General features: G+C 39.9%; 96 protein-coding genes, 1 other RNA gene and 1 riboswitch (1 of these 98 cut by a window edge). Of the genes, 44 read left to right on the top strand and 53 right to left on the bottom strand.

What is annotated here, in order from left to right:
• Positions 1 to 588 carry the 3' portion of a glycosyltransferase family 2 protein gene (locus GSQ74_RS20565; protein ID WP_158996080.1) on the top strand. Its footprint begins 219 nt before the window's first position, so 588 of the gene's 807 nt are visible here — the last part of the coding sequence; its start codon lies beyond the left edge, outside the window; the stop codon is at positions 586 to 588.
• On the opposite strand, the gene GSQ74_RS20560 is transcribed toward GSQ74_RS20565, so the two are convergent.
• The gene (locus GSQ74_RS20560) at positions 581 to 934 is read right to left on the bottom strand and encodes an Hpt domain-containing protein (RefSeq protein ID WP_158996079.1); all 354 of its coding nucleotides are present in this window, start codon (positions 932 to 934) and stop codon (positions 581 to 583) included. The genes GSQ74_RS20565 and GSQ74_RS20560 overlap by 8 nt on opposite strands.
• A gap of 199 nt (positions 935 to 1,133) precedes the next feature.
• Here GSQ74_RS20560 and GSQ74_RS20555 point away from each other — a divergent pair, with 199 nt between their 5' ends.
• The 5 genes from GSQ74_RS20555 (at position 1,134) to GSQ74_RS20535 (ending at position 6,982) form a co-directional block, all read left to right on the top strand.
• The gene (locus GSQ74_RS20555) at positions 1,134 to 1,532 is read left to right on the top strand and encodes a response regulator transcription factor (protein WP_158996078.1); all 399 of its coding nucleotides are present in this window, start codon (positions 1,134 to 1,136) and stop codon (positions 1,530 to 1,532) included.
• Positions 1,533 to 1,545: 13 nt separating this feature from the next.
• A complete protein-coding gene (locus GSQ74_RS20550) occupies positions 1,546 to 2,748 on the top strand; it encodes a sugar transferase (RefSeq protein WP_158996077.1) in 1,203 nt (400 codons plus the stop codon).
• A gap of 61 nt (positions 2,749 to 2,809) precedes the next feature.
• Positions 2,810 to 4,144: a DNA polymerase IV gene (locus GSQ74_RS20545; RefSeq protein ID WP_158996076.1), complete on the top strand. Its 1,335-nt coding sequence runs from the start codon at positions 2,810 to 2,812 to the stop codon at positions 4,142 to 4,144.
• 70 nt (positions 4,145 to 4,214) lie between these two features.
• Complete coding sequence (gene lepA, locus GSQ74_RS20540) at positions 4,215 to 6,002, top strand: translation elongation factor 4 (protein ID WP_158996075.1); 1,788 nt, start codon at positions 4,215 to 4,217, stop codon at positions 6,000 to 6,002.
• A 98-nt stretch (positions 6,003 to 6,100) separates the two neighbouring features.
• Positions 6,101 to 6,982, top strand: a complete 882-nt coding sequence (locus GSQ74_RS20535; protein ID WP_158996074.1) for a bifunctional 5,10-methylenetetrahydrofolate dehydrogenase/5,10-methenyltetrahydrofolate cyclohydrolase — start codon at positions 6,101 to 6,103, stop codon at positions 6,980 to 6,982.
• An 80-nt stretch (positions 6,983 to 7,062) separates the two neighbouring features.
• On the opposite strand, the gene GSQ74_RS20530 is transcribed toward GSQ74_RS20535, so the two are convergent.
• Both GSQ74_RS20530 and GSQ74_RS20525 read right to left on the bottom strand, forming a co-directional pair.
• The gene (locus GSQ74_RS20530) at positions 7,063 to 7,401 is read right to left on the bottom strand and encodes a Rieske 2Fe-2S domain-containing protein (RefSeq protein WP_158996073.1); all 339 of its coding nucleotides are present in this window, start codon (positions 7,399 to 7,401) and stop codon (positions 7,063 to 7,065) included.
• A 3-nt stretch (positions 7,402 to 7,404) separates the two neighbouring features.
• Positions 7,405 to 8,172 carry a hypothetical protein gene (locus tag GSQ74_RS20525; protein ID WP_158996072.1) on the bottom strand — a complete coding sequence of 256 codons (768 nt, stop codon included), beginning with the start codon at positions 8,170 to 8,172 and terminating at the stop codon, positions 7,405 to 7,407.
• Between the two features lie 144 nt (positions 8,173 to 8,316).
• Here GSQ74_RS20525 and GSQ74_RS20520 point away from each other — a divergent pair, with 144 nt between their 5' ends.
• The gene (locus GSQ74_RS20520; RefSeq protein WP_158996071.1) at positions 8,317 to 8,940 is read left to right on the top strand and encodes a 7-carboxy-7-deazaguanine synthase QueE; all 624 of its coding nucleotides are present in this window, start codon (positions 8,317 to 8,319) and stop codon (positions 8,938 to 8,940) included.
• Between the two features lie 39 nt (positions 8,941 to 8,979).
• A complete protein-coding gene (locus GSQ74_RS20515; protein WP_158996070.1) occupies positions 8,980 to 10,878 on the top strand; it encodes an OmpA family protein in 1,899 nt (632 codons plus the stop codon).
• On the opposite strand, the gene GSQ74_RS23035 is transcribed toward GSQ74_RS20515, so the two are convergent.
• On the bottom strand, positions 10,879 to 11,094 hold the full coding sequence (locus GSQ74_RS23035; RefSeq protein ID WP_371724829.1) for a helix-turn-helix domain-containing protein: 216 nt from the start codon (positions 11,092 to 11,094) through the stop codon (positions 10,879 to 10,881). It abuts the gene before it with no gap.
• 98 nt (positions 11,095 to 11,192) lie between these two features.
• The gene (locus GSQ74_RS20505) at positions 11,193 to 11,627 is read right to left on the bottom strand and encodes a DinB family protein (protein WP_158996068.1); all 435 of its coding nucleotides are present in this window, start codon (positions 11,625 to 11,627) and stop codon (positions 11,193 to 11,195) included.
• Positions 11,628 to 11,706: 79 nt separating this feature from the next.
• Between GSQ74_RS20505 and GSQ74_RS20500 the strand changes: the two genes are divergently transcribed.
• The 4 genes from GSQ74_RS20500 to GSQ74_RS20485 all read left to right on the top strand — a co-directional run bounded on the left by GSQ74_RS20500 (position 11,707) and on the right by GSQ74_RS20485 (position 20,873).
• Positions 11,707 to 12,945 (top strand): nucleoside recognition domain-containing protein, encoded by a 1,239-nt coding sequence (locus GSQ74_RS20500; protein WP_158996067.1) that lies wholly within the window; start codon positions 11,707 to 11,709, stop codon positions 12,943 to 12,945.
• 174 nt (positions 12,946 to 13,119) lie between these two features.
• Positions 13,120 to 19,383, top strand: a complete 6,264-nt coding sequence (locus GSQ74_RS20495) for a PKD domain-containing protein (RefSeq protein WP_158996066.1) — start codon at positions 13,120 to 13,122, stop codon at positions 19,381 to 19,383.
• The gene (locus GSQ74_RS20490) at positions 19,380 to 20,420 is read left to right on the top strand and encodes a PorP/SprF family type IX secretion system membrane protein (RefSeq protein WP_254060937.1); all 1,041 of its coding nucleotides are present in this window, start codon (positions 19,380 to 19,382) and stop codon (positions 20,418 to 20,420) included. The genes GSQ74_RS20495 and GSQ74_RS20490 overlap by 4 nt, the downstream gene beginning before the upstream one ends.
• A gap of 33 nt (positions 20,421 to 20,453) precedes the next feature.
• Entirely contained in the window at positions 20,454 to 20,873 is a 420-nt protein-coding gene (locus GSQ74_RS20485) for a hypothetical protein (RefSeq protein ID WP_158996065.1), read from the top strand.
• Between the two features lie 210 nt (positions 20,874 to 21,083).
• Here the strand turns inward: GSQ74_RS20485 and GSQ74_RS20480 are convergent, their stop codons facing one another.
• Entirely contained in the window at positions 21,084 to 21,572 is a 489-nt protein-coding gene (locus tag GSQ74_RS20480) for a DUF4126 family protein (protein ID WP_158996064.1), read from the bottom strand.
• Positions 21,573 to 21,743: 171 nt separating this feature from the next.
• On the opposite strand from GSQ74_RS20480, the gene GSQ74_RS20475 reads away from it, so the two are divergent.
• Entirely contained in the window at positions 21,744 to 22,286 is a 543-nt protein-coding gene (locus tag GSQ74_RS20475; RefSeq protein ID WP_158996063.1) for a hypothetical protein, read from the top strand.
• A 61-nt stretch (positions 22,287 to 22,347) separates the two neighbouring features.
• Here GSQ74_RS20475 and GSQ74_RS20470 read toward each other — a convergent pair whose 3' ends face one another.
• From GSQ74_RS20470 to GSQ74_RS20455, 4 genes are all read right to left on the bottom strand, one after another.
• Positions 22,348 to 25,776: an efflux RND transporter permease subunit gene (locus GSQ74_RS20470; protein WP_158996062.1), complete on the bottom strand. Its 3,429-nt coding sequence runs from the start codon at positions 25,774 to 25,776 to the stop codon at positions 22,348 to 22,350.
• 21 nt (positions 25,777 to 25,797) lie between these two features.
• Positions 25,798 to 26,904 carry an efflux RND transporter periplasmic adaptor subunit gene (locus GSQ74_RS20465; protein ID WP_158996061.1) on the bottom strand — a complete coding sequence of 369 codons (1,107 nt, stop codon included), beginning with the start codon at positions 26,902 to 26,904 and terminating at the stop codon, positions 25,798 to 25,800.
• 26 nt (positions 26,905 to 26,930) lie between these two features.
• The gene (locus tag GSQ74_RS20460; protein ID WP_158996060.1) at positions 26,931 to 28,289 is read right to left on the bottom strand and encodes a TolC family protein; all 1,359 of its coding nucleotides are present in this window, start codon (positions 28,287 to 28,289) and stop codon (positions 26,931 to 26,933) included.
• A gap of 82 nt (positions 28,290 to 28,371) precedes the next feature.
• Positions 28,372 to 28,983, bottom strand: a complete 612-nt coding sequence (locus tag GSQ74_RS20455) for a TetR/AcrR family transcriptional regulator (protein WP_158996059.1) — start codon at positions 28,981 to 28,983, stop codon at positions 28,372 to 28,374.
• Positions 28,984 to 29,096: 113 nt separating this feature from the next.
• Here GSQ74_RS20455 and purB point away from each other — a divergent pair, with 113 nt between their 5' ends.
• The 3 genes from purB to GSQ74_RS20440 all read left to right on the top strand — a co-directional run bounded on the left by purB (position 29,097) and on the right by GSQ74_RS20440 (position 31,428).
• Positions 29,097 to 30,440: an adenylosuccinate lyase gene (purB, locus tag GSQ74_RS20450; RefSeq protein ID WP_158996058.1), complete on the top strand. Its 1,344-nt coding sequence runs from the start codon at positions 29,097 to 29,099 to the stop codon at positions 30,438 to 30,440.
• A gap of 163 nt (positions 30,441 to 30,603) precedes the next feature.
• Positions 30,604 to 31,158 carry a NifU family protein gene (locus GSQ74_RS20445; protein ID WP_158996057.1) on the top strand — a complete coding sequence of 185 codons (555 nt, stop codon included), beginning with the start codon at positions 30,604 to 30,606 and terminating at the stop codon, positions 31,156 to 31,158.
• Between the two features lie 72 nt (positions 31,159 to 31,230).
• The gene (locus GSQ74_RS20440) at positions 31,231 to 31,428 is read left to right on the top strand and encodes a hypothetical protein (RefSeq protein ID WP_158996056.1); all 198 of its coding nucleotides are present in this window, start codon (positions 31,231 to 31,233) and stop codon (positions 31,426 to 31,428) included.
• 5 nt (positions 31,429 to 31,433) lie between these two features.
• Here the strand turns inward: GSQ74_RS20440 and GSQ74_RS20435 are convergent, their stop codons facing one another.
• The 8 genes from GSQ74_RS20435 to ppk1 form a co-directional block, all read right to left on the bottom strand.
• Positions 31,434 to 32,225, bottom strand: a complete 792-nt coding sequence (locus tag GSQ74_RS20435) for an inositol monophosphatase family protein (RefSeq protein ID WP_158996055.1) — start codon at positions 32,223 to 32,225, stop codon at positions 31,434 to 31,436.
• On the bottom strand, positions 32,200 to 32,670 hold the full coding sequence (locus GSQ74_RS20430) for a GtrA family protein (protein ID WP_158996054.1): 471 nt from the start codon (positions 32,668 to 32,670) through the stop codon (positions 32,200 to 32,202). Before GSQ74_RS20430 ends, GSQ74_RS20435 begins: the two co-directional genes overlap by 26 nt.
• Positions 32,663 to 33,829, bottom strand: coding sequence for a prolipoprotein diacylglyceryl transferase (locus tag GSQ74_RS20425; RefSeq protein ID WP_158996053.1), 1,167 nt, complete (start codon positions 33,827 to 33,829; stop codon positions 32,663 to 32,665). Before GSQ74_RS20425 ends, GSQ74_RS20430 begins: the two co-directional genes overlap by 8 nt.
• A gap of 27 nt (positions 33,830 to 33,856) precedes the next feature.
• Positions 33,857 to 35,176, bottom strand: a complete 1,320-nt coding sequence (gene mtaB / locus GSQ74_RS20420; RefSeq protein ID WP_158996052.1) for a tRNA (N(6)-L-threonylcarbamoyladenosine(37)-C(2))-methylthiotransferase MtaB — start codon at positions 35,174 to 35,176, stop codon at positions 33,857 to 33,859.
• 122 nt (positions 35,177 to 35,298) lie between these two features.
• Complete coding sequence (locus GSQ74_RS20415) at positions 35,299 to 35,673, bottom strand: NINE protein (protein ID WP_158996051.1); 375 nt, start codon at positions 35,671 to 35,673, stop codon at positions 35,299 to 35,301.
• 101 nt (positions 35,674 to 35,774) lie between these two features.
• Positions 35,775 to 36,338, bottom strand: a complete 564-nt coding sequence (locus tag GSQ74_RS20410) for a UbiX family flavin prenyltransferase (protein WP_216846789.1) — start codon at positions 36,336 to 36,338, stop codon at positions 35,775 to 35,777.
• Positions 36,339 to 36,501: 163 nt separating this feature from the next.
• Entirely contained in the window at positions 36,502 to 37,389 is an 888-nt protein-coding gene (locus tag GSQ74_RS20405) for an ethanolamine ammonia-lyase reactivating factor EutA (protein WP_158996050.1), read from the bottom strand.
• A 3-nt stretch (positions 37,390 to 37,392) separates the two neighbouring features.
• The gene (gene ppk1, locus GSQ74_RS20400; protein ID WP_158996049.1) at positions 37,393 to 39,441 is read right to left on the bottom strand and encodes a polyphosphate kinase 1; all 2,049 of its coding nucleotides are present in this window, start codon (positions 39,439 to 39,441) and stop codon (positions 37,393 to 37,395) included.
• A gap of 329 nt (positions 39,442 to 39,770) precedes the next feature.
• Between ppk1 and GSQ74_RS20395 the strand changes: the two genes are divergently transcribed.
• A complete protein-coding gene (locus GSQ74_RS20395; RefSeq protein ID WP_158996048.1) occupies positions 39,771 to 40,265 on the top strand; it encodes a YajQ family cyclic di-GMP-binding protein in 495 nt (164 codons plus the stop codon).
• A 158-nt stretch (positions 40,266 to 40,423) separates the two neighbouring features.
• On the opposite strand, the gene GSQ74_RS20390 is transcribed toward GSQ74_RS20395, so the two are convergent.
• The gene (locus GSQ74_RS20390) at positions 40,424 to 40,861 is read right to left on the bottom strand and encodes an Hsp20/alpha crystallin family protein (protein WP_158996047.1); all 438 of its coding nucleotides are present in this window, start codon (positions 40,859 to 40,861) and stop codon (positions 40,424 to 40,426) included.
• Positions 40,862 to 40,996: 135 nt separating this feature from the next.
• On the opposite strand from GSQ74_RS20390, the gene GSQ74_RS20385 reads away from it, so the two are divergent.
• Positions 40,997 to 41,443: a thioesterase family protein gene (locus GSQ74_RS20385; protein WP_158996046.1), complete on the top strand. Its 447-nt coding sequence runs from the start codon at positions 40,997 to 40,999 to the stop codon at positions 41,441 to 41,443.
• On the opposite strand, the gene GSQ74_RS20380 is transcribed toward GSQ74_RS20385, so the two are convergent.
• The 3 genes from GSQ74_RS20380 to folB are packed head-to-tail and all read right to left on the bottom strand — an operon-like array spanning position 41,440 to position 43,837.
• Entirely contained in the window at positions 41,440 to 42,072 is a 633-nt protein-coding gene (locus GSQ74_RS20380; RefSeq protein ID WP_158996045.1) for an MgtC/SapB family protein, read from the bottom strand. The two genes, GSQ74_RS20385 and GSQ74_RS20380, sit on opposite strands and share 4 nt — an antisense overlap.
• Complete coding sequence (locus tag GSQ74_RS20375) at positions 42,072 to 43,469, bottom strand: FAD-binding oxidoreductase (RefSeq protein WP_158996044.1); 1,398 nt, start codon at positions 43,467 to 43,469, stop codon at positions 42,072 to 42,074. Before GSQ74_RS20375 ends, GSQ74_RS20380 begins: the two co-directional genes overlap by 1 nt.
• A 17-nt stretch (positions 43,470 to 43,486) precedes the next feature.
• The gene (gene folB, locus GSQ74_RS20370) at positions 43,487 to 43,837 is read right to left on the bottom strand and encodes a dihydroneopterin aldolase (RefSeq protein WP_158996043.1); all 351 of its coding nucleotides are present in this window, start codon (positions 43,835 to 43,837) and stop codon (positions 43,487 to 43,489) included.
• A gap of 68 nt (positions 43,838 to 43,905) precedes the next feature.
• Between folB and GSQ74_RS20365 the strand changes: the two genes are divergently transcribed.
• Positions 43,906 to 45,087 carry an acyl-CoA dehydrogenase family protein gene (locus GSQ74_RS20365; protein ID WP_158996042.1) on the top strand — a complete coding sequence of 394 codons (1,182 nt, stop codon included), beginning with the start codon at positions 43,906 to 43,908 and terminating at the stop codon, positions 45,085 to 45,087.
• Between the two features lie 89 nt (positions 45,088 to 45,176).
• Positions 45,177 to 47,276, top strand: a complete 2,100-nt coding sequence (locus GSQ74_RS20360) for a HAMP domain-containing sensor histidine kinase (protein WP_158996041.1) — start codon at positions 45,177 to 45,179, stop codon at positions 47,274 to 47,276.
• Here the strand turns inward: GSQ74_RS20360 and GSQ74_RS20355 are convergent.
• The 5 genes from GSQ74_RS20355 to GSQ74_RS20335 form a co-directional block, all read right to left on the bottom strand.
• Complete coding sequence (locus GSQ74_RS20355) at positions 47,273 to 48,634, bottom strand: GH1 family beta-glucosidase (protein WP_158996040.1); 1,362 nt, start codon at positions 48,632 to 48,634, stop codon at positions 47,273 to 47,275. The two genes, GSQ74_RS20360 and GSQ74_RS20355, sit on opposite strands and share 4 nt — an antisense overlap.
• Positions 48,635 to 48,967: 333 nt before the next feature.
• On the bottom strand, positions 48,968 to 49,771 hold the full coding sequence (locus GSQ74_RS20350; RefSeq protein WP_158996039.1) for an AraC family transcriptional regulator: 804 nt from the start codon (positions 49,769 to 49,771) through the stop codon (positions 48,968 to 48,970).
• A gap of 52 nt (positions 49,772 to 49,823) precedes the next feature.
• Entirely contained in the window at positions 49,824 to 50,795 is a 972-nt protein-coding gene (locus GSQ74_RS20345; RefSeq protein WP_158996038.1) for an aldo/keto reductase, read from the bottom strand.
• A 194-nt stretch (positions 50,796 to 50,989) separates the two neighbouring features.
• Entirely contained in the window at positions 50,990 to 51,718 is a 729-nt protein-coding gene (locus GSQ74_RS20340) for an SDR family oxidoreductase (protein WP_158996037.1), read from the bottom strand.
• An 84-nt stretch (positions 51,719 to 51,802) separates the two neighbouring features.
• Entirely contained in the window at positions 51,803 to 52,669 is an 867-nt protein-coding gene (locus GSQ74_RS20335; protein WP_158996036.1) for an AraC family transcriptional regulator, read from the bottom strand.
• 129 nt (positions 52,670 to 52,798) lie between these two features.
• Between GSQ74_RS20335 and GSQ74_RS20330 the strand changes: the two genes are divergently transcribed.
• The 6 genes from GSQ74_RS20330 to GSQ74_RS20305 all read left to right on the top strand — a co-directional run bounded on the left by GSQ74_RS20330 (position 52,799) and on the right by GSQ74_RS20305 (position 57,044).
• A complete protein-coding gene (locus tag GSQ74_RS20330) occupies positions 52,799 to 53,251 on the top strand; it encodes a DinB family protein (protein ID WP_158996035.1) in 453 nt (150 codons plus the stop codon).
• Positions 53,252 to 53,312: 61 nt separating this feature from the next.
• Positions 53,313 to 53,714 carry a hypothetical protein gene (locus GSQ74_RS20325; protein WP_158996034.1) on the top strand — a complete coding sequence of 134 codons (402 nt, stop codon included), beginning with the start codon at positions 53,313 to 53,315 and terminating at the stop codon, positions 53,712 to 53,714.
• Positions 53,711 to 54,355 (top strand): SCO family protein, encoded by a 645-nt coding sequence (locus GSQ74_RS20320; protein WP_158996033.1) that lies wholly within the window; start codon positions 53,711 to 53,713, stop codon positions 54,353 to 54,355. Before GSQ74_RS20325 ends, GSQ74_RS20320 begins: the two co-directional genes overlap by 4 nt.
• A 5-nt stretch (positions 54,356 to 54,360) precedes the next feature.
• Positions 54,361 to 54,783 (top strand): cytochrome c, encoded by a 423-nt coding sequence (locus GSQ74_RS20315; RefSeq protein WP_158996032.1) that lies wholly within the window; start codon positions 54,361 to 54,363, stop codon positions 54,781 to 54,783.
• A 369-nt stretch (positions 54,784 to 55,152) separates the two neighbouring features.
• An RNA gene (gene rnpB / locus GSQ74_RS20310) (RNase P RNA component class A) lies at positions 55,153 to 55,531 on the top strand.
• A 133-nt stretch (positions 55,532 to 55,664) separates the two neighbouring features.
• A complete protein-coding gene (locus tag GSQ74_RS20305; protein WP_158996031.1) occupies positions 55,665 to 57,044 on the top strand; it encodes a sigma-54 dependent transcriptional regulator in 1,380 nt (459 codons plus the stop codon).
• Between the two features lie 49 nt (positions 57,045 to 57,093).
• Here GSQ74_RS20305 and msrA read toward each other — a convergent pair whose 3' ends face one another.
• Positions 57,094 to 57,744 (bottom strand): peptide-methionine (S)-S-oxide reductase MsrA, encoded by a 651-nt coding sequence (msrA, locus tag GSQ74_RS20300; RefSeq protein ID WP_158996030.1) that lies wholly within the window; start codon positions 57,742 to 57,744, stop codon positions 57,094 to 57,096.
• A gap of 165 nt (positions 57,745 to 57,909) precedes the next feature.
• Positions 57,910 to 58,155 carry a DUF3820 family protein gene (locus GSQ74_RS20295; RefSeq protein ID WP_158996029.1) on the bottom strand — a complete coding sequence of 82 codons (246 nt, stop codon included), beginning with the start codon at positions 58,153 to 58,155 and terminating at the stop codon, positions 57,910 to 57,912.
• Positions 58,156 to 58,362: 207 nt separating this feature from the next.
• Between GSQ74_RS20295 and GSQ74_RS20290 the strand changes: the two genes are divergently transcribed.
• A complete protein-coding gene (locus GSQ74_RS20290; RefSeq protein ID WP_158996028.1) occupies positions 58,363 to 59,631 on the top strand; it encodes a sorbosone dehydrogenase family protein in 1,269 nt (422 codons plus the stop codon).
• Complete coding sequence (locus tag GSQ74_RS20285) at positions 59,631 to 60,071, top strand: cytochrome c (RefSeq protein WP_158996027.1); 441 nt, start codon at positions 59,631 to 59,633, stop codon at positions 60,069 to 60,071. Before GSQ74_RS20290 ends, GSQ74_RS20285 begins: the two co-directional genes overlap by 1 nt.
• An 87-nt stretch (positions 60,072 to 60,158) precedes the next feature.
• Here the strand turns inward: GSQ74_RS20285 and GSQ74_RS20280 are convergent, their stop codons facing one another.
• From GSQ74_RS20280 to GSQ74_RS20265, 4 genes are all read right to left on the bottom strand, one after another.
• Positions 60,159 to 62,759: a glucosidase gene (locus tag GSQ74_RS20280; protein ID WP_158996026.1), complete on the bottom strand. Its 2,601-nt coding sequence runs from the start codon at positions 62,757 to 62,759 to the stop codon at positions 60,159 to 60,161.
• Between the two features lie 63 nt (positions 62,760 to 62,822).
• The gene (locus tag GSQ74_RS20275) at positions 62,823 to 63,893 is read right to left on the bottom strand and encodes a dipeptidase (RefSeq protein WP_158996025.1); all 1,071 of its coding nucleotides are present in this window, start codon (positions 63,891 to 63,893) and stop codon (positions 62,823 to 62,825) included.
• Between the two features lie 25 nt (positions 63,894 to 63,918).
• Positions 63,919 to 65,034 carry a D-TA family PLP-dependent enzyme gene (locus tag GSQ74_RS20270; RefSeq protein ID WP_158996024.1) on the bottom strand — a complete coding sequence of 372 codons (1,116 nt, stop codon included), beginning with the start codon at positions 65,032 to 65,034 and terminating at the stop codon, positions 63,919 to 63,921.
• Positions 65,035 to 65,044: 10 nt separating this feature from the next.
• On the bottom strand, positions 65,045 to 65,509 hold the full coding sequence (locus GSQ74_RS20265; protein WP_158996023.1) for a RidA family protein: 465 nt from the start codon (positions 65,507 to 65,509) through the stop codon (positions 65,045 to 65,047).
• A 248-nt stretch (positions 65,510 to 65,757) separates the two neighbouring features.
• Between GSQ74_RS20265 and GSQ74_RS20260 the strand changes: the two genes are divergently transcribed.
• The 3 genes from GSQ74_RS20260 to GSQ74_RS20250 are packed head-to-tail and all read left to right on the top strand — an operon-like array spanning position 65,758 to position 68,655.
• Positions 65,758 to 67,068 carry a cytochrome ubiquinol oxidase subunit I gene (locus GSQ74_RS20260; RefSeq protein ID WP_158996022.1) on the top strand — a complete coding sequence of 437 codons (1,311 nt, stop codon included), beginning with the start codon at positions 65,758 to 65,760 and terminating at the stop codon, positions 67,066 to 67,068.
• Positions 67,069 to 67,075: 7 nt separating this feature from the next.
• Entirely contained in the window at positions 67,076 to 68,092 is a 1,017-nt protein-coding gene (locus GSQ74_RS20255) for a cytochrome d ubiquinol oxidase subunit II (protein WP_158996021.1), read from the top strand.
• A gap of 35 nt (positions 68,093 to 68,127) precedes the next feature.
• On the top strand, positions 68,128 to 68,655 hold the full coding sequence (locus GSQ74_RS20250; RefSeq protein ID WP_158996020.1) for a 5'(3')-deoxyribonucleotidase: 528 nt from the start codon (positions 68,128 to 68,130) through the stop codon (positions 68,653 to 68,655).
• A gap of 49 nt (positions 68,656 to 68,704) precedes the next feature.
• Here GSQ74_RS20250 and GSQ74_RS20245 read toward each other — a convergent pair whose 3' ends face one another.
• Positions 68,705 to 69,841, bottom strand: coding sequence for a hypothetical protein (locus tag GSQ74_RS20245; RefSeq protein ID WP_158996019.1), 1,137 nt, complete (start codon positions 69,839 to 69,841; stop codon positions 68,705 to 68,707).
• Between the two features lie 352 nt (positions 69,842 to 70,193).
• On the opposite strand from GSQ74_RS20245, the gene GSQ74_RS20240 reads away from it, so the two are divergent.
• From GSQ74_RS20240 to GSQ74_RS20220, 5 genes are all read left to right on the top strand, one after another.
• Entirely contained in the window at positions 70,194 to 70,793 is a 600-nt protein-coding gene (locus GSQ74_RS20240; protein ID WP_158996018.1) for a TetR/AcrR family transcriptional regulator, read from the top strand.
• A gap of 77 nt (positions 70,794 to 70,870) precedes the next feature.
• Complete coding sequence (locus tag GSQ74_RS20235; RefSeq protein ID WP_158996017.1) at positions 70,871 to 71,008, top strand: hypothetical protein; 138 nt, start codon at positions 70,871 to 70,873, stop codon at positions 71,006 to 71,008.
• Between the two features lie 65 nt (positions 71,009 to 71,073).
• Positions 71,074 to 72,213: an efflux RND transporter periplasmic adaptor subunit gene (locus GSQ74_RS20230; RefSeq protein WP_158996016.1), complete on the top strand. Its 1,140-nt coding sequence runs from the start codon at positions 71,074 to 71,076 to the stop codon at positions 72,211 to 72,213.
• 24 nt (positions 72,214 to 72,237) lie between these two features.
• Positions 72,238 to 75,459: an efflux RND transporter permease subunit gene (locus GSQ74_RS20225; RefSeq protein ID WP_158996015.1), complete on the top strand. Its 3,222-nt coding sequence runs from the start codon at positions 72,238 to 72,240 to the stop codon at positions 75,457 to 75,459.
• Positions 75,460 to 75,477: 18 nt separating this feature from the next.
• Positions 75,478 to 76,887, top strand: a complete 1,410-nt coding sequence (locus tag GSQ74_RS20220) for a TolC family protein (protein WP_158996014.1) — start codon at positions 75,478 to 75,480, stop codon at positions 76,885 to 76,887.
• A 62-nt stretch (positions 76,888 to 76,949) separates the two neighbouring features.
• Here GSQ74_RS20220 and GSQ74_RS20215 read toward each other — a convergent pair whose 3' ends face one another.
• From GSQ74_RS20215 to GSQ74_RS20205, 3 genes are all read right to left on the bottom strand, one after another.
• Positions 76,950 to 77,513 carry a cysteine hydrolase family protein gene (locus GSQ74_RS20215; RefSeq protein WP_158996013.1) on the bottom strand — a complete coding sequence of 188 codons (564 nt, stop codon included), beginning with the start codon at positions 77,511 to 77,513 and terminating at the stop codon, positions 76,950 to 76,952.
• Between the two features lie 13 nt (positions 77,514 to 77,526).
• A complete protein-coding gene (locus GSQ74_RS20210; protein WP_158996012.1) occupies positions 77,527 to 78,813 on the bottom strand; it encodes an MFS transporter in 1,287 nt (428 codons plus the stop codon).
• A 62-nt stretch (positions 78,814 to 78,875) separates the two neighbouring features.
• Positions 78,876 to 79,577, bottom strand: a complete 702-nt coding sequence (locus tag GSQ74_RS20205) for a TetR/AcrR family transcriptional regulator (RefSeq protein ID WP_254060936.1) — start codon at positions 79,575 to 79,577, stop codon at positions 78,876 to 78,878.
• A 58-nt stretch (positions 79,578 to 79,635) separates the two neighbouring features.
• Positions 79,636 to 79,723, top strand: a riboswitch (TPP riboswitch).
• A 57-nt stretch (positions 79,724 to 79,780) separates the two neighbouring features.
• Here GSQ74_RS20205 and thiS point away from each other — a divergent pair.
• From thiS to thiD, 8 genes are read left to right on the top strand one after another with little or no spacing between them, the layout of a single operon-like run.
• On the top strand, positions 79,781 to 79,984 hold the full coding sequence (gene thiS, locus GSQ74_RS20200) for a sulfur carrier protein ThiS (RefSeq protein WP_158996011.1): 204 nt from the start codon (positions 79,781 to 79,783) through the stop codon (positions 79,982 to 79,984).
• A gap of 9 nt (positions 79,985 to 79,993) precedes the next feature.
• A complete protein-coding gene (gene thiC, locus GSQ74_RS20195; protein ID WP_158996010.1) occupies positions 79,994 to 81,877 on the top strand; it encodes a phosphomethylpyrimidine synthase ThiC in 1,884 nt (627 codons plus the stop codon).
• A gap of 3 nt (positions 81,878 to 81,880) precedes the next feature.
• Positions 81,881 to 82,480, top strand: a complete 600-nt coding sequence (locus tag GSQ74_RS20190; protein ID WP_158996009.1) for a thiamine phosphate synthase — start codon at positions 81,881 to 81,883, stop codon at positions 82,478 to 82,480.
• Positions 82,481 to 82,490: 10 nt separating this feature from the next.
• Complete coding sequence (locus GSQ74_RS20185; protein WP_158996008.1) at positions 82,491 to 83,138, top strand: thiamine phosphate synthase; 648 nt, start codon at positions 82,491 to 82,493, stop codon at positions 83,136 to 83,138.
• Between the two features lie 6 nt (positions 83,139 to 83,144).
• Positions 83,145 to 83,912, top strand: coding sequence for a thiazole synthase (locus tag GSQ74_RS20180; protein ID WP_158996007.1), 768 nt, complete (start codon positions 83,145 to 83,147; stop codon positions 83,910 to 83,912).
• Positions 83,905 to 85,020, top strand: a complete 1,116-nt coding sequence (gene thiH, locus GSQ74_RS20175) for a 2-iminoacetate synthase ThiH (protein ID WP_158996006.1) — start codon at positions 83,905 to 83,907, stop codon at positions 85,018 to 85,020. The genes GSQ74_RS20180 and thiH overlap by 8 nt, the downstream gene beginning before the upstream one ends.
• Positions 85,021 to 85,024: 4 nt before the next feature.
• A complete protein-coding gene (locus GSQ74_RS20170) occupies positions 85,025 to 86,080 on the top strand; it encodes a HesA/MoeB/ThiF family protein (protein ID WP_158996005.1) in 1,056 nt (351 codons plus the stop codon).
• 15 nt (positions 86,081 to 86,095) lie between these two features.
• The gene (gene thiD / locus GSQ74_RS20165; RefSeq protein WP_158996004.1) at positions 86,096 to 86,908 is read left to right on the top strand and encodes a bifunctional hydroxymethylpyrimidine kinase/phosphomethylpyrimidine kinase; all 813 of its coding nucleotides are present in this window, start codon (positions 86,096 to 86,098) and stop codon (positions 86,906 to 86,908) included.
• A 2-nt stretch (positions 86,909 to 86,910) separates the two neighbouring features.
• Here thiD and GSQ74_RS20160 read toward each other — a convergent pair whose 3' ends face one another.
• The 16 genes from GSQ74_RS20160 to GSQ74_RS20085 form a co-directional block, all read right to left on the bottom strand.
• Positions 86,911 to 87,834 (bottom strand): AraC family transcriptional regulator, encoded by a 924-nt coding sequence (locus GSQ74_RS20160; protein WP_158996003.1) that lies wholly within the window; start codon positions 87,832 to 87,834, stop codon positions 86,911 to 86,913.
• Positions 87,835 to 87,906: 72 nt separating this feature from the next.
• Complete coding sequence (locus tag GSQ74_RS20155) at positions 87,907 to 88,761, bottom strand: SDR family NAD(P)-dependent oxidoreductase (protein ID WP_158996002.1); 855 nt, start codon at positions 88,759 to 88,761, stop codon at positions 87,907 to 87,909.
• A gap of 440 nt (positions 88,762 to 89,201) precedes the next feature.
• A complete protein-coding gene (locus GSQ74_RS20150; RefSeq protein WP_158996001.1) occupies positions 89,202 to 90,638 on the bottom strand; it encodes an alpha-L-fucosidase in 1,437 nt (478 codons plus the stop codon).
• Positions 90,639 to 90,700: 62 nt separating this feature from the next.
• A complete protein-coding gene (locus tag GSQ74_RS20145) occupies positions 90,701 to 92,824 on the bottom strand; it encodes an alpha-L-fucosidase (RefSeq protein WP_158996000.1) in 2,124 nt (707 codons plus the stop codon).
• A gap of 7 nt (positions 92,825 to 92,831) precedes the next feature.
• Complete coding sequence (locus tag GSQ74_RS20140; RefSeq protein ID WP_158995999.1) at positions 92,832 to 95,138, bottom strand: family 20 glycosylhydrolase; 2,307 nt, start codon at positions 95,136 to 95,138, stop codon at positions 92,832 to 92,834.
• Between the two features lie 333 nt (positions 95,139 to 95,471).
• Positions 95,472 to 96,950 (bottom strand): SusD/RagB family nutrient-binding outer membrane lipoprotein, encoded by a 1,479-nt coding sequence (locus GSQ74_RS20135; RefSeq protein ID WP_158995998.1) that lies wholly within the window; start codon positions 96,948 to 96,950, stop codon positions 95,472 to 95,474.
• Between the two features lie 20 nt (positions 96,951 to 96,970).
• The gene (locus GSQ74_RS20130; protein ID WP_158995997.1) at positions 96,971 to 100,399 is read right to left on the bottom strand and encodes a SusC/RagA family TonB-linked outer membrane protein; all 3,429 of its coding nucleotides are present in this window, start codon (positions 100,397 to 100,399) and stop codon (positions 96,971 to 96,973) included.
• Positions 100,400 to 100,684: 285 nt separating this feature from the next.
• Positions 100,685 to 101,815 (bottom strand): FecR family protein, encoded by a 1,131-nt coding sequence (locus GSQ74_RS20125; RefSeq protein ID WP_158995996.1) that lies wholly within the window; start codon positions 101,813 to 101,815, stop codon positions 100,685 to 100,687.
• 78 nt (positions 101,816 to 101,893) lie between these two features.
• Positions 101,894 to 102,463: an RNA polymerase sigma-70 factor gene (locus tag GSQ74_RS20120; protein WP_158995995.1), complete on the bottom strand. Its 570-nt coding sequence runs from the start codon at positions 102,461 to 102,463 to the stop codon at positions 101,894 to 101,896.
• A 219-nt stretch (positions 102,464 to 102,682) separates the two neighbouring features.
• Positions 102,683 to 103,837 (bottom strand): exo-alpha-sialidase, encoded by a 1,155-nt coding sequence (locus GSQ74_RS20115; RefSeq protein ID WP_158995994.1) that lies wholly within the window; start codon positions 103,835 to 103,837, stop codon positions 102,683 to 102,685.
• Positions 103,838 to 104,136: 299 nt separating this feature from the next.
• Positions 104,137 to 105,981: an SGNH/GDSL hydrolase family protein gene (locus tag GSQ74_RS20110; RefSeq protein WP_158995993.1), complete on the bottom strand. Its 1,845-nt coding sequence runs from the start codon at positions 105,979 to 105,981 to the stop codon at positions 104,137 to 104,139.
• A gap of 23 nt (positions 105,982 to 106,004) precedes the next feature.
• A complete protein-coding gene (locus tag GSQ74_RS20105) occupies positions 106,005 to 107,987 on the bottom strand; it encodes a glycoside hydrolase family 127 protein (RefSeq protein WP_158995992.1) in 1,983 nt (660 codons plus the stop codon).
• Positions 107,988 to 108,139: 152 nt separating this feature from the next.
• Positions 108,140 to 109,771 carry a RagB/SusD family nutrient uptake outer membrane protein gene (locus tag GSQ74_RS20100; protein ID WP_158995991.1) on the bottom strand — a complete coding sequence of 544 codons (1,632 nt, stop codon included), beginning with the start codon at positions 109,769 to 109,771 and terminating at the stop codon, positions 108,140 to 108,142.
• 47 nt (positions 109,772 to 109,818) lie between these two features.
• The gene (locus GSQ74_RS20095; protein ID WP_254060935.1) at positions 109,819 to 113,148 is read right to left on the bottom strand and encodes a SusC/RagA family TonB-linked outer membrane protein; all 3,330 of its coding nucleotides are present in this window, start codon (positions 113,146 to 113,148) and stop codon (positions 109,819 to 109,821) included.
• 204 nt (positions 113,149 to 113,352) lie between these two features.
• Positions 113,353 to 114,384 (bottom strand): FecR family protein, encoded by a 1,032-nt coding sequence (locus tag GSQ74_RS20090; RefSeq protein ID WP_158995990.1) that lies wholly within the window; start codon positions 114,382 to 114,384, stop codon positions 113,353 to 113,355.
• A gap of 185 nt (positions 114,385 to 114,569) precedes the next feature.
• Positions 114,570 to 115,151 (bottom strand): RNA polymerase sigma-70 factor, encoded by a 582-nt coding sequence (locus tag GSQ74_RS20085; protein WP_158995989.1) that lies wholly within the window; start codon positions 115,149 to 115,151, stop codon positions 114,570 to 114,572.
• Positions 115,152 to 115,343: the final 192 nt, after the last annotated feature.

The raw sequence follows: 115,343 nt of genomic DNA, 5'->3' as shown, positions 1-115,343 counted from the left end.
GTGGTAAATAATAACTCGAGGGATAAAACAGAAGAATTAGTAAAAGCCTGTGGTGTTACCTGCATATTAGAAACTACGCAAGGCATCACCCCTGCCCGTAACACAGGATTGGGAAAAGCTACCGGTAAATATATTTTGAATGCCGACGCGGATACCATATACCCAAAAGATTGGATAGAGGAAATGGTAAAACCTTTGGATAATGATGCTAATGCTATTACTTATGGCCGGTTCTCATTTATCCCAGTGGGTAGCACAGGTAGGGGTACTTATTTCTTTTATGAATATTTCTCTGATTTAAGCAAGTTATATAACAAGCAATTTAAAACCGAAGCTGTAAATGTCTATGGTTTTAATTCGGGTTTCAGGCGTGAACAGGGTTTGCAGGTTGATGGGTTTAACCATCCGCCGGGATCAAACGAAGATGGTTACCTGGCACTAAAATTAAACAATAAAGGGTTTGGGAAACTTTACCAGGTAACCAGCCCCAAGGCTATAGTTTGGACAACCGACAGGCGCATACAAATTGATGGTGGCCTAATTAAAGGAACCATAAAACGTATAAAAAGGATATTTAATATTACCTAAACACAGCCGGAAATTCTTCTTTTAAACCCATCAGCACATTACCCATCACATTATCAAGTTGATTTACCATCGCTTTAAGATAGGATGGATCTGTACCACTATTATGTTCCAGCCCACGTATAACATCCGTTAACGATGTTATACCAAAATGACTTAATGAGGGTTTTATTTTGTGTGCCAGCTGGCCAACTTCTGGCCAGTTATTATTATCGGCCGCAACCTTAAGAGCTGTAATATCATTACTTACAGCATCCGTAAAAACAAGTAAAAGCTTTTCTAAAAATTCCGGATTATTATCACTTATGGCGTATATAGTAGTTAAATCGTAAGGTTTATTGGCACTCATTACTTTGTATAGTTTCAGATAAATGTATAAACTTTTATCAATGTAAAAAATATCATTTATAACATTTCTTATGAAACATTTGGCGCTATTTTACGTAAGCCAAACATAATAACAAAGCATTCCGTACACTGTAATTTTCTTAATATTAAAAAAATTACAGCGTTTTTTGTTTACATTAGCTACATCGTTTAATTTATATATGAGCTCAGCCACCGCTACTAAGCAAATCAGGATTCTTATTGTTGAAGATGATTTATATATGCAGCTTATTTTAAAGGAGTTTTTAAGCAATCAATATAAAACTGAAATCTTTGTTAATGGTATGGATGCTTTAGCCTCTATACAAAACGGCAATATCCCCGATTTGATCATTTCTGACTTAAATACTGCTAAAATTACCGGCCTTGAATTACTTGCGCAATTACAGGCGAGTGACTTTTTTAAGACCATACCTGTTATAATTGTTTCAGGCGAAGATAGCTCTGAAAAAAGAATATTATGTTTGAATAGCGGCGCAGATGATTATATAGTAAAACCATTTAACCCGGCAGAACTAGAAGCAAGAGTGAGAGTAGTTTTAAGAAGAGTTGGTAAATAGCCCCCTTAATACCATGACGGATAGTGCTGTGATACCTAAAAGCGATCAAACAATTGCTTTATTGCGTGCCGATGAAGATTTGTACGCAACCCTTGCAAATGAGTGCGATTTTGGTGGCCGCCAGCTTATCAATTTCAAAGATGATGAAGAATTATTTTCGGACTGGGAGCAAAAAAAGCACAACATAGTAGCCATAATTTCCAAAAGCGATATACTGGGTAGATACGGGGTAAACCTGATTGAAAGCCTTAATAAGCGGCATTTTAATAAAGTACCGGTATTATTAATTGGCAAACACATAGACAAAAACCTACGCAAGATTGCATTAGATGCAGGAATTACTGATTTTTTCGCTAGGCCCATCAAAGTTAAAAACATTGAAAACAGGGTTAATTTTTTAATTGATCATTGGGGCGAAATACATGTTAAGTTAAAAAAGAATAATCAGGTAGTATATAAAAATCCATTTGGCAAACGTGCATTTGATATATTCTTTTCCGGGATGGCACTGCTGTTTTTGTCGCCTATATTTTTGGTGGTTTATATCTGGATAAAATTGGAATCAAAAGGCCCCGCCTTTTATTACTCATATAGAGTTGGAACAGGCTACCGGGTGTTTAAATTTTACAAATTTAGATCGATGTATGTGAATGCGGATAAGCGATTAAAAGATCTTAAACATTTAAACCAGTATGATATAGAAGCAGGAACGGGAGAAAAAATAACAAATGATAGTGGCTTTTTATGTAACGATTGTACCATTTACGGAAAATGCCAGTTCCCGCTATATGCAGACAAGATAAGATGGTGCGAAAAGCAATACCAGGATTCAAGAAAATTAAATCACGATTCGGCATTCTTTAAGATAAAGAATGACCCGAGGATCACTAAAATTGGCAACTTCATCAGGAATGCGAGTATTGATGAACTACCGCAGCTTTGGAACGTATTTATTGGCAACATGAGCATTGTTGGCAACAGACCGCTGCCTTTATATGAAGCTGAAAAATTGACTACTGATAAATATGCCTTACGCTTTGCTGCTCCCGCAGGAATAACCGGCTTGTGGCAAGTTGAAAAACGTGGCAAGGGCGACATGAGCGAAGAAGAACGTTTGATGCTTGATAATACCTACGCCCAAAATCATAGCATGATTAACGACCTGAAGTTGATATTCAAAACTATCCCCGCCCTATTGCAAAAAGAAAACGTTTAGATAATCTTAATTTTCTTTCCACATTGCTTGTTGTTACTAATATTTTTAGCAATTTTGTTATATGAATCAAAACTCCATACAAGTAAAGGCTGAAGCGAGGGTGTTGTTTGTGGATATGAACAGCTTTTTTGCCCGTTGTGAACAGCAGGTAAATTATTGGCTGCGCAACCGCCCTGTTGGTGTATGCGTTTATACCGGCAAATATGGTTGTGTGATCTCATTATCTACCGAAGCAAAGGCGTTGGGTATAAAAGCAGGCACACGTTTAAACGATGTAATGGCTTTGCACCCTGATTTCATCCCCGTTGAAAGTAATCCGGCCCGTTATCGGCAGTTTCATACCAAAATAATTAACGTATTACAGCAATATTGTCAGGACGTAGTGCCTAAAAGTATTGATGAAGCTATCATAAACCTAACCAATTACGAACATTCAGACCCGTTAACCATTGCCCGGCAAATTAAGCGGGATATTTTGACCCAGGTTGGCGATTGGCTGGAATGCTCTGTTGGTATAGCACCCAATGCGTTTCTGGCCAAATTAGCCTCTGTTCGTGGTAAAAAAACGGGTGGGTTGATGATGATTACCCCGCAAAATATTGATAGCGTTTTGAGTGAATTAAAGCTTGGTGATTTGCCGGGTATCGGGGGAAATATGTCGTACAGATTAGAACGTGCCGGAATTAAAACGCCACTTGAAATGCGCTATGCAACGCCACAACGCTTAAAAGGTATTTTTAAAAGTATTGACGGCATTTATTGGCACTATCGTTTAAATTTTATTGAAACCAATATAGTAGCGCATGATTATAAAGGCATGCAGGCTATGCGGCAGATCTCCGCAGAAAAAAGAAAACAGCCTGAATATATAGAGCAATTATTCATGACGCTTTGCCTCACTTTGGAGAAACGCATGGTGTATCACAAATTTTATTGTAAGTCGATAGGTTTTACTGCCCGCTATGAAGATGGCACCCGATGGGATGATGGCTTTGCTATAACCCTCCCCATACAGGATGCCGTAAGCCTGATGCGCATGATAAAATTAAGAGCGGATAAGTTTGAAAAACTAACAGGTACCGGCCCCATATTCAATAACAATATCATCCAGATGCGGGTAGCTGTAACCAACTTTGTGAATACCGGCAATATGTTCTATAGTCTTTTTGACGATATGGAGCGCCAGGATACCGCACTAAAAACCATGCACGAGATAAAGAACAAATTCGGCTCTGATAAACTGATCCGTGCTATGGAAATGACCGATGGTAAGGTTATTAAAGATGTTATCGGCTTTGGTTCGGTAAAAGATTTAACAGAATTGGATTACAAAATGCCATCTGCAACAGCCAAAAACCTATTACCAGACGAAGACTTTTTTGATCAGAGATATTAATATAGATGAGGGTTTACCTGCTTAAATCGGGCTTTTATTATCCGCCTAAAAACCCTACTTTTGCGCTTCAATGAAGCACATTCGTAATTTTTGTATCATAGCGCATATTGACCACGGTAAGAGTACTCTTGCAGACAGGTTATTAGAATATACTAACACCATTACTCAACGTGAGTCGCAAGCACAATTGCTTGACGATATGGATCTTGAGCGTGAGCGCGGCATCACCATAAAAAGCCATGCCATACAAATGGATTACGAAATGGATGGGCAAAAATATACGCTCAACCTGATTGATACTCCAGGCCACGTTGACTTTTCATACGAAGTTTCACGTTCAATAGCTGCCTGCGAAGGCGCTTTATTGATTGTGGATGCAGCGCAGGGAATACAGGCGCAAACCATATCGAACCTGTACTTAGCTTTAGAAAACGACCTGGAGATTATCCCGGTTCTTAATAAAATGGACCTACCTGGTGCTATGCCCGAGGAAGTTAAAGACCAGATTGTTGAATTGATCGGTTGTAAACGCGAGGATATTTTAGAGGCATCAGGTAAAACAGGTATGGGTGTGCACGAAATGTTGCGCGCCATTGTTAACCGTGTCCCCGCCCCGGTTGGCGACCCGGATGCGCCATTACAGGCGTTGATATTTGACTCTGTTTTCAACTCGTTCCGTGGTATTATCGCTTACTTTAAGGTGGTAAACGGCGAGATACGCAAAGGCGAAAAAGTAAAATTCGTAGCTACCGAAAAGCAATATTTTGCTGACGAGGTTGGTACGTTAAAACTAAAACCTTTTGCAAAGGATGTAATTAAAACCGGTGATGTAGGTTACATCATTTCCGGTATAAAAGAAGCCCGTGAAGTTAAGGTTGGTGATACCATTACCAGTATTGACCGCCCGTGCGAAGTGGGTATACAAGGCTTTGAAGAGGTAAAACCAATGGTATTTGCCGGTATTTACCCGGTTGATACCGATGATTTTGAGGAGCTGCGCGAATCAATGGGTAAGTTGCAATTAAATGATGCCTCTTTGGTTTTTGAACCGGAATCATCAGCCGCGTTAGGCTTTGGTTTCCGTTGCGGTTTCTTGGGCATGTTGCATATGGAGATCATCCAGGAACGTTTGGAGCGTGAATTTAACATGACGGTAATTACTACCGTACCTAACGTTTCCTATATTGCACACACTACCAAAGGTGACCCGATAATAGTAAATAACCCATCAGATCTACCTGACCCAAGCAGGATAGATTATGTGGAAGAGCCATATATCAAGGCTACAATCATTACCAAATCTGAATTTGTGGGTTCGGTAATGTCATTATGTATCCAAAAACGTGGCTTTATCAAAAACCAGTCGTATTTAACGTCAGATCGTGTAGAGCTGATATTCGAGATGCCAATGGGTGAAATCGTATTTGATTTTTACGATAAACTAAAAACTATATCTAAAGGTTATGCCTCGTTTGATTATCACCAGATCGGTTACCGGCAGTCGGATTTAGTAAGATTGGATATCCGTTTAAACTCAGAACCGGTTGATGCGTTATCATCATTGATATACCGCGGTAACTCGTTTGATTTTGGTAAAAAAATATGCGAAAAGTTGAAGGAATTAATTCCCCGTCAACAATTCGAAATAATTATACAGGCATCTATCGGCGCTAAAATTATAGCCCGCGAAACAGTTAAAGCTTTACGTAAAGATGTTACCGCCAAATGTTACGGTGGGGATATATCGCGTAAGCGTAAATTGTTGGAAAAACAGAAAAAAGGTAAAAAGCGCATGCGCCAGGTTGGTAATGTAGAGATACCACAATCGGCTTTTATGGCGGTGTTAAAACTGGATTAAGCCCCCCAGCCCCCTGAAGGGGAGCGACTAGCACGCTGCGGGAGCTATAAAAATATTTATTCACTATTCTTCCCCCTTCAGGGGGTTAGGGGGTTACAATGCAATTACTTGACGGAAAATACGTATCAGAAAAACTTAAGGTTGAAATAGCTGAGGAAGCGGCTAAAATATTGGCAGACACAGGCCGCAAACCACATTTGGTGGCGGTATTGGTTGGTCATGATGGCGGCAGCGAAACTTACGTTGCAAGCAAAATAAAAAACTGTGAAAACGTAGGCTTTAAATCGAGCCTGGTTCGTTATGAGGATACCGTTACCGAAGAAGAGCTACTTAGAAAAGTTGAAGAACTGAATGCTGACGCGGACATAGATGGTATCATCGTACAACTTCCCCTACCCAAACATATCGACCCTGAAAAAGTAACCGAGCGTATTGATTACCGTAAGGATGTTGATGGTTTCCACCCGGTTAATTTGGGGCGTATGCAGCGTAATTTGCCATCATTCATCCCAGCAACCCCCTATGGCATTACTTTGATGCTAAAAGAATACGGTATTGAGACCGCAGGCAAGCATTGCGTGGTAGTTGGTCGTAGCAACATTGTTGGTTCGCCGATGAGTATTTTAATGGCGCGTAACGCTAATCCCGGTAATTGCACCGTAACTATTTGTCACAGTCGCACACCAGATATTAAGAAATTCACGTTGGACGCTGATATATTGATCGTAGCTATCGGCAAAAAGAATTTTATTACCGCAGATATGGTTAAGACAGGCGCAGTGATCATCGACGTAGGTATGAATCGCGAAACATCAACCGTAACCAAATCAGGCTTTAAGCTTTATGGTGATGTTGACTTTGAAAATGTAGCACCAAAAGCGTCATGGATAACCCCGGTACCGGGCGGCGTTGGTTTGATGACCATTATTGGATTGTTGAAGAATACTTTGGCATCGGCTAAGAAAGAAGTTTATTCTTAAGTTGATCGGGTTAAGTAGGTTGACTGGGTTATAAATCCAACTTAATCAACCTACTTAACTCAATAAAGTATCAATCAACATCATTTAAAAGCCTGTTTTATCTTTTCCCAAAGGCCAGTTATACCGATGTAAATATCATCACCCCTAACTTCAACCGGATAAGTTTCCACATAATCATTTTGGCCCGGACTACCCCTGCCTGTATGTAGATTAAAAGAGAAGCGATGTACCGGACAAACAAGCTTTCCTTCAGCGCACCATCCACGGCTTAAATCTTCGCCAGCATGCGGGCATATTGCTGACAAAGCAAATAGCTCACCCTCATACCCCACTAAACAAATGCTTTTGTTGCCGACTTTTACTTTTTTAATGAATGGCTGATCTGTTTTCTTTACATCCGGTATTTTATACCACTTCATCTATCAAAAATCGATCTTTAAATTCATAACTGAAGGATCTTTTATTACAGCATCCATATTAGTTATTAATGTTACGCGTTTCCTATCGGCAGAAACAATGGCTCTGGAGTTTGACACCTTTTTAACGGGCTTAGCAAAATTAAGCACCACCTTGTAAGGCATATCTATTAGCATAGCCTTAGCCATGGCGAGTGTTGATTGGGTCTTCTTTAAAAAAGCGTTAAATTTAACTTTATCAATTATGCGGTAAAATCTGTGGGGGGTAATATCGTACGAATAATAGTCCTGCCCGGCAACAAGTTCCTGCGCGTCGAAACCATTTGAAGGGCCGCTTTCTTTGGTGACTGAGTTAAGTTGTTTGCTGCTCATCGATATTTTTGAGATATGCTGTAAATAGTATTGCAGGTCGGCAGTATTTTTTGAGAAGTGATTGATACTTACTTTCATCACACTTTTTTGCAGGTCCATTTTAACATCAAGAGTACTACTTTTTGCCATGTTTATATCATCCAGGTTCATTTTCATCTGGGTGCTATCGGGCAGGGCACTGTAAAAGTTGAGCGAAGTATCTTTTTTTATGGCGAATTGCGGAGTGGCGCGAACGGAATCAGACATCAGGTTCATCAATACTGATACGGCTTTACCCATATCAAACGTATAAACTACGTTACATGATCCATCAGCCTTAAAATCATAATGTTCTTCAATATCCACGCATGAGCTGAAGCTAAACAGCACTAAAAAACCAAGTAAAATTCTGATTTTTTTCACAGCGTAAAATTTAAGTAATAATAAATAAAAATAACAACAATTAAAACACCAAGTAACTGAAACATATTAGATTATCATTAGAAAACCACCTTTTACCTTTCAACTTTAACCTTTCAGCTTAAAAAAGTACCTTTGCGGCTTATTATGGCACACCAAATACCGGATGACGGCACATTGCTTCCTTTAATGGAAGAGTTTTATACCATACAGGGAGAAGGATACAATACCGGTAAGGCAGCATATTTTATACGCCTTGGCGGCTGCGATGTTGGCTGCCATTGGTGCGATGTAAAAGAAAGCTGGGACGCTGAACTACACGCCCTTACCGCTGCTGATATAATTGTAGAGAACGCGATGCAGCACCCCGCTAAAGCTGTTGTAATTACCGGTGGCGAACCGTTGATATATAACATGGATTACCTTACTGCGCAACTACAGCAAAGGGGAATCAAAACCTTTATTGAAACATCCGGCGCTTACCCGCTTTCAGGTAGTTGGGATTGGATTTGTTTGTCACCCAAAAAATTTAAAGGTCCAACGATCAGCGTTGCTGAAAAAGCGCATGAGCTTAAGGTTATTGTGTTTAATAAATCGGATTTTGAGTGGGCCGAGCAGCATGCCAAACTGGTATCACCTGATTGTAAGCTATATCTGCAACCGGAATGGTCGAAATCAAAAGAGATGATCCCGCTTATTGTGGAGTACGTAATGAATAACCCACACTGGGAAATATCATTACAAACACACAAATATTTAAATATCCCTTAATAAATGTAACTTAGGGTACAAAATATCGTATCAACAACGATGAAGATTGTATTCTGTTCGGTTATTCTTATTTTCTTATCAATTTTCAGTTTTGGCCAGGGCCATTATTCGACCACAAACGAACAGGCCATAAAGCATTTTGCATTAGCCAGTCAAAGTTTGGACTACCATGAGTTTGAAACCGCGGTAACTGAATTAAAAAAAGCGATTGAAGAAGACTCAAATTTTGTTGAGGCACATGAACAATTAGCTGATGTTTACGGCTTACTTCATCAAAATAAGGAGGCAATCAAAGAATACCTGACTGTTATTAGCCTTAACCCTGATTTTACACGTGCTGTATACCTAAAATTAGGAACCATGGAGATCAGCATGGCGCAATACGAGCAGGCACAGCAACATCTGCAGAAATACCTCACCTACCCGAATATTACAGATCAAAATATCTTTCTTACAAAAAAACTGTTGAAAGACTGTGTGTTTAGTATTGAGGCCATAAAACACCCGGTACCTTTTACCCCTATTAATATGGGACCTGCGATAAATACCGCAGATGATGAATACTTGCCGGAAGAAACCGCTGACGAAAGCACCTTAATATTTACCCGCCAAATAAACCATAATGAGGATTTTTATCAAAGTGTTAAGGTTGATGGCAAATGGCAAACCGCTACCTATTTAAGCAGTAATATTAACACGCCTAATTATAACGAGGGGGCGCAATCGATATCGCAGGATGGAAAATATCTGTTTTTTACCGGATGTAACCGACCTGATGGTTTGGGCAGATGCGATATTTACATAGCTAAAAAAGAGGGGGACGGCTGGGGCAAACCCTATGACCTTAATCCGCCGGTAAATACACCGGGCTGGGAATCGCAACCATCAATCAGTTCTGATGGGCGGACGCTTTATTTTGTAAGCAACCGTAAAGGCGGTTATGGTGGTTACGATATTTGGAAATCAACCGTTACAGATAAAGGTTGGAGTGAGCCTGAGAATTTGGGGCCCAATATCAATACTTCGTTCGATGAGCAGTCGCCTTATATACATGCTGATGATAGCACTTTATATTTTTGTTCCGATGGTTGGCCGGGTTTAGGCGGCAAGGATTTATTTATGAGCCGATTGGGTAAAGATGGTAAATGGCAAAAACCTACTAACCTGGGCTATCCGATCAATTCCAGCGGAGATGAGAACGGACTAAGCGTTACCCCAAGCGGGCAATATGCTTTCTTCGCATCGAACAAATTAGATGGCTATGGCGGGTTTGATATTTATACTTTTGAATTACCTCTTATTGATCGCCCTCATGTGGTAACTTATGTTAAAGGTATAGTGATAGATGCCAAAACCAGGGAACCATTGGAAGCTGCTGTTGAAATTATCGACCTTGAAAAAAACACACCTGTTTACCAGGATTACAGCTCGGCAGAGCATGGCGACTTTCTGGCTACGCTTACCGCCGGAAAAAACTATGGTTTGAACGTTTCAAAGGATGGGTACCTCTTCTACTCTGCTAATTTTTCGTTAGTTGGGCGGGAAACTAAAAATCCGTTTAATATTGTTGTTGAACTATCGCCAATTGAGGTCGGTAATAAGGTAATTTTAAATAACATATTTTTTGATACCAATAAGTATGATATTAAACCGGATTCAAAAGCTGAATTACAAAAACTGATAGACTTTTTAACACAGAACCCTACCATCCATATTGAAATTTCGGGTCATACTGATGATGTTGGTAATAACCAGTTAAACCAGGTATTATCGCAAAACAGGGCAAAATCTGTTTATCAATACCTGGTAACTAGTGGTATAAGCCCAACCAGATTGGTTTACAAAGGTTATGGCGAAACGCAGCCTATTTTACCTAATACCAGCGATGAAAACCGCAGTAAAAACAGGCGTACAGAGTTTAAGATAATTGCTAAATAGTTAAACTGATCTCAATAAACTAACAATATCTATTTCCAGTATATCGCATAACAGGGAGAGCCTGCAGACCGTGAGCTTTATTTTATTGGATTCGATTTTGCTGTAAACATTTTGGGTAATATGCAATTTTTCTGCAATAAACATTTGGGTATAGCCTAATTGCGATCTTCTCTTTTTTATGGTGGCTAAAATTTTATTTATTTCCTTTTTGTACATCATTGATTAAGTAGTTGTATAAATACATATACGAAACCTAATCAATAATAATTTTATAATTAATTTATTATTTTTTTAATTAATTATAAAATCGTAATTTATGCGATCTGATTCAGATGATGTTGCATGTGTCTTACGTAATCTTCTGCCAGCCATTTAACTGAGTGTGATTGAACTTCGGTTTTGCCAGTGTCACAGGTTACTTCTAATCTGTCTTCCGGATAGTTAATTAAAACCCTGATGATTTGCCGGTTAAGTAAAATCCATAAATCCAAAACCTCTTTAATATCCGCATTTTGATAATGTGAAGCCGCTACCCATTCATCCTGGGCATATACCAGTTTAAAATTTTGTTCATAAGTACAGCGTACAAAACGCTGAAGATTAACCTGTGCACTGTCAATTAAATGCCCGATGATCTCTTTATTCGACCACTTTTCTTCTCTGATCTTAAAATCCCAGTCGATGTTTTGTTGTTCGATCTTTAAAAAACTGTCAATCGCTTCCGCTAAATTTTGTACTATCTCTTCCATATCAGTAATGTGCCTAAAGTTTGATAATTTACCAATAATTATTAAAAAACAATTATCTTCAAACCTTCAATAGTATATAATGGCGCTTAATTATATCTGGGTATTCTTCTTTTTGATCGCTTTTGGAATCGGGCTGGTTAAGCTGATTTTTTTTGGCGATACCGAGATTTTTAGGCTAATGGCAGATGGCACGTTAGATTCAGCCAAATCTGCTGTTATGGATATTGCGTTGCCATTAGTCGGCATCATGTCGTTATGGCTGGGTATTATGCGCATTGGCGAGAAAGCCGGAGCTGTTAATTTCTTATCAAGAATTGTAGGCCCATTTTTTAATAAGCTTTTTCCTGAAGTACCTAAAAACCACCCTGCTATAGGCCAAATGATGCTAAACTTTTCGGCTAATTTATTGGGGTTGGATAATGCCGCTACTCCACTTGGCTTAAAGGCCATGAGTGATCTGCAGGAGTTGAACCAGGATAAAGAGACTGCATCCAATTCGCAGATCATGTTTTTGGTGTTGCATGCTTCGGGGCTTACTATTTTACCTATCGCAATTATAGCGCAGCGTGCTATTTTTCATTCTAAAGATCCTACTGATATTTTTATCCCCTGTATAGTGGCTACTTATGTAGCAACCGTTGCCGGTTTGATTGTTGTATCCATCAAACAAAAGATAAACCTTTTTGATAAGGTTGTTTTAAGCTGGCTGTTGGGTATAAGCGCTTTTCTTGGTTTGTTGATATGGTATTTTACTGCATTCTTGAATAAGTCGCAGATCAGCGCGTTTTCAGGTGTGTTTAGTAATATGATGTATCTGGGCATACCGGTTATTTTTATTTTAGGCGGATTACGCAAAAAAATAAATGTATTTGAAGCTTTTATTGAAGGCGCTAAAGAAGGATTTGAAATATCAGTCAAAATAATACCTTATTTAGTGGGTTTACTGGTAGCGGTAAGCTTATTCAGGACAAGCGGTGCATTAACATATTTGGGCGATGGTTTTAAATGGTTCTTTAGCCATTTTAATATGGATACCCGTTTTGTTGATGTGTTGCCGATTGCTTTCCTGCGACCACTAAGTGGTTCAGGTGCCCGGGCATTGATGCTGGATAACTTAAAAATTCATGGGCCGGATAGCTTTATAGGGCATATGTCGAGCGTTTTATATGGCACTGCTGATACCACATTTTACATTGTCGCCTTATATTTCGGTGCGGTTAATATTAAAAAAACACGATACACTGTACCGGCAATGCTCATTGCTGATTTTGCAGGAATAGTTACGGCAATATTAATTTCTTATCTCTTTTTTGGTTAACCTGACAGTTAATTCCATCACGGAAATTTTAACTAATTCTTAAATTTTTGCAACAAGAATATATCCTCTTTCGTAGAAAAGGCAACTGATGAATAGCAACATATGATATGTTTATGGAATGCTATTTTTCTTACTAATTTAAAATGACTTTTTAGCTGAAGCCCGTGTAAGTGGATGAATAAGTTTTTTGCCAAAAGTGTATTTCTGGTTTTACCCCTATTATTTGCATTTACCTCATTAATTGCGCAAACAATTACTGTTGGCAGTGTTGATCCGGGGCCGTATGGTAGCGGATCAACAATCGCGGTACCATTTACAGTTAACGATGCCTCCGGATGTATAAATACCAATAACGTTTACAGCCTTTATTTATGTGATGCATCCGGTAACCCCATACCGGGCGCTCCGGTTGATACGATCCAAAACTTTTATGGTACCGCATTTAATTTTAAAGTACCTGCAGGTACAGCGGCCGGGACATATACTTTCCTTATTAAATCTTCCAGTCCGGCGGTGGCCAGTACTATATCAAATACATTTACGATATCAGCAGCCACAGGTATCACAGCTGCGGCAACCTGTCCATCTACGGAAATAGGAAACGCCACCTATCCAGATACTTATGGCACATGCAGCGGATCAAACGGGATGCAATATATTTTCACCAATGCATCATCAAGTGGATCTACTACTACAGCTACATTTTACAACGAGTCTACTCAAACTGTTGAAGCCGGTAATGTTGGTCTAAATCCCTCATATACTTTTACAGCAAATGCAGCTACCTATTTAGTAACAGTTAGGTCGGTAAGTGCTTCCGGTGTTGTAAGCACCTACTCTTATCAATTAATAAACAATGTTGTAAACACAAATTTTGGCACAGTTGGCGGTGCCCAAGCTTGTTTGGTCAATGGAGCTGCGCAGTTAACTTATACTGTTGATTATACATCGGCTACAGGTATTCAGAATAATTTCCCAGGTAATTTATACACCATTAGTTGGGGAGATGGTACACCAAACGGTGTTTATACATTCTGCCAAATAAGAGCGCTTAACGGATTAATTACACATACCTATACAAAAACATCATGCGGTTATACGGCAGGAACGAATACAGACGCATTCCCGGTAAATTATTATACAACTAACCAGTATTGCGGTAAGATAGGCACTGTAGTAAGCGATGATGCACAAATATATAATGTACCTATAAATGCTTTTACAGGGCCTGCGGTGGCCTGTACAGGAACTGCTGTGTCATTTATAAATACATCAATCCCTCAACCTTGTAATAATGCGTCAAGTGCCAGGTACAATTGGTCGGTTGATGGTACTATCGTTGGAGCAGGTTATCCGCTTAACAAAAACTTTGTTACTACGCTCACCGAAGGATCGCACATTATATCGCTGCATTTAGTGAATCCGATTAGCGGTACGGGATGTCAGCCGACTGACTTTACTCAAACTATTTGTGTGCAAAACCCGCCTCAGCCAAGTTTTACTATTGCACAGAAAAATATTTGTATTGGGAATGGCCCTGTAACGCCTATTAATACATCGATTGTTGATACTACCTGTAATAACAGCTTAACTTACACATGGTCGGTAACACCATCAACAGGTGTTACATTTAATGCTACCAGCGCGCAGCCGAATTTCACATTCACCTCTAGCGGTATATATAAGATATCACTATCTATCACAACAGCCAGTTGCGGTACAGTAAAGGCCCCCATAATTGATACCATTGTAGTTGATGCAACAGCAGTAGCAAAGCTGTCTCCCGATTTTTCGATATGCGGAACGAATCAAACACTAAAGTTTGATTCGTTAACAACAAGTAAAACCTATACCATATTAACCGGCACAACGCAACCCCAGGCTAATACCTACGCGTGGACAGTAACAGGCGGTGCTTATAATTATGCACCAGGATATTCATCGAGCAGTAAATATCCTCACATAATTTTCACCGATTATGCTACCTATACTATAACTGTAACACAGCAAAATATTTGTGGCCTGGTTACTTCTACACCGCAACATATCACATTCCAGCAATCGCCTACAGTTATTGCCGGTAATGACACCAGTATTTGCGCCGGAACCAGTGCCAATTTAAGGGGGAAAATTACCGGCACAGGAATAATTAATTATAAATGGATAGGTGGCGCCGGCACGTATACCCCAAGTGCAGATTCATTAAGCACAACCTATAAACCTTCCGCCGCTGAAATAACTGTCGGGCATGTTACCCTTAGTTTACAAGCTACAACATCTAACGCGTCACCCTGTAATTTAATTACCAGTAGTGTTATTATCACCATTACACCAATTGGTACTGTTACCAGCGCCCTTACAAAAACTTTATGCAGTAACCAACGGCTAAATTACCAGATCACATCCAATAATGCAGGCAGCACTTTTACGTGGACAGCCCAACTTATATCTGGAAGTGCTACTGGCTTTGGTGCGTCAGGTACTACAAGCATCATTGTCGATTCGCTTATCAATACGGATCCTACAGCAACTACAAATGCGGTAATAGCATATACCATTACCCCTATCAGCAGCAATGGTTGCCCGGGTACGCCTGCAACATTAAACGTTACAGTTACGCCATTACCTATACTTACGGCAACAGCCACCAATGCTATAACTTGCAGCAATCAACCTGCAAATATTAATCTGACCACTAAGCTTGGCGGAACAAAATATACATGGACCAGTACTGCGCCTACAGGTGTTAGCGGCAATACTAACCAAAGTACAACTGTTAGTACTACTACCATAAAAGATATATTGATAAACAATGGAACAAGCCCGGCCAATGTAACTTATACCATAATACCTTACAGCGCCGGTGGTTGCCAGGGTAGTTCCGTAACCGCTGTAGTTACTGTTGACCCGGTACCGGTAACCGCAGTTGCCGGGAAAGATACAGCCTTATGCGGGGCAAGCTCATATACCTTAAATGGCAATTCACCTGAATTTGGCAATGGTAAATGGACCGTATCGAGCGGATCTGGTGTTACTTTTAGTAATGATACGACAGCAAACCCAACGGTTTCAGGCTTGATACCCGGCAATATATATCAATTTAAATGGACTATAACCACAGGTTCGGGCTGCCAATCACAAAGTGTAGTTACCATAACCGATAATAAACAAACGGTATCCGGTGTTACGGCAGCAACAGGGGCAACAACTGTTTGTGCTAATGCAAACAGTGGGCAAATAAATTTAACCGGGCAGGTAGGAAAGGTAGTAATGTGGCAACAATCTGTAGATAATGGTGCTACATGGCAGGCCGTTGCTCCACTAGATACGCTTACAACACTTTTATATAAAAACTTAACCGAAACAACTCAATATAAGGCGATTGTTCAAAATAACGTATGCAGTATACTTGCATCTACTGTTACTACTATTACCGTAAACCAACCTGCGCCGACAGCAAATGCAGGAAAAGACACAACACTTTGTGCAGCTACCACTTACAATTTACAAGGGAATAGCCCGGGTGCGAACTCCGGCGTTTGGCATCAGATTTCGGGGCCGGTCGTTACTTTTTCCGACTCCACCAATTACTCAACTACAGTAAGCAATTTGCAGGGTGGTAGTATTTATATGTTTAGCTGGACCATAAAAGGAGCTTCGCCATGCGCCAATAGCCAGGCAGAAGTTACAATAACTGATAACGTGCAAACCGTACCCGGCGTTACTGCAGCTACCGGGCCAACAACTGTTTGTGCAAACAACAATAGCGGCCAAATAAACCTAACCGGCCAGGTAGGAAAGATAATAATGTGGCAACAATCTGTAGATAATGGCGCTACATGGCAAGCCGTTGCTCCATTAGATACGCTTACTATACTCTTGTATAAAAACCTTACACAAACAACGCAATACAAGGCTATTGTTCAAAATAACCCATGTAGTACTTCTGCATCTACTATTACTACTATTACCGTAAACCAACCTGCGCCGACAGCAAATGCAGGGAAAGATACAACCCTTTGTGCAGCTACCACTTACAAGTTACAAGGGAATAGCCCGGGTGCGAACTCCGGCGTTTGGCACCTGATTTCGGGCCCGGTCGTTACTTTTTCCGACTCCACCAATTACTCAACTACAGTAAGCAATTTGCAGGGTGGTAATGTTTATATGTTTAGCTGGACCATAAAAGGAGCTTCGCCATGCGCCAATAGCCAGGCAGAAGTTACCATAACTGATAACGCGCAAACCGTACCCGGCGTTACTGCAGCTACCGGGCCAACAACTGTTTGTGCAACCAGCAATAGCGGCCAAATAAACCTAACCGGCCAGGTAGGAAAGATTGTAATGTGGCAACAATCTGTAAATGATGGCGCTACATGGCAAACCGTTACCCCATTAGATACGCTTACTATACTCTTATATAAAAACCTTACACAAACCACGCAATACAAGGCTATTGTTCAAAATAACCCATGTAATACTTCTGCATCTACAATTACTACTATAACTGTAAGCCAACCCGCACCTATTGCCAATGCCGGTCGCGATACCAGCCTTTGCGGGGCTACAACGTATACTTTAATGGGAAACAGTCCGGGCAGTAATGCCGGTGTTTGGCATCAAACATCAGGGAGCCCGGTAACTTTTGCCGATACAAGCAATTATCAAACCACGATAAGTAATTTGATAGGTGGCAACGCCTACTCGTTCAGCTGGACCATAATTGGTGCCACCGCATGCGCCAGTAGCCAGGCACAGGTTACCATTATTGATAAGGCCGATGTAATAGCAAGCTTTAAGGGTAGTACTATTAACTCCTGCGGCTCACAAACGGTTACCTTTACAAACACATCAAATAACCAATCCGGATCTTCGTTTTTGTGGAATTTTGGCGATGGTACAACATCAATCTCAGCAAGCCCACAACATTTTTTTAAGGAAACAACAAACGGAACCGATACAACTTACATAGTATCGCTTAGTGTGCTGAGTAATTGTAATCAGCGCCCGCCGGTTTATGATACTATACACATCACATCGGATAAGGTAATAGCCGCGATATTGCCGCTACAAACAACAGGATGCGCGCCGTTTACATTAGATGTACAAAACGTTTCGCCGGGCAACAATGTATCGTACAAGTTTTATTTATATAACGGCAATACTTTAGTGCAGGAAATAGATAAAACCGACAAAACCGACGCCATATTTACCTCCCTTAATGTTAACACACCTACACAGTATACCGTGTATATGACAGCATTTGGGCCTTGCGGCACATCTGCTACTACTAATAATATACCTATAGTTATTTCGCCACCAACAGTAACACCGCAGATGTATATTTTAAATAATGTAAGCTCCGGTTGCGCGCCGCTGAACGTATCATTTGTAAATAATTCAAGTGGTGGCAGTTCTTATCATTATAATATTTATGATGTTAACGGAAATTTAATTGAACAACCTATTGCAGGTACAGCCAACTTACCTTATATATTTACTATTGCCGGCAGTTATTCGGTAAGCATAACAGCGGCTAACAATTGTTCGCCACAGGGCATAGAGTCTGCGAAAATAGCTATTACGGTTTACCCTGTTCCACAGCCGGCGTTTACGACCGATGTGAATTGTGCTGCCACGATATCCTTTTTAAATACCACTACCCAAAACGGTACTACCCCACCCGGATCATTAAGCTATACCTGGAATTTTGGTGACGGATCGACGCCAGAGTATAGTTTTACCCCAAAGCCGCATTATTATAATTTTAAGAAATCGCCATTCACCGTTACATTAACTGCAACGAATACGGTTACCGGATGTGCTGATTCAACAGTACAAACTATAAATGTGAATGCCCCTCTAATTGCGCAGTTTACTGAACAACCCGATAGTGTGGTTACTATACCCAACTATGAATTCTCGTTTATTGATCAAAGTACGGGTCCACCATCTAGCTGGGCATGGGATTTTGGTGATGGTACAAGTTCTACAGGTCGAAATCCCTCGCATCGCTATGCTGATACTGGTTATTATCAGGTAAAGTTGATTATTAGCAATAATGGATCATGCACCAGTGAGGTTACACATATTGTAAGGGTTACCGGTACACCTGGCCAATTATTTTTGCCCAACGCGTTTATGCCAACCGGCTCTGCTTATGATCTGCGGTTATTTATGGCCAAAGGTTCAGGTATTAAAACATGGGAATTACAAATATTCAATAATTACGGACAATTGCTTTGGGAAACTAATAAACTTGATAGCAAAGGATCGCCGGTTGAGGGTTGGGATGGCATGTTTAGGGGCGTGCTGATGCAGCAGGGAGCTTATATATGGCAGGCATCGGCCACTTTTATAAACGGGTCGGTTTGGAATGGAATGTCCTACAATAATTCTTTGCCCAAAAGAACGGGAACAGTTAATTTAATAAGATGATGGATTTGAGAAAGCGATATATATTATATGTTACTGTTTTGCTGCTTGCAGGATTGAATGCCCGTGGGCAGGATCACCTATATTCACAATATTTTAATGCCCCGGTTTATTTAAATCCAGCTTTAAACGGCCAGTTTCAGGGTGATTTTAGGGCGAACTTTAATTATCGTACACAGTATACTACATCCGGTAGTCCGTCTAATTATTTTACCGCCGAGATGGATTACAATATACCCCAATTTGGTGGCGGTGTGGGCTTAATGTTTAACCGCAGTAGCGAGGGAGGCCAATTTTTGAATACAAATAGCATTGCGGGCATATACTCGTATAGTGTGGGCTCTGATGATTATATACTATCGTTCGGGATACAGGCAGGTGTTGGCAACAGGAATATTGACTACAGTAAGTTAGTATTTGATGATCAGATAGATCCACAACTCGGGATAATTCCAGGTGCTTCATCGGCGGCGGATGCGTTAGCATTTAACAATAAATATTATTTCGACACCGGTGCCGGGATTAACCTGGTGGTTGGAAATTTCATGGTGGGTGGGGCAACACAGCATCTTAACAGCCCTAATGATTCATTTACAGGTGTGCCTGTTAAATTACCATTCCGTACTACGGCTTACATGACATACCGACTGGATCTGGACGCTGATGAGAACATGAGCGATGATGAAAAATCATACTTAATCCCATCTGTGGTGTACTACAGGCAATCTTCGTCACAGTCGACTGCTGCAGGGATTGAATATAAGCACCGCAGTGTAAGTGCCGGGTTGATGTATCGTTCGGGCGGGCAAAGTGGCCCGAGTGCGTTGGTACTGTCGCTTGTGTTTGATTTGTTTGTAAACAGAGACTCGGGAGAGAAATTCAGGTTAGGGGTAAGTCACGACGCTCAGGTTTCAGGCTTAAGTTACGGTGGCACAAGTGGCAGCAGCGAAGGAAGTTTCAATTATCAAACCATAAACCCTAACCGTGTGGATACCCCTCCTAAATTTGAGGGTAATACACATTGTTATGACTTTTACTAATTTTATAACATAATTAGCCTTACAACAATTTTAATGGAGCCGCAAAAGAATTATCTGGCGCATAAAAAACAGAAGAAAAAATCAGCCAAAAAAGCGCTATGGATAATATTTGCTTTGGTAGTAATATTTATAGTGATCGTTGTCAAATTTGCCTTATCAGGCGATAATGATATAAACACATTGTTTACTGGCATGCCATCAAGCAACGAGGTGTATAACATTGCTAAACAATTTGTACTGCCAACATTAAAAGGGAACGGTGCAAGTTTTTCTGAAGACGGGTATGAATATGGCAAAAAAGCTGATTCCATTTTTATTATACGTTCAGTTGTTAATACTAAGACCAATGGTGGTGATGCTTTAAAAACAAACTTCGAAATAACGTTAAAATATAAAGGTGGCGCAGTGGCTGATGAAAGTAGCTGGAAGCTTTTAAATTTGAACGAGAATTAAAAAAAACAGACCGAAAGAATAATCTTCCGGTCTGCTATCAATCACTCTAAACAACCACCTCTAACCAAAAAGTAGTACTTATAGTATCTTAATTTAAGATTTGTAAACCTATTTGAAACCTCGCCTTTAAGACGTCCAAAAATACCAATTTATTGTAGGCGTGTGCGTATACAACATGTTTTTTACGTACGTTTGACAGTTGTTAATTTTTTACGCGATTTGGATGAGCCCTATCCCCGCTCCCACTACTAAAGCATCTTCAATTGCGCCAATAATGGGGTCAAATATTTTGGTTTTTTTCACTGTGTTTTTTCGCAGTATAAAGCTCAAATAAGTTGATGCCGCCGCCGAAGCAGAACCCAACAACGCACCCGCTAACACATTGCCGCCAGTGGCTTTATAAATGCTGGCACCTGCTAACGCTCCTGACAGGCAACGGAATACAAAACCGGTTGGCCTGATACGGTTTGGAGTTGAAGGTAATTTATCCATTATCACTTCGCCTACGGTTAAAAATGTAAGCGTGTTTGCAACAGTTTTTGATTGCATAAAATTAAGCGGCGAATGCTCAAGTCTTTTTGAATGATGGTGGCTTAGTATTTGGCTGGTAATTGCAGGGGCTGATGATGTGCGCATTCCTGCAAGCGTACCTATGCCTAACACCTGCCAAAACGGGTGTGATATTTCTTTGATCTTCATAATTAATTTCCTTTTACTGATTTTTCTTTCTCTTTGAATATCATCCATGAATCCGGGATCTCCGGGTAGCAGTGTTTTTAGATAGATGATTTAATATCGGTATAAATACAATAATCATTCCCAAATGCATTGGTACATTAATTGTGTGTAGTGCTTATCAAAACCATCAACATGAAAATACATCAAAACAATGTCCTTGGCGAATTGGGCAGCGCGATAGGAAAAGGCTTGCTTGCGGGCCTGGCAGCAACAGCCGCGATAACTATTTCGCAAATGATCGAGATGAAAATAACCAAGCGCAAACCAAGTGATGCCCCGGTTAAAGTTGCTGAAGAAACCGTAGGCGCAAAACCAGTACCCGGCGAAAAAGAAAAAATGTCGCAGGAATTGCATTGGGCTTATGGTACAACATGGGGTGTTGCAAGAGGTATTATATCACTTACCGGGTTGAAAGGCTGGCCTGCAACATTAGCTCATTTTGGAGCAATATGGGGTACATCAATGATTATGTTGCCTATGTTTAAAGCTGCGCCACCCATAACTGAAGAAGAACCTAAATCCATCGCGATTGATGGCTTGCACCATGCTATATACGCGATTACAGCGGGATTAACCTACGATGCGCTTGATGCGGGCAGCAGGCACGAAAAGCGATTTAATAAACTTGAAAGTTTACTCGATATAAAAAAGTTGATCAAAAAAATCAAAAAATAACGCATATAAAAAGAGCCACTCCGATTAATCAGAGTGGCTCTTTAATTATACAATGTTATTATTATTTAGCAGTGGCAGCTTTTAATTGCCTTGCTTCTCTTCTTTTTCTTACACCTTCTTTTAAGTTAAAACGTATCAGGTACATACAAGGCACTATTATCAATGTAATAATAGTAGCAAAACCTAAGCCGAATATCATAGTCCATGATAATGGGCCCCAGAAGGCTACGTTATCACCACCAAAATAAATATGTGGTTTACCTTCTGCAAATAATCCCGCAAAATCAATATTAAAACCTACCGCCAAAGGTATTAAACCTAATATAGCGGCACTGGCGGTTAATAGTACCGGCGTCATACGGGTACGGGCAGCTTCAACCACTGCATCATGTATGCTTAAGCCTTGTTCTAACAGCATATCCGAGAACTCAACCAGTAGGATACCATTACGTACCACTACCCCGGCGAGCGCGATAATACCAACACCCGACATTACGATAGAGAACGTCATGTGGAATAAACTTAAGCCCAGGAATACCCCGATAATACTAAAGAATATCTCACTTAAAATAATTAACGTTTTGCCGATGGAGTTAAACAACGCCATCAATATTACAAGTATCAAACCAAATGAGATCATCAAGGCGCTACCCAAGAATGCACCTGTTTCGGCTTGATCTTCCTGAGAACCACCCATTCTGAGAGACACGTTTTCAGGCAATTTAAAGTTTTTGAGCGCCTGCGCTATCTGAGCATTCACATCAGCAGGTGTAAACGGTTTTATAACATTCGATCCCAGTGTAAGCACACGCCTTTGCTGTTTGTGCTTAATATTAGCATAGGTATTGGTATACCTGATATCAGTAAACGCGGAGATAGGAACCTGCCTTATAGCACCACCGCTCGCAATATCACGGAAGGTGATCTTTAAGTTGCGTAAAGCGTCCACATTATTGCGTTGATCCTCCGCGGCGCGTACATCAATTTCATAATTATCTTCGGTTGTGTTCCTGAAATCACCTGCTTTGTAGCCATAAATTGAAGTAAGCAAAGCCAGGTTAATTTGTGAAGTACTTATACCTTCACGATTAGCGCGCTCCCTGTCTACATCAAAAATGATTTCGGGTTTGTTGGCCTGAACATCCGGAACTAACTCTTCAATACCAGGAATTCCCTGCGCATCCAGATATTTTTTCAGACGGGCGCTGGTATGTACCAAAGTATCCAGGTTATCACCAGCCATTTCAATACTGATGTCCTTTTGTACCGGCGGACCACTGGCTTCCTGAGCTACAGCTATTTTAGCGCCCGGGACACCCTGTACAGAGCTACGGATACGTTGCAATATCTTTTTGGTATCCTTCCCGTTTCTTTTACCAAACTCAACAAATGCCACAGTGATTTTACCCTTATTGTAATATGTTCCCTGATCTTCATCAGAAGGATCGGTTACCCCTACGGATACGTTTGATATGATGGATGATACAATATCCTTATCAGGTTCAACTACCTGTGCAACTTTCTTTTCTAGCCCACCAATAACCTGATTGGTATATGCCTGATCCGTGCCTATTGGCATGGTTACATACACGTACACAAAGTTTGGATCGGATGATGGGAATAATTCAACATCCAACTTGCTGGCAACTGAAAAGCCTATGGTAAAGAAGAATAAAACCACCATACCGCCAAGTACCCACCATGGGCTGTGAACAGCTTTCTCCAGCACATTGGCATACCATGTTTGAAAACGCGGCCACAGGTTTTTTTGGAACTTATCAATCACCTTTAATAATATAAAGTGGTTGAACAGAAATAATACAATTAACAGTACCACAAAGTTCCCTACCCCAATACTTACAAAATGACCAGCCGCAAGCAAATAAAAGAATACCGCTACTGCCGCCATGATGATGGTTGTACGCGATGTTTTGCGATCAAATCGTTGGTGGTCATGTTCACCCTCGTGATGCGCTTTCATAAAATCAACTGCGAAAACCGGGTTCATTATATAGGCTACCACCAACGATGCCAATAAGGTGATGATGAGCGTTATTGGCAGGAAGAACATGAAACTACCTATTAAGCTATGCCAAAATGCCAACGGAATGAACGGTGCAAGCGTAGTCATGGTGCCTGAAAATACAGGCATAAAAACTTCGCCAGCTGCTATTTTTGCCGCTTTTGTAATAGGAACAGCGCCGTTGTTAAATATACGGTGCGTGTTTTCAATTACCACAATGGCATCATCCACTACTATACCTAATGCCAGCAGGAAGGAGAATAGCACGATCATGTTGAGTGTGAACCCGATGACCGGCATTATGAGGAACGCGATAAAACAGGACAGCGGTACCGACAATGCCACAAATATAGCGTTGGTGCTTCCCATGAAGAACATGAGGATAATGGTTACCAATATAAAACCGATGATAATGGTATTGATCAAATCGTTCAAGGTTGAACGTGTTTTATCTGACTGGTCACCGGTAACAGTTATGTTTAATCCTTTAGGGAAAATGCTGTGTTGTTTTTGTTTGATTAATGCATAAATCTCATCAGAGGCTTCAATCAAGTTCTCACCTGAGCGTTTACTTACGTTTAGTGTGATTACGTTTTTGAAGTTGGGATCATTAGGTGTTTTAAGACGCGCATAACTTTCCTGATCCTGAAAACCATCTTTTATCTCAGCAATATCACGCAAGTAAACCGCTTTCCCCTGAGGGTTTCTGATAACCATGGCGGCAACTTCATCGGCGCTTTTAAAATCCTCTTTAATGTCAACAGCACGCTGCTCACCGTCGTTGGTGATTGTTCCTGCGGTAGACAGAATATTCTCATTACCAATAGCTTGTGTTATATCATTATAGCTGATCTGCGCAGCCGACATTTTGTTAATATCTACATTGATCTGGATGTTAGGCTTTAATGCGCCCACCTCAACCACTTGTGATATTTGTTTCATGCCTTCAATATCATCCTTCAAATTATCGGCGTACTCTTTTAATTTTTTAAGATCGTAATCACCTGAAAGGTTGATATATAATATTGGCTGATCGGCAACATTGATGTCAGATACAGTCGATTCTTTTAGATTGTTATCGTTTTGGGGAAGATCCTGCTTAGCCTTATCTACCGCATCTTTAACATCCGTTTTGGCATCCCGTATTTTAACATCTGTGTTAAATTCAGCAGTTATTACCGATACGTTTTGTTGCGTATTAGAGGTAACTTTTTTCAATCCTTTTAAGGATTTTAACTGCTTTTCGAGCTGGCGTGTAACCAGTGTTTCAATATTTTGTGGTGATTGGCCCTGATATATTGTTGTGATATATACCTTGGGTATGGTTATATCCGGAAAGTTTTCTTTAGGCAGCGAATTATAGGCTGAGAAACCCAGCAACGTGATTAAAAATATAAGTACGTATACCGCCCGTTTATTATCGATGGCCCAACTCGATGGGCCGAATTCTTTTTCCTGGTCTTTCATTTTCTGAATCCGATTATATGATTAATTGCCAGATGTTAATATACTTACCTTATCGCCATCACTTAGATCGCTGGCACCTTCAGTTATCAACTGGTCGCCGCTTGATAGGCCGGATTTGATCTCGGTTAAGCCGCCAGAAGTAGCACCTTCGGTTATTGATTTGCGTTTAGCGTAACCGTTTACGTTTATGTAAACATAATCGCCCTCGTCCGACTTTTGGATAGCGTTTACAGGGATAACAATGGTATTACGTCTTGAATAATCAGCAATTTTCAACACAGCTGTCATATTTGGGCGATACTCTTTGTTATGCGGTAATTTTATTTCGATACCAAAACTGCGTGATCCCGGATCGATAACTTTAGCAGCAAATGTTATGCGGGTAGTTAAAGAATCAGCCACATCCGGGAATAAGATTTGAACGCTGTCGCCTTGATTTACGCTACTTGAGTATGACTCCGGTACATCAGCCTTAACTTTTAAATTATCGGCATTTATAACACGGATACCAGCTGAACCCGGTGCCCCAACCTGCCCTAATTTAAGATCCATCTGATCAACTGTACCACTTATAGGTGATACAATGCGATACATATCTGCCTGTTGGCGCAATGAAGAAACTTGCTTTTGGGCAGTTTGCAATTGAGTTTGTGCCTGTAAAAACTGCACTTCGGTACCAATTTTTTGATCCCAAAGATTTTTTTGACGTTGGTAAAGTGTGTTTGACAAATTAGCCTGTGCTTGTGCCTGTGCTATATTTTGCACTAATACGCTGTTATCTAACTGTGCCAATACCTCGCCTTTGTTTACATGATCACCAGCCTTTACATAAATGGCGGTAATTATAGCCTGTGCCTGCGGATAGGCGGTAACGTTGTCCTGTGCATCAATTTTACCCTGTATCTGCACATAGTTTGTGAACATACCCGGTTTAAGCGTAATAGCACCTACGTCAGCACCTTTTGTTGAATCCTGGCTACCTAATTCGGCCTGTAAAGCGGTGATTTTTGAAGCGAGGGTAGCCTGCTGTTTTTTCAGATCAGTTAGCTCGGCTTTTTTATCCTTTGGTTTGTTGTTTGAGCATGCTGCCAGAAACAGTACTGCTGATAGGTATAATATTTTTTTCATCTGTCTTATTTTATATCGTGATATGTTTATTTAATACGTCCGTAAGCCTGGTCAAGATCAACTTTACTAACTAAAGCGTCGTATAAGCTTTGTATGTATGAGTTATCTGCGCTATCGAGATCAGTTTGTGCCTGAGTAACCTCAATGCTTGAACCAACGCCCTGTGAATATTTAATTTTTGCTACCCTTAACACTTCTTCGGCAAGGCCCATATTTTCTTTCTGGCTTTTTAGGGATTGTAAACCATTAATATAAGTGATACGGGCTTTGTTAGCCTGCAGACCTATTCCGTTACGAAGGTTAAACAAATCGTTTTCAGATTTTATGATAGCGATTTTTGATTCCCTAACCTGGTTAAGGTGTTGAAAGCCTGAAAAAATCGGCACATTTAAAGTTAAGCCGATATAACTGGATGGATAATTAGCAGAATATAAATTGCCAAATGAATTGTTTTGAAAACTTGTACCGTAATTTGCAAAACCCGAAAGGCTGGGTAAATACTGCGCTTTTTTGCTCTTTAAATCATATTCATTTAATCTTTTCTGAGTTTCCAGTAAGCTATATTCAATCCTGTTGTGATAAAAGGATGTATCAGCACTATTTGCTATGGCATCATCAAAATTGATATTTTCCAGTTTATCGGTTAGTGTAAGCTCATCGGTAATAGCCATTCCCATTTGGAACTTTAATAGTTCGTTATTCAGTTCCAATAGCCTGACAGTATTATCTCTCGACGTAACCAGGTTGTTGTATTGAACAGTTAACCGTTGCACATCTATTTGTTCAGCCAAGCCTTGTTTATTTTCGGCAGTTGTTTGGTCTAATTGCTGTTTTAACTGTTTAATATTTGCGTCAAGCAATTTGATTTGCTCGTCGCTTACCAAAACCTGATAATAGGCTTTAGTTACACTAACGTTAGCTTCGATACGAGAGCGTGTTAAACTGCGTTCGTAAAGTTCTTTATAAGTTTTACTAGCCTTTACACCAACCAGATAATTACCATCAAAAATCTTTTGGGTAAGATTTAAAGCGGCAGTAGTCTGATAATTTAACCCAAGCTTAAATGGCGCTAAAGTACCCTTAGGTACGGTTGATTCAAATGAAGACACATCAACCAACGTTACCGGCAGTCTAAGGTAATCCTGAAATTGGGCCGTTCCGCTAATTTGCGGTAAACCCTGGCCAATGGTTTCTTTAACTTTATAGCCGGCGCTTTTCACATCTAAACCTGCGTTTACCACAGAGTCCTGGTGTTGGTAGGCATAGCTTATACATTCGGCCAGACTATAGTTATGAGTGTGTCCGGTATCAGGTGGGGCTTGTTGGGCGTAGCTTTTAACAGCTATGCCACAAAGTAAGGCTCCGGCAATAATTAATTTTCTCATTTGTATATATGTGTGAATAGGGTATTTATTAATTTTCTCAAATATGTTTAGCGGGATTGACAGCAGTATGTCAGCAGTCTTATTAATCCGGTTTATTGTTTTTATATTGATCTAAAAGTTTATAACCTTCTAGTGTACATACGCCATAGTTAAAATGCTCCTGAAACTGTTGTTGTACCTTCCAGGTATTATATTCAGCTATTGGAAATACTGATGCGTCAAACCCAAGTTCAATCTGATTCACCCGCATTCTGGATATTATTTTAACATCAATGTCGGGCCTTATATAACCCTGGGTTATCCCCTTGGTTAACAGCTCTTCCAGCGTTTGTATTACTACACCTGATTTAAAGTTTTGAAACTCTTTCCATGCCTGTGGATGATACTTTTGCATATCATGGATCACAATAGGATTAATCCGGGAAATTATTTCTTCAGAACAATTCATCATATTGATCATTTCCTCTATCACATTGCCCGACTTGCTGATAATCTCAGCCATATCGTCTTCATCTTCCTTCAGCTTCTTTTTAACCAGGGCAATAACCAAATCATTCTTGTCCTTGAAAAAGTGATAGATAGTTTTTTTTGATATTCCCAAATGCCTGGCGATATCATCCATGGTAACGCTTTTTATGCCAGCCTTTAAAAAAAGCTCTTCGCCACCCTCAATTATTCTCTCTATTGTGATCATCTGTAATTTCCGGAACAAAACTATGGAAACATTTTTAGATTTCAAAGTTTCCATTTCAAATTACTTTTTACAGACAATCGGCATAATTGTTACCTTTGCAAAAAAATATATTTATGTCACTTTCTCCACTTTCAGCTATATCGCCAATTGATGGTCGTTATCACAATGCAACCGCTCAATTAGCCGGCTACTTTTCTGAATACGCATTAATTAAATACCGGGTATACGTTGAAATTGAGTACTTCATCGCCTTATGCGAACACCCTTTACCTCAATTACAAAACTTTGATAGAAATATAACAGAAAAGTTACGAAACATCTACAAAAATTTTAGCGAAGTTGATGCGCAAAGTATAAAAGACATAGAAAAAGTAACCAACCACGATGTTAAAGCGGTTGAGTATTTTATAAAACAAGAGTTTGACAAGCTTAATATTGCTGAATATAAAGAGTTCATCCACTTTGGCTTAACCTCACAGGATATTAACAATACGGCTATTCCCTACAGCTTTAAATTGGCTTTGGCAGATGTTTACTATCCTTTGTTTGATGAGTTGATTGGTGTGTTAAAAGTATACGCTGCCGACTGGGAAAAAATCCCTATGCTGGCCCACACGCATGGCCAACCTGCATCACCGTCTCGTTTGGGTAAGGAGATACAGGTTTTTGTGGAGCGTTTGGAAAACCAGTTACACCTGTTAAAGCAAGTACCCTACTCTGCTAAGTTTGGTGGCGCTACAGGTAATTTTAACGCGCATAACATTGCTTATGGCAGCATTGACTGGAAAACATTCGGTAATAACTTCGTAGATAATATTTTGGGATTGAAACGTTCGCAGTTCACTACCCAGATTGAGCACTACGATAACTTCGCTGCACAATGTGACGCATTGAAAAGGATCAACAACATCCTGATCGATTTGGATAGGGATATGTGGTCTTACATATCCATGAACTACTTCAAGCAAAAAATAAAAGCGGGCGAAGTAGGATCATCGGCTATGCCACATAAAGTAAACCCGATAGATTTTGAAAACTCTGAAGGTAACTTAGGCTTAGCTAACGCTATATTTGAACATTTAGCGGCTAAGTTGCCGGTATCAAGGTTACAACGTGATTTAACCGACTCAACCGTATTGCGTAACATTGGTGTACCGATTGGCCATACGGTTATCGCCATGAAGTCAACCATCAAAGGTTTAAATAAATTATTATTGAATGAAGGCGCAATTAGCGCTGACCTGGAAGCTAACTGGGCGGTTGTTGCAGAGGCGATACAGACTATTTTACGCCGTGAGGGTTATCCAAATCCATACGAGGCTTTGAAGGAACTTACACGCACTAATACACATATTAATGCGCACACTATCGCGGAGTTTGTGCATACTTTACAGGTAAGTGATAGCGTTAAAGAAGAAATAAAAAAGGTATCGCCATCGAATTATACAGGGATTTGATTTTAGGATGTGCAAATATGCAGATTTAGAAACTTTAATGCCATTCGCACATTTGCATATCAGCACATTTGCACATGTCATAACCCGGTCATAACAATTTAACATTGTTAAATAAATCAAAAAGCTACCTAAATTTGTTAAAGAATATTAAAGCGTAATTAAGATGAATATCAACGTATATACTGAGTCTACCCCGAACCCGGCAACAATGAAGTTTATTGTAAACAAGTTGCTGATTAACGGTAGTGCCGATTTTGCCACTAAAGAAAGTGCTGAAAAATCACCTTTTGCTAAGGAGCTCTATAAGTTTTCGTTTGTGAACGGTGTTTTCTTTGCCAGTAACTTTGTTACAGTGACCAAAACCGAAGGCAGCGATTGGGATGACCTTTTGCCGATACTGAAAGAGTTTGTTAAAGGTGCTGTTGAAGCTGAATTAGCTGTGCAATTAGAAGAACAACCTGAACAAGGCGATTTTGAAGGCTCGGATATTGAAGTTAAAATACAGCAGATACTACACGATTATGTACGCCCGGCCGTGGAATCGGACGGTGGCGCTATTACTTATAAATCATTTAATGATGAAGGTGTGGTTACTGTGGAACTTAGAGGTTCATGCAGTGGATGCCCGTCATCAACTGTTACCTTGAAAGCCGGTATTGAAAGCTTATTGAAACGTATGGTGCCTGAAGTTACCGAAGTGGTTTCTGAAGCGCTGTAATTACATAGATATTTTATTATTGCACCGATTGCTTTGTGAAGTGATCGGTGTTTTTGTTTGTAAGTGTGGGCCTTGAAATACGGTTACTTATCGCTGGTATCGCTGGCCGCTAAGGCGTCACTTTCTTTTTCCGCAAAAGAAAGTAACCAAAGAAAACTCCCGGCTGCGCCTGCTTCTTTTAAGGTTAGTGCTGCTACCTCTGGTGTGGTTGCCGAACCAGACGATGCCGGTTTAGAGAGGTGTCGGACGGGTAGTACTTTTGGTTGGTGAATAAATTACTTAAAATATTTTTGGATGTAATCGAGCAATTCGGCTGTTATTTTGCCGTTAGTGGCAACCATTTCCCGGGTATCAATTACTTCATCGCCACCGCTGAAATTTATTACATCCCCTCCTGCTTGTTTTACGATTAGTATCCCGGCTGCTACATCCCAGGCGTTTAAGTTATATTCATAGAAGGCCTCGAAACGTCCACAAGCTGTATAAGCCAGGTCGACGGCTGCTGAACCCATACGGCGCAAGCCGTGTGAGTTTTTCATCAGTTCGGTGAATAGGTTGATATAGGCCGCTTGCTTGGTAAAATCGTAATAAGGGAAACCTGTAGCTAATAAACTGGTGGCTACGGTTGGGTTGTTGCTTACTTTAATTTCTTTACCGTTTAAATAAGCGGGTGAACCTTTGCTGGCGTAAAAGCATTCATCCTGGTTAACTTCATAAACTACGCCTACTACCAATTCGTCATATTCTTTAAGCGCGATGCTTACCGAAAATACAGGTAAGCCATGGATAAAATTGGTGGTACCATCTAAAGGATCAATTATCCAGTTGAAACGTTCGCCTATTTTGGTTTTTGTTTTTTCTTCGGTGATGAAGCCTGCTTCGGGGAGGATTTCTTCCAATCCGGCTACAATGATCTGCTCGGCGGTCTTATCTACATAAGAAACCAGATCGTTTAATCCTTTATATTCTATTTTGGCAGGATCGAAAGTTCTCCTTTGTTCGCGGATAAATGCGCCGGCTTTTTTGGAAACCTCAATAACTTTATTGGTTATCTGACTGTACTGCATGGTGCCTTAATGACAAGCTGAATGAGAATAATTTATGTACAAAAAAGCTGGCAAAAAACAAACTTAGCGCAGCTACGATACGTGCCACCGGTGGATACATGTTAAAGTCCTGAATCAGAATTTTAATTGCGCCCAAATTGGCAAAGAAGCCAATAGTAGCAACAGACATGAAGCGTGCAAATTGTTTATAAGGAGCCAGTTTCGATTCCGTAAAAACAAGATACCGGGTAATCAAAAAATTCACCATCACACCTAAAAAAAATGATATAGCTAATGATATGGTTGAATTACGCACAGTAGCGTTGAAAACATGATAAGTTTTTTCGGTAAGCAGGTTATGATAGAAAAGGTAAAAAGCGGATATATCCACCAAAAAACCGGCCCCTGCCGAAAGCACAAATCGTACAACCTGGTTATTGATTAGTTTTTTTGTAGTACTAACCATGTTTTACTTCGTGCTTTTGGTTGGATTTTAATCCTGGTATAACTAAAATTACGCCTGCTATAAAAAGGCAAACAGCTATTAATTGTGCTTGTGGGAAAGAAAAATCGCCTATATGGTACCTTGTATTTACCCGTATAAATTCTATTAAAAACCGCTCTATACCGTTAAGTATTAAATAAATACCAAAGAATACACCAGGCGCCTTAATTCTATCACGTATGCTCCATAAAAACAGGAACAACAGTATACAGGTAACACATTCATAAAAAGATGTAGGCCAAACCGGTGCAGGTAAAACATGGCAAAACTTGCCAATACAACCCGGTATCTGGAGACCTTCGTCGTTTACGTTATGCGGGAAACTGAATGACCACATCCAATCGGGTAGCCAACCTAATAAATGCGGTTTTGGTAATAGGTTTACTTTCCCCCAATCGCCGTCGCCGCTCATCTGGCAACCTATACGGCCTAAACCGTAGGCTAGCATCATACCCGGGCCACCAATATCCAGCATGGTTAATGGTTTTATGCCGTGCTTATAAGCAATATATAGTACTGCCGCACCGCCGCAGATCAATCCACCATAAAAAGTAAAACCACTGGTGCCTATCAGCATACCAACCGGGTCTTTTACAAAATCGTCCCAGTTTTCAAGCCCGTTAAACAACTTGGCACCTACAAAACCGCAAATAGCAGCCCAAAGTAAAATACTCCCCATTAACTCATGAGGATGCACATTAACAACTTGTTCTTTTGGCTGAGGTAATACCTGCTTTTTATTTTCGGCGTAAGCCCAATAAATTAAAACACCAGCCATAATAATACCACCTATCCAGTTACCTTTTGTTGATAATAAAAAGTCCTGCGGATCTTCAATAAGTGCGTGGTAATTAAATATGGCATCGACTATTTTATAACCAATGATAAAGCCAAACACCCCGTTGCCAACCAGTTCGGCCGCTGAAATTGGTTTACCAATTGTGATGGTTTTTTTGAATGAATGTATAACGCCTAATTTCTCTTTGCGTTTAAACTCTTCAGAAAAAGCCCAATAAGCCCCTACAAAAGCAATGGCTACAAAAAAACCAAATGTTTGTACAGGAAGCAGAATTGTGATGCCAAATAAGTACTGTATAAGCGAGGTTAAGTTTGGGAACATGTAGTATAATTTGTGGCAATATAGCCTTTAATGCGCTAATATCTCTTCAGACTCTGTTATTTCAACATCACCATCCGGTGAAATTTGTGTTAAATGAACGGTTTTCAATTCGTTAACTAAAACAGGATCGTATTTGGTTTTAACTTTTACATAGTTACGGGTAAAACCATGCATAAAACCATCTTTAATATCACCCTCAAACAATACCTCATCCGTTCTGCCTAGCTGGGTTTCGTAAAAAGCCCGGCGTTTTTTGTCTGACAGGATATGCAGCATTTTACTCCGTTCAGCACGGGTTGAACCCGGTACTGTACCTTTCATTTCACTTGCCGGGGTATTTTCCCGCTCAGAGTAGGTGAATACATGCAGGTAAGAAACGTTCAAATCGTTTAAAAAATTGTACGTGTCGATAAAATCCTCGCGTGTTTCGCCGGGGAAACCAACAATCACATCCACCCCTATGCAGCAATCGGGCATTAGCTGTTTTATTTTAGCTACGCGATTGGCATATAGTTCTCTTTTATAACGGCGGCGCATCAGTCCCAATATCTTGTCCGAGCCGGATTGCAGTGGGATATGGAAGTGCGGTACAAAACGTTTTGATGTAGCTACAAATTCTATGATCTCATCGGTTAAAAGGTTAGGTTCTATGGACGAGATGCGAATACGATCAATACCTTCAACTTTATCCAAAGCTTTAACCAGGTCGAAGAATTTGTCTTCACGTTTACCATCTCTAATACCGAAATCGCCCAAATTTACACCTGTTAATACAATTTCTTTTACTCCTGATGCCGCGATCTCTTCAGCTTGCTTTACCGCATTCTCAATGGTATCGCTGCGGCTTGCGCCACGGGCTAAAGGGATAGTACAAAATGTACAAGAATAATCGCAACCATCCTGAACTTTTAAAAAAGTACGTGTACGGTCGCCTATTGACCATGCGGAAACGAACTGATTAGCTTCGGTTACCGGTTGGTTATAAACTAACGCTTTGGGATTTTTAGTAAGATCCGTAATGTAATCAACGATCTGGAATTTTTCGGCAGCACCTAAAACCATATCAACGCCGGGTATTTCGGCAATTTCTTTGGGTTTTAATTGCGCATAGCAACCTACAATGGTTACGTAAGCGTTAGGCGATATTTTAAGGGCTTCCTTAACTACTTTTTTACACTTTTTATCGGCATTTTCGGTAACTGAACAGGTGTTGATCACGAATACATCGGGTGTATCGGTAAAATCAACTGTACTAAAGCCCGCGTTGTTAAATAAGCGGCCAATAGACGATGTTTCTGAATAATTCAGTTTACATCCCAGTGTATAAAAAGCTACCTTTTTGTTCATTTTGAAGCCGCAAAGATAGGGATTTTAAATATTAGTTGCTTGCCACTTAACAATGAGATGCATGATGTATTAAAAATTTCAGTTGCCGATTAATTAATCGGCAACTGAAATTAGAAGTATTTTTAAGACAATACTTTACCTTTTTGTATATTATACTCTTCTTCGCTGATAATGCCTTTTTCTTTTAGCTCGTGCAGTTTATGTAATTGCTCTGTCACACTTGGTTGAGCTGCTTGTTGAGGTTGGCCCGGAACATTAACCACAATATTATTTACATTGTTATTGTGATTAGCCCCCATTTGCCTGATAAATAAAGCATTGTTACAAGCATCCACCTGGCTGCCTAATGTAAAAAGATCTATAAACCAGCCTATACCAAATAAACCAAATGTAAAAAAATAGAGTATTCCGATGCCTACTTTTTCTAGGTAAAACTTATGCGCACCTAAAAGACCCAAGAAAAACCATAAAATGTAAGCTGTAGATTTTGATTTCATAATTGTAATAAATAAGGTTAAGTGAGCAATATAAAAATATTAAAAATAGTATTAAATAAATTGTGCTATTTTTTTTCAATAAGGCTTATTTACCAGATTAGTTATTCTTCTCCCCAGCGGTAACTTTCGTTTTCAAGACCTGTCAGATCAATTATCCGGTTAACAACCGTCATTGCAAGTTCCTCAATTGTTTGCGGCTTACTGTAGAATGATGGTATTGCCGGGCAAATGATGCCACCAGCTTCGGTAACTATTTGCATGTTACGGATATGGATCAGGTTAAATGGGGTATCACGGGCTACCAGTATCAGTTTGCGACGTTCTTTTAGGATGACATCCGCGGCGCGACTAATCAGATCGTCGGATATACCGCCAGCTATCCGGCCTAAGGTACCCATGGAACATGGTACGATGATCATGGTATCAAACCGGGCTGATCCTGACGCAAAAGGCGCCATGAAATCATATTTAGAATAAAATTTAAAGGGATAGTTTTTGTAATCCTCATTATCCAGCTCCACCTGCCATACCTGCTTGGCATTGTCTGACATTACAACGCCAACCTCGGCTATTTGCGCGCTTAGTTGCTGCAATTTATCCAGCAATAATTTGGCATAAATGGCACCGCTGGCACCTGTAATCGCCAAAACAATTTTCTTCTTCATAATAAATATGGCGGCAAGATAGGCAGATAAAAATCAGGGCACAAAAAAAGGGTCGAATATAAATACCCGACCCTACATCTACCTATGAAAAACATGCCCTAAAAGGGCACTACAAATGTAGTAAAACAGTTTGTTAATTTTTTAATAATTAATTAAAATAATTTTAATATGACTTTGTAAAGTTCTTCTCAATAAGGGTTTGTATAATTCCATCAACCATACCAACACTTGGTACGTAAATATTTTTAATGTTTGCCCACTTTAAAACGGTTATATAAATTTCGCAGGCCGGGATGATCACATCTGCCCTATCCTGGTTTAAGCCGAGCACATTGATGCGGTCTTTAAGCGAGAACGAATTCAAATAATTATACAACGTTTTAAGTTTGGCGAAAGACAATGGCATACCGCTTTTCTCCTCAGATAGCTTGTATAATTTATTGATATTACCGCCTGTACCAATACCGTAAACACCTTTAAATACCTTAGTATGTTCGCGGATAAAATCGTGCATTTCGCTCCATGTTTCTTCCTTGTCCTGGTTATCCAGCATGCGAATGGTGCCAATATTAAATGATCGCGAAGCAAACAGCTCACCATCTGAGAATAAGGAAAGCTCGGTACTACCACCACCTACGTCAATATATAGGTAGGTTTTATTTTTGTCGATAGTTTGCTCTGCGTGGCTGGCGTAGATTATCTTGGCTTCTTTTTGGCCGTGGATGATCTCCAGATCAATATTGCCTTCATTTTTAACTCTAGCTACAACTTCATCGCCGTTTTTGGCTTCGCGCATGGCGGATGTAGCGAAGGCCATGTAATCCTTCACCTTGTAAACATCCATCAGGTTACGGAAAGCGTGCATGGATTTTACCAGGTCATCGGCCTTTTTATCGGAGATATGCTGATTGAGAAACGCGTCGTCGCCTAAACGTAAGGGTACTCTTATCAATGTGTTCTTTTTAAATGATACCGAACCATTGTTTTCAATAATATCGGCTATCAGGAGCCTTACGGCATTAGATCCTATGTCAATCGCGGCGTATCTCAATTTTTATTTGGTTTTATTTTTTAGGTAGTTGTAAATATCTATTTGTGCCCTGCTCGGTATTTCGCTTTTTGTTTTGTGGTATTTGTTGGTATTGTGGCTGTTTATTTCGCGCGCTTTGGTGTTGTCGCTTAGTTGTATGTTGATAATTTCCTTAACTTCTTTACGCAAGTTTTCATCATAAATCGGGAAGCCAACCTCTACCCTGTTATCAATATTACGGGTCATGAAATCAGCCGAGGTAAGGAATAGCAGCTCTTTGCCATCATTGCAATAAATATGCACACGGGCATGCTCCAGATATTTATCTACAATACTGATTACTTCAATATTTTCGCTGTAGCCTTTGATGCCCGGTATCAGGCAGCACATACCACGTACTATCAGTTTTATTTTTACGCCGGCGTTATTTGCCTGGTACAGCTTGGCAATCATTTGCTCATCGGCCAGGCTATTCATTTTAAATATCATGTAGGCTTCTTTGCCGGCCTTTGCATTTTTCATTTCGTTGTCGATCAATCTATAGATCGCAGGCCTTGAATCTATTGGCGAAACGATTAAATGTTTTAATCCTTCGGCTAAAATGCCTCTACTTAAAGCCTTGAATACTTTTACCAGATCACCGGTTAACCTTTTATCGGCAGTGAGTAAGGTATGATCGGCATACATTACCGCTGTTTTTTCGTTAAAGTTCCCGGTAGATAAGCAGGAATAATAGGCGGCCTTGCCTTTCTCCATACGCTTAACCAGGCATATTTTTGAATGCACTTTATAGTTTTCGATACCGTACATCACATTCACACCTTCATCTTCTAACTGGCGGCTCCAGCCGATGTTATTTTGCTCATCAAACCTGGCCCTTAGTTCTACCAGGCAATTTACTTTTTTACCGTTTTTAGCGGCATTGATCAAAGCGTGTATTACTCTTGAATTTGATGCGAGGCGATAAACCGCGATACTTATTTCTACTACTTTTGGGTCGATGGCGGCTTCGCGCAGGAAGTGGATTACGTAATCGTAGGATTGGTATGGGCTACTAATAAGATAATCCTTTTTGGCAATCATGCTCATTAAACTTTTACCAAAGGATAATCCATTAACAGGTAGCGGCAGGTATTTCTGATATTCCAACTCCGGCCGACCAATGTTAGGGAATTTGATAAAGTCCTTAAAATTATGGTAGCGGTTACCCGGTATGAGGCTTTCGCCATGCAGTCCCATTTTTTGCACCAGGTTTTTAAGCATATCCAGTGGCATTTCGGTATCATACAGCAAACGCATGGGCTTACCCTTTCGGCGTTTTTGCAAGCTTTTAGCTAATGAATCGATGAATTTGCCGCTTACTTCCTTATCCAGGTCAAGCTCCGCATCACGGGTAAGCTGGATGGAATAGGCTGAAATACTATCGTGCTCAAAAATGAAGAAGATGTCTTCGAGGCTATACCTCAACACGTCATCCAATAAAATAAGAAATTTTAAATTATTAGTTTCGGGCAGTACAATAAATCTGGAAAGGTTATCCGGTATTTCTATCAGCGCATACCTTACCTTTTTTTTATTGACCAGCTTAACGTAGAAATAAACAGCACGGTCGCGTAACTCAGGTAATGGTCTGCCTTCATCCAGCATGATGGGTACCAGCATGGGCAACAGCTTTTCCCTGAAATATTTTTTAACGAACTCACCACGTGATACGTTAAGCTGGGTATCGTTTAATATAAATATCTTTTCTTCGGCAAGCTGCTTTACAATGATGTTTTCGTACAGGTTATTGAACTTTCGCTCCTGCCTTACTACGATGGTTTTTATCTGATTGAGGATCTTTTTAGGGTTATATCCTAAAATCTCTTTCGCTTTCTCGTTCAGGTTAGCTAGGCGACTAAGTGTTGCTACCCTGACACGATAAAATTCATCGAGGTTTGAAGAGAATATGGCTAAAAACTTGATCCGTTCAATCAGCGGGACGGTTGGGTCGGCAGCTTCCTGCAAAACCCGGTCGTTAAAATAAAGCCAGCTTATTTCCCTGTTAATTAGAGGTATGTGTTTAATATCCATATTATTACCGGCTTTATGGGCGCGATTTTACAAAGCTGCTTATTTATTTGTTAACTTAATATTAACTTCTTGCTATGTTAAGTGTTTTTAAGGTACAAAGAAATTACTTGCATGTTTATAATGAACTGCATTTACTTTCTTTTTCCGCAAAAGAAAGTAACAAAGAAAACTCCCGGCTGCGTTCTGATCCTATGAGCGGTAGTGCTTTGGCTGGGCCTGTGGTTGCCGGATCAGTCCTGATGCCGACTTTAGGAAAATTTTGGTTGTGCTTTTACAATAGCGATTGACGTAGTTTTTGCTAATTTTGTTTAGTTAACAAATAAACCATTATGCCAACTTTTGATATTGTAAGCAAGATTGACGGCCAAACGCTTGATAATGCTATCAACATAGCCAAAAAAGAAATATTGAACCGTTATGATTTTAACGACTCGAAAAGCACCATCGACCTTGATAAAAAAACTAATGTAATTACCGTGCTTACGGAGAGTGATATGCGCCTGAAAGCTATTCAGGATGCGATCATCAGTCGCATGGTTAAACAGCAGCTTGATCCGAATGCATTGGATTTAGATGGCAACCAGCAAGCGGCATCTGGAAATATGATCCGCAAGGAGATCAAGATCAAAGAGGGTATTGATAAAGAAGCGGCTAAAAAGGTCATTAAGAAGATAAAAGACAGCGGTTTAAAGGTACAGGCATCTATAATGGATGATCAGATACGTGTACAGGCTAAGAAAATTGATGATCTGCAGGCGGTTATTAGTCTTTGCAGGAGTGATAATTTTGGGCAGCCTTTGCAGTATATTAATATGAGGAACTAGTAGCCAGCCCCCTCTAAATCTCCCCCTGGAGGGGAGACTTGAAAAAAAATTAAGCCCTCCCTACCGGGGAGGGTTTGGGTGGGGCTAAAAAAAGACCGCCCCTTGCGGAGCGGCCTTCTCTATCAAACTAAACCACTTATTATGAAAACAAAACCTTATTATTTTATAGCTATTTCTCTGCTTTGAAATTTAGCTTCTTCTCTTTTTGCCACTGTTAATTTTAATACGCCATCGATATATTCGGCATCAATTTTTGAGTGGTCTACGGTTTCAGGCAAGGTGAATGACCTTGTGAATGAAGTGTAGTTATATTCGCGTTTGCTGAATTTTGTTCCTTCAACATTTTCTACTTTTTTATCGGCAGATACGCTTAATACGTTTTTATCTAAGTTGATTTTAAAATCTTCCTTTTTTAAGCCGGGAGCGGCTAATTCAATATGAAACTCATTCTCGTTCTCGGCGATGTTTACTGCCGGTACGCGTGATACTAATTTATCACCTATAAATGTGTCGTTTAAAATACTATCGAACACATCATTAAAGAATGGGTTCACCGGGTAATTTTTTTGTCCGTTTCCAAATTTCACTAAAGTCATTTTTATATCCTCCTAAAGTTTTGTTTTTATTACTTTCGTAAGTGATTGGTCAACTGTTGTACCAATGCCTTAAAAAGCTACTTATACAGACATTATGACCGCCAAAACCTATTTCTTACAGACTTTTTGACACCTATGGCTGAAAATATTTCAAAATACAAGTACAAAACACCCATCGCTATCCGTTTTTCGGATATGGATGCTTACGGGCACGTGAACAATGCTGTTTATTTAACCTATTTTGAGATAGCGAGATCGCACTACTGGAAGGATGTAGCCAAGTGGGACTGGAATGAAAGCGGCGTTATTTTAGGCCGATCAGAGATAAACTACTTGAAACCTATTGTAATGCACGATGAAATTGCTTGTTATGTACGGGTTACCCGCATAGGCAACAGCAGTTTTGATGTAATGCATGTATTGGTAAAAATAACCCCTGAAGGCGAAGAAATTTGCACTACTGGCAAAACGGTGTGCATTAGTTACGATTACACCGCAAATAAATCGGTAACCATACCAGCGGCTCAAAGGCAACGGATGATTGATTATGATGAGCCGGGATTAATATCCAATACTCACTAAAAAGATTTGATGTGAGGCGTGACTAGCAGCTCCTGACTAAGCTTGTTAATGTGTTTTTTATGCCCCGTAACCATTACGGCTGCATGTAAGTTATCATTTTGCTTATTTACCCTTATCACCCGCACTGTGAGGTTGTGCGCTTTAGCCCGGTCTTCCATAGTGAGTAAATGGCTATATTCTGTATCATCAAAAATAATGGTATATAACCTGTCGTGGTGTATTTTATCCAGATAGTTCTCCAGAAAGTGAAACACTGTTAGCACGAAAATAGTAATCACCGATGAAATGATGCCGAGCAGGTAATCGCCAGCCCCTACCGCCATACCAATAGCTGCTGAGATCCAGATAACGGCTGCGGTTGTTAAGCCTGTTACGGCAATATCATCCTTAAAAATAACACCTGCGCCTATAAAACCTATACCGGTTATTACGTTGATGTTTACACCTAAACCCGCGCGTTGCGCTATCAATGTAAATATGGCTGAGCCAAGACAGATGAGGATTATAGTCCTGAATCCGGCGGTTTTGTTTTTATACTGACGCTCGATACCTAAAATACCGCCGCATAAAATAGCGACACCTATTTTTATAAGATCTTCATTAGCAATATGAAATTCGGCTGGGCCCATTAAAATATTTTTTCGGGGTTTAATATATTATTTTTATCGAACACTTGTTTTATACCTTTCCATAAAGCGAAATGCACATCAGTATATTTTATCGGCATAAATTCCCTTTGAACGAGGCCAATGCCGTGTTCGCCTGAAATAGTACCACCTAAAGATACAGTTAATTCGAAAATTTCACGGATACCTTTATTCAATTCGTTAACCCAATCATTAGCATTCATGCTTCCCTGCACTATATTTAAGTGCAGATTACCATCGCCAGCATGGCCAAAGCAAACAGAATCAAATCCAAACTTATCACCTATCTGCTTAATTCCCTTTATCAATGCAGGTAACTCGGCACGGGGGACTACCATATCTTCCTTTTTATAAACGGAGTTTATTTTCACTGACTCACCTATGGTGCGCCTAATCTTCCACAGATTGGCTTTTTGTGCGGCGGTATCAGCAAATAGCACATCCTTACAACCGAATTTTTCCAATACTTGGTTTATCTTTTCACATTCGGAAAATATCACATCCCTGTCGGTTCCATCTACTTCAATCAGCAGGAAGGCGTTATCCCCATCCTTCAAATCAAATACAATGCCGCTGTATTCAATCACCCATTCAATGCATTTACGTTCCATATACTCTACCGCAGATGGCACTACCCCTGCCATAAATATTTCCGCTACTGCGGCGCAAGCACTTTCGTTAGTACGGAATGGCGCCAGCATTAAAACATCGGCTGTTGGATGCGGAATAAGCTTGGTGACAATTTTGGTGACGATGCCCAGTGTGCCTTCGGAACCGATCATCAGTTGGGTTAAATTATAACCGGATGCGTATTTCAAGGTATTGGCACCTGTCCATATAATTTCGCCGGAAGGTAAAACTACTTCGAGGTTCAAAATATATTCGCGAATAGTGCCATATTTAACTACTCTTGGTCCGCCTGAACCATGAGCCACATTGCCGCCAATGAAACAGCTGCCCTTACTCGCAGGATCGACAGGGTAATACAAACCTTTCTCGGCAACCGCATCCATAAATACTTCGGTAATTACACCGGGCTCAACAGTAGCTTGCAGGTTGCGCTCATCGACATTGAGAATTTGGTTAAAGCACTCCATTGAGATGAGCAAGCCACCCAAAACGGATAACGCGCCACCGCTTAGGCCTGTACCCGCTCCTCTTGGCGTAACGGGAATCAGATATTGATTACAGAGAATTAATAGTTGAGATATTTCTTCAGCAGAGTGCGGTTTTACAACTACTTCAGGGTAATAGCTGAGGTCTTCTGTTTCATCATGGCTATATTTTTCCAAATCATCGTGATTGGTAATAACCGCATCACTACCTACAATGGCGGCAATTTTTTGGAGAATATCGGCAGTTATTTTATGATAAGCCATGAGTGCAAAATTCTATATCAACCTAAAATAACAACACTGGAATAACCAACTTTTCCCTTTAATGGTGGATTTATTTTTTGTACGGATACCCTGCTATTTTTAACAAACGGATATTTTTGTTTGATGGTATCGGCAATGGCTTGCGCTACGGTTTCAATCAGCTTGCGGGTGATTTTCATTTCTTCGCAGGCTATGTTGTATAGTTGCTCGTAGTTTACTGTGTTGAGGAGCTCATCTTCGGCAAGATTAGCTGTGGATAAAAAACTTACCGATATATCTACCAAAAACCTGCTTCCTAATAGTTGTTCTTCAGGATAATAGCCGTGGTAGGCGAAAAATTCAGCGCCGTTTAAATTTATTTCAACCATAAATCAAATGTAACAAATTGCCCAATCTAAATTGCTTTCATTAGCTTTACCGCACCAAATATAATGCTATGCCAAAAACTGACCTTTTTGAATCGCCTGATTATTATCAATTAGATGAACTACTTACCGATGAGCATAAACTTATCCGATCAACCGTAAGGGATTGGGTAAAAAAAGAATTAACCCCCATAATTGAAGAGTACGCCCAAAAGGCAGAATTCCCTAAACAATTAATAAAAGGATTGGCCGAGATCGGTGCTTTTGGGCCGACCATACCTGTTGAATATGGCGGCGCGGGGTTGGATTATATGTCGTATGGCATTATTATGCAGGAGATTGAGCGTGGGGATTCCGGTATACGTTCAACTTCATCGGTACAGGGGTCATTAGTGATGTACCCGATTTATACTTATGGATCTGAGGAACAGCGCAAGAAATATCTGCCCAAATTAGCTTCCGGTAAAATGATTGGTTGTTTTGGGTTGACAGAACCTGACCATGGATCAGATCCCGGCGGTATGACCACCAATTTTAAGGATATGGGCGACCATTACCTGTTAAACGGCGCCAAAATGTGGATCTCTAATGCGCCATTTGCTGATATTGCTGTGGTTTGGGCCAAGGATGAAACCGGCAAAATAAAAGGATTAATAGTTGAGCGTGGTATGGAAGGTTTTACTACTCCTGAAACGCATGGTAAATGGTCGTTGCGGGCATCGGCTACCGGTGAGTTGGTGTTTGATAATGTTAAAGTACCTAAAGAAAATTTATTACCTAACGCGTCGGGGCTTAAAGGCCCGCTGGGTTGCCTTAACCAAGCCCGTTATGGCATTGCCTGGGGCGCACTTGGCGCGGCGATGGATTGTTATGATACTGCACTGCGTTACTCCAAACAACGCATGCAATTTGGTAAGCCAATAGCGGCCTTCCAATTACAGCAGAAGAAATTGGCCGAGATGATCACCGAAATAACCAAAGGACAATTATTGGTATGGCGACTGGCCACCTTGAAAAATGAGAACCGCGCTACCGCGGCTCAAATATCCATGGCGAAACGGAATAGTGTTGAGGTTGCCATAAATATTGCCCGTGAGGCCAGACAAATGCTGGGTGGTATGGGAATTACCGGAGAATACTCAATAATGAGGCATATGATGAACCTTGAGTCAGTTATTACGTATGAAGGAACACATGATATTCATTTACTGATTACCGGGATGGATATTACTGGCGAAGAGGCTTTTAAGTAATTGTACTTTTTTCTTAATAGTTATTTGTTTTGCCAAACATGTTCATCTGTGCATGAATAATTGAATATATTTGTTACAACAATTGATTAATGTTTACGAATAACTATTTACGCCAAAGGTTTAACTTACCCCATGTGAGCCTTATGTTTGGGCTTACTGTAGGCTTGGCGTTGATATTTTTCTCTTCCTGCAAAAAAAAACAAATAATAGATAAGGGTGAATTTTCACCTGAGTACAGTGCTATTAATGATAGCGTTTCGCGATTAAATACAAATAAAAAGGAACGGGAAGCAATAATTTATCTCAATACTAAATACAGCCAGTTAAGCAACCCCACCCTTTCGGATAGACTGCAGTACTACCGCTCGCATTTTATGTATAGCAAGAAAATTTCTCGCGACAGAAGACAAGAGTTACTGTACAGCGATACCATGATGATGCTAGCGGGTAAATTCACCGATTTAAAGCAGTATGTTTATAATACTGCCGATGCGAATTTTGCTAAAGGTGATGCTTATTTCGATTTAAACCAATATACCAGCGCTTACCGGTACTATTATGAAGGCTACGTTTTAGGCAAAAACTACCTGGATAATTCTTTATTAGCCGAATATACTTACCGTATGGGTATGGTATCATTCAGGCAATCGCATTATAACCTGGCGGCTAATTATTTTAAGGAAAGTTTTGCTCAAAGTTCGGCTTATCGTGATGATTTCAGGGCGTTTTACCAAAGGCAGGAGCTGCTTAACGATATTGGCGAAAGCTATTTGAACGCAGGTAATACTGACAGCGCTGCTTTATATTTTAATAAAACTTTAGCATTCATCAACAAATACAACAATCGATTTAAGGATATTGGTTATAGACTTGATATAGCACGCGCTGTAACCTGGGGTGATATGGGCAGATTAATGTCGGATAAGGGTAATTACGTTGAGGCTCAGAAACTTTTCCAAAAAAGCATTGGTTACGACCTCAGGAAATCTTATGACAATTACGATGCTGAATTGGTTGAGGCTGATCTGGCTGATCTTTATCTGAAACAACATCAGCTTAAACCATTATTCAGCTTATTGCAGGATTTACACAGGCAAATGGATACGGTAAAAAATCTTGGCGCATTAACTGCCTGGAACAGGTTAATGAGCGCCTACTATGTTGAGAATAAAGATTATGCGCAATCATTAGCTTATTATAAAAGCTATAGCGAGCTTAAGGATTCGTTGAGCAAACTTGACTTATATATCAAAGAGACAGACATTAACCAACAATTAGCCAATTACGATAAGCAATACCAAATACAGGCGCTTAAAGACAATAACCAGTTAGAAAAGACTTTTTTATACGTAGCTATTTTAGTTGGAATAATGGCTCTTGTAATTTTGCTACTTGTTGTCAGGAATTGGGGGCGATCAAAGCGGGATTTAAAGGCGATAAGTGAACTAAATCAGCAGATTAATTCACAAAAAAATGATTTGGAAGCTACGCTGGAAGAACTAAAAGTCAACAGTCAGGAAAAAGACCGGATATTGCGCACCGTAGCACATGATTTAAGAAACCCAATTGGCGGCATTGTATCACTAACCAACGTAATGCTTGAGGATGGATATACCGATGAACAAAAAGAATTGATCAGTCTGGTAAACTCAACGTCGAGCAATACACTTGAATTGATTAATGAGATATTAGAGGCTACCAATCATAAAATAGGAAAATCAAATAAGGAACTGGTTGATATTAACTTGCTTGTTAGCAATAGCGTTGAGATAATGAATTTTAAAGCTGCTGAAAAAGATCAAAATATAGTAACCGAATTACTAGATACCCCTGAAATGTTGTTAGTAAGCCGTGAGCGGGTATGGCGGGTAATAAGTAACCTGATAAGCAATGCTATAAAATTCAGTCCTAATGGCGCCAGTATCCAGGTAAAACTGATCAGCAATGACAAAGAGGTTAAAATATGTGTTTCTGATAAAGGTATAGGTATCCCCGACAATATAAAGGAGAACGTATTTAATATGTTCACTGATGCGAAACGCCCAGGTACGGCTGGTGAAAAGTCGTTTGGATTAGGGCTTTCCATCTGCCAGCAGATCATCGAGAATCACAACGGTAAAATTTGGTTTGAGAGCGAAAACAATAAAGGCACTACCTTTTTCGTCACCCTGAATAAACCCGCGGCTTAAGCTTTTATAAAATCACCATACCATTGGCCGGATGATTTTATGATGCGCTGCTGAGTATCGAAATTCACATGTATCAGTCCAAAACGGGGATTGTAACCTTCGGCCCATTCAAAGTTATCAGTCAGTGTCCACACAAAATACCCGCTTACTTTGCAGCCTTCGTTTTTAGCTTTTAATACCTGTTGCAAGTACTCTTGTAGATAAGCGGTACGCTTTACATCATTTACAGCATCATCATTTACCTCATCGGGGAAGGCGGCACCGTTTTCGGTGATGTATAGCTTACGGATATTAGTATATTGATTAAACTGTTTAAGTATCTCATAAATAGATGGTGGGTATACCTCCCAGCCCATATCGGTAAGCGGCACATTACGTTTTTTTGCCTTCACGATATTGGCATGGATGTACGGCGTAAGAAAAGAATACTCCACAATTTCGCGTGTATACAATTGTACACCGATAAAATCAAAATCAAATTGCATACTTTCTACATCGCCCGGCCGGATGTATTTCTTCATCTTTTTCAGCACCGGCAAATCCTTTTCCGGGTAACCCAGGCCTAATATAGGTTCGATGTATAACCGGTTTAACAACGTATTAACCTGATTAGCAGCTGCCACATCGCGGGGTTTATCACTTTTAGCTTCGATATATGAGCAAGAGAATGTGGTACCTATTTCGGCTGTATTTGGCAGCAATTCACGCAATAACCTGCCCCCTGCCGCTATCGACATAAGCGCATGATGTACGGCGGGTAAAAAATTACCAAGGCCCAGCCTACCCGGTGCATGCACCCCTAAAAAATAGCCCGCGCCTGTAAAAACCGATGGTTCGTTCATCACCATCCAGTTTTTAACTTTATCGCCAAAGTTGCTGGCGCAAATCCGCACAAATTCACTAAACCAGTTCACCACTTCGCGATTAGTCCAGCCGCCTTTAGCTTCGAGCACCTGCGGCAGATCCCAATGATAAATGGTAACCCAGGGTTCAACACCCTGTTCCAGGCAATAATCAATTACCCGGTTATAATGGTCGATTCCCAGCTGGTTTATTTCGCCGATACCCGATGGCAGTATCCGCGACCACGATATTGAAAACCTAAAATGAGGAATATTAAGTTGTTTGATGAGATCGATATCTTCTTTATATCGATTGTAGAAGTCGCAGGCTATGTGCGGTTTATCGCCATTTTTGATCTTCCCCCGTTTAGCCGAGAAAACATCCCAAATGGATTCGCCCTTACCGTCGCAATCGCATGATCCTTCCACCTGGAACGCGGCTGTTGCCACTCCCCAAATAAAATCATCTCCAAAATTCTGTCTGTTAAAATCCTCTCGCTGCGTAGTAAGTTCCATTAATTTGAGCCAATACAATGCCCAAATTGTGCATTATATTCTTATAAAAGAAAAATTTCTGGAATTACAGCTTAGTGCATGAATGATGAGCGCATGCTTCTAAGCATTATCCATTCAGGAAAACTACCAACAAGCCTTAAAAAATTTGCTATAAGTTTCATATCCTTTAATTTTTACTTAAAGGTATAACATCATTGTGTAGCTATTGTGTTGGTTGTGTTATGTTATTGTTAACTAGTGGTTTAAAATTGACTCACCCGGCTACGCTTCGCTGGCCGACCTCTCTTCGCCTGTGGCGGAAAGAGGTAAAACAATAGCATCTTTTATATCTAATTACCCGGTGGGCGCCTTGCCAAACTTTTTTTTAAAGGAATGAGAGAAATGAGAAAGACTTTCAAAGCCAAGATCGAGGTAGATAGCAGATGCTTTCTTATTCCTGTTTTCTATTAAATGCCGGGCTTCCGTCAACCTTTTTTCTTGTAGCCAATGCCGGGGCGGCATGCTGAATATTTTTTGGAAATCGCGCTTAAACCCGGCAAGGCTTCTGCCTGTAAGTTGCGCGAATTTTTCGACAGGGATATTGAAGTGGAAATTATTGAGCATAAATTTTTCCAAATCCATTTTATAGGGTTCGGAAAAATCGAACAGGAAATCCTTCAGCTCGGGAATGGTATGCAGCAATAACAGCACAACCTCCCTTATTTTGAGCATACCTACCGCATTGGTTATCTTTTCTTCGGAATGGCGCACATAAGGAATAATCGATTGAAAAAAGGCGTTCAAAAAATCATTTCCAGGGATGAGTATATTACTCGGGCCTGAATATTTTTCTCCAGGTTCAATCTGCTCCTCCAACGCGATCTGCCTGAGCAAGTCTTCCTTCAAACAAATCACAATGGTTTGGTAACTCTCATCATTTAATGGTGTTTTAGTGAGTTCCCCCAATTGATTCCTGCGGATCAACAGCATCTGCCCCTGCTCCATGGAAAATTTTTCGCTGGCGGTTTCCATTGTAAAACGGCCTGAAACCTGCATTACAAGGGTAGTATGTTCTAAAAATGCAACCTTATCTTTCCTAACAGAAGCGTAATAGGAATAAAAAAGAACTCCTGGAATTATTTCAGTAGGATTTATCATTACGTAAAGATATAAAATAGGCGGGGCTTACAGGCAGCCCCGCCTATTCCTGCTAGCGCTGCAGGTATGTACCGCCAAGTATAGCACCCGGAGCAAATTGTGTGTTCAGGATGTTCAATTCTTCAGGAGTAAAAACAATACCCATGGCTTGTGTATTTTCCGGCAGGCGTGATCTGCGGCTCATACTTACCAATGGCATAATGTGATCGCCTTGTACATTTACCCAGGCAATTGCCAATTGTGTAGGGGTATATCCTTTTTCCTTTGCCATAGTTTTTAATACTTCAACTTTCTCCAGGTTCTTAATTAGATTATCACCCTGAAAACGGGAGAAGTGAGTATGGTAATCATTAGCCGGAAGAGGTGCTTTCATACCACCGGTAAGTAAGCCTTCTGCTGTATTGGCAAAGGCTACCACACCTATGCCTAACTCTTTGGCTGTTGGTAGAAGTCCGCTTTCTATTTGGCGATCAGCTAAAGAATAACCTATTTCCAATGCGGTAATAGGGTGAACAGCATTGGCCTTACGCAGTTGATCAGCGGTAATTTCAGAAACACCGATATAACGTACCTTTCCTTCTTTAATCAGGTCGGCTACAGTTCCAATCACATCTTCTACAGGAACGTTGTCGTCCAATCGGCACGGCTGATAAAGATCAATGGTATCTATGCCCAAACGCACCAAAGAATAATTAATAAAGTTTTTGATGGCTATTGGGCGCAAGTCTAACCCCAACCATTGGCCGTTATGAAAGATAGCACCAAATTTCACACTGATAAAAGCATCATCTCTTCTGCCTTTGATGGCTCTACCTACCAGCAGTTCGTTGTGGCCAGCACCATAAAAGTCGCCGGTATTTAGGAAGTTAATACCACTGTCTAATGCCGACTGAATGGTAGCGATACTTTCACTCTCATCATTTGTGGGGCCTCCCCAAACTGACGACATGCGCATGCAGCCTAAGCCGAGTTTAGATACAAGCGGGCCATTTTTACCGAGATTTATTTTTGTTATGTTTTTCATAGCTGATATTTTCTATATTAATGAAACAAAGATCAGCTTTATATTCAATAGCAAATTTCTTTCACGGCTCAATTTACTTGCCTGTACAGCTCAGTTCGATGAAAGGATATTACTTCGTTCTAGGTAGATTTAAACTTTGCAGAGCATTAATAGAACTATAGTTTAATACCCTTTATGATTCAATGCTTGTATTGTTACCAGGGGCAGCTTGCCGGTTCCGGAAAATATTCCTCGCTAATGAATTTTCCGGTTGGGCCATCCTGCCCAATTAATGCATATTTTGCAATACGTTGCCCTGCCTCTTGTACGGTGCTTGTACCCTGGTGACCGGTGAAATCGGTTTTTGTATATCCCGGGCAAACCATGTTAACTTTAAATGGCGTATCACGGAGATCGTAAGCAAGATTTATCGTGTACATGTTAAGCGCCGACTTACTTGATTGGTATACTGCCATTTTATTGCCATTGGAAAGATCAGCTGCGAGGCTAAGCGACCCCATAGCCGAACTCACATTTACGATGCGTGGTTCGGATGATCTTTTTAACAAATCAATAAAAGCCTGCGTAACACTGACCACACCGAACACATTGGTTTCATATACTGCCTTGAATTGATCAATGGTTGCGTTAAGTGCCGATTGCGGAAGTCCACCGGAAATTCCTGCGTTATTGATCAGCACATCCAACACCTCCGTTTTTTTGCCTATTGTTGCCCGGGCCGCACTAACCGATCCCTGATCAGTAACGTTCAGTTGTACGGCTTCAACATTATCTATCCCATCATCTTTGAGTTTTTTTATTGCTGCTAACCCATTCTCCATGTTGCGGCAACCTAAGTAAACGAAGAATCCGTTTTGAGCGAGCTGTCGTACTACTTCAAGTCCTATGCCTTTGTTGGCTCCTGTTACTAATGCTATTTTCATTTAATTAATGGTTTTATAAACTAACAAAACAAAAGTAGCCGGAAGGAAACTATAAAAGACGGACAAATCATTTTAGTTACTGGACTAATCGTGATGATCTGTTAAAAATGCACTAATGCTCTTACCTGTGCTTTTTTTGAAGAGCCGAGAAAAGTAATCCGGGTCATTAAAACCCAACTCGTAAGCTAATTCCTTTACCGAAAGTGTGGAATATTGCAGCCTGCGCTGCGCTTCCAGCATAAGTCGATTGGTCATCCATTCTTTTGGCGAAACTCCCGAAAATTCTTTTACAACACCATAAAGACTGCTTGTAGTCATTGCTAATTTTTCGGCAATGATATGCACATCATGCTGTTCGGTTAAATGCGTTTCTACAGTAAGCTTAAAAGCAATGTATTTAGATAGTTTAGCATTTGATGTGCTATCCTGGTGACCCTGTCCAAAATAAGCGCTGTTGAACTCAGTTAAAAGCGTATTTAAATGTGCTAGAATTATCTCCGTTTCTTTTGGCTTTCCCGGGGAGTGAAGCAGTTGAAATAAGTTGGAGAAAACAGATTTAACACGCTCTTTAGCATCCGAAGTAAAAGTGATCGTATTTGAATTTAATGGGTTTAGCAGGAACGGAAATGAATTTGGGAGGAGTGCCAATACATTTTCATCAAAGGCTGCTTTGTAATTCAGGCTGTGGTTACTTTTAGGGGGATTTAAGAATATCTGGTTAGGCAGCCCAAACACCAACTGGCTATCGGAGATGGTAATATCCTGTAAATCTACTTTATAAGTTTCTGTACCCTCATCCAAAAAAACAAAACAATAGTGGGCCAGTTTGTGTGGCTTAAGCAGTTTTTCTAAAACATCTTTCGGCAAACTGATCTTACAGTTTTCATTCACTGTAATTGACAATTTATCGTGGTGCTTGATTTGGTCAAATAACTTCTTAGTTTCCTGCATTTGTCCTCCTATTATGACAAAGATACCAAAAGAAGACTATTAGACGAAGCAGGGACATATGTATGAATTCCTGTCTTTGCAGATATTAGGGCGGGAAGAGTAATGACAAATAGTTATTAATTTTGTATCATGAAAACCTATTTCCTAAAACTCCTCAACTACGATCAATTTGCCAATAAGGCTATATTAAAATCTATTATTGACGCAGGCGAACCGGAGCCGGCCGTAAAACTGATGGCGCATTTATTGGCGGCGCAGCAGATATGGCTCAACCGTTGCAAAGGCTTGCCTGCTATTGGCGGCGCTTTATGGCCCGACTGGAAAGCTGATACCTTTGAAAAATTGATTGACGATAATCACACTGTTTGGATAGATTATATAAACGGACTTAGTGAGGCAGATTTTCAAAATATCATCCCATATAAAAATTCCAGAGGCGATAGTTACGAAAACCAACTGGAAGATGTGCTGGCGCATTTAATTAATCATGGTACGCATCATCGTGCACAGATCGGGCAGCAATTAAAATTTGCCGGGGCCGAAAAATTACCGTTAACTGACTACATTTTTTATATAAGATAGGCAATTGATGCCGTTGTAAAGCGTTTATTTTTGATATTTGCCACTGATAATATTCTCGCCCATGACAAAAAAAATATTTATTCCGCTACTAGCCTGCGTTGCTCTTTTTGGCTGTAATGACGATAAAAAGCAGGAACAAACACTGTTAAACGATGTAATAAAGACGCATGATAAGTTAATGGTTGACGATGGCGCTATCATGAAAAACAAAATGCTGTTAAAAGCTATAACGACTACTGATGCCAAGGATTCGGTTGTTTTTTATACAAAATCATTAGATGACGCAGATAACGCTATGATGGGATGGATGAATAAGTTCAGTCCGGATTTTGCCGGTAAAACCCATGAGCAGATCATCGATTACCTGACTACCCAAAAGGCTGAGATCTTAAAAATAGACTCGCAAATAAATGTTACCCTAGCTAAATCAAACAGCTACTTATCTAAAAACAAAGTAAAATGAAAAAACTGATTGGTGGCCTGGTGTTGATATTGCTTTTCGGGGCTTGTAAATCAAATACGGTTAAAGTACTTCCTATTTATGGTAACCGCAGCGCCGAAACAAAAACGGTTAACGGGCAACAGGTAACAGATACGGTTTACCAAACAGTGCCAGCTTTTAAGTTTGTGAACCAATATGGTGACAGCGTAGGCAGCAAAAACCTGCAAAATGATATTTATGTTGCCGATTTCTTTTTCACCTCCTGCCCTTCTATTTGCCCGGGTATGCAGCGCAATATGCTGAATGTATATAATGCATTTAAAGATACTGCCGATGTGAAGATCATTTCCTTTACCATCGACCCAAAACATGATACCCCGGCAGTATTGAAAAAATACGCTGATAAATTAGGTGTTAGCGGCAATAGCTGGTGGTTTTTAAATGGCGATAGAGATGCCGTATATGGCCTGGCAACAAAAAGCTATTTGGTTGGTGTTACGCAAGACAGTACCGCAGCTGGCGGCTATGTGCACCAGGGTTATTTTGTGTTAATAGACAAGCAACAGCGCATCCGCGGATCATATGATGGTACCGATCCTAAACAGGTTGATCAATTGATTGCCGATATAAAAACACTGAAAGCAGAACCTGTAAGCAAATAACACACATGAAAACCACGATCTTAGGCGGGATTTGCCTGTTAGCGTTTTTTGCCATGATCTATTCGTGCCAGAGTGATGCATCTATTGAATACAGCCGTTATTACTCGGCCGGGGCTATAGTTTACCAAAACCATTGCCAAAATTGCCACGGCGATAAAGGTCAGGGTTTAAATGGTTTGATACCACCGCTAACTGATACTGCACTGCTTAAATCATACAATAGTAAGCTGGCTTGCCAACTCAAAAACGGCCTCAGCGGCAAGATAACTGTTGGGGGTAAGGAATTTGAAGGCACCATGGCCGCCACCGACCTGTCACCTATTGATATGGCTCAAGTGATCACTTATGTCACCAATTCCTTTGGTAACAAGCAAGGCCTTTTTACCGACGACCAGGTACAAACTGCGTTAAATAGTTGCAGCAAATAAGGTAAAAATCGCTTTTTAAACCCTGTCGCACATTTTACCCTATCCTCCTCGTTTCCCTATTCTATGGAAAGGTATCGCACAAGCCTACGCTTTATATTTTTTGAGATTAAACCGTATCACGGTGCTTAAAATTCTACACTAATCCAGCTAAAATTCACTAAAAAACGTCATTTTTTTGATAATTACGAGTGCTTTGGGGGCTAAAAACGACCATTTTTCAGTGTTTTTTATGCTTTTTTCAGCGTAAAAACAATCTAAAAACCCACTTTTTGTGGTGTTTTAGGCCATAAATCGGGCTAAAAGTGTACCAACTGTACCACTTGTTCCACCTGTTTCGTGGTACAGTTCGGCTCAAAATCTTACCTTTGCTGGGCAAAACGTTCTATCGCTTCGATTCGTTGAAGAGGAAAGTCCGGGCAACATAGAGTATCCTGCTTCCTAACGGGAAGGCGCCGGCAGCCGGCGACAGCAAGTGCCACAGAGAATATACCGCCTTTGATTTATCAGAGGTAAGGGTGAAAACGTGAGGTAAGAGCTCACGGCTTTTCCGGGTAACCGGGATCGCGGTAAACCTCAGGAGTTGAAAAACCAAATAGGTCCTGGATCGGAAGTTACTCGCTTTTGACCCATTTAGATGAGTCGCCAGGATGGGTAGGTTGCTCAAGCCTGTCAGCAATGGCAGGATTAGATTAATGATAGAAACCGCTTTCGGGCGGCACAGAACCCGGCTTACAGGTTTGCTGCTGAAAAAATTCCCCTTTCTGCAAAACAGAAAGGGGTTATTTTTTGTATATAGAAAAGTGTTTAATTTTCTATACAAATCCTATATATTAGTACGCTTAACATTTACCCCGTTTTCGTTGAGAAACAACAGATAAACTATGGCCAAAATTTTAATTATTGACGATGAACGTGCTATACGCAGCACACTGAGAGAGATACTGGAATACGAAGATTACCAGGTTGAGGACGTAGATAATGGCATTGACGGGCTGGAGATGATCGCCAAAAATGATTATGACCTTGTACTGTGTGATATTAAAATGAACCGCATGGACGGCATGGAAGTGCTAACTGAAGGCTTAATTATAAAACCCGATCTGCCGTTCATTATGATATCGGGCCACGGAACGGTAGAAACCGCCGTTGAGGCCAGCCGCAAGGGGGCATTCGATTTTATATCAAAACCACCGGATCTGAATCGCCTTTTAATTACCGTACGTAACGCGCTTGACCGTGGAAGCTTGGTGATTGAAACTAAGGTATTAAAGCGCAAGGTATCTAAGGTTCGCCCAATTTTAGGTAATTCACAGTCTATAGGTAAGATCAAGGAAACTATTGACCGTGTTGCCCCTACCGATGCCCGTGTATTAATTACCGGTGCCAATGGTAGCGGAAAGGAATTGGTTGCACGTTGGTTGCACGAGAAATCAAATCGCTCAAATGCGCCTTTAATTGAAGTTAACTGCGCGGCTATACCATCAGAACTGATTGAAAGCGAATTGTTCGGACATGAGAAGGGTTCATTTACATCAGCTGTTAAACAGCGTATAGGTAAATTTGAATCTGCCAGCGGCGGTACTTTATTTTTGGATGAAATAGGCGACATGAGCCAATCGGCTCAAGCAAAAGTATTGCGTGCCTTACAGGAAAGTAAAATAACCCGCGTAGGTGGCGAAAAAGAAATTGAAGTAGATGTGCGTGTTGTTGCGGCAACAAATAAAGATTTACTTAAAGAAATTGAAGCCGGTAATTTCCGTATGGACCTTTACCATCGCTTAAGTGTGATCCTGATCCACGTGCCACCTTTGTCGGAGCGCAAGGATGATATTGTTTTGCTTACCCAAAGCTTTATCGACGAGATCTGCAATGACTATGGTATGCCGCCTAAAAAGATTTCAGAGGCCGCCCTGGATGCCTTAAAAGCCTTGCCTTGGACGGGTAATATCCGTGAGCTTAGAAATATGGTAGAACGCTTGATCATCCTAAGCGATAAAACCATTACCGATAATGATGTTAGGGCATTTGCTAACCCATCGGCTCCCGCGCATGATGCCAACGGTTCCGCAACATCATCACAAACCGACTTTAACCAGTTTAAAAACTTCCAGGAGTATAAAGATTACGCCGAGCGCGAGTACATTAAATTCAAGCTTGAAAAGAACAACTGGAATGTATCGAAAACCGCTGATGATATTGACATCCAACGCAGTCACTTATACAGCAAGATTGAGAAGTACGGACTAAAAAGAGGAGAATAAAACCCAATATAAAAAAGAAGCCCTTGCAAATTGCAGGGGCTTCTTTTTGTTACATATTTTGATATTGCGGTTTCAGCTGAGATTTTTCCATCTTCCTCATTTTCTCAACTTTTGGTTTAGAAACCGCGTCGATGTATGAATCATCTGGGTGCAGCTTGTAGTAGTTTTGGTGGTACTGCTCCGCCGGATAAAAAACAGTAAATGGCACAACCTGGGTAACGATAGGCGCGTCATAATGCTTTGATGCATTGATTTCCTTAATGGTATTTAGCAGTATTTCTTTTTCTTCCGTTGTACGATAAAAAGCTATTGAACGATAGCTCGTACCCTGATCCGGCCCCTGATAATTTAATTCCGTTGGGTTATGAGCGTAAAAGAACGCTTCAACCAATTTAGCATAACTAATTACTTTAGGATCGTAATAAACCTGTACGGTTTCCGCATGGCCAGTTTGGTCGCTGCAAACTTCTTCATAAGTTGGGTTTGCCGTTTTACCACCTGCGTAACCAGCTATTACCTTATCCACTCCCCTAAGTTCCGACATTGCTTCGGTAGAAGCCCAAAAACACCCGCCTGCAAAATCAGCTACCATTTCACCTGGTTTTACCTCAGGTAACTTCGCGAATTTATTGGATTGCCCGTTAGCGGCACATCCTGCTAAAAAGAACACACATAATGTATACAAGATCGATTTCTTCATTTTTTATATTTTAAATATGAATACATCCGCGTAATTTGATGTGCGGTTCATCTATATATCAAAATACGCTTAATAAGCTTAAATGGTTTGTCATAGCTGCGTATAATGAATACATAGATTACAGTGTTAGTCGCAGTATGCTGTATTTCCTTACATCGCATTTAATTACAATTTACCATCTCTTAGCGCATTTTTCACCATAGTAATGATACTACTCAAACCATTGGTTTTTATTTCAAAAACACTGGCTAATAGCATACCCAATTTTCCGGGCGGAAAACCCTGGCTGCTCATCCATTCCAGATAATGTGATGGTAAGTCGCATATTGGCGTTCCTTTGTATTTACCATAGGGCATCCTGGTTTGAACAATTTCAATGAGGATCTTTGAATCGGGGCGAACAGGTTCCATGGGCTAAAGATAGCTTTATCGACAGGTTGTTTATACTGCTTTTATAAACATTCTATCTCAATTGATAACTGACCTTGGACATTAATCAGCTTATTTACTTCTAAAGAAGGGGTAGTTTAAACTTATGTGTAAAATTGCTGTTGTTTAATAGCATATTCAGTTGTTAATTTGTTTTTAACTAACTTTACATCACACCAATAAACACTTATGAAAAAGAACAGAATATTGCAATATATATTACCATTAATAGCAATCCCGGCTTTAGTAATATCCATCGCCTCCAAAAACCCTACTCCTCCGGCGGATGGCGCAGGATTAACTCTACCATCCGGTTTTGAAGCCAATATAGTCGCCGATAATTTAGGTAGTGCAAGACATATTGCAATTACAAAACAAGGCGATATATATGTAAAATTAAACAGAGTAAAAAATGGCAAGGGTATTTTATACCTGCATCAAACAGGCGATAAAGCAACCGTTGTTAATAGTTTTGGCAATTATGCAGGCACAGGTATGTACATTAAAGATGGCTATCTATATACCTCATCTAATGAGGATGTTTACCGTTATAAATTAAATGATAAAGGTGAAGTTATTAATCCGAATGAACCGGAAAGAATAGTTGTTGGACTATTAAATCGCCGTGAACACGAATCAAAGTCTGTTGTGTTAGATAACAACGGGAATATCTATGTAAACGTTGGCGCGTATTCTAACTCATGCCAGGAAAAAGATCGTCAAAAAGGATCAATGGGCAGAAAAGGTTGCCCTATTTTAGATTCTGCCGGTGGCATTTGGGAGTTTAAGGCTGATAAATTAGATCAGCATTATGGTGATGGCATACATTATGCAAAAGGATTGAGAAATGTTGTAGGCTTAGATTGGAATCAACAAGATAACCAACTGTTTGTAATGCAACATGGTCGCGATCAATTACATGATCTTTTCCCGGATATGTATACAACACAACAATCAGCTATTGAACCGGCAGAATGTTTATATGCTGTAAAAGAAGGTGACAATGCAGGTTGGCCATACATTTATTATGATCAGGAAAAACATGAAAAAATACTAGCACCTGAATATGGCGGCGACGGCAAAAAAACAGCAGGCGAAGGCACTATTGATCCGGCAGTTGCTTTCCCGGGTCACTTAGCACCAAATGGTTTATTATTCTATACTGGCAATCAATTCCCTGAGAGATATAAGAATGGCGCTTTTATAGCTTTCCATGGTTCATGGAACAGAGCACCTGAACCTCAGGCTGGTTACTTTGTAGTTTTTCAACCGTTTAAAGATGGAAAACCCGATGGCAAATGGGAAGTATTTGCTGATGGGTTTGCTGGTACACAGGCACAAAAGGAGAGTGGTAATGCAGTACATCGCCCATGTGGCTTAGCACAAGGCCCGGATGGTTCATTATATGTAACCGATGATAATAAAGGAACCATTTACAAAATCAGCTACAAAAAATAATGAATTTTATAAAATCCGCTTCCATTCTTTTATTCTTAGTTATTGCTTGTAATAGTTTAGAAGCACAAGTAAGGCATTCATCAAAATCCGCAAAATCACATTTAGCTTTATCAATAGCTAATGGCAAACTAGTATACACACAAAACTGTGCAAGTTGCCATCAGGTTGATGGCCATGGCGTACAAAACATGAACCCGCCATTAATACAAACAAGCTATGTTTTGGGCGATAAAACCAAACTAATAAAGATAATTCTGAATGGTTTTAATGAGGATGTGGAAATAAATGGCAATACCTATTCAAACACAATGGCTTCGCATGATTTTTTGAAAGACAAGGAGATTGCAGATGTACTAACCTACATTAGGCATAGCTTTGGCAATAAAGCAAGCGCAGTTTCAGTCGCGATGGTTAAAAGTGTAAGGGCAACAAAGAAATAACTTAAAGATAAAGGCCCAGGAATTAGGATAAATTTATTTACCTGATTCTGGGCCTTTTATTTTCGCCAAGCGTATATAATATTTAAACTATTTATTATACAAACAATTAACTATCAATCCGCTCCATCCGGTTTGATGTGACGCACCTGCTCCTCGCCCATTATCACCGTCAAAATATTCATAGAATAACAAGTGATCCTTAAAATTTGGGTCGGATTGTATTTTATCATAGCCTCCAAACACAGCTCTTTTACCGGTTTTATCACGCAAAAAAATACTCGATAACCTACGATAAAGCTCATTGGCAACCTCGTTCAAATTCATAAAAACACCCGATCCTGTTGGGCATTCTATTTTAAAATCATCACCATAATACTGATAAAAGCGTTGAAGGCTTTCTATCAACATATAATTAATAGGAATCCATATCGGCCCACGCCAGTTACTATTACCTCCAAATAAACCGCTATCGCTTTCGGCCGGAGTGTATTTTACGATAAACTCCACCCCATTTACTGTAACACAATAAGGATTATTTAAATGGTATTTAGATACTGAACGTATACCATAATCACTTAAAAACTCATTTTCATCCAGCATATATTTAAGTAATGATTTCATTCGGTAACCGCGAAGCAGGCTTATTAAATGTTTACCATTCCCCTTTGTCTCATTCCAACGTGACACCAATCCGGCGAGATCAGGACGGTTATCAGAAAACCATTTCATCCTATTACGAAAGATTGGATTGTTCATAATATCGTCCGTATCCAATATTTCAGCAGCAAATAACGGCGTAAGGCCTACAATGCTACGCACACGCATCTTCTCGGTAGTATTATCCGGCAATCTCAACTGATCATAAAAAAAACCATCCTGATCGTCCCACAAACCTTGATTATTTTCACCTAAATTAGCCATGGCCCCGGCAATATAGATGAAGTGCTCAAAAAACTTAGAAGCTATATCCGAATAAGCTTTATTATAGGAGGCCAACTCAGCCGCGATACGCAATAAATTTAGCGAGTACATAGCCATCCAACTGGTACCATCGGCTTGCTCCAAATGTTCACCCATTGGTAAGCGCGAGTTTCTGTCGAACACACCAATATTGTCCAAACCCAAAAAACCACCTTCAAAAATATTATTACCTGCAGCATCTTTACGATTTACCCACCAGGTGAAGTCAAGCATTAATTTATGGAAAATACGTTCCAGGAAAAAAGTATCTCCTTTTCCATTATTAGCCTCTTTGTCTTTTTGATAGATAGCCCAAGTTGCCCTTGCATGTACCGGTGGATTAGCATCCCCAAAATCCCATTCATAAGCCGGTAACTCCCCATTAGGATGCTGGTACCAAACCCTAACCAGCAACATTAATTGATTTTTAGCAAAATCCATATCAACATTTGCCAGTGCCAGGCAATGAAAAGCCAAATCCCACGAAGCAAACCATGGATATTCCCATTTATCAGGCATCGAGATAATATCGCGAGCGTTAAAATGCTGCCATTTACTATTACGGGCATTTTTCCGCTCAGCAGGAGGTTTCGGCTCCGCAGGGTCTCCGTTTAACCAGTGGTTTATGTCGAAATAATAAAACTGTTTTGTCCACAACATACCGGCAAACGCCTGGCGTTGTACAAATACGCTATCAGGATTGGGGTTATTTTGCTGAATATCTTTGTAAAACGCATCAGCCTCGGCTACCCGCGTATTGAATATAGTGTCAAAATCACCAAACCCGTTCTTCGCGTTTGATGAAAACCTTAAACGGATTGTATAACTATCTTTTGCCTTTACCTTAATATCGTAGTTAATGGCCGCTTTGGTACCTGTTTTTTTAGGATTTACAGTATCTGCCCCATTAACAATATGATTATTTATGCCATCCTTGCAATAAGGTTTGCCATCAGCATAATTATATAATTTAGGGTTATTTGTTTCGTTATCGCAAAACAAAATATCCGGCGATCCTTCACCGTTTAACCATAGCTGACCAAGCTTATTATGGTATACCTCAATTACGCCATGCGAATCTGCAGTTAGTTCAGGCAGGTAATTATCATAGCCCCATGCCCAGGTATTCCGAAACCAAATGGTTGGCAGCACATTCAGCTCGCAATCGTTCATACTGCGATTATTGATGGTTATTTTTATAAGAATATCATCCTGTGTATTTTTAGCGTACTCGGTAAAAACGTCAAAATATTCATCATTATTTAAAATACCGGTATCAATCAATTCAAATTCAGGATCATTACGACCGCGACGCTTATTTTCATCAACAAGCCATTGATAAGGGTAGGTTTGCTGCGGATATTTATACAACGTTTTCATGTATGAATGCGTTGGCGTGTTATCCAAATAATAATACAACTCCTTTACATCCTCGCCATGATTGCCTTCAGGATTAGTTAAGCCAAAATAACGTTCCTTAATAATAGGATCTTTTTTATTCCATAGCGCAACCGAAAAGCAAACGGTTTGATCATCGTCGCATATCCCCGCAATACCTTCTTCACCCCAGCGATAAGCCTTGCTACGTGCCATATCATGTGTGATGTAATTCCAGGCATCACCATTGGCGCTATAATCTTCTCGTATAGTGCCCCATTGCCTATCACTTACATAAGGGCCCCATTTTTTCCAGGTTGAATCTTTTAATCTCGATTGCTCTGCATTCATAAACTAATATACATTTTGGAGGCTGTTATGTTCTATTATGATTTTTGGGGGATGATATTTCGGTTAAGCCCAGGCTTTTCTTAAAAATCTAAGCCAATTACCGTGCATTATATTCTCGCAATCAATTTCAGTGTAACCTCGTTTTTTTAATAACGCGGGTATCTTTTGTTCATCAGCGATAGTGATCAAATCGTAAGGGCATTGTTCTGTGCCAAATGCACCATCAAGATCAGATCCTATACCAACATGTAATGTATTACCCGCCAACTGACAAATATGATCCATATGATCAATCAATACGTCCAAATTGCAATTCATATCCTTTGGGTTCGATTCTCCCCTCACCCATCCCGGCACCATCATCCATGCATCCATCGCACCACCTATAACCGCACCACGATTTATCAATTCCTTTATCTGCTCATCGCTAAACTGGCGATTATGGTTAACCAACGCACGGCAATTATTATGGCTTGCCCAAACATGCCCATTAAAATGATCCATCGCTTCGCAAAAACTATCATCACATAAATGGGTAGCATCTAAAATAATATTCAGGCGTTCCATTTCTTTTAATAGCTCCTGCCCTTTCGGGCCCATAAACCCAGTTGCATCTGTGCCTTGTGCATATCTTCCGGGGCCATAATGTGCAGGGCCAACCGCACGCAATCCATAATTATAAGCCCGCTCCAAATGGTTTATGGTTACAATGGAATCAGCACCCTCTAAACTTAAAATATAACCGACAGGCTTATTTTCAGATGGTGTGCCATCTTGCCAAAGTGTAATATGTTTTTCAAGGCTTAGCAAATCATTAACCTGTACCATTTGCCCATCTTCTTCCATGGCTTTATACCACGCTACTTGGGCCTGTGTTTGTGCCCAAGCTTGTTCTGGCGAATGCCACCCGGGTAAAAGGTTACCGAGTGCAACGTAGCGTGCTATTTGCGTGGCCACAACCAAGCCAATATTACCTTTGCGCAATTCAGGTAATGAAACTGTTGCATTCCCGCGGTCGGGTTTATCTGTTAAACCTTCTTCACGCACATTAATTGCATCAACAGACTGGCGCAGGTCGCGGTTCCACTCCATCGCATTCATGCTAAGGTCTAAATGAGCATCTATGGTGAACATATTATGGGTTGAAGATTATTATGAATTAAATAGTAATTTTCCGATCGCGAGCTATGTTTAGCCATTGACCTGTGATATTGTTATTTTGAATGGTGATGGCACGCTCGTATAGCGCTACTGTTGGGCAAATATGATACGGCAAGCCATATAACACATCACCCACTTTATAACTATGTCCCTTGCCTGCGTCAACAACTAAATGTTCTTCGCTTTGGCTGATGATCTTTACATCTGGTGCATTCAAAAAACATATACGCTTAGCCAATACATTTTCAGCAGCAACTGATTTATGTCCGCAATCTATACAAAGCAAATTTTCTTCGGGTAGCGATAAAATTCTTGTAACCAGTAATGCTGCGATTAAAAAATGCTGCTCTTCAAAAGCTAGTTGGTAACCCCTATCCCAATAAATAAAAGTACCGGGGCTGCATTCTATACTTTTTTTTGCTGCGAGGATAGGGAACGTTGGCGAACCACCTGCAACAATTACAGGCTTTGGATAACCTGAATCTAAAATTTCATCTTGCAGCTTAATAACGACCTCATACCAGGCGTTTACTTTTTCTGCACGAATAATAATATCCGCGTCATGTATATGGCCATCATAAGCATGCAGGCCAATTAAATTTATCCCCGATAATTGGAAACATGCTTTATACAGTTGTAAAGCTCCATCTCCCGGAGATATACCTGTACGGTTCATACCTACATTTAAATCGATATAGATATTAACCGACAAATCTTCTTCAACAGCTATGGTTGACACAGCATTAGCCGAAGCCTCATTATCAACCAAACAGGAAAATTTAGTATCAGGATAAGTTTGAATTAATTTAATGAATCGCAATAGCTTGGGTCCGGTGGGTTGGTAAGCCAGTAAAACATCAGGGGCATTACACATCCCCAGCATTTCGGCCTCAGCAATAGTAGCGCATTTAAATTTGGTAATGCCCGCATCCATCATCAACAGCGCCGCTTCCTTATTTTTAAATGTTTTGATATGCGGGCGCAGGCGAAACACATCATCTATCATGTATTTCAGCATGTCGATATTCTGTTTCACTCTTTTTGGATAAACCACCAAAGCAGGTGTATCCAGTTGGTCAACATCCTCGATAGTATACCAATGCTGCTCGGTCATTGTGAATTAATTATACAAGTTCAAACAAAGCCTCTATTTCAACCGGGATATTATCAGGTAACGAACCCATCCCTACCGCGCTACGAACACCTATACCGTTCTCTTCGCCCCAAACTTTAGCAAATAATTCGCTGCAACCATTTATAATAAAAGGATGTTTTTCAAAGTCAGATGTACAGTTAACCATACCCAATACCTTTATTACCCTTTTAACTTTATCAAGGCTGCCTATGTTAGCTTTTATGGTAGCCAGCATAGCTAAACCAACCTGGCGGGCAGCAAGCTTCCCATCTTCCGGTGTAATCGTATCACCAATGCGGCCAATAATCAAGCTACCATCATCCTGTACAGTTCCATGGCCAGATAGATAAAGATATTTACCATCAACCAAGCAAGGTTTATATACACCAAGTGGTTTTGGAGCGGGCGGCAGGCTTAGGCCTAAAGCGGCAAAATTTTGTTCTGCAGTATTCATTTTGTAAAGTAATTGTATAAAACAAACATAAAAATAAAATATAGGCTATCCTATCAAAGCAAGCAATGCAAATCAAGTTTACATAAGCATGTTACTTAATTTTCAATTCGAACAAAACATTACAAATACAATTAATTCTGCATTTTAGAATTGTTCTATTTAAACTTACTGATTAGTATTTGTCAAATCATACTATTACTAAGAAGTATATTTGTGCCATTAGTATAATATTTATCATACATGCTATTATGAATGATTTTATAGCCGCCAGATCACAAATGGCCTTATCATTGGGCTTCCACATTATTTATTCCTGTATAGGCATGGTGATGCCTGTGTTTATGGCTATATCAAACTATAAATACATTAAAACTAAAAATCCTTTATACAAACATATAACACAAGCCTGGAGCAAAGGCGTAGCCATATTTTTTGCAACCGGAGCGGTATCGGGTACTATGCTTTCATTCGAGTTAGGTTTACTATGGCCTAAATTTATGGAGCATGCCGGTCCCATATTTGGTATGCCTTTTTCGTTAGAAGGTGTTGCATTTTTTATTGAAGCTATTGCCCTGGGATTTTTCCTTTATGGTTGGGATAAGTTTAATAAATGGTTCCATTGGTTTACCGGCATTGTAGTTGGGGTTAGTGGTGTGGTATCGGGTATTTTGGTGGTATCAGCAAATTCTTGGATGAACAGCCCTACCGGGTTTGATTACGTTAACGGGCAGTATACAAACATCGACCCAATAAAGGCCATGTTCAACGCTGCCTGGTTTTCCGAAGCTTTACACATGACTATAGCCGCTTTTGCCGCTACAGGCTTTGCTGTAGCGGGTATTCATGCGCTTATGATATTCAGAAAGAAGAATGTAACCTTCCATACCAAATCATTCAAAATAGCGATTGCCTTTGGTGCAGTTGCTGCAATATTACAACCCTTAAGCGGCGATCTGTCAGCCAAAGGCGCTGCGCAAAGGCAACCAGCTAAATTAGCTGCAATGGAAGCCCATTTTCATACCGAACCATACTCAAAATTATTGATAGGCGGCATACCAGATACCGTTAACAAGAAGGTTAATTACGGTATTGAATTACCTGGTTTATTAAGCTTTTTAGTACATGATGATTTTAAAACACCGGTTAACGGATTAGATAAAATCCCGCAAAAAGATCAACCTAATGTACCGGTTACGCACTATGCATTTCAGTTAATGGTTGCAATTGGTATGTTTTTGTTAGCAATTGGGTTGCTTTACTTTTTTGCCTTATGGAAAAAGCGTGAATGGCTGAATAAAAGCTGGTTCTTGAAATTATTTATAGCGGCCACACCGCTTGGCTTTATTGCCGTCGAAGCCGGATGGACAGTTACTGAAGTTGGCCGCCAACCGTGGATTATACAAGGTGTAATGCGTACCAGTGAGGCGGTTACACCTATGCCGGGCATCCATTACTCGTTTTATCTGTTTACGCTTATTTATTTTACGCTGAGCCTTGCAGTAGTATTTTTACTGAGCAGGCAAATAAAAATGGTTCCAGAGTTGTACGATCATAATTAATAATTATATGCTGTACGTTGTCATCATCTTCTTATTCTTTTCCATACTGCTATACTTTTTGCTTGGCGGTGCCGATTTTGGCGCAGGGATAATTGAATTATTTACCTCAAATGATAATAAATCGCGTACACGCCGTACCATGTACAAGGCTATAGGCCCTATTTGGGAGGCGAACCATATGTGGTTGATAATCGCAGTAGTAATAATGTTTGTGGGCTTCCCGGTAATTTATAGTGATATGTGCACCTACTTGCATATACCTTTATTAGTTATGCTTTTAGGTATCACTGCCCGTGGAACGGCTTTCTCATTCCGTAATTACGATGCGATAAAGGATGACAAAATGCAAGACTTATACAATTACATATTTGTGTATTCAAGCTTCATTACCCCACTGTTTTTAGGCATAGTTGCAGGAAGCGTTATTTCGAGGCAGATAGATCCTGGTGCTACCGATTATTTGAGCACCTATATTTTTAGCTGGCTTAATTGGTTTTCGGTAATGGTTGGTTTTTTCACAGTTGCGCTATGCGGTTTCTTAGCCGCTATCTATCTAATTGGTGAAGCTAAAGAACAGTTTGACATTAAGCGATTCACCAAAAAAGCTGTAATTATGAATGCTGTTGCTGTTGGTTTTGGCGGATTGGTATTTATAGCCGCAGAACACGAAAATGTACACCTTGCCCATTGGATATTTGGCAACCCTGTTAGCTTAATTGCAGTTATTGCTGCATCATTGTCATTGGTGTTGTTATGGTATTTATTGAGTAAAGGCAACACTAAAGTAATCCGCATATTAGCTGCGTTTCAGGTTACTATGATATTGGTATCTGTAAGTTATCGTCACTTTCCCAATATCATCATGGTGAAGGGTGGTAATAATTTATCCTTACTTAAAGATCACGCACCCATGACTACGATCAATGATCTTGGATGGGGACTTTTATTGGGCAGTTTATTGATTCTACCTGCTTTGGGCTATTTATTTTATAGCTTTCAAACAAAACAAAGTAGGGATAATTGAATCATCAATATATTTGCCCGCATAATTTATTTAACATGAAAAAAACTATTGCTATTGATATGGACGGCGTAATTGCCGATATAGATACTCATTTTATAAACTGGTACGAACGAGATTACGGAATAAAGGTACTGCCTGAAAATATACTAGGCCTTACGACAGCCGAAGCTTTCCCTGACGGCGCCGTAAGAAAGTTTGTTTATACCCCCGGATTTTTTTTAACCGCACCGGTTATGCCAGGCGCGGTAGAAGCTTTAAAAACATTATCTGAAAGCTTTGAAATATACATTGTATCAGCTGCTGTCGAGTTTCCTCAAAGTTTATCTGAAAAATTGCAATGGCTAAATATAAATTTCCCGTTCATCACCTGGAAGAACATTGTTTTTTGTGGCGATAAAAGTATCATCAATACCGATTTTATGATTGATGATATGATCCATAATTTGGATACCTTTAAAGGAGAAACACTAATGTTCAATTCTATTTTCAATTACAATCATAATCATCACAGGCGGGTTCACAACTGGCAGGAAGTAGTTGAGCTGATGAAAGAAAAGGCCTAAACAAAAAATGCAACCAATATGGTTGCATTTTTTGTTTAGTTATATTTTTTTAATTGTTTTTCAAACCAATTTGATGGCCTGTATAATTAGTTAAAAACTCATTAGTGGTAAAGAACTCCAAGCTAAAAATAGTGCGATAATCGTTTGTATTTTTAGGATTTTGCACCTCGGTAACGTTTGTTGATTTGGCTGTAGTGTAGGTATAAGTAAATCCGTCCTGTGTTTTTAAGGTTATTACCGAATTTGCAGGTAAAATACCAATACTCTGCGTAGCCTTAGGATCTTCAATAATTGATATTTGCGGGGTACCTGTGTCAAATAAAAAGTTTGCTGATATTGTATTACCATTGTAAGTTATTGTTCCAGGTATATCAGGTGAATAACCGTCCTGTGCTGTATAACTTGAAGAATAATTATGCATAATGAAACCTGATGAGTTCAGATCAGCATTGGTTAAACCTAGCGTAAGAATATTTTGTTCAAATACACCAGCATTTGTAAAATCCGCTTGTATAAGTTTTGATAGTTTAAATCCATTTGTTAAACCTGTACCCGGTGTATAATAACTTAAAGGGCTTTGAATTAGTGTACTGGCATAACTATATTCCGGGCTAACTCCAAAAATATCTGCTCCATGGCGTACCGTTTCCTGAACTGAATCTTTACCAGTAATATCAAGCACTTTGTAATACAGAAAAAACGGCACTCGTTTAATAGTTATGTTACCGGTTGATGGATCGCCTATGGTAATACTTGTATATGCAACATTTCCGTATACATTAGTCGAGGAGAGCGCATCACCGTACTCCATTACAGATGTTGTAGTTGTTATGGTTACACCATTTACAACTAAAGAGTCACCTGTAATTTTAAAACCTTTACTGGTATATAGCGAGTCGGGAATTATCCCGGAGGCATCCAATGTTAAACCTGCTGACCCTGTATCAAAAACGTCATCATAATTTACAGATTGGGTTCCAACCTTTGTTATTGGTATCAAGATCCTGTAATAAACATCATTGGCATCAACACTATCTTTATATTCAAATAAACCAATGCTAGTTGCCGTAGAAGTAGTTATTGTGTTTGTTTTATTTGTTGCTTTATCTTTTTTGCATGAGACAACAACTGTTATTAATAAAACACACATTAATGGTAGGTATTTGGGCAGGTATTTGTTTTTCATATTTACTCAATTAATCCTTTAGACTGTGTATACGGCATATGGTTTAGTCTGACAAAGTTTAAATTAAAATTCAATATTTAAAAAACATTATCGATAAACTTGAACTTTCAATCGATGAAAACCATCATATTACATTATAACATTACGTAGAATGATTACCTATAGTTGTAATAAAAATGCTTTCTAAAAAACAAAACCCAATAACACCTCTGTTTATCAACAGTTTAACGAGAGTAGTTTCACATTATTATTATATTTAGTACTTTTATTTATGACAATTAAATGTACATCAATATAAATTATCGTTGTACATTTGCTTAACACTGTTAAATGATTTAATAGAGTAAACAAAATGGCAAGCAAGGATAGGATATTACGATTAAAGGAAGAAACAAGGTGTAACATACTGGACGCTTCACTTCAAATTGTTAAAGAAGAAGGATGGCAAGCATTAAGCATGCGTAAAATTGCCGATGCTATTGAGTACACTGCTCCTATTATCTACGAATATTTTTCAAATAAAGAAGCTATACTACTTGAGTTAACCCGTAAAGGTTATTTGATATTATCGAGAGATTTACAAGAAGCAAAAAGCAAACACAGATTACCTGCCAAACAACTGGAGGCCATGTGGATAGCTTACTGGAATTTTGCCTTTGCTAATAAGGAACTTTATCAGGGGATGTTTGGTGTATCAACAAATTGCTGCGAAATGGTAAATAAGCTACCCGAAGCAGATATGCCGTGGGATATTTTTACCGAAGTGATAGGCGAACTGATCGGAATTACCGACATGGAATCTGAAATTATCTGTAAAAAATATTATACTTTTTGGTCTGTTGTACATGGTTTAATATCCATTAATCTTTTAAGCAGGGGTTTCTCTGACGAGATGAACCGCCAAGTTTTGAGAGATGCGATAGGTGGCATCATAAGGACAATAAACGATTAGTTTTTTCACTGGCCAATATTGCCATTCGTTAACAATATCAAAATTAAGCATACAAACACAATACAATAATTAATAAAATGAAAATTAATACCCACAGTATTTGCCAAATGGTTAACACTGTTAGAAAATCTAATGGCATTAAACCATATTTATGGTATATCACCATGAACGTTACTTATTTCATCAGCAAATTAATGCGCATACTTAATTATTAACACTCACAACTCCATCATATATATACTAAGCACTATCTATTAACACAAAAATTAAAATCAGTATCATGAAACAAATTATCTTAGGACTCATAACCATAACACTATTATATAGCTGTTCGCCGAAACCACAGGCTGGCAGCGCCCCACCTGCTCCATCGTTGCCTGTAGCAACTATTGTTTCAGGAACAGACACTACTTACCAGGAATACCCAGCTTCTATTGAAGGCACGGTAAACGTGGAAATTCGCCCGCAGGTGAGCGGCTCTTTAGACAAAGTATTTGTTGACGAAGGCGCTTATGTAAGCGAAGGTCAGCCTATATTTAAAATCAACGATCTGCCATATCGCGCAGCATTAAACAATGCCCTTGCCAGTATGCATGCAGCCGAAGCATCTGTTGCCAATGCACAATTAGAGATTGATAAATTAACTCCTTTGGTACAAAACAAGGTAGTTTCTGATTATCAACTTAAAACAGCTCGCGCGGCTTATGATGTTGCAAAAGCAAATGTTGAACAAACAAAAGCCAACGTATCTACCGCGCAAATTAACTTGGGATATACAACCATTAAAGCCCCTGTTAGCGGCTATATCGGTCGTTTATTAAAGAAACAAGGAAGTTTGGTTTCTCCTTCGGATGTTGACGCACTTACCTTACTATCTGATGTGCATAACGTACATGTTTACTTCGCTTTAGGCGAAAAAGACTTTGTAAGCTTTAAAGAACAATATGCAGGCGAAACTTTAAAAGATAAACTTAAAGGCTTACCACCCGTAACATTATTATTAGCCGATGACAGCCAGTTTGCTAAACAAGGCAGCATTGATATGATAGATGGTCAGTTTGATAAAAACACTGGCGCTATTACTTTGAGGGCTAGTTTTCCAAACGCTCAAGGCTTGTTACGCTCAGGAAATACAGGCAAAGTACGCTTAAGCTTAGTACACCATGATGCTTTATTGGTACCGGAATCTGCTACTGTTGAAATGCAAGATAAGGTATTTGTATTTGCCGTAGGCGATAGCAGTAAGGTAAAAAAACAGGCTATTACCATTGTTGGTAAAACCGGCGACAATTACCTGGTTAAAGACGGCGTAAAAGTAGGCGACGAGATTGTATTAAGCGGCATTGATAAATTGCAGGAGGGTATGGTGATCCAGCCTGAAAAGGCGACAGATAAAACTGTCGCACTAATAAAAAAATAATACATACACTTAAACTTTAAAGTCATGTTTCAGAAATTTATAGAAAGACCGGTACTATCAACAGTTATCTCCATATTATTGGTGATAGTTGGTGTGCTTGGTTTAACAAAGTTGCCCCTGGAGCGGTTTCCAGATATTGCCCCCCCGTCGGTATTAGTATCTGCTGTATACCCGGGCGCTAATGCCGAGACTATTTTACGTTCCGTGACCCCGTCATTGGAAGAAGCAATTAATGGTGTGGAAAACATGACATACATGACTTCCACTGCCAGTAATGATGGTACTTTAAGCATCACGGTTTACTTTCAACAAGGTACCAACCCCGATCAGGCGGCTGTGAACGTTCAAAACCGTGTTTCACAAGCAACTAGCCAATTACCGGCCGAGGTTGTACAATATGGTATAACCACTACTAAACAGCAAAACAGCTTTATTGGTGCTATGGCTATCTACACAGAGGATCCCAAAAAATATGATCAGACCTTTGTAGCTAACTATGCACAGATTAATATCATTCCCGAAATTAAACGTATTCCGGGTGTAGGTTCTGCAAGTATATTTGGTGGTGTTAAGGACTACTCTATGCGTGTTTGGCTGAATCCAAGTCAAATGGCAGCTTACAATGTTACTCCCGCCGAAGTGACGGCAGCTATACAGGACAAAAACCTGGAAGCAGCACCCGGTAGATTTGGGGAGCAAAGCGATGAATCATTTGAATATGTAATTAAATATAAAGGTAAACTTACCACGCCAGAGGAATACCAAAATATTGCTATCCGTGCAAATGCAGATGGTTCTGTATTACGCTTAAAAGATGTAGCACGTGTTGAACTGGGTGCTTATTCTTATAATAGCGTAAGTAACCTTAACGGGCACGATGGTATTATTATCGGTATTATACAACTGTCAGGTTCAAACGCCAACGAAATTCAGATAGCCATTGATAAGTTGATGGAAAAAGCATCAAAGAGCTTCCCTGTTGGCATCAAATACAATCAGTTTTATCGTACTAAAACCGATCTGGATGAATCAATTAACCAGGTTGAGCATACATTGGTAGAAGCTTTTATACTGGTATTTATCGTGGTATTTATATTCCTGCAAGATTTCAGGTCTACATTGATCCCGGCTATAGCGGTTCCGGTTGCCATTATTGGCACATTCTTCTTCATGAACCTCTTCGGTTTCTCAGTTAACCTTTTAACCTTGTTCGCCCTCGTATTAGCCATAGGTATTGTGGTGGATGACGCGATTGTGGTGGTGGAGGCGGTGCATGCCAAAATGGAACACGACCCGAGCCTTACCCCGAAAGAAGCAACCACAGGGGCTATGAGTGAAATTAGCGGCGCAATTATATCCATTACACTGGTTATGGCGGCGGTATTTTTGCCCGTTAGCTTTATGACTGGTTCAACAGGTATATTTTACAGGCAATTTGCATTAACAATGGCCATAGCCATTATCATATCTGCTGTTAATGCTTTAACCCTGAGCCCTGCCCTAGCTGCTTTATTTTTAAAAAACAAGCATACCCTAGATGGCCACGAAGCACCTAAAAAAGGTTTTACTGAGAAATTTTATGCGGGCTTTAATGGCGGGTTTAATTATATGACCACCAGGTATGTTGGGGCCCTTAAAGTTCTTATCCGTCATAAATGGATCAGTATGGCTGGGCTTGCATTAGTAGTTGTCGCTACGGTTTACCTGGTAAACAGAACAAAAACAGGCTTTATCCCTACTGAGGATCAAGGATTTGTGGCTATCGCTGTTTCTACACCATCGGGAACTTCATTAAGCGGTACTAATAAAATATTCAAACAGGCCGAAGATCAGTTGAAGACTTTGGAATCAGCAAGATTTGTTACCGCGCTGTCTGGTTTTAACTTTTTAACACAATCCAGCAGTCCATCAGCTGGTGTAATTTTCTTGCTGTTAAAACCTAATGATCAAAGAGGCGCGGTTAAGAATATTGATGCTATACAAAATATAGTAAGGGGTAAAATGGCCGGTATACCGGGCGGTACCTTCTTCGTATTCAGCTTTCCAACCGTTCCTGGATTTAGCAACGTAGAAGCCCTCGACGTAATGTTGCAGGATAAAACTAATGGCAGGTTAGATAAATTTAGTGGTGTAGCCAATAACTTTATAGCAAAGCTGATGGCCAAACCGGCAATCGCTTATGCCTTTACCTCTTATAAAGCAGATTATCCTCAATTACAATTAGAAGTTGATGACGAAAAGGCTAATCAGCTGGGTGTTAATGTTAAAGACATCCTGTCAACTATGCAGGCCTATTTCGGTAGCGCCCAGGCATCAGACTTTAACCGCTTTGGTAAATACTATCGTGTGATTGTTCAGGCTGATATTGCCGACCGTACCGATCCGTCAGCTATTGACCGTGTGTTTGTTAAAAACAAGGCTGGAGACAATGTGCCTATCAACACACTGGTTAAACTAACCCGTGTTTATGGTTCAGAAACCGCTTCACGTTATAACCTGTTTAACTCTATCGAGGTAAACGCGATCCCTAAACCGGGCTATAGCTCAGGTGATGCGATCAAGGCTATACAGGAAACAGCTCAAGAGGAATTACCATCAGGTTTTGCCTATGAGTTCTCTGGTCAAACACGTGAGGAAATTTCCTCAGGCGGGCAATCAGCTGTTATTTTCGCGCTTTGTTTGGTATTTGTATACTTCTTATTAGCAGCACAGTATGAAAGTTACATCCTACCATTGGCAGTAATACTTTCAATACCTACAGGTATATTTGGTGTGTTTGTTGTATTAGGTTTAACCGGTATTGAAAACAACATCTATGTACAGGTAGCCCTCATCATGCTTATTGGCTTGTTGGCCAAAAACGCCATCCTTATTGTGGAGTTTGCGGTACAGCGACGCAAAGCTGGTTATAGTTTGGTTGCTTCGGCTATAGAAGCAGCAAGGCTAAGGATAAGACCAATCATCATGACGTCACTGGCGTTTGTATTTGGATTATTCCCGATGAGTATCGCGACAGGTCCATCTGCGCAAGGTAACCACTCTATTAGTATTGGTGCTGCGGGCGGGATGGTATCAGGTGTAATACTTGGTCTGTTTATTATTCCTGTGTTATTCGTGATCTTCCAGGGATTACAGGAAAAGGTAACCGGTGTGCCTCCTGCTGCCCTACTTGATGAGAACGGACATCCGCACGGTAACATCAATGGCCATTCAGTTGCTGAATTACAGGATCAATTTTCAGCTTAACTTTTAATAATAACAAAAATGAAAACATATATAAACGGGTTATTACTGCTGCTGCTTTTAAGCGCATGTAAGGTTTCGAAAGATGTCCAAACACCCAAAAATGCTGCGCCTGATACTTTCAGAAATGCTACGCTTACAGCAGATACAGCAAGTGTAGGCGACATGCAATGGAAAAGCTTTTTCACCGATGCTACACTGCAAACTTTGATTGATAGCGCCATAGAACGGAACTATGATATGCAAATCGCAGTGAAAAATATAGAGGCATCGCACTTGTTATTTAAACAAGTAAAATGGAACTATTTGCCACAGACTGATTTAAACGTTACGGCAAGTAGTAGCCGCCCTTCAGATAATAGCTTGGATGGATTAAGTTTAGCTCAGGATAATATCAAAACAAAACATATTGAGGATTATTCAGCCAACTTATCTTTATCATGGGAAGCTGATATCTGGGGTAAGATTCGCAATCAAAGCAAATCCGCTTTAGCTGCTTATCTTCAAACTATTGAAGCTAAAAAGGCCATACAAACAAATATTGTTGCTACCGTATCGCAAGGTTATTACAACCTTTTAATGCTAAATGCGCAATTAGATATTGCCAAAAAGAATGTAAGATTGAATGATAGTACACTTCGTATCATTCGTTTTCAATATGATGCGGGTCAAGTTACATCGTTAGCTGTACAACAGGCACAGGCGCAACAGTTGACTGCCGCACAACTAGTTCCTGAGTTTGAGCAGAATATTGCCGTACAAGAAAACGCGTTGCGTATTTTAACAGGTGCCATACCAAGCAGTATTACGGTAAGCACAAACTTAGACGAAATTACAGTGCCTGATAATCTTTCTGCCGGTGTACCATCAACCATGGTAAGCCGCAGACCTGATGTAAGAAGCGCTGAACTAGCTTTAACTATAGCTAACGCTAATGTGGGCATTAATAAAGCTGCTATGTATCCTGCTTTGCGTATAACCGCAAGCGGTGGTGTAAATTCATTTATGGCGAATAATTGGTTTAATATACCAGCATCATTATTTGGTATAGTTTCTGGTAGCGTGCTGCAACCACTATTTGATCACAAAGAATTATCAACCCAATACAAGGTTGCAGAAGTTGATCGTGAAAAAACCGTATTACAGTTCAGACAATCAGTTTTAAATGCAGTTGGCGAAGTAAGCGATGCTTTAGTTAAGATAGAAAAGCTTAAACAACAACAAGCAATTGTGCAAACACAGGTAAATACATTAAACCAGGCAACACAAAATGCAAACCTGTTGTTTAAAAACGGCATGGCGACTTATCTGGAAGTTATAACTGCACAAAGCAATGTATTACAAAGTCAATTACAACTCGCTACGATAAAAAGAGATGAGTTAAGCGCCGTATCTGATCTTTACAGATCTGTAGGTGGTGGCTGGCGATAAATAAACAGCCTTTAAACAAAAAAGCCCTATGAGAAATCATAGGGCTTTTTTGTTATATAATTTTATATCTTCTGCCATTCTTCCAACGCATGTACATCGGCTTGGCGAGGGAATATTTTTGTGGTTAGCACACGATGCACTTCTTCATCACCATCAGCACAACAATCGGCTAATACAGTAACGCGGTAATCCTTATCAGCAGCTTCCCGTAAGGTTGATAATACAACACCGCTGGTAGCAATACCAGTTAATACTAAATGCTGTATACCAAACGATCTTAGTACCACTTCAAGATCGCTACCAGTAAATGCACTTACACGACGCTTAATAACCGTTACCTCACCTGCCTGTGGCGCAATGCTACCATGCACCTGCATAAATGCAGTCATATCCATATTGGAAAACTTTTCTTTTCCAGCTGAGAAACTCTTATTATTAATACTGATTTCTGGGGCACCTTGTCTAAAGCCAACCACTACATAAATAACAGGTATATTTTTGCTACGGGCAGTAGCAATGGCCGAAGATACCTTATCAAGTATGGTTTCGGCATTAGGGAGCATGGCAAGTATACCAACTTGCATGTCCATTACTAATAGAGCTGTGTTTTGAGTGTTCTGTTCCATTTTTTTTAATTAATTATTGATCTATTTTTTCTACTGCAAGCGCTTCGTCTGCCTGTAATTCCTCTTGACTTACTATTTTATTTATTTTCTCTTTACTGAATATTTTATAAAATACAGCGGCTATGATAAGTGCGATTATTCCCTGGCAAAACATTGTTAAGGGAGCAGTTATTTTTTGTGAGATAGTACCGATAAGTAAGCTACCTAATGGCAACATGCCAAAAAACCCCATAGCTACATAACTCATCACTCGTCCCCGCATATTTGGGGCGGCTTCTATTTGTATGGTAGTAATACAGGCCGTCATCGGCATCAGGGAACCAAAGCCTATCAGAACCGCGAATGGTATCGAGATAAGAAAATTCGTCACCCGCGAGAACAATACTAGTCCGATCCCTAAAACGACTATTCCCATAAGTGAAACAAACCGGAGATTAGTGCCTTTCTTCAGCGAAGCAAAAAATAAACTTCCTGAAATAGCACCTAAACCCATAACACTAGCGATGTAACCAAAAGTAGAGGCATTACCTTTGAATACCACTTTTGCAAAAACAGGTAAAACAGTATCATACGGGAAAACCAATAAGCTCGATATAATAATCAATAATATAATTGAACCTATAGCCGGTTCTTGTTTCAGGTATTGCAGGCCCTCGGAAAGTTCAGTTATAATCTTCTTTTTTACTAACGGCTGCGTAAACTTTGGTAATTTCATGAGCAATAGCGATGCTAGTACTGCTAAAAAGCTCACCGCGTTTAATGAAAAACAAATGCCAGCTCCAAATGCCTGAAGTACTATGCCTGATAATGCCGGCCCCACCAGCCTGGCTATATTAACCATGCCTGAGTTAAGCGCTAACGCATTTGGGATATCTTCCTTATTGTCTACCATTTCATGCACCATTGGTTGCCTTGCAGGCACATCAAATGCATTAATTACACCGAGCATAGCACTAAGGGTAAGTATTTCCCATACTACATAATGATTTGTTAAAATAAGTATGGCTAATAACACAGCCTGTACCATGGATGCGGTCTGGGTAACCAATAATATCTTGTGTCTGCTATATCTATCAGAAACAACTCCGCCATGTAGTGAAAGCAAGAATGATGGAAACTGCTGCGCAAATATGGCAAGCCCAAGCATAGAGGCAGAATGTGTTATAGAGTAAATAACCCAGCTTACCGCTGTGCGCTGCATCCAGGTACCTATTTGCGAAACCGATTGCCCGCAAAAAAATAAAGTGTAGTTTTTATTCCGGAATGCACGGAATATGTGTGACGTTTTTTTGGGTTTCATCTTTTAGTTTAATAATCAATTCGACATAATTTGTCATTTTGTCTAAAATATTGCAAATTTTTTTATCCTCTCAACCCACTTATAGCCATGTTGGCTAAAGTCCTCGCTGCAGGTTCAATCTCTTCAAAATTATCTTCCATTATCATTTCACGTTTTAATCCGCGTAAACTACTTAATAATACAAAAATCAATATGTCTTTTTTACTTTTATCTATAACACGAATTTCGCCTTTATTAATCGCATCAGTTAAAATCCGTCCAAGCAGATCGCCCTCCAACTTCATGATAACCCTATGATGAATAATTTTCGTTTTGTTAAATTGTGAAATAGCATCTGCATCCATCCCAGCCTCGAATGCACTGTAAACCGTTTTTTTGTCACGAAGAAAATTTAATTTTGTCGCACAAAAAGCATTTATTTTTTCTTCTACACTATTTACTTGATCTGTAGCGCGAGAAATGGCCGCCATCATTTCTTTTATTTCAAGATCCATTACGGCGTCAAAAATCTCATCTTTACTTTTATAATAATAGTAAAGCGAACTTCGCCCCTTGCCAATAGCTTTAGCTACATCATCCATAGTAACCTTATGCAGCCCATAAACTTGAAATAATTGTTTAGCAGCCTGCAAGATTTGCCTTTGGATTATATCTTCTTTTATTGGGTTAGTAACAGACATTAAGTTTGGATTAACAATCAAAAGTACACATTTTAAACAATTAAACAAATAATGTCCAAATGTTTTCATTTCGATATTTATCATCCAAAAACTTTTTAATTATTGATTGGAATAATTAATTCAACATTTTATATAGCTTTACAAAAAACTTTAGGGGTGCCTTGTGCTGAGAAATACCCTTTGAACCTGATGCAGTTAGTACTGCCGAAGGGAAAAGTAGAACAACCCTCCAAGGTTGTTTTCATTCCTTAAACGGGTGCATTCCTATAGTTAGAAATTACTAACAAATGGAAATTACCGTAAATCAACAAAATCATTCGGTTACCGACAATTGCACCTTGCAACAAATGCTTGCCATTGTTATTCAACAGCCTTTAACTGGCGTGGCTGTCGCCATTAATCAGCAAATTATCCCAAAAAACAACTGGGATTCTCATCTGCTCAAATCCAACGATAACATTATTCTAATTAAAGCAACCCAGGGAGGTTAGTCTACATCTATGAAAAACGAAAAAATTCCTAATGAACAGGCGATCAGCCGTTCGCCATTCCCGGCATCACGAAAAGTATACGTTAAAGGGCAACTGCATAACATTGAGGTGGCTATGCGTGAGGTTATCCTGAGTGAAACCAAACTGCATGGTCGATTTGGAGAAACCGAATCCAACGCTCCGGTAACTATTTACGATACCAGCGGGCCTTACACAGACCCCGATATTGATATAGATGTTAAGCAAGGTTTACCCCGCCTGCGCGAGCAGTGGATACTAGGCCGAAATGACGTAGAGCAATTGGGAGAAATCTCTTCCTCCTATGGTAACCAGCGGGCCAATGATAAAAGTCTGGATGCGCTGCGATTTGCCCATATCAGTAAACCCATGCGCGCTAAGCCGGGGATGAACGTATCGCAGATGCATTATGCACGCAAAGGGATAATTACACCCGAAATGGAATATATTGCCATAAGGGAAAACCAACGTATCGATCTGCTAAAAGAACAATTAAATGGCCAATATGAGGTAATGGCGCATCAGCATCAGGGGCAAAGTTTTGGCGCTAACACACCCAAAGACTATATCACAGCTGAATTTGTACGACAGGAAGTTGCTGCCGGTAGAGCGGTTATCCCAGCGAATATTAATCATCCTGAAATCGAGCCGATGATCATCGGGCGTAATTTCCTGGTAAAGATCAATGCTAATATTGGAAACTCTGCTGTTACCTCCAGTATTGAAGAAGAGGTTGAAAAAGCAGTATGGGCATGCCGTTGGGGTGCTGATACCATCATGGATCTTTCTACCGGTAAAAACATACATGAAACCAGGGAGTGGATCATTCGCAACTCGCCGGTACCAATTGGTACCGTACCAATTTATCAGGCATTGGAAAAGGTAAACGGTAAAGCCGAAGATTTGACCTGGGAGATATTTAGGGACACTCTAATTGAGCAAGCCGAACAGGGCGTTGATTATTTTACTATACATGCCGGGGTATTATTGCGTTATGTGCCGCTTACAGCTAAACGCATAACCGGGATTGTATCGCGCGGTGGCTCTATTATGGCTAAATGGTGTTTGGCTCATCATCAAGAAAACTTTCTGTATACGCATTTTGAAGAGATCTGCGAGATTATGAAAGCCTATGACGTTTCGTTTTCATTGGGCGATGGTTTAAGACCGGGCTGTATTGCCGATGCAAATGATGCCGCGCAATTTGGCGAACTGGAAACTTTAGGTGAACTGACCAAGATAGCATGGAAGCATGATATACAAACAATTATTGAGGGCCCCGGCCATATCCCTATGCATATGATTAAAGAAAATATGGATAAGCAATTAGTGCATTGCGGCGAAGCACCTTTTTATACCTTAGGCCCGCTAACTACTGATATAGCACCCGGTTACGACCATATCACTTCGGCTATCGGCGCGGCTATGATTGGTTGGTTTGGCACTGCCATGCTTTGTTATGTTACACCAAAGGAGCATTTGGGCCTGCCTAATAAAAAAGATGTAAAAGATGGTGTGATTACCTACAAAATAGCCGCACATGCTGCTGATCTGGCAAAAGGGCATCCCGGAGCGCAATACCGCGATAATGCATTAAGTAAAGCCCGTTTCGAGTTCAGATGGGAAGACCAATTCAATCTCTCGCTTGATCCGGATACAGCAAAAGAATTTCATGACGAAACCCTGCCTGCCGATGGTGCTAAGATCGCCCATTTCTGCTCTATGTGCGGCCCTAATTTCTGTTCGATGAAAATCACACAGGACGTTAGGGATTATGCCAAAGAAAATGGTCTTGACGGTAATGAAGCGCTTTCAAAAGGCATGGAAGAAAAGTCGAAGGAGTTTTTACAAAAAGGAAGCGAAATTTATTTATAAATCATGAAGCTGGTTGTTATTTCAAATCCCGATACGGTAATCGATGAAAATATCATCATAAATAATCTGTTTAAGTTGGGTTTGAAATACTTCCATATTCGAAAAGCCAATCACAATGCCACGCAGGTAAGCAAGTTGATTGAAGAAATACATCCACAATATTATAGCTATATCTCATTGCATCAACATCACCAGTTGGCAAAGGAATACGGAATAAAAAGGCTGCATTATACCGAGCAAGCACGTGCGGAATCTGATATAAAAAAATGGCAGGCGCAAATTGATGCAGGTTATAGTTTAAGTACATCCATTCATAGCCCCACCTTGCTGCACACATTTAAATTGTTCGATTACGTTTTTTACGGGCCGGTATTCAACAGTATATCAAAGCCCGGTTATCAAGGCAATGTACCCGCAGACTTTAAGTTAGATAAAGACTACCCTAAACCGGATCTATTTGCTTTGGGCGGAGTTGATGCATCGAACTTAAGAAAATTAAAAGCGATGAATTTTGATGGCGCAGCAGCATTGGGTGCAATATGGAATGATCCAGATAAAGCAATAATTAGTTTTAAGCAATTAAAAGAAAACTTGCCACTTTAAACACAAAGTAATGATTGATAAACTTCACTATATTTCACAACAACCGCAAAACGGCTCACATCTTACTGCCATCAAACAAGCGCTTGATGCGGGGTGTAAATGGGTACAATTAAGGGTTAAAAACCAAGCTGATGATGTTATACTTGAATATGCTATAGAGGCGAATAAAACATGTACCCGATACGGTGCAAAACTCATAGTTAATGATCACCCTGAAATAGCGCTTAAAGCAGGCGCCTATGGTGTGCATTTGGGTTTACAGGATATGTCTATTGCCGAAGCGAGGGATATTGTAGGTAAAAAAACAATAATAGGCGGCACAGCAAATACCTTTGAACATATTAAACAAAGAATAGCTGATGGCGCTGATTATATCGGTCTCGGCCCTTTCCGCTTTACAACCACCAAACAAAATTTAAGCCCCATTTTAGGATTAGATGGTTATGAAACCATTATGGCACAAATACGATCTGCCAACCTGCAGATTCCAATTATTGCTATAGGCGGTATACTACCCGAAGATATTTCTGCACTTACGCAAACAGGAGTTTATGGTGTAGCCATATCGGGTACTATAACCCATGCCACTGATCCCGCGCAAATAGTTAAACATATGTATCAGGAACTTAATACCAAATATTTAAACCAGGTAATATAAAACGCCATGTTAAAAATAGCCGATAAAATATTTACATCCCGCCTTTTCACCGGCACCGGAAAATTTAGCTCCTCCACGTTAATGGAAGATGCCTTGCTGGCTTCGGGATCTGAACTGGTAACCGTTGCTTTAAAACGTGTAGATGTTAAAAATAATGAACATGATGATCTGTTGATCCGCCTAAAATATCCACATATGAACCTGTTGCCAAATACGTCGGGGGTGCGAAATGCTAAGGAAGCCATTTTTGCAGCACAACTGGCGCGCGAAGCCCTTGAAACCAATTGGATTAAACTGGAAATACATCCTGATCCAAAGTATTTGATGCCAGACCCTATCGAAACATTAAAAGCGACCGAAGAACTGGCTAAAATGGGATTTATTGTGCTACCGTATATCCATGCCGACCCTGTGCTATGCAAAAGATTGGAAGATGCAGGCACTGCTGCCGTTATGCCCCTCGGCTCACCAATTGGTAGCAACAAAGGACTAAAAACTATAGATTTTTTAGAGATCATCATCAGTCAAAGTAATGTACCTGTTATTATTGATGCCGGTATAGGTTCACCTTCTGATGCTGCTAAAGCTCTTGAGATTGGAGCCGATGCCGTATTGGTGAATACAGCCATTGCTGTTTCCAGCAACCCTGTACAAATGGCAATGGCATTTAAATTAGCTGTAGAGGCCGGGCGCATGGCCTTTGAAGCAAAACTAGCATTACCTGTAACCAATGCCGTAGCAAGCAGCCCACTAACCTCTTTTTTAGATGAATAGCTTCGCAGATATTTTTGAGCTACATAGTTGGGACGAAACTAAAGCCAGCATTTATGCAAAAACAAGCCGTGATGTTGAGCAAGCTTTATCGGCTGATAAACGGACGCTAGAGGATTTTAAAGCATTGATATCCCCTGCAGCCGCGCCTTACCTTGAGCAGATGGCCCAAATTAGCCAGCGACTAACGCTTAAACGTTTCGGTAAAGTTATACAAATGTATGTGCCACTTTACCTATCAAACGAGTGCAATAACATTTGTACTTATTGTGGTTTTAGCTATGATAATAAGGTAAAACGTAAAACGCTTACTCCGATGGAGATTATGCAGGAAGTTGCTGTAATAAAAGACATGGGCTACGATCATGTACTTTTAGTTACAGGAGAAGCTAACCAAACTGTACATGTAGATTACTTTAAAAAAGTGCTTGACCTTATCCGTCCGCATTTTGCTCAAATATCTATGGAGGTTCAGCCCCTCGATTTGGAGGATTACCAGCAACTAACGCCGTATGGTTTAAATACCGTTTTGGTTTACCAGGAAACCTATCACCAGGAAGACTATAAAAAACATCACCCTAAAGGGAAAAAATCCAATTTTCAATACCGGTTAGAAACCCCCGACCGACTGGGGCAGGCTGGTATCCATAAAATGGGTTTAGGTGTGTTGATAGGACTTGAAGACTGGCGTACCGATTCGTTTTTTACGGCATTGCATTTAAGCTATCTGGAGAAAAAATACTGGCAAAGCAAATACAGCCTTTCTTTCCCAAGGTTAAGGCCTTTTAGCGGCGGGTTAGAACCCAAAGTGGAAATGAGCGACCGGGAACTAGTGCAATTGATATGTGCTTACCGCTTATTTAACCAAGAGGTAGAACTTTCTATTTCTACGCGAGAATCACCCAATTTCAGGAACAATATCATCAAGTTAGGGATCACAGCTATAAGTGCAGGTTCAAAAACTAATCCCGGCGGATATTCTGTTGAACGGGAATCACTCGAACAATTTGAAATCAGTGATGAACGCAGCCCCCGACAAATAGCCCGGGTTATTGCCGCTCAGGGCTATGAAGCGGTATGGAAAGATTGGGATAATAGTTTAGCAACATAAAAGCATGTTAGGGAACGTAAAATTAAAGCGGTACAGCAGGCAGGTCATATTGCCCGAAATAGGTTTGCCGGGCCAGGAAAAGCTAACAAACGCAAAAGTGTTAATGATTGGCGCCGGAGGCCTCGGTTGCCCGGTACTCCAATACCTGGCAGCAGCAGGGGTTGGCACTATAGGTATTGTTGATGATGATGTGATTGACATCAGCAACCTGCATAGGCAAATATTGTATACCACAGCAGATGTTGGCAAACCCAAAGCCTGCATTGCCAAACATAAGCTTGGACTGTTAAATCCGCATATTAACATTACTGCCTATAACGAGCGGTTTACCCCTATCAATGCACAAAATATATGCAATGACTATGATTTAGTAATAGACGGATCGGATAATTTTGAAACACGTTACCTGATCAATGATACCTGCGTAGTATTAAACAAAGTACTGATATTTGGCTCCATATTTAAATTTGAAGGGCATGTTTCCGTTTTTAATTACCATAATGGGCCTAATTACAAGGATATGTTTCCGGAGGCTCCACCCAGTAACGAAGTGCCTAACTGTGCTGAGATAGGTGTGCTGGGTGTATTACCCGGAATTATTGGAATGTATATGGCGAATGAAGCAATCAAGGTTATCTGTGGTATTGGTGAAACCCTGTCAGGTAAATTCATGAGCATTAACGCGCTCGACAATACAAGCAGCGTTTTTAGAGTAATAAAGCAGCAACAAAAATTCATTAAAGCTCCGGTTGCAACAATTGTCGAACCTATTCCAAACGAGAATCATGAAATAACCATTGAGGAGTTAAACAAATGGCTACAACAAACTCCCAATGAAATATATTTGGTTGATGTTCGCGAGGGTTATGAGTTTGAAGATTACAATATCGGTGGGATTAACATCCCCCTATATGAGTTGAAAGAACATATTGAATCATTGCCTCCTGATAAAAAATTGGTATTTTGTTGTCATACCGGGCAACGAAGTAAAATGGCCATCCAATTATTAAAGCCTGTTTACAAAGGCAAAATGTATAGCTTAAAAAATGGCATAGTTTAATTCACAAACATATCTATGAACAATTACAGATACCGTGTAGTGCTAACGATTGCCGGATCAGACAGTGGCGGCGGGGCCGGGATACAGGCCGACATTAAAACCATAAGCGCACTGGGTTGCTACGGCACAACAGTTATTACTGCAATAACGGCACAAAATACCTTGGGTGTAAATAATATCTACGCCATTCCAGCTGAAATTGTGGGTGACCAAATGACCGCTGTAATAAATGATATACCTCCCTCTGCAATAAAAATTGGCATGGTATACTTAAAGGAAAGTGCAGAAATCATCGCGTCAGTATTAAGGCAACATAGTGAAATACCTGTAATCTTTGATCCGGTAATGGTTGCTACCAGTGGTACTAATTTGATGAAAAGTAATTGTTTATCCACATTTAAAAATCTCCTATTTCCATTAACAACACTCTTAACGCCTAATCTTGATGAAGCCGGGTTAATAACCGGAATGAAAGTTAACAATCTTACTGATATGCATACAGCGGCTTCGCGTATCATCGATCTAGGATGTAATGCGGTGCTTATTAAAGGGGGGCATTTAAAAGGAAATGACTTGTACGACGTCTATCTGGATCGCGATGGGCGGCAGCGGCTATTTAAATCAAAAGTAATCCAATCTAATAATACCCATGGTACCGGATGCACTTTATCATCGGCTATCGCATCCTATCTTGCGCTCGGTGAGGATTTGATGCTATCGATAGAGAAAGGAAAAGACTATGTTCACCAAGCGATTGAGCATGGAAAAAACATTAGGATTGGAAAAGGTATTGGCCCTTTAAATCATTTTTTCAATCCAATAAAGTAAGACTAGTTAAAAGACCGTCTAAATTCCAGTGGGGAAAGATTGGTTTTTGTTTTGAATAGTTTGCTGAACGATTGCGGATGTTCAAACCCCAATTCGTAGGCGACCTCACTTACTGATAAACTGGTTGTAGATAATCTCTCTTTCGCTTTTTCTATGAGTTTATGATGTATGTGTTGCTGTGTATTTTGCCCGGTTAGGGAACGCAACATATCACTTAGATAACTTGGTGTTATATTCATCTTTTCGGAAAGGTATTGAACTGTCGGAATTCCGTCGCTTAATGATTTTTCGTTGTTAAAATATTCGTCTAAAATTTCTTCCAGCTTTTGTAACAAGTCGCTGCTTACTGCTTTGCGGGTAATAAATTGGCGCTTGTAAAAACGATTAGCGTAATTCAGCAATAACTCGATCTGGGAAACAATAACATCCTGACTAAAATCATCTATCCTGCTGTTCAACTCTTCTTCAATGATCTTAAAAATGGAAATGATAGTTTCCTTTTCTTTATCGGAAAGATGTAATGCTTCGTTGGCCGAATAGGAAAAGAAACCATATTGCTTAATCTTTTTTGCTAAAGGATAAGTCAGAAAAAAATCCGGGTGTATCAGCAATGTATATTGCGAACAATCCCTGGTTTCTTCGACATTATTGCCGCCAATCACCTGGTTAGGGGCAGCGAATAATAAACCACCTTCATCAAAATCATAGTAATCCTGGCCGTATTTTAGTTTCCCGCTGAGTTTTCTTTTGTAAGATATTTTATAAAACTTCAGCACGTGGGAGCCGGATGGACGGTTTATCTCAACCGGGCTATTGCTGCTATTTATAAGCGCTATCAACGGATGCTGGGGCTTGGGTAAACCTAAAGCCTGGTGTATCGCCGATAATGAATCCATCATATGATGGGTATCTTCTTCCTTCTTCATTCTTGAAAATTAATAAAATTATAACCGATAATGTTTTTAATTACCGGTTATAATTAATTCTTTACTAAGCAATTACTTTGTATTACCCTGCGCCGCGCTTGATACAGCATCCCATGCTTCCCAGGTTGCCAGCCGCTCAGCATAAGCGGTACGCACCCATGGCAAGTTATGGCTGCCAAGATTAAACCTTAACGGCGGGTTCTCCGCATCTACAACTTTAAACAGGGCTTCCGGCGTTGCATTCGGATCTCCTCTTTCCATTCCTCTTAATCCTCCGAAAAATTGTGTCTTAAAATCTTCGTATATGTCTAGCCCTGGTGCAAACTTCAAAGACTCCTGACTCCCGAACTCGGTGGCATAGGCACCTGGCTCGATGATGGTTACTTTGATGCCAAAATCTTTAACTTCTAAGGCTAAACTTTCGTGAATCGCCTCGAATGCCCATTTTGAAGAACAGTAATAACCGATTACGGGCAGGGTCACATGGCCAAGGCCGCTCGAGGTACCGAGGATATGGCCCCAGCCTTGTTTTCGCAGCAATGGTAAAGCCGCCTGTATCACAGCAAGTGTGCCGAAAATATTGGTTTCATATAGCGCCCGCACATCTTCAGCGCTGGCTTCTTCAATTGTACCAACAAGCGAATAACCTGCATTATTAAGCACAATATCAAGCCTGCCGAAGTGAGCGTGAGCCTGCACCACGGCAGTTTTCACCTGATCAGGCTTGGTTACGTCAAGTTCCAAAGTCAGCACGTTTGCGCCATACTTTTCTTTGAGATCTGCAATACTTTCCAACTTGCGCGCGGTAGCAGCAACTTTGTCGCCTCGCTTTAGCGCTGCATCAGCCCAAACGCGCCCAAAACCCCGGGAAGCTCCTGTAATAAACCAAACTTTATTTATACTTGAAATATCATTTTGATGTGTCATGATTTTATGTTTAAATGAATAACACAACAAAGGTCAACAGATGCCAATTGCTACTTGTAGCCTAATTGAGGATTTTCGTAGGCAAAATGAGAAAGTCGGTATATGTGACGCTTGTGCCTTATCCATCAATTCTCAGGCTCTTAGCTAATCTAATCCTAAAGCAAAAGCTATAAAAAGATCGAATTTTTTATCAAAAATGAGTGAAATTTGAGCAAAAAATGCGTTTTTTAATCGTTTTCAAGCCTAAATCAAGCTTTTTTGGGTGAAAAATAGCGTCAAAAACAATGTAAAAACCGCCTTTTACGGCTATTTTAGGTGTTTTTTGAATGAAAAGTGTACCAAGTGTACCACATGTTCCACTTGTGCCGCGGTACAACACAGGGCGATTGAAAAACTAAAGGCACTAAAGTCGCTCTTTATATGCCCGCTTAGGCTCTAAATCAATATTGAATTTTAAAGGTGGCCGTGTGCAATAATTTGTTGTTGGCTTGTAAAGCCACCGGTATAATTACTTTTACGCTATTGTTGGTAACTGAATATTTTAAATTCTTATCAACCCCAAGCAAGCTAATTTTTTTGATCTTTTTAATGTCTGTTAAATTAAAAGAGATGCTTGCCGGTAAAGTAACGTTATCAGTAGCCGGTAAAACAAATGCGTAAATAGTATTCGAGCTTTTCAATTTGGTGTAGAATATATTTTGCTCGGAGTATGGGGCTATCGGTTCTGTACCGTATATACCTTCGCCGTTTATTTTTATCCAGTCGCCAATTTCATTTAGCCTGCTGTACGCTACAGGATCCCAGTCTCCATCCGGGCCCGGGCCAATGTTCATCAGTAAATTCCCCCCTCGCGATACTATCTTCACCAATAAAGTAATAATTTGCTGTGCGGATTTATAGTGATCGCCCGGCACATAACTCCATGAGTTACCCATTGTGATACAGCTTTCCCATGGATAGTCTAAAGGCTTATCAGGCACCTGCTGTTCCGGAGTGGTATAGTTTTCATATTGCCCTGCAACAGTGCGGTCAACTACTATCAAACCCGGCTGTTTTGTACGGGCCATGGCAGCAATTTTAGGCATATCAATATCCTGGTCATAAGGAATGGTCTTCTGCCAGTCAACAGTTGAGTCGATGGTGCTTTTAGGCCTCACCCAACCACCATCGAGCCATAAAATATCAACCTTGCCATAACCGGTCATTAATTCCTGTATCTGGTTATAGGTATAATCCTTAAACTTTTGCCAGCGTTCGGGGTATTTAGCCGGATCATAATTTACATTCCGGTCCTTAGGCGGAAAGTAGGACCACCAGTAATCGTCCGAATGCCAGTCGGGCTTTGAAAAATAAGCCCCTATCATAAAATTCTCTTTGCTAAACGCGTTAAATATCTCCTTAGTTACATTGCTCCTTGGGTTTGTTGAGAATGGAGTTTTTGTACTGGTTATTTTATAATCGGTTTGCTTTGTATCAAACATGCAAAAACCATCGTGGTGCTTGGTAGTGAAAATAACATATTTCATACCGGCATTTTTAGCGGCCTTTACCCATTTTTCAGGATCGAAATGGGTTGGGTTAAACGTAGTTTGCAAATTCTCGTATGCTTTTTTGTACGTATAGTAATCAGCGCCGTAGAGGCCTTTACGCTGTGTCCAGCCTTCATCTTCGGGGCATATGCTCCAGCTTTCAACCACTCCCCATTCACTGTAAGTACCCCAGTGCATAAATAAGCCAAATTTCAGGTCCTGCCATTTATTTAACTTTTGTTGTACCAACGTATCTGACGGCGGCACATAAGTTTTTGACATGTTATGCTGCTGGGCAAACAAACTGCCCGCAATAAGTAACAAAAGTGGTAAAATACTTTTTTTCATGAGTTTGTGATCCTGTATGTTGATTCCGGTTGCCCGGTTATGTTATGCTATTAATTGCCGATCTATTTAACCTTTACACCCAGCTCGGCAACGGTAACGCCATTACCGCTAACCACATGCAATACCGCAAATTTAAAATAGCGGCAACTAACCGGCTGCTCTAATGGAATAAGCTGTTCAATTGGGTTCGATTTGATATTTGAAAACTCCCCTATAGTGGCTTGCAGCCAGTTTACACCATCGTTACTGGTATAAAACACATACTTATCTGCAATGCCACTAGTTATTTTATCCTGGCGGGGCAGGTAGGTAAATGCCTTCACATTTTGTGTTGCACCCATATCAATATTTATTTCCTGCGGATATTGAGCAGTTTGGGTTGAGTCTTTCGACAAAGTGCTCCAAACGGTATTAGCATTTTCATCAATAGCATTTGATGGTTCGTTACCATTTTTGGGATTTGTGCCGATAACTTTCCACCCTGATTTTGAAAGATAAAATTCTTTAGTGCCGGTCTCGCTTGCCTGGTTAGCTTCAAAACCACGGGCTTTAATAATGCCCCCGTTAGTCAATAAAAAAGGTTTTAAATACACCGGTGAATGCAGCGTTGGTTCTGTTCCATCTGTTGTATAATGAATGGTGGCAACCGGTGCGCTGGTGCCGATACTCACTATACAACTATTATCCCTGCTAATGAGTGGTGCTGTAAGATGAACAGGTTCTTTAAACAAGCCAAAATCACTTAAGGCTATACACACCGGCGAGGCGGTAATACGCAACCTTACTTTGCTTGCGGTAATGTTATTGGGCAAGCGTATTAAGCGGTTTGCACCTATACTCGTTACTGTGGCAATTTCTTTCCATTTGCCATTCACCCAGACATCAACTGCCGCGCCTTCAATGCGCTGGCCTAGTTTTATATTCTCGCGCAGGCGGATAACATTGAATGTTTTAGGCTGATGCAGATCGATGACCAGTTCGGGTTTGGTAACAGCATCATCGGTTGCCCAGTAGGTGTAGCGATTGTTATCCAACAAAAATGCAGGACCAAATTTAGCGGCATTATCACCCCTGATATTGCTGGCTTTAAAACTTGCTCCGGCGGCCAAATTAACCGCAAACGTTTGTTTTACCAGCTCGCCAAATTGTTTTAATATGCGTACATCCTCATCACTCAATTCTCCATCCTTATCCGGCGAAAGGCCAAGATCAAGACAAGCACCTCGGCCTACGCTTTTATAATACAGATCAAATAGTGCATAAGGCGATTTACTTTGCCCATCCTGCGATTGATGGTAGAACCAGCCCTTTCGCATAGGAACATCACATTCGGCAGGGATCCAATATTTGCCGTTGCGTGTACCTTCGGTAGCCTTTTCATAAAGTGAATAGCCGTTGGCGGGTTGTTTTCCGGCATTCGGAGCTTCGGGCGTATAAGTTGCCCAATAGGTTTCTCCCGCATGGCCCTCCTCATTACCTACCCAGCGCACATCAGGCCCAACATCACCAAAAATACAAGCGCCGGGTTGCATTTTACGGGTAATGCCCCAGGTGTTAACCCAATCATAATAGGTTGAGCGGTCAATAGTGCGTACTTTACGTTCGCCGCCATAATAACCATCCCCTCCATTAGCGCCATCATGCCACGACATAAACAGTGGACCATAATTAGCATACAATTCTTTCAGTTGCTTACGGTAAATATTTGTTAAATATTCAGGTTTGCCATAAAGCGGGTTGTTCCTGTCCCATGGCGAACAATAAATCCCCATTTTCATCCCCATTTTTTGACAGGCAAGCTGATATTCCTTAACAATATCACCCTTACCGTTCTTCCACGGGCTCTTGGTTATGTTATGCTCTGTAGTTTTTGTAGGCCACAGGCAAAACCCATCGTGGTGTTTAGCCACCACTACTATTCCTTTAAAACCACCTGCTTTCGCTGCCCCTACTATTTGCAGGGCATTAAAATGTTTAGGGTTAAAAATTTTAGGGTTCTCATCCCCATAACCCCATTCCTTATCGGTGTAAGTGGCTACGCTAAAATGGATAATGCAATACATTTCCGTTTCCTGCCATCTTAATTGCCTCGGAGCAGGCAATGCGCCGTAGGGCTTGGGCGGTACCTGCGCATAAGCAGTATAAAATGTACTTACCAGTAATAAAATTAGCGTTAACTTTTTCATTATAACATTAATTCTTGAGCCATTGCGCCGGGATGTCCTGCGGTGTAGATCTGTTTAAACTGTATTTCAATTTCAGGGTATAACCACCGCCGCCTTCAATAAAATCAAGTGCGATACTGTGTAACCCTTTTTTCAAAGCTATTTGTCCGTTTTTTTCAATGGCGGAGTGCAGGCCGTCATTATCAACCACTTCCCTGCCTGCAATTTTCAATGTGCCACCATCATCGCAGGTCAAATAAAAACTATAAATACCATCCTGCGGAACATCCAGGTAACCCCGGTATTTAAGGCCGAAAGCCGGAGCCTCGGCAAACTTGGGTACGGTGATGGTTTTGGCTATAAAAGCTGTATCGGGTTTGGTATCTGGTATTAATGCCGCCAGTTTATAAAACTGTTTATAATCCCTGCATATTAATCCATCGCTTACATGAGCAACGTTTTCGGGTTCAGCAAGGCTCTGTTTATCGTACTGTAAATTATAAACATCGCCATGGGTACCATCGGGTTTAAATGCCGTTAAGCGTATCGATTGTGATTGGGTAATAATAAGCGGTCTATTTAATAAAGTTGAAGTTACAACCGGTAAAGTGCCATCAGTAGTATACCTGATGGCTAAATTTGGCAACGGACTGGTTACAGATAAGGTATCCTGATCTGTAAATACATTTGATTGTAAGAAACCCGAAAGATCAGGCAAACGGTAATTAACCTTCAGTATATCCAGCCGCGCATACTGACTATCCAGCCGTTGTAAATAAGAATCATAATCTGAATGATTCGTCCATAACACTTCTGCCAGTGCGGTCATACGGGGCATATACATATAATCGGCACGCTTTTCAGAGGGAATATTTTCAGTCCAGATGTTCGCCTGCGCTCCAATAATATTCTTGCCTTCAGCAGCAGTAAGTCCTTTGGGGATGATATTAAAATTATAAACCGCGGGTATGGAATTTTTATCCGGTATCGCATCAAAATATAAAGGGCTACCCGGCGTCATAATTACCTTATTACCAAGCTTAGCTGCTTTTGCAGGTGCATCGGGCACCCAACTACGCCAATACATAATAATAGCTGTTTTGCTTACACCACCTTCCAGTATCTCGTCCCAGCCTATCATTTTCCTGCCGCGCGAATTGAAAAAAACCTCCATGCGATTAATGAAATAACTTTGCAGCGCAGGCAGGTCTTTTATTCCCTCGCGCTTCATCAATGCTTTACAGGCATCAGATTTTGCCCAATCGCTGCGGTCAACTTCATCGCCGCCTATATGAATGTATTTGGATGGGAAAATATCCATTATCTCACTGAATACATTTTCGGCAAAAACAAAGGTACTTTCATTGCAGGGGCAGATAGGTTTGGTAAAGTCTTCGCCCCATGTATTTTCGCCATTGCATGTTAAAAATGGGTAAGCATTTATGGCTGCCATCATATGGCCGGGCATATCAATTTCGGGAATAATATCTATATGCCTTGCCGCGGCATAAGCAACAAGGTCTTTCATTTCCTGCTGGGTGTAAAAACCACCATACAGGGTTTTGCCACTTTTGTGGATGATATGTTCCGTATCGAGAGCAAAATCAGGATTATCGGGAGCACGTTTCATACATGCCGAATCATTTTTATCAAATGTGCGCCATGCGCCTTCTTCGGTTAGTTTGGGATATTTTTTTATTTCGATACGCCAACCCTGATCATCAGTTAAATGTAAATGCAGCTTATTCATTTTGTAAAGCGACATTACATTAACGAATTTTTTAAGGTAAGCGATAGAAAAGAAGTGCCTTGCCACATCAAGGTGCATACCGCGCCAGGCATAAGCGGGCTCATCCTTAATATAAACAGCCGGCAGCGACAGGCTTTTAAATGGCTTTTCATTTGCAACTTCAACATTGGCTGGCAGTAATTGCCTTATAGTTTGTACTGCCATAAACATACCCGCAGGTGTTCTGGCTGTAATTGTTATCTGTTTTGGGGATATTGAAAGCGTGTAGCCTTCATCAGCAATAATCGCTGCATCATATTTTAATAATATGGCGTGATTTAGGGGTTGCGTACTTTTTTCAAGCGCTTTACCAAAGCTATTGACAAAAAAACTGTTGAGCATAACGGCTTCGTTAGTAAACAGATGTTTGCCCGGTACAACTATATGTGTAGCTGGCGTTATTACAAAATTCCCGTTTTCGGGGGTCAAAGATGTTGGATAAGGTATTATTGGATATTTTACAGCTGTTTGCTGGGCATTGGCATAAATATTTACAAATATTATCGCCCAAAATAATAAAACGGTAGTTGTGTATTTTATCTTCATTGTTATTAATTATTCTTAAAAATTGCTAGCATAAGAGCTGTTAAAGGTAACCAGTCATTTTCTTATCATATAATCCGCAACCGCGTAATAATAAAGTATTTTTTAACAGATAAACATGGCCCTGCTTTTAAACACCTGCAATTTTATGAAAAATACATAGCCCGGGCCCGCCCGGGCTATGTCCACTACACACTAAACTAATCGATTGTAATCATCGTTAGTATTTTCAATGAATGATAATAATGATTCAAAAGAACCAGGGTCTTACCATCTTCATTATTGCTTATCGAAAGCACACCGGCATTCACCGGATATGCTTTCAACTAAACCATTTTATTGTTTATCCCACCAAACTATGGCTGCGGAGTTAAATGTATTTTCGTTGCCGTATGCTGCGAGCGCGGCATTTACATTGGCATTATTCAAATTAAATTCGCTTTGCGGGTATACCATTTTACGTGGAATAGTTTTTGAAACACTACCCGGATTTGGCGTTAATACAGGGTAACCTGTACGGCGCCAGTTGGCATACTCATCTTCCCCATCAAAAGCAAAACCTGCCAACCAGTATTCTGTATTGATCCTTTCTATCTGAGCCTCAGCCGTCGCCGGAAGAGGGTTTTGAGTCAGGTAGGCATTGATCTGTGTAGTTGTGATGGTTGGGTTGGTTGGCAGTAAAGCCAACGATTTCATTTGCCCTGTTACACCTGCGGTATAAAAAGTATTCGCATCGCCGGTAATATAACCGCGTACTACTGCCTCCGCTTCCAGAAATGCAACTTCAGCATACTGATAGTCAAAGAATGGCGTAGTCTGCTGGCCAAATACTGAAGCATTTATCCTCACTGTTGGCTGCGGATCGCTACTTGAGAAACTGTAACCAATAAAATTAGCGGTAGTATCACTTATAATTACCCCACCCGCCGAAACTGGTTTATCATAAATTGCACCATAGATTGCCAGACGCGGATCATTTGCCGTCTGCATTTCCGATACTAGTGTTTTATGTAAAAAGAAATGTTCAACACCATCTTCAACCACGGTATAAATACCGTTAGCAAAAGTGGCGCTATGGACTAATATTGGCATATCAGTATTACTGGTCATTACACCATCTGCTACTGCTTCTTTAGCTAATGCTGAGGCTTGTGTAGGATCCACCTTAATTAAACGCATACCAACCTTTAACAATAACGATGCTCCCAATTTTTTCCATTGTGACGCACTGCCGCTGTAAAATTGGTCGCCTTGTACAGTTTGTGAACTGTTTGCAGCTAACAAAGCTATTGATGCTCTTAGCTCGGTTATTAAACTGGCATATATTTGCTGCTGCTTGTCATAAACAGGGGTATATATTTTATCAGTTAAGGCTAAGCCCGATTGGCTGTAAGGGATATCGCCATAAAAATCGGTTAGCTTTTGAAAGATAAATACACGCCATATACGGGCAGCAGCATATGTACTTGCCTGTGTAGCATCATTTTGCGTTTGATTTATTAAATAGTCAAGACTTGTTAATACAGGGGTGTAAAAGTTATTCCATAGTGATGACGCCGGGCCATCTGATATTATATAATTAGTACCCGACCAAAATGAGCTGTACCCGTATTGCATAAACGCATGGCAATAATTAAAACGGCTCTCCATATCTACAGTACTTGTTCTTACAAGCGCATCAGACAAAAGCGCGGCTGAAGATACTGTTGTGGTAGCATCCGGGTTTGTGTTGATCTTTTCAAAATTCTTTGTACAACCTGTTGCTAAAGCAGTTACAAAAAGAAAAGATAAAAATTTATATGTTATATTTTTCATGATTATTTTTCTCCTTTATGTTAAAAACTTGCATTTAAGTTAAACCCATAGGTACGGCTGGTTGGCGAACCTCCGCTATCATAACCAAAACCGGTACCTATACTGTCAGATGCTTCGGGATCAAACGTAGGCAGGTCTTTCCTGATATAGAAAAGGTTACGCCCGATGAGTGAAAAAGTAGCTGACTTGATAAAGGTTTTAAGCAGTATGCTCTTCGGAATTTTATATCCTAACGATACCTGGCGGAATTTAATAAAGGTCCTGCTGAATACATTTGATTCATTGATGATCTTGTCTGCATTTCCGTTATCATTAAACTGGATATATGCGCTGTAAGGCAATGTATTTTTTACATATACCGGTGCAGCTGCAGTACCCGTATTAATTACACCATTAGGTATGTATGTACCATCGCGACCCAAAAGTGAAGCCATTGAATTACCGAAGTAATTAGTCCATACCGCATCGGCTTCATAAACCTGGCCACCAAATTGACCATCGATCAGAAAGCTGAAGGAGAAATCTTTATAAGTAAATGTATTGGTTATACCGCCTGACCAATCAGGATTAGCTGAACCTAAATAGTTATCACCACTGTTTTTAGCAATAATAACAGAGTTAGGTGTGCCCGAGTCGCCGGTTTGCGAGTTTTCAAGTTGGTAAACTATTTGCCCGCTTGGCGTCCTTTGATAAGTAGAGCCAAATATAGAACCCAATGGGTAACCTACCCTAGCCTCAATGTTATAATACAGATCGATACCTGTGCCAAGGCCCGGTGCAAGCGCGGTAACCATATTTTTATTTTTAGCTGCATTAAAGCTCACATCCCATGCAAAATTCCTGGTTTTTATAGCTGTACCGGCTAGTAATACTTCAAAACCTTTATCATACATATTACCTGCATTCACATATACCGAGCTAAAAGTGGTACTGTTACTTATAGTTATTGGCAACAGGAAATTATCTGATTTTTTGTAGTAGTAATCAGCATCAAGTGATAATCGGTTGCCAAAAAACTTTAACTCCGTACCAATCTCCGACTCAGTAGTTACTTCAGGCTTTAAGCTCGCTGGCGGAGCAGCATTGTTGGTTACTTCGCTTAATGGGATGCCATTCAACGCGCCCTGTGAAGTAAATGTAAGATCGGTTTGCTGTGGTGTAGGGTTACTGCCTGTTTGTCCAAAGGCTGCCCTTAATTTACCAAATGATAACACTTTAGGATCGATATGCAGCGCATCACTAAACACATAGCTTAAGTTAGCCGACGGGTAAGCCAGGTAGTTTTTAGAATTATTTGAATTTGATGTAAGAGCTGAATACCAGTCATTACGGCCAGTAACTTCAAGGAATAAATAATTCTTATAACCGAGATCAGCCTGGGCAAAAACAGAATTTGTTTCAGAACGAGGACTATGAAGCTCCTGCGGCAAATTCACTGTTTTTAAATTGCTGAAATTTAACTGGCTTGGATCAATAAAATTTGAGCCACCCATGGTAAGTGAATATTGACTTGCATTTTGAGACTCAACACCGCCTAAAACATTCAGCGTGAAATCACTGAACTTGGTATCATAATTCAACGTAGCGCGTACATCAGTTCTTTGTTGTTGATAAGTAGAAGTTTGATAAATACCGGTATTGTTGGTTACATTATTGGGGAATACTGCAAATACACCATCGGTATTAATATAATCAAGGCCCGATATAAAGTTAGCATGCAAATGATCTGTAATATCATAAGTAAGATTAGCCGAAGTTAATACCCGGTTTTGTGTTTGATCATTTTTTACTTTTTCTATCTGTACGTAAGGGTTGGCAGTATAGGTTGATAAAAAGTTACCATCAGCGTCCTTTTCATCCAACAGCGTAATATCGGTAGTGTTGGCTATACGCGGATAGCTCTGCCCCATTGAACCACGCCCGTCGCCACGCTCAAGCGGGGCGTTTAAACGCAGTACTCTCGACAGATCGACTTTAAAAGTTGTATGAAAACGCTTACCGAAATCCTGATTTAAATTAAATACGGCATTATAGCGCTCATATCCTTCTCCTGGCGTAGGCGAATCATCTCTGGTATCAGAAAGAGATACGCGATAAGACCCGTCATCATAACCCTTGGTTAATGCAACGCTATTGGTTGATGTTATACCGATATTATAAAACCTGTCGAAATTTTTTGCAGCACTTTGCAAAACATAGGGTTTTATTTTACCATCAATATCTAAAAATGGCTGGCCCTCTATTTTCGCACCCCATGACCATCCCGGAGGGTCGCCCGAATTGTTACCAAGGCCACCGTAAAAGAAACTTACCGTATCATCGGCGGCTGTATATAACCTGCCATAATAACCACGGCCATATTCTGTTTGCAGGTGATCATAAGGTATCATTTTTTCAAAAACGGTGTTGGTATTAAAAGTGATTCCAATTCCTGCACCTTTTTTCCCTTTTTTGGTGGTGATCAAAATAACACCGGCCTGTGCGCCGCCACCATAAAGTGCCGCTGCCGAAGCTCCTTTTAATATACTGATACTTTCAATATCATCAGGATTGATGGAGTTTAAGCCATCGCCCGGATCAGAACCACCGTACACTTTACTTTCGTCATTTGTATTTTCACGGGTATTGCTGTTAATAGGCACACCATCAATAACATATAAAGGCTGGTTTGAACCCGAAAAAGAGGAATATCCACGCAGGATAACCCTTGATGAACCACCATCGCCATTGGGCGGGCTTTGAACTACCAAACCTGCTACCTTGCCTGCTAAAGCATTTACAAATGTGGGCTCACGGGTAGTGGATACCTCATCGCCGCTAACCTGTGTTATAGAATAGCCTATACGCTTTTCATCTTTCTTAATACCCAGTGCAGTTACAACAACTGCATTAAGGTTATTTGAGCTGGGTAATAACTTTACCACCATTGCACTACCAGTGTTTACCGGTAATTCCTGCGGAGTAAAGCCAACGTAAGTAAAAACCAGTATGGCTTTATCATCGGGCACACTAATGCTAAAGTTACCGTTAATGTCTGATGCGGTTGATGCGGTACCATTTTTCAGCTTTATAGTTACACCGGGTAACGTTTCATTTTTATCATCGGTTACTTTACCTTTAATAACGATGGGGACCGTTCCATAACTTTTAGTAACCTGATCATCCTGTTGTAAAATAATGGTTTTAGCGATTATTTTATAAGACAATGCCTGGTTTTGCAAGCATTTGCTTAATGCTTCCTCAACAGATGCGTCTTTTAATTGCACACTAACGTTTTTATTTGCTACATCTTTTGAATCGTAGAAAAAAGCGTATCCTGTTTGTTTATTAATTTGTTGCAGTACCTTTTTTAAAGGGGTATTTATTTCATTTAAATTGATTTTCTGACTAAACCCCCTGGCACTGCACTGCAATAGAGCAACTAATATAATTAGGGTTGTCAATTTCATGATCAATGAGATTTTTTTCAGCCATGGTTTATGTATGACCGTAGAAAAAGCATTTAATTTCATACTTTTGTTGAGTTTGGGTTAACAGATAGTTAGAGAGACACTAAACTTATTTCCGTTTTACGGTAAGGGTTAACTCAGATATTACACGCATTCCGATTGCCGTCGGAGTGCGTTTTTTTTTTGAATTAACCTCATGAAAGGCGGCCGGAGCCTGCCGGGGTGAGTTAATTTTTCTTCATATTTTCTTGTTTAATAGTTTTCAATTTAGTTAGTTTTTGATTGTTAAGGCATTACAACAATTGTTTTGCCCTGTAGTTTGTAGTGTATTTTCTTAAAGTTGAGTATATCCAACATTTGTGTTGCATTAATATTACGTGGTATTTCACCCGAAAAGTGCCTTGAAGGTAACTCTCCATCATACTTAACATCAACATCATACCATCGCGCAAATTGCCGCATTACTTCCTGTATGCTGCTATCCTCAAAGTAAAACAGGCCATTTTTCCAGGCTACGGCTGCATCAAGATCAACACCGCTCACCACATTTATTTTACCGTTATTAAACTGCGCCTGCTCTCCCGGTTTTATAACACTACTGCTACCGGCCGACGATACTTTCACACTGCCCTGCAGTAACGTTGTTTTCACCTCATTTTCATCGGCATAAGCGTTTATATTAAAATGCGTACCCAAAACCTCAACCGTTTGCCCGTTTGATACTACCCTGAATGGTTTAGCCGCATTGTGCGCCACTTCAAAGTAAGCTTCGCCGCTAAGCTCAACCCTGCGTTCATTACCAATAAAGCTAACAGGGTATTTAATTGATGATGCTGAGTTTAACCACACTTTAGTACCATCTGACAGGATGAACTGGTACTGCCCTCCTTTTGGCGTAGTAGCTGTGTTATATACTAAAGTGTTTGATAAAGCATTTTGACTTGAACCGGCATATTTAACCTGTCCGTCGGCTGTTTTGCTGATCACTACCCCACCCTGGCTGGCAAGCTTGCCATTTTTAGCATCGGCTAATACCAGGGTATTGCCATTTGCAAGGGTTAATATAGCTTTATTACCACCCGGGGCTATATCATTTTTAACTGGTTTAGCAAACGCAAAAAAATGTTGTTTCGGAAACTGATGATGCATAAAAATTAAAGCACCGGCAGTAATAAACACCAGCAATGATGCGGCGATTGCAAAAACCCTGGCATATGATTTTTTTGACGTGGAATTTATACGGAATAATAATTTATTAAGGCTGTCTTCCTGGTCTTCTTCCAATTGCTGGTGCGATGCGCCGGGCGCATCATTATTATAAGTAAGGTACCACGATTCAATCAATGCCTTCTCCGCAAGGGTGGCTTTGCCCTTATTATATTTTTCCAGCAAATATTCTATTTCTTTTAGCTGCATAATAGTCCAAGGATAATTATCCTATTTATAACCTATACAACTTAAAATGGCGGTGGGAGTAGATGAAAAAGAAATAAATTAAAAAAATATCATAAAAAAATGAGTCCCTAGTTTAAGGCGCAGTACTTTAAGTGAATTATTCACTTGTTTTTTTACTGTAAGAGGGCTGATGTTTAATTGTTCGGCTATCTCATTGTGTGAGAGATGAGCATTTCTGCTCATTTCAAATATAAGCCTCATTTTTGCGGGCAGCGATTTAACTTCAGCATCTACAAGAGCAATCAATTCTTTTACACGCAGGCTTTCATCGGGAGTAGGCTCATTGTTTACCAAAAAGCTTTCTAATGATGCTGCGTAGTCTGATTTTATTTTTTGGTGTTTATAAACATTCAATATCTTGTTCCTTACAGCGGTATATAAATAGGCCTGCAGATTAACGTTTAAATTAATCACTTCCCTATTATTCCAGATACAGGTAAAAAGCTCTTGTAAAATATCCTTAACTTCTTCCCTATCTGCCAGTCGTTTATAAGCATGGCTATATAAAACGCCATAATACCGCTTATGAATAGCTGTAAAAGCATTCAAATCACCTTGTTTAAGGAGGATAATTAATTCATCATCGCTATAAGAATTATACCCTGACATTGGATTGTTAACTAATTTATAACAAAATATTAAACCAATATTAATGATTTTTTTTATTGTATTATCAACACTTGTATCATTTTTTTTACAACAAGTAATATTTTCAAAGTGTATCCGGCACACTAACAGGGAAGAGAATATAGTTATATTAACATAAAAACAATCAATTTTCTTTAATTTATGCAAAAAAATATAGCCTATTTTATATTAATTACATTCTCATTCAAAACCCTTCAATTGATCAAGTTTAAAGCGGATCACTTCAATAGATTCTTTTTGGCGGGAGATGATCACATACATATAACCATTCCAAATCATAGTATGCGGATAGCCGTACTGGCCGCCTTTATATAAACCTTTAGTTTTTAACTGGTATAGTTCATCGGCAATAATATATTGTTTATTAAAGGACCTGCCATCTGTTGAAATTGCGAGCACCAGCGGGTTACGGTCATAATGGTGCAGCGTATCTGGTATCCCTACATAATAGTAACGCTTATCGGGCAGGCGACCAAAATGGAATTTACTGTCATTATCAGTAAACCCGGTTTCACTTGGTTTTGACCATGCTGAGCCATTATTCCGGCTTTCGGTAAGCCACAGCTTACCTTTCCACCCTTTACCTGTTACCCGTAACAGCATGTGAATAATACCATCATCGGTCTGAAAAAAGGAACCCTCGCAAAGCGGCGGCAAGCCCAGTTTTTCTGCCGGCTTATAAAATGCCGCAGAGTTATCCTGTTGATACAACGAATCAGGGTAAAAGCTGGTCATTTTCCAACCTGAAAGGCCGGTATGGTCATCAGTGTAAGGAAAGCTAAAATTACCGCTGATGATAAGCCTGCCATTTGCTATTGCTTCGGGCCCGTGATTGGGTATTAAAGGAATGTGCATATCAATGGGGTTACTCCAATGCTCACCATCAGTGCTTGTCTTAGCCCATAAATGAGTATGGATCCTGTCTTTCTCATACTCACCATAATATGCTACAAGCGTGCCGTTATACTGGTACAAGCCCGCTGCGGTGAGCACTTTTTGTATGCCGTTCGCGGCTTTCGATGGTTCGGCTATTATACCCGGTGCCGACCAGTGTTCAAAATCATCTGATACAGAAAAAACAACCCGCTGGCCCGGCGAATCTTCATCGATCAGTCCGTTTGACCATGTAGCGATAAGCTTTCCCTTAAATTCAATAATTGCAGCGTGGTGATTATATAGCCAGTTATTTCCCGGCGTATATATCATTTTACGTTCAACTTTTAAACGCGGTAAACCGCTTTCGTCCTTATAATTATTGCGGATTGTTACTTGCTGGGCATTTGCCAAATTACATAAAGCGATGGCAAAGCCGAATACAAGGTATTTTATAGTCATGTAAATTTAATGGGTATATGACTGCTAAACTAACAGTTTCTGTCAATAAAGTCAGAATTATGCTGTTTACCTTATAATAAAGTCGACGGATAATTGGCAATAACGGGCCCAAACCTAATATACACTGAGATACTCGCACCGAACCAACGGATAATTGGTGGTAGCCGGGATAGCTTTCTATATCGCTCGATAATTGGGCTCCTCGCAATCGTCTGTTCCATTTCTTTCAGGCACTGTTCAACTTCGCTCATCTTCATATATAATTCAGAATTGGCCCGCAATTATTTAATATTAAAAAATTATTTTTCATACTTATTTGCAGCTTCATCAGCACCAATTTTGTGATAATCTAATGCTATCTGTCCCATCAAGTCTTTATTATTTGGAGCAATAATCATTTTATTTTTCAGGTCGATAACCTCGTTAACCAATGATAACAAACCATTAAGTTGTTGTTTATTGCCTTGTATCTGTATTGCCGCTTGGATGTATTTGATAGACTTATCTGGTTGATCCGTCTTTAATAATACCAGGTACATATCTTCAGCATTTTCAAATGACGGATTTGCATCATACAGCTTTTTTAAATAAAATACAGCATTAGCATAATTCCCGGTATCAAAGCTTAGTCTGCCTGCATATACCTGGTAGGTGGTATTTTGCGGGTATTCTAGCATAACCGCTTCTACAGCTTTAAGCGCCATCTTTTTATTATTTGATTTGATGCCATATTGAAATAACTGATTCATGGCATCCAACCAACTAATACGATTTGTTGATAAAGCTCCCGCCAACTGTTCCTCTGGTGTATCTCCCCTTTTAAAACTCGCTGGGATGGGTTTGTTAAAGGGCCAACCAGTTTCCAGCATCATTATTGTATAAGCACCATTTAACGAATCCAATTTAGTTATCGGCATTTGATCTAACAACTCATTAAACGACATTTCTTTATCAACCTCAGCCTTAATAATATGCTCTTTTTTTATGGCTTGATAAAATGCGTCAGAAAGCAGCGCATAACCGTAAAGATTTGGATGCACATGCTCCAATATAGTTTCATTACCTAAAATTTGGTTAGGTGAATGTTGTTCAAAAACCGTTTTTGCATCTACTAAATGTACATCAGAATATTTCTTAGCCAATTGAATAACAATTTGATTCATAGCATCAGGCGCCCTGAAACGCAACATATCCAGTTCCCTTGCTTTATCAAATTGCTGTTTAGCTAAAGTATATTTCCCGGCTTTATATGATGTATTACCTGAATTATATTGTTCATCTGCTGAAATGGATTTATTAGTGTCGCTAATAAAAGGTTTTATATCTTTTTCATTACTTACCAGGGTACTTAAAAACATGGGGATATGCTTTTCTTGCATTACCCGGCATAGTTCATCCATATTTTTCTGATATTGATCAATACCCGTTAAATAAGCTGCTGAATTATAAGGTATTTGCTGACTGGCAGCCATTCTTTTCATTAAATTTTCTCGTTCATCAATAGCTCCTGATTTATTGGATCTGAATTTGTTAATGATATTATCATACAATTGCACCAACCTAAATTTGCGCAGATAAAGTACGGCTTCAATCAAAAACCGATTATTAGCAATATGGCTGGTTGATCCTACGCCTAACGCACCGTAATACTCGTTATGCCCGGTATAAACCAATACCGCATCCGGTTTGTAGTTTACCACCTCTTTACCAAAATCAAGAACAGTGTAAGAGTTTACAGCGGTAAGAGAGACATTTACAATTTCAAAATGAATATCGGGATAAGTATGCATTAGCCTGTACTGAAGCCAACGGTGAAAAGAACCATTATGGAAATAAGGATAACCAGCTGTAGTTGATTCACCCAAAACAAATATCCTGAATGTGTTTGCTGATTTTTCGACCCTAAACGGTTCTATACTACCTTTAGTAGCATTGGCAGTATCAGAAAAATAAGGTGCCGAAGCATATTTATTGATCACCCAATAGTTTTGATCATCAGGATATTTGATAAATAAACGGGTATCATGCCCATAATCAAAAAGCCGAAGAAGTAATTCAGCAACAACTAAAATAATCAGGGGTAAAACTATTGCTATAGCTTTAAATAACTTTAATTTCCTGCCTGTTACTTGTTGGTTTTCCATGAATATTAGTCTATATACTTATCTTACTTTGAGGCTAATTCTTTTGCATCCGGAAACCACACTGTCATTTCACCCTTGCCCCTATTAGCCCACGAATAATATGGTATTGCTGTTAATGATACCTTTTCTACAGTTCCGCTTGTGCTATCCTTTCGCATAACATCTGCCTTTAGCACCATTACACCATTTAATAAGTCCGCTTTAAATTCAGGCTTAAATATGGTATTGTTTGGTATGTACAGGTTGCTTACTTTACCATTATTGTCTTTCCATTCGGCACAATAAATTATGGGGCCGCGTTGCAAAGCCACTTTACCAATATCAGCAGTTAAAGCTTTATTTGCTATTACTTGTTTAACATTCATTGGTAAGTTCATTTCTATCTTATCACCTTTTTTCCACTCGTTATTAATAACTGCATAGCCATTTTGTATTATATATTTAACCGGATGGCCATTAAGTTTAATAATAATATTTGATGCTGATTTATTTTCAAAGTTATACAGATCTGACGGTATGGCTTCTGAGCGGCTCCACCCCGGTATGCGTACCAACATATTAAAACGGGCAGGTGATTCCGGATCTACGTTAATTGCAAGCGAACCGTTCCATGGATAATTATTAACCTGTGTAATCTTAATATTCTTATTTTTTAGTTTGATATCCGCCGAACCTGCTATGAAAAGATTAACATAGATATTATTTTCTCGCTGAGCATAAATATATCCCGGTAACGATGGTAGAAAACGCACCATATTGGTTGGACAACATGAACATTCAAACCATCCAGATCGGCCCGGTTCAAGTGCTGGGTGGGTAAATCCATCGGTAACCTGCATAGCATTTGTATAAAAAAATGACTTTCCATCCAAACCTACCCCCGAAATCAAACCATTATAAAGTACCTTCTCCAGCAAATCAATATATTTTGAATCACCATGCAATAAAAACATACGCTGGTTCCAAAACACTTCCCCAATGGCTGCACAGGTTTCATTATAGGCGGTTGAATTTGGCAATTCGTAATCAGCGCCAAAACGTTCACCATTAGGTACAGCCCCTATACTTCCCTGCACATAAATCTTCTTACTTACCATATTATTCCAAATCCGGTCTATAGCTTCTATGTATTGTTTATCGCCCGTTAAGGCCGCAACATCTGCCATCCCTGAATATAGATACATTGCCCGTACCGCATGTCCTTCAGCTTCATCCTCGTCAACAACAGGTACATTATCTTGCCAGTACATCCCGTTTTTCCACTCATCACTGCTATTTTTATCATATTGGCGCTTACCACGTTCATCGATAAAAAACTTAGCCAAATCAAGGTATTCCTGCTTGCCGGTTATGCGATACAACCTGACTAAGCCCATCTCAACAATTTCGTGACCCGGTGCAACATGCCTTTTACCCGGTCCGAATGTTTTAACCAACAAATCGGCATTTTTTAAAGCAATGTCTAAAAAGTTACGTTCGCCAGTGGCCAAATAATGTGCGCTCGCCGCTTCAAACATGTGGCCAGAATCATATAACTCATGGCTTAATTCATTTTCCTTTACCCACCTTTCCGGGCCCGACCACGGGTGTGGATGCAATGGATCAATAGTACGTGCAGTATAAAGATAGCCATCAGGCTCCTGGGCTTTACCAACTATAGTTATTAATGAATCGACATAAGCCTTTAACTTTGGATCAGGGTGTACGGCTAAAGAGTAAGAAGCGCCTTCTATGGTTTTATAAATATCTGTATCATCAAAAGGGAACTTAGTACAAAAACTCCCTTTACGTGCTGCAGCCATTTCAAAGTTTTTTACTCTGCCTGTGTTTTCACAACGTGCAAATGATGCTGGTATAGTTACTGTGCGATTAGTTTCAATACGTGGCACCCAAAAATGATCGTCGAGTTTTACATTTGTAAAAGCTACCGGCTTTATAGGATAGTCTCTAACCTGGGCGTAAATACCCCCTGTATACATTAACAATACAATTAATATTTTTTTCATCTCTATATTTCTGTCAATCACTCTTTTTAGTAAACTCACTTAATGAAAGTTAAAAAAATATAGGACAGTTGTAGCTGCCCTATATTTAACAATCGTGCTATGAGATAGCGCTACCAATTTATAAGTAACCACACTTACAAATATCCTTATCATTAATAACCTGTATTTTGTTTAAGGTTTCCATTTGTTTGGAGCGCGGTTGTTGGCAACGGCAGCAAGGTTCTGTAAGCACCATTAGGCGAATGTGACAACCATGATTTTGTAGTAAAAACTCCAAACCTGATCAAATCCTGCCTGCGGCGCCCTTCTTGTGAAAATTCCCACCCCAGCTCATCAAGCATACGACCATATTGAATATCGCTTACAACATCATGCGTAGTTGCTAGATGGTTTCTTAACCCATAATCATATACAGTAGGCTGGCTTAACTGCGCTGCGGTAACAGTTGCTTTGGCAGGATTTGATAAGAAATCCCTTTGCCTAACTTGCGTAACTAACGTTGCTGCGGTAGTTGCATCGCCCAGCCTGAGTGAAGCTTCCGCTTTCATCATTAAAATATCAGCATATCTAAATAAAGGAAAATCGTTGCTCATACCTACTAATTCGCCTTGCGCTATTTCGTATTTCCCTAGCCTGAATCCATGTACTTCTTCTGAAGAATCAACGCCTGGCAATACATTAATATAAGCTAACGGCTTACCTGTGTAAGCCCCGAGCCCACCGATCAATATTGCGCCTGATGCACTATATTGCTGGCCCTGAATCCAGTTGGCTGTTAAACGATTATCATCCGGATCGAACGTATTGATAAACTGTGGTATGGCGCAAATACCACCCCACGGTGAATTTTGAAAATTATAGGTAGCCTGGTTTTCCGGCTCCAGGGTTTCCATATGCAGTGTCCATGCGGTTGAGCCGTCAGCTGTATATACATTATCAAAAGGAATGGAAAAAATTATTTCCTTTGAGTTTTGATTCTCGGTGGCAAAGACACTTGCCTGAACAGGTTCCAAACCGTAAGCATTAGAATTAATTACTGCATCACAAGCAGTAATACAATCTGCCCAATCAGGAGTACCGGTATAAACACCTGCATTCAAATACATCTTTGCCAATAAAGCTTCTCCGGCCCATCTATTAAATCTACCATAAGTAGTTTGATCAACAGTTGTGCTTAATAAAGGCACATTGGTAGTCAACTCAGAAATAATGAAGGCATATACCTGTGCCCTTGTACTTTGTGAAGGTAAATATCCTGCTGGCACATCGAATTTAGTAACGATAGGTACGTTGCCAAAAAAATCAATAAGGGCGTAGTAAAAGGATGCCCTTAGTACTTTCAACTCTGCTTCAACCTGCGTTTTGGTTGATGCAGTTACCGGTATTAAATCGGCATCAATCTGGTAAAGTAAACGATTACAGTTAGTTATTCCCTGATAGGCATTCGTCCATATCTGATAACAGTTATCTTCATCAGCTGTCCACTTGTGATAATGCATCCTTTGGTAAATACCCCCATCAACCCAGCCATTCGGCCTCTGCGGAATCACCTCTTCATCGGCTGAAATTTCATTTGTACGCCATATGGCATTTGCGCTCCGGCCCAGTTCTAATGTTCTCCAGTTGGTGTATGGCACCCCAATTAATGCTGCCACGTCCTGCGCGGTCGGATTAAACTGCGCCGAAATAATTTGCGAATTATTTTTATCATCCAGTTTAGTGCAGGAGTATAATCCAATAAGGATCATTAACCCGCTAATCATAAAACAATATCTTTTTTTCATGTTAATTAAATTTAATTAATTATATATTTCCCTAAATTCTATGTCTGTTAGAAGCTGGCTGAAAAACCAATTGTAAACGTTCTGACGCTAGGGTACGAATCGCGTGAATCTACGCCTGGATTAAGAAAATTTGATCCTGACGTAAGAACCTCCGGATCAATCCCTTTGTAGCCAGTAATAATAAATGTGTTATTAGTTGATAGAAAAACCCTCGGGTTGTGAATCCATTTTGATCTTATTTGCTTAAAGGTATAACCAGCATTAATATTATCTATCTTCCAGAAATCACCGTTTTCCAAATAATAACTATTAAACTCTTCCGGAACATTTTTATTCAATACCGCTACACCAAATATTTTGTCTTGAGATGATGCTAAACGGTTATAATTTTGAACAGAAGTATTTTCATCACTTAAACGTAAGCCATTTAATACCTGGAAGCCGAACGCTCCGCGCATAGTTACACTAAAATCCCAATTTTTATACCTGAAGGAATTGTTCCATCCCGCGTAGAATTTAGGCAAACCATTACCAATAACTTGCTTATCACCAAATGCATGGTTAAAATCATCATACTGAACAACCTTTCCATTAGGTTCCTGGTAGATCCATTTTCCATCTGTTGAAATCCCCACTACTTTAAAGCCATAAAAATCACCTATCGGCTGTCCAACCTGCACAATATTTGTGAAAGTTGTTATTGGATCGCCGGTACCACCCGTTGTAAAATAATTTGTTGACGATTTATAAACATCATTAGACAGACTGATCAATTTGTTCCTGTTTGTGGAAAAGGTAAAACCACTCGTCCATTGAAAATCTTTTTTTCGTATAGGATTAATATTAATGGCAACCTCGATTCCTTTATTACTTAAATCGCCTACGTTAAGTTCGGTTTCAGGATAAAGGTTCGGAGGGCTTGGAACATTGTAATCATACAATAAGCCCACCGTTTTGTTAGAATACACATCGATGGTACCGTTTATTAAACCTTTAAACATGCTATAGTCCAAACCGAGATTTGTTTCGCGCTTCTCTTCCCATTTTAATGATGGATTAGCATTTTGGCTCGGGCTAAGTGTTTGTATCCAGGTGCCATTATATAAAATATAGTTTCCATAATTCAACAGGCCGACACCAAGAAAACCCGCAAGTGGTTGATTTCCGGAAACTCCGTATCCGATTCTTAATTTCAGGTCATCAAATATGTGCTGATCCTGCATGAAATCTTCTTTAGTGATTCTCCAACCTGCCTGAACGCCAGGAAACTTCCCGTAAGGTTCTTTTGCACCATATAATTGACTGGCACCATCAATACGTAAGCTTGCCAGCAACAGGTATTTATCTTTATAATTATAAGTTGCCCTGGCGAAATAACTGATAAGATTTGTTTGATTAAGACTGCTCCCAATCCCATTAGGATTATTTCCACTAGCCTGCGCTGCACCTATATAAACATTGTTAACCCCGAATAGATCGGTCGGAAAATCATGATTATTGATATAGGTTTGGAAATTATTATCATCCTGGTATTCATAACCTGCAATCACATCAAAGTGATGATCTCCCAATGATTTCGAATATTCAGCCTGTAAATTCAGATACCTGCTCACATCCTGTCCTTGCCCTATATAGGCAACGCCATCCTGCTTATCCCTAAGAGTGGATATATTATCGAAATTTTGAAAAGATTTATTTATATAACCACTTTTGGTGTATGCGCCAGTAGCAACTAAACGTAATCCTTCAAGTGGCAATACTGTAATAGTAGCGTTATATTTACTACGATACGATGTTTGCGGCTGGCTAGTATTATATATATCTGATACCGGGTTTTGATATTCAAAATTGTTTGTATCCTGGTAATAACTGCCATCTGCTTCCTTAACCGGCGCGGTAGGATTCATTTTAAATACCTGCTCATAATCATAAGTATTAAATGGATTATCGTCGAAATTGGTTTGCAATATCCCGAGGTCGAACCTTAACTTACCATTAAGCATGATATGATTGATATCAACACGGCCAGTGATTTGCTGGTGATCGGATTTTAAAAACGAGCCATCAATATATCGGTAATTAAAAGATGCCAGGTAATTGGTTTGGCTATTGCCTCCTCTAAAGGTCAGGTTTTGAATGTCTGATACCGGCAATTTATTACTGATAGCCTTCAACCAATCCGTGGAACTACCTAAATCATAAGTACTAAGCCTTGTTCCGGCAGCTATCTGATCTCTATAATCCTGTGCGGTAAGTAATTTAGGCGTACGTGTCAATTCGGTGGCGCTAACATTGCCGGAATAGTCGATCTGGTTGATCACATCTCCGTTGGCATGCTTGGTAACGATAATAATTACACCGTTTGATCCGTTAACACCATAAATAGCAGTCGCTGATGCATCTTTTAAAACAGAAATCTCTGCAATATCTTCAGGAGCAACGGTTAAAAGGTCGCCAGGAACACCATCAACAATTACTAAAGGAGCAGTGTTAGCTCCACCAATGGTATTAACGCCGCGGAGTACTATGTTTGATTGCGCATTAGGATCTCCTGAGGGATTCGATATGGAAAGACCTGCTATTTTCCCTTTTAATAACTCCGCTGCATCGGTAACGGGACCTGTAACAAAATCCCTTGACTGTACCGTAGTAACAGCACTGGTAACATCAGCTTTACGCTGTTGACCATAACCAATTACAACCACTTCGTTTAATGAACTGGGTACAGCTTTAAGCTGCACATCAATCGTAGACTGCCCGGCAACTACCACTTCTTGCTGCACATACCCAATAAAAGAGAAAACTAATGTTGCATTGGCATCCTGCACACTAATGGTAAACTTACCTTTTACATCCGTTTGTGTGCCTAATGATGTACCTTTAATTTTAACAGTTACCCCCGGTAAGGGTTGATTTGTATCGTCTATTACAGTGCCGGATACAGATTTACTGGCATCTGCCAGAGGGGTAACCGGTTCTTGAGTATCCGGCTGATCTGTTGGGCTCTCAATAATGTTTACCTTACTCAATACTACTCTACCGCTAATTATTTCAAAAGCAATACCCCTGGGTTGCAAAAGCGTTGTAAGTATCTTTTTCAGTGTTTGCTGCTTTGCATCAATGGATATTTCTGCTTCACCTTCTACAAGGCTTTTACGATAAACAAATTTCAAATTTGCGTCCTTCTCCAATTGCTTTAATGCAGTGCCAAGGTTAGAACTGTGTATATTAACATCAAAGCGTTGCTCCAGAACGGTTTGCCCTTTGCTTCTTGTAGCATACGACATCCCCGTAAATATGAGTAATATTACTATCTGACTAAAAGTGATCTTCATAATCTTGCACCAGTCAAAATGGTTTTGTAAATAAATTTTCATAAATTTAAATCGTTTATTTTTTGTTAAAAAAATGAGACAAAGAAACCCGATCACCTTTATAAGGCGTTCAATAGCGGGTTTTAAAACGTTTAGGAGTGTCTTCAGCACTCCTATTCTTTTTTCAAGAAAGTTTTGATGAGTGGTGTATTAAGTTCTTTCCATAATATTCATAATTTAATTAAGGTTTATTTATTTATAATTTGGTTATTTATTACTTATCAGAACAAATTCGCTACCATTAACTGCGTAATTTACATCCATGGTATTTTTCAGCATTTCCATAATAGATGGAAGGCTTTCATTAGTAAAATCTGCATTTAGATAATCAGAGTTGACTTTTTTATCGGCTGACCAGATATGAACTTTGAACTTTTTACTAAGGATCTTAAATACATCAGCCATAGGCGCATTATCAAAAGCAATGTTTGTCTTTTTCCAGATATCAATGGTACTATCAGTAATTTTTATATGCTTTTTTAAATCATTGAGCTTATTATCATACGTGACTTCCTGATTAGGCGTAAGCATTACTTCTTGTACTGATTCTATTTGATCAGACTTATTTAAATCGGGCACCGGCATACCAGGCTTAGGTATGCTTACAGAAACTTTCCCGGTAACTACATCAACCTTTGTCTCTTCATTTTTATAGGAGCATATACGGAAACTTGTCCCCCACACCTTAGTTATTATATTTCCACTAAAAATTGAAAAAGGCCTATTATGATCTTTGGTTACTTCGAAAAATGCTTCACCTATCATAGCAACCCGCCTGCTATGTGCACCTAATATCTTGGGATAAGTTAATTGCGATTTAGGGCTCAGCCATACCCTGCTTCCATCAGAAAGTGTTATCTTCTGAATAGTCTTTGTCATATTATCAACCACCATCTCCTCATTGGTTACTATTTCAGATTTGTTCGGTATCCTATATTTAATAAAAAATACAACCAGGATAACAGCAGCGCAACCCGCAAGAAAATAAAACAGAGAACGAATGGGTCTTATTTTACGTAAACTAACTATGTTAGTTGTTTCTTCTGTGTTGATATTCTTCCTAATGTTATTTAACATTAAATTTCTGAATGCTTCTTTTTCCATATCCGACAAATTGGAAATATCGTTCCCATCATGCTCAAATGATTCATACCAGAAATTAATTTGGGCAATTTCAGATTCATTACAATCACCTTTGAAATATTTTTCCAAAATATCGGCAGATAGTTTCTTTTCCATTAAAACGTAGGTATAACAGGAATTAATTATGGTTTATAATAGTATGTAACTTAAGAAAGGGTTATCCCCTAGTCGTAAAAAAATAATTTCAGAAAAAAGTAAATAGTTTCTTAACAATACTATTGCAGTATTAAAAAGTATTGTTTGAAAGGCAGAGAATAGCGTTCTGTTAAATGTTTTTATTTTTAATGAAAGAAGAAGAATAGTAATAGGATTGCTGTATCAATATTTACCCTTAAATATCTAAGAGCCCTGGTTAAATGATTTTCTACAGTTTTTTCAGAGATATCTAACAACTTAGCTATTTCCTTATTAGTTTTATATTGATTTCGGCTAAGTTCAAAAACAGAACGGCATTTGGGTGGTAATTGATTAACCCCAGCATCAATGTTTTCCTTTAGTTCTTTCCAGGTGAGATACTCCTCAGTTGAATTATAAAAATTTGTTTTGTTAGCTAACAAAAGCAATTCACAATAAGATGTTCTAACAGTTTCTGCCCGTTTATAATTCAATATAGAGTATTTAATTGCAGTAAATAAATACCCCTGAAGCGAAGAATGTATTTTAAGTTGTGCCCTATTGATCCAAAAACTTATAAAAAAGTCTTGTACTATTTCTTGTGCAGCTTCTCTTTCTTTTAATCGGCTATAGGCAGAACCATAAAGCTTTAGCCAATACCTGTTATAAATTTCTTCAAAAGCTGCAATATTATTTAGTTCGAGAAGTTCGAGTAATTTATCATCCGAAAGATCATGCAACTTCATCATTTTATATTAGGTGAAAAACCGATACCAGTAAAAACAACGTATTTAAATGCCTTTATTTTAATCACTTAATTGTAGCGCAAACACTTAAATTATACTACACAATTTTTCAACTGCAAGCCAATTTAACAAGTCACAAATTCATCAATCTAATTATTAAAACAGATATTAAATCTACATTCAATTTGCATATAA

Origin of the sequence: Mucilaginibacter sp. L196, assembly GCF_009765905.1 — a bacterium.
Classification (GTDB): Bacteria; Bacteroidota; Bacteroidia; order Sphingobacteriales; family Sphingobacteriaceae; genus Mucilaginibacter.
Note: the sequence above shows the minus strand (reverse complement) of the source record. Positions and strands in the feature narration are given on the sequence as shown.

Coding starts and splice junctions, on each gene's coding strand:
- GSQ74_RS20560 (WP_158996079.1), bottom strand. CDS start 934: ATGAGTGCCAATAAACCTTACGATTTAACTACTATATACGCCATAAGT.
- GSQ74_RS20555 (WP_158996078.1), top strand. CDS start 1,134: ATGAGCTCAGCCACCGCTACTAAGCAAATCAGGATTCTTATTGTTGAA.
- GSQ74_RS20550 (WP_158996077.1), top strand. CDS start 1,546: ATGACGGATAGTGCTGTGATACCTAAAAGCGATCAAACAATTGCTTTA.
- GSQ74_RS20545 (WP_158996076.1), top strand. CDS start 2,810: ATGAATCAAAACTCCATACAAGTAAAGGCTGAAGCGAGGGTGTTGTTT.
- lepA (WP_158996075.1), top strand. CDS start 4,215: ATGAAGCACATTCGTAATTTTTGTATCATAGCGCATATTGACCACGGT.
- GSQ74_RS20535 (WP_158996074.1), top strand. CDS start 6,101: ATGCAATTACTTGACGGAAAATACGTATCAGAAAAACTTAAGGTTGAA.
- GSQ74_RS20530 (WP_158996073.1), bottom strand. CDS start 7,401: ATGAAGTGGTATAAAATACCGGATGTAAAGAAAACAGATCAGCCATTC.
- GSQ74_RS20520 (WP_158996071.1), top strand. CDS start 8,317: ATGGCACACCAAATACCGGATGACGGCACATTGCTTCCTTTAATGGAA.
- GSQ74_RS20515 (WP_158996070.1), top strand. CDS start 8,980: ATGAAGATTGTATTCTGTTCGGTTATTCTTATTTTCTTATCAATTTTC.
- GSQ74_RS23035 (WP_371724829.1), bottom strand. CDS start 11,094: ATGTACAAAAAGGAAATAAATAAAATTTTAGCCACCATAAAAAAGAGA.
- GSQ74_RS20505 (WP_158996068.1), bottom strand. CDS start 11,627: ATGGAAGAGATAGTACAAAATTTAGCGGAAGCGATTGACAGTTTTTTA.
- GSQ74_RS20500 (WP_158996067.1), top strand. CDS start 11,707: ATGGCGCTTAATTATATCTGGGTATTCTTCTTTTTGATCGCTTTTGGA.
- GSQ74_RS20495 (WP_158996066.1), top strand. CDS start 13,120: ATGAATAAGTTTTTTGCCAAAAGTGTATTTCTGGTTTTACCCCTATTA.
- GSQ74_RS20490 (WP_254060937.1), top strand. CDS start 19,380: ATGATGGATTTGAGAAAGCGATATATATTATATGTTACTGTTTTGCTG.
- GSQ74_RS20485 (WP_158996065.1), top strand. CDS start 20,454: ATGGAGCCGCAAAAGAATTATCTGGCGCATAAAAAACAGAAGAAAAAA.
- GSQ74_RS20480 (WP_158996064.1), bottom strand. CDS start 21,572: ATGAAGATCAAAGAAATATCACACCCGTTTTGGCAGGTGTTAGGCATA.
- GSQ74_RS20475 (WP_158996063.1), top strand. CDS start 21,744: ATGAAAATACATCAAAACAATGTCCTTGGCGAATTGGGCAGCGCGATA.
- GSQ74_RS20470 (WP_158996062.1), bottom strand. CDS start 25,776: ATGAAAGACCAGGAAAAAGAATTCGGCCCATCGAGTTGGGCCATCGAT.
- GSQ74_RS20465 (WP_158996061.1), bottom strand. CDS start 26,904: ATGAAAAAAATATTATACCTATCAGCAGTACTGTTTCTGGCAGCATGC.
- GSQ74_RS20460 (WP_158996060.1), bottom strand. CDS start 28,289: ATGAGAAAATTAATTATTGCCGGAGCCTTACTTTGTGGCATAGCTGTT.
- GSQ74_RS20455 (WP_158996059.1), bottom strand. CDS start 28,983: ATGATCACAATAGAGAGAATAATTGAGGGTGGCGAAGAGCTTTTTTTA.
- purB (WP_158996058.1), top strand. CDS start 29,097: ATGTCACTTTCTCCACTTTCAGCTATATCGCCAATTGATGGTCGTTAT.
- GSQ74_RS20445 (WP_158996057.1), top strand. CDS start 30,604: ATGAATATCAACGTATATACTGAGTCTACCCCGAACCCGGCAACAATG.
- GSQ74_RS20435 (WP_158996055.1), bottom strand. CDS start 32,225: ATGCAGTACAGTCAGATAACCAATAAAGTTATTGAGGTTTCCAAAAAA.
- GSQ74_RS20430 (WP_158996054.1), bottom strand. CDS start 32,670: ATGGTTAGTACTACAAAAAAACTAATCAATAACCAGGTTGTACGATTT.
- GSQ74_RS20425 (WP_158996053.1), bottom strand. CDS start 33,829: ATGTTCCCAAACTTAACCTCGCTTATACAGTACTTATTTGGCATCACA.
- mtaB (WP_158996052.1), bottom strand. CDS start 35,176: ATGAACAAAAAGGTAGCTTTTTATACACTGGGATGTAAACTGAATTAT.
- GSQ74_RS20415 (WP_158996051.1), bottom strand. CDS start 35,673: ATGAAATCAAAATCTACAGCTTACATTTTATGGTTTTTCTTGGGTCTT.
- GSQ74_RS20410 (WP_216846789.1), bottom strand. CDS start 36,338: ATGAAGAAGAAAATTGTTTTGGCGATTACAGGTGCCAGCGGTGCCATT.
- ppk1 (WP_158996049.1), bottom strand. CDS start 39,441: ATGGATATTAAACACATACCTCTAATTAACAGGGAAATAAGCTGGCTT.
- GSQ74_RS20395 (WP_158996048.1), top strand. CDS start 39,771: ATGCCAACTTTTGATATTGTAAGCAAGATTGACGGCCAAACGCTTGAT.
- GSQ74_RS20390 (WP_158996047.1), bottom strand. CDS start 40,861: ATGACTTTAGTGAAATTTGGAAACGGACAAAAAAATTACCCGGTGAAC.
- GSQ74_RS20385 (WP_158996046.1), top strand. CDS start 40,997: ATGGCTGAAAATATTTCAAAATACAAGTACAAAACACCCATCGCTATC.
- GSQ74_RS20380 (WP_158996045.1), bottom strand. CDS start 42,072: ATGGGCCCAGCCGAATTTCATATTGCTAATGAAGATCTTATAAAAATA.
- GSQ74_RS20375 (WP_158996044.1), bottom strand. CDS start 43,469: ATGGCTTATCATAAAATAACTGCCGATATTCTCCAAAAAATTGCCGCC.
- folB (WP_158996043.1), bottom strand. CDS start 43,837: ATGGTTGAAATAAATTTAAACGGCGCTGAATTTTTCGCCTACCACGGC.
- GSQ74_RS20365 (WP_158996042.1), top strand. CDS start 43,906: ATGCCAAAAACTGACCTTTTTGAATCGCCTGATTATTATCAATTAGAT.
- GSQ74_RS20360 (WP_158996041.1), top strand. CDS start 45,177: ATGTTTACGAATAACTATTTACGCCAAAGGTTTAACTTACCCCATGTG.
- GSQ74_RS20355 (WP_158996040.1), bottom strand. CDS start 48,634: ATGGAACTTACTACGCAGCGAGAGGATTTTAACAGACAGAATTTTGGA.
- GSQ74_RS20350 (WP_158996039.1), bottom strand. CDS start 49,771: ATGATAAATCCTACTGAAATAATTCCAGGAGTTCTTTTTTATTCCTAT.
- GSQ74_RS20345 (WP_158996038.1), bottom strand. CDS start 50,795: ATGAAAAACATAACAAAAATAAATCTCGGTAAAAATGGCCCGCTTGTA.
- GSQ74_RS20340 (WP_158996037.1), bottom strand. CDS start 51,718: ATGAAAATAGCATTAGTAACAGGAGCCAACAAAGGCATAGGACTTGAA.
- GSQ74_RS20335 (WP_158996036.1), bottom strand. CDS start 52,669: ATGCAGGAAACTAAGAAGTTATTTGACCAAATCAAGCACCACGATAAA.
- GSQ74_RS20330 (WP_158996035.1), top strand. CDS start 52,799: ATGAAAACCTATTTCCTAAAACTCCTCAACTACGATCAATTTGCCAAT.
- GSQ74_RS20325 (WP_158996034.1), top strand. CDS start 53,313: ATGACAAAAAAAATATTTATTCCGCTACTAGCCTGCGTTGCTCTTTTT.
- GSQ74_RS20320 (WP_158996033.1), top strand. CDS start 53,711: ATGAAAAAACTGATTGGTGGCCTGGTGTTGATATTGCTTTTCGGGGCT.
- GSQ74_RS20315 (WP_158996032.1), top strand. CDS start 54,361: ATGAAAACCACGATCTTAGGCGGGATTTGCCTGTTAGCGTTTTTTGCC.
- GSQ74_RS20305 (WP_158996031.1), top strand. CDS start 55,665: ATGGCCAAAATTTTAATTATTGACGATGAACGTGCTATACGCAGCACA.
- msrA (WP_158996030.1), bottom strand. CDS start 57,744: ATGAAGAAATCGATCTTGTATACATTATGTGTGTTCTTTTTAGCAGGA.
- GSQ74_RS20295 (WP_158996029.1), bottom strand. CDS start 58,155: ATGGAACCTGTTCGCCCCGATTCAAAGATCCTCATTGAAATTGTTCAA.
- GSQ74_RS20290 (WP_158996028.1), top strand. CDS start 58,363: ATGAAAAAGAACAGAATATTGCAATATATATTACCATTAATAGCAATC.
- GSQ74_RS20285 (WP_158996027.1), top strand. CDS start 59,631: ATGAATTTTATAAAATCCGCTTCCATTCTTTTATTCTTAGTTATTGCT.
- GSQ74_RS20280 (WP_158996026.1), bottom strand. CDS start 62,759: ATGAATGCAGAGCAATCGAGATTAAAAGATTCAACCTGGAAAAAATGG.
- GSQ74_RS20275 (WP_158996025.1), bottom strand. CDS start 63,893: ATGTTCACCATAGATGCTCATTTAGACCTTAGCATGAATGCGATGGAG.
- GSQ74_RS20270 (WP_158996024.1), bottom strand. CDS start 65,034: ATGACCGAGCAGCATTGGTATACTATCGAGGATGTTGACCAACTGGAT.
- GSQ74_RS20265 (WP_158996023.1), bottom strand. CDS start 65,509: ATGAATACTGCAGAACAAAATTTTGCCGCTTTAGGCCTAAGCCTGCCG.
- GSQ74_RS20260 (WP_158996022.1), top strand. CDS start 65,758: ATGAATGATTTTATAGCCGCCAGATCACAAATGGCCTTATCATTGGGC.
- GSQ74_RS20255 (WP_158996021.1), top strand. CDS start 67,076: ATGCTGTACGTTGTCATCATCTTCTTATTCTTTTCCATACTGCTATAC.
- GSQ74_RS20250 (WP_158996020.1), top strand. CDS start 68,128: ATGAAAAAAACTATTGCTATTGATATGGACGGCGTAATTGCCGATATA.
- GSQ74_RS20245 (WP_158996019.1), bottom strand. CDS start 69,841: ATGAAAAACAAATACCTGCCCAAATACCTACCATTAATGTGTGTTTTA.
- GSQ74_RS20240 (WP_158996018.1), top strand. CDS start 70,194: ATGGCAAGCAAGGATAGGATATTACGATTAAAGGAAGAAACAAGGTGT.
- GSQ74_RS20235 (WP_158996017.1), top strand. CDS start 70,871: ATGAAAATTAATACCCACAGTATTTGCCAAATGGTTAACACTGTTAGA.
- GSQ74_RS20230 (WP_158996016.1), top strand. CDS start 71,074: ATGAAACAAATTATCTTAGGACTCATAACCATAACACTATTATATAGC.
- GSQ74_RS20225 (WP_158996015.1), top strand. CDS start 72,238: ATGTTTCAGAAATTTATAGAAAGACCGGTACTATCAACAGTTATCTCC.
- GSQ74_RS20220 (WP_158996014.1), top strand. CDS start 75,478: ATGAAAACATATATAAACGGGTTATTACTGCTGCTGCTTTTAAGCGCA.
- GSQ74_RS20215 (WP_158996013.1), bottom strand. CDS start 77,513: ATGGAACAGAACACTCAAAACACAGCTCTATTAGTAATGGACATGCAA.
- GSQ74_RS20210 (WP_158996012.1), bottom strand. CDS start 78,813: ATGAAACCCAAAAAAACGTCACACATATTCCGTGCATTCCGGAATAAA.
- GSQ74_RS20205 (WP_254060936.1), bottom strand. CDS start 79,577: ATGATAAATATCGAAATGAAAACATTTGGACATTATTTGTTTAATTGT.
- thiS (WP_158996011.1), top strand. CDS start 79,781: ATGGAAATTACCGTAAATCAACAAAATCATTCGGTTACCGACAATTGC.
- thiC (WP_158996010.1), top strand. CDS start 79,994: ATGAAAAACGAAAAAATTCCTAATGAACAGGCGATCAGCCGTTCGCCA.
- GSQ74_RS20190 (WP_158996009.1), top strand. CDS start 81,881: ATGAAGCTGGTTGTTATTTCAAATCCCGATACGGTAATCGATGAAAAT.
- GSQ74_RS20185 (WP_158996008.1), top strand. CDS start 82,491: ATGATTGATAAACTTCACTATATTTCACAACAACCGCAAAACGGCTCA.
- GSQ74_RS20180 (WP_158996007.1), top strand. CDS start 83,145: ATGTTAAAAATAGCCGATAAAATATTTACATCCCGCCTTTTCACCGGC.
- thiH (WP_158996006.1), top strand. CDS start 83,905: ATGAATAGCTTCGCAGATATTTTTGAGCTACATAGTTGGGACGAAACT.
- GSQ74_RS20170 (WP_158996005.1), top strand. CDS start 85,025: ATGTTAGGGAACGTAAAATTAAAGCGGTACAGCAGGCAGGTCATATTG.
- thiD (WP_158996004.1), top strand. CDS start 86,096: ATGAACAATTACAGATACCGTGTAGTGCTAACGATTGCCGGATCAGAC.
- GSQ74_RS20160 (WP_158996003.1), bottom strand. CDS start 87,834: ATGAAGAAGGAAGAAGATACCCATCATATGATGGATTCATTATCGGCG.
- GSQ74_RS20155 (WP_158996002.1), bottom strand. CDS start 88,761: ATGACACATCAAAATGATATTTCAAGTATAAATAAAGTTTGGTTTATT.
- GSQ74_RS20150 (WP_158996001.1), bottom strand. CDS start 90,638: ATGAAAAAAAGTATTTTACCACTTTTGTTACTTATTGCGGGCAGTTTG.
- GSQ74_RS20145 (WP_158996000.1), bottom strand. CDS start 92,824: ATGAAAAAGTTAACGCTAATTTTATTACTGGTAAGTACATTTTATACT.
- GSQ74_RS20140 (WP_158995999.1), bottom strand. CDS start 95,138: ATGAAGATAAAATACACAACTACCGTTTTATTATTTTGGGCGATAATA.
- GSQ74_RS20135 (WP_158995998.1), bottom strand. CDS start 96,950: ATGAAAAATATAACATATAAATTTTTATCTTTTCTTTTTGTAACTGCT.
- GSQ74_RS20130 (WP_158995997.1), bottom strand. CDS start 100,399: ATGAAATTGACAACCCTAATTATATTAGTTGCTCTATTGCAGTGCAGT.
- GSQ74_RS20125 (WP_158995996.1), bottom strand. CDS start 101,815: ATGCAGCTAAAAGAAATAGAATATTTGCTGGAAAAATATAATAAGGGC.
- GSQ74_RS20120 (WP_158995995.1), bottom strand. CDS start 102,463: ATGTCAGGGTATAATTCTTATAGCGATGATGAATTAATTATCCTCCTT.
- GSQ74_RS20115 (WP_158995994.1), bottom strand. CDS start 103,837: ATGACTATAAAATACCTTGTATTCGGCTTTGCCATCGCTTTATGTAAT.
- GSQ74_RS20110 (WP_158995993.1), bottom strand. CDS start 105,981: ATGGAAAACCAACAAGTAACAGGCAGGAAATTAAAGTTATTTAAAGCT.
- GSQ74_RS20105 (WP_158995992.1), bottom strand. CDS start 107,987: ATGAAAAAAATATTAATTGTATTGTTAATGTATACAGGGGGTATTTAC.
- GSQ74_RS20100 (WP_158995991.1), bottom strand. CDS start 109,771: ATGAAAAAAAGATATTGTTTTATGATTAGCGGGTTAATGATCCTTATT.
- GSQ74_RS20095 (WP_254060935.1), bottom strand. CDS start 113,148: ATGAAAATTTATTTACAAAACCATTTTGACTGGTGCAAGATTATGAAG.
- GSQ74_RS20090 (WP_158995990.1), bottom strand. CDS start 114,384: ATGGAAAAGAAACTATCTGCCGATATTTTGGAAAAATATTTCAAAGGT.
- GSQ74_RS20085 (WP_158995989.1), bottom strand. CDS start 115,151: ATGATGAAGTTGCATGATCTTTCGGATGATAAATTACTCGAACTTCTC.